The following is a 110,337-nucleotide window of genomic DNA, read 5'->3' as shown; positions in this document are numbered from 1 at the left end:
GGATGCCGGCAGATCGGTCACGAGGCTCGTGTAACCGATGTTGCCCCACTGCCCCAGCAGGCAGGTGTCGTCGAAGCGGATCGAGAAGACGATGTTGTCGGCTGCGATGCCGATGGCGGTCGTATCGGGGGTGACCTCCATCGCGCCGCGCGGGTACCCGTGGTCGACGAGGTTGTCGATGAACGCCGCACCGTCGAGGTGCGCATCCGAGTCGATGAGCGCCTGATTGATCCAGTCGAAGTAGGCCTGATTGTCGGCGGCCGTTCCCTCGAACTCCGGCTCGGGCGTGGCCGTCGGCGTGGGAGTCGGTTCGGCCGAGCTGGTGGACGACGGCGAACTCGAGGGGGTGGCCTCCGGAGTCGTGCAGGCCACGAGCAGCGATGCCGACGCGAAAGCGAGCACTACCGCGCCCACACGACGGGACATCCCTACCTCCTGGAACGGCCCACTCCGGAAGCGAGACCTCGTCGATTCTAGAACGGCACGGGCACCGCCTCCTGCGCGTCGTCCAAGAGCGCGGCGGTCTCCGAGAGCTCGCCCGCTTGTGCCTCGTCGGTCTCGCTCGCATGGTCGGGCTCGGCCGACGCGCGCACGGTGCGGGTCCACGTGGTGGTGCCCCAGGCGAGGTCGTGGCCGATCGCATCCGCGACGATCTCGACGTCGTGACCGGACTTCTCGCCACTGGTCCACTCGCGCACCCGCAGCCGACCCGTGACGATCACCCGCTGCCCCTTATCGATCGACGCGGATGCGTTCGCCGCGAGCTGCCGGAAGGCCGTGATCGAGAACCAGTTGGTCTGACCGTCGACCCAGGCGTTCGCTGTGCGATCGAATCGGCGATGCGTGGACGCCAGCCGGAACGAGGCGATCTCGAGCCCCTCTGCGGTGACGGTGTGCTTGACCGCCGTGGCGACGAACCCCACGACGGTGACGATGTCGGTCATCTGACCCTCCCTGATGCGCGCGCCCGCTGATGGTGCGGCGCTCGCGAGGGCCGTGCCGACGAACCCCGCGAGCGCCACCGCATCAGCCTCGCCGGTACCAGGGCGGCAATCGACTCAGCTCACTCGATATGGGGAAGCGAGAGCACCACCTGGCGGTGGGGAGGAGGGGTCAGTGCTCGGTGAACTCCGGCCACTCGGACCCCGGGGCGAGAGCGGCATGCAGCGCGCTCTTCGCGATCTCCAGGGAGGGATAGGAGCCCCGGTAGTCGTCATCGTCGACGAGCTTCACGCGGAAGCCGTCCGACGTGCGGTGGATCACGCCCACCGCGCCTGCGGGGCCGAAGGCCACCCAACGCTTCTCGATCGTCATGCTCTGGCTCATGATCCGCTCCTTTGCGTCTGATCCATGCGTGACTTCGACGCTACCCCTGCGGGGCCGATCCGTCACGGCCCCGCGGAGCATCTTCCGCTACGACGCGATCACGTACTGCGCGTAGCTCTTGCGGATCTTGTTGACCTTCGGCAGCGCCACCGCGAGGCAGTAGCCCTGGCCCGGGTTCTTCGCGAAGAAGTCCTGGTGGTACTCCTCCGCGCGGTAGTACTCGCCGAGCCGCGTGATCGACGTGACGATCCCGCCACCCCAGTACTCGGCCGCGCGCTCGCGTGCCGCCTCGAACTCGGCCTTCTGCTCGTCGTCGGCGTAGAACATCGCCGAGCGGTACTGAGTGCCCACGTCATTGCCCTGGCGGTTCAGCTGGCGCGGATCGTGGAGAGTGAAGAAGACGTCGAGGATGACGCTCGCCGGGATCACGTTCTCGTCGAAGGTGACGGCGACCGCCTCGGCGTGACCGGTGCTTCCGGTGCAGACGAGCTCGTACGACGGGTTGGGGACGCTTCCGCCGGTGTACCCGGAGACGACGTCGGACACGCCCTCGAGCGTGCGGTAGACGGCGTCGAGACACCAGAAGCAGCCACCTGCCAGAACGAATGTGCGCATGGTGCGACCCTACTTTCCTGTGGTTGAGGGGACACCGGATACAACACGGTGGATGTCGGTTCCGTTCCCTAGGCTGTCCCGGTGCCCTACAACGCCGCCTCCGACCGCTATGACCACCTCTCGTACGCCCGCATCGGGCGGAGCGGGCTGAAGCTGCCGCGCATCTCGCTCGGCCTCTGGAACAACTTCGGTCACGACCGCCCGCTCACTACGCAGCGCGAGATCGTGCTTCGCGCGTTCGACCTCGGTGTCACGCACTTCGACCTCGCGAACAACTACGGTCCGCCTCCCGGGTCGGCGGAGGAGAACTTCGGCCGCATCCTCGCAAGCGACCTCGCGCCCTACCGCGACGAGCTGATCGTCTCGTCGAAGGCCGGATACGACATGTGGCCGGGACCCTACGGCGACTTCGGATCGCGCAAGTACCTGCTCTCGTCGCTCGACCAGTCGCTGACGCGTCTCGGTCTCGACTACGTCGACATCTTCTACCACCACCGACCCGATCCCGAGACCCCGATCGAGGAGTCGATGGGTGCCCTCGCCCACGCGGTACGGTCGGGCAAGGCCCTCTACGCGGGCATCTCGAACTACGGACCGGACGAGACGCGCCGCGCGTACGAGGCGCTCGCAGCAGAGGGCGTGCCGCTGCTCATCCACCAGCCCTCGTACTCGATGTTCAACCGGGTGCCCGAGGAGGGACTGCTGGATGCGATCGGCGAGCTCGGCATCGGTTCGATCGTGTTCTCGCCGCTCGCGCAGGGACTGCTCACGAGCCGCTACCTCGACGGCATCCCCGCAGACTCCCGCGCGGCGGGCGGGCGGTGGATGAACGCCGAGAACATCAGCGACGTGTACCTCGAACGCGCCCGCGGGCTCAATGCGATCGCCGAGCAGCGCGGCCAGACCCTCGCGCAGCTCGCGCTGCTGTGGGTGCTGCGTCAGCCGTCGGTGACGAGCGCGCTCATCGGAGCGTCGAGCGTTCGACAGCTGGAGGACAACCTCGGCGCGCTCTCGGCTCCCGCCCTGACGGACGAGGAGATCGCGGCGATCGAGCCGTTCGCCGTGCACGGCACGGGCCGCCGCTGACTCGATCCTGGCGGCTCGCGCCGTGTCACCCGAAAGTGGGAATCGGCGGCACGCGGGAGAAGACGGACGGTTCCGCCGATCGCGGACGTAAGGTGCCGCCATGCAGTGGTGGAACGACTTCGTCGACTGGTTCTATTCGGATGAGGGTCAGCGTCTCCTGGTGACCGCGGTGATCCCGTTCGTCTCGATCGTGGTGGCGGGGCTCGTCGCGGCGCTCATCGGACGCGGCGCGACAAAACGCCTCGTCGACCAGCGCTCGCACGAGACGCGCGCCGCCGCCGTGTCCGCTCTGATCTCGGCAGGGCAGAACGCCGCCCGCTGGCACAGCCAGTCCCCGGCGGCGCGCGAGCATGCGGAGCACCTAGCGAACGACGCGGACGTGATGGTGCGTCTGCTGCCGATCGCCGGGGCGAACTACGCCGCCGACTGGGCGTCGCACCAGCTGGCCGACATGCGGGTGAACTCCGTGAGCTTCAGCTACCAGGCCGACCAGACGCTCAACGAGTACCGTGAGCGGCTCGTGCTGTGGCTGCACCGGCCGTCGAAGGCACGCAAGCTGTTCGCCGCGGACCTCGAACGCTGGCGCTACGAGGAGCAGTCCTCCGACCCGCTGATCGTCCAGCAGCAGAAGTGGGCCGAGGAGCAGTACACGGCGACGACGGCGCAGCCCGTGGAGCACGCGCACGAGGTGGATCTGCCCGTCGAGGTGACCCCGGAGGTCGAGACGCCGACGACGGTGCTCGAAGCGTCGAACCCGTACTCGACGCCTCTCGCTCAGTCGGAGCCGGTGGAGGAGCCCACCACCGACACCCCCGCCCGCGGGGTCTGAGGACCGCGCGAACCCAGCGGCCTCAGCCGACTCGCTGCAACAGTTCGAGCAGCGCGGAACGTTCGTCTGCGCTGAGTCGCCCGAACACGTCGTCCTGCACGGCGTCCATGACGGGGACGAGCGTCTCAGCGGCCAGGCGTCCGGTGTGCGTCAGCGAGACGAGGATGCGGCGGCCGTGGCTCGGATCCCGGTCACGAGCCACCAAGCCGCGGGCCTCGAGAGTCCGAACCGTCTGGGTCACGTCACGAGGGTCGAGTGCAGCAGCATCACCGAGCTGCGTCTGGCTCAGATGGTCGGTGCCGGCGAGCACGGTGAGGCACCGGAACTCGTAGCCGCTGTAGCCGGCCGCGGCCAGGCGCCTGTGGAGCGCGTGATGCGATCGGGTCGCCGCCGCACTCAGTATCCAGGTGGGGAGAGAGTCGAACGCTCGTGCCATGTCCGGTTGCCCTATCTTGGTGTCACCAATACACTCTTGGTATTGCCAATATATAGGAGGCACCTATGACATCCGAGCGCCCGTTGCCCACCGTGATCGGCCCGACGGAGAATGCCTTGCGCGCGCTTCTGACCAAGACCCTGGCGACGACCACCATCGAGACGTATCCGGCATGGGTGACCCTCAACGCCGCCGCCCGGGCCGACGAATCAGGCCTCCGCGATCGCTGGCGCGTCGCCGTGAGCGATGCCCTCAAGGTCAGCCCCGAGGTCGTCGACGAGGTGATCGCGGCTCTCGCCGCCGAGGGATTGATCGACCTCGATGACACCCTCACTCCTCGCGGCCGTGCCGAGCTCGCGGCAGCGAGATCCGCTGTCGCTGAGACGACCGCGCGCCTCGTCGAGGGCGTGAAGGCGGAGGAACAGGACGTGACGCGTCGCGTGCTCGATCTCGTGCGCGGCAGAGCGGAAGAGCTGCTCTCCGCCTGAGCCGCACAGCGCGCGTCGGGCTGCCGCAAGAAGGAGGTTTGAGGGAGTGCCCTCGGCAGGAATCGAACCTGCGACCAAGAGATTAGAAGGCTCCTGCTCTATCCGCTGAGCTACGAGGGCGCGGTGCTCAGGGTACCCCAGCGGGCCGTGTCCGCCTCCGGCGAAACATACCTAAGTTATATAACTTCGGCATATGATCGAGCGGTGATGCAGACAGACATTCTCGAGTCGCTCCTCGTCTCCACCCACCGGCTCACCCGGCTCGCCGCGCAGACCACCGGCTCCACCGCTCCCGCCGCCCAGTGGCGCACCCTCTCGATCCTCGAGAGCGACGGCCCCATGCGCATCGGCGAGCTCGCCGCCGCGAGCCGGATCACCCAACCCGGCATGACCCGGCTGCTCGCGACGATGGTCGAGCAGGAGCTCGTCACCCGGATCGCCGACCGCGACGACTCGCGCGCGTGGCTCATCGTCGTGAGCACGAAGGGCGCCGCCGCACTCGCCGCGTGGCGGGCTCAGCTGGCCGAGACCCTCACCCCCTGGTTCGACGACCTCACCCCCGAGAACTGGGCGGCTCTCTCGAGCGCCGCCGAGATCCTCACTGCGCACCTCGGCCACGACGCCGCCCGCGTCGGGGTCGCCTCGTGAGCGCATCCGCCGGTTCATCGATCCTGCGCCAGCCCCGCGCCGTCTGGGTCGTCGCGTTCGCGTGCGTCGTCGCGTTCATGGGCATCGGGCTCGTGGATCCGATCCTCCCGGCGATCGCCCACGACCTCGGCGCGACCCCTGCTCAGGCCGAGCTGCTGTTCACCAGCTACCTGCTCGTCACCGGCCTCGCGATGCTCATCACGAGCTGGGTGTCGAGCCGCATCGGGGCCCGCGCCACCCTGCTCATCGGCCTATCGCTCATCGTCGCCGCCGCGCTCGCCGCCGCCGCGTCCGGCACGGTCGAGGCGGTCATCGGATTCCGGGCGGGCTGGGGCCTCGGCAATGCCCTCTTCATCTCCACCGCGCTCGCAACGATCATCGGGGCCGCGAGCGGCGGATCCGGGTCCGCCATCGTGCTGTACGAGGCGGCGCTCGGCGTCGGCATCGCGATCGGACCCCTGCTCGGCGGCTTCCTCGGACATCTCGCCTGGCAGGCGCCATTCGTCGGCACGGCGGTGCTCATGGCGATCGCAGTCGTCGCTCTTGCAGTACTGCTCCCCGCCGATCGGGGACCCCGCGAGCGCCGACGCCTCTCCGACCCCATCCGCGCCCTTCGCAATCCCCCGCTCGCGCTCCTCGCGATAACCGCGCTCTTCTACAACGTCGGTTTCTTCACGCTTCTCGCCTTCAGCCCGTTCCCGCTCGGACTCGATGCGATCGGGCTCGGGCTCGTGTTCTGCGCGTGGGGTGCGGCGCTCGCCATCACGAGCGTCTGGGTGGCACCCCTGCTCACGGCCCGGATGCGCCGGTCCACGGTGCTCGCCGTGACTCTGCAGCTGCTCGCGCTCGACCTCGTCGCGGCCGGGTTCCTCGTCGAGAGCGCCACCGGCCTCATCGCCTGCATCGTCGTAGGCGGTCTGCTGCTCGGAGTGCTCAACACGGTGCTCACCGAGACGGTCATGGACTCCACCGACCTTCCGCGCCCCGTGGCGAGCTCCGCATACTCGTCTGTGCGGTTCCTCGGCGGTGCGGCGGCGCCTCCGCTCGCCGCGCTGCTGGCGGAGATCGCGGGCGACGACGTGCCCTACTTCGCCGCCGCGGGCTCGGTGCTCATCGCCGCAGTGCTCGTGATCGCGGGACGACGCCTTCTCGTGCGTGCGGACGGTGTCGAGGCGACCCCGGAGGCGGAGGCCGAAGCCGTGGTCGTCGGCGACGCGGCCTGACCCCACCCTCCGGCTCGGCATCCGGCGGGTGCCTCACCACCCGCGACTAGAGTTGACGAATGGCCTCCTCACCGGAACTGCTCGTCTGGGTCGACTGCGAGATGACCGGTCTCGATCTGTCGATCGACGAACTGGTCGAGGTCGCGGTGGTCATCACCGACTACGACCTGAACCCGGTCGACCCCGGATTCAGCATCGTGATCAACCCGGATGCGACCGCGCTCGAGCACATGTCGGAGTTCGTGCGCGAGATGCACCAGGCCTCGGGCCTGCTCGAAGAGATCCCCGGCGGCGTGAGCCTCGCCGAGGCCGAGTACGAGGTTCTCGAGTACATTCTGAAGTTCGTGCCCGAGAACGGCACGGCCCCGCTCGCCGGCAACACGATCGGAACCGACCGGGCATTCCTCGCGAAGTACATGCCCCGCGTCGACGCACACCTGCACTACCGGAGCGTCGATGTCTCCTCCATCAAGGAGCTGTCGCGTCGCTGGTTCCCGCGCGTCTACTTCCAGGCGCCGGCGAAGAACGGCGGCCATCGGGCGCTCGCCGACATCCTCGAGTCGATCCGTGAGCTCGACTACTACCGCCGTGTCGCTTTCGTCGCCGACCCGGGCCCGTCGAGCGACACGGCCTCCGCAGCGTCGAAGGAAGCGGTGGCGAAATGGGCCCCGCGGATACCGTAGAATCGTCTGGTTGCGCAAGCAGCATGGCGGTCGTAGCTCAGTTGGTAGAGCGCTGGCTTGTGGTGCCGGATGTCGCGGGTTCGAGTCCCGTCGATCGCCCCACTTCGTCTCCCGTTCAGGAGCACGATCTCGCGGAGCGTCTGCTCCAGCCGTGGGTGCTCATCGTGTGGAACGACCCGATCAATCTCATGAACTACGTGGTCCATGTGTTCCGCCGCCACTTCGGCTACCCCCGCGAGGAGGCCGAGCGCCTCATGCTGCTCGTCCACAACGAGGGCCGCGCGGTGGTCGCCTCCGGACCCCGCGAAGAGATGGAACGTCACGCCCAGGCGATGCACGAGTACGGGCTGCACGCGACGGTCGCGAAGGACGCCGCATGAAGCTCGCGAACGACGGCGAGGGGGTGCGGATCCGCTTCGAAGCGGCGGAGGCCGGTCTGCTCACCGTGCTCGCGCACCAGTTCGCCGACGTGATCCGCGATCCGGAGCTCGACGACGCTCCCCTGCTCGCCCGGCTGTTCCCCGACGCCTACCGCGGCGACGCGGGTGCGTCGGACGAGTTCCGGCGATACACGCGCGACGAACTCGAAGATCGCAAGACGGCCGCCGCGGAGCGGATCGCGCAGACCGCGACGGAGGGCTGGGTCGCACTCGACCACGAGGAGGCGGAGACCTGGGCGCGGAGCCTCACCGACCTGCGGGTGATGGTGGGGACGCGCCTCGGCATCCGGGAGGACGGCGACGAACCGGACGCGGGACCGCTCACCGACGTGTACCACTTCCTCGGAGAGCTGCAGTGGGTGCTCGTGGAGCTGTTGGAGGCGCCGTGAGCCTGCATCTGGATGCCGAGGAGTTCGAGCGCATCGTGATCGACGAGCTCGACGCCCTCCCGGACGAGATGGTCGACGGTCTCGACAACGTCGTCTTCGTGTGCGAGGACCGGCCGGAGGACGGCTCGCTCGACCTGCTCGGGGTGTACGAGGGCACGGCGCTCACCGAACGCGACCGGTACGGCTTCGGCGAACTGCCGGATCGCATCGTGCTGTTCCGCGAGCCGCTGCTGGACATCTGCGCGGACGAAGACGAACTCCGCGACGAGATCCACATCACCCTCGTGCACGAGATCGCGCACTTCTACGGCATCGACGACGAGGAGCTGCACCGGCTCGGCTGGGCCTGACGCCGGGGCCCGACGCCGCCTCAGACCCGGATCACCAGATCCGCGAGTTCGATCGAGCCCTCCTCGCGCGCGAAGCGCTCCTCCTGTGCGGCCCAGCGCTCCCAGTGCGGCGCGAATCCGTCGCCGTCGCGTTCGAGGGCACGACGCCGCCGGTCGTCGTCGTCGCGCTCGATCCACCATGTGTGATCGGCGAGGGGGCGAGACGCCCGCGAGATGGCACCGCATCCTTCGACGATGAGCGAGCCGTCGCGCGGCACGGATGCGGCAGGGCCCGGAACGTTGGCCGCCCAGTCCCAGCGCGTCCAGCGGCCGTCACGCACGATCCCCGGCACGGCGGCAGCTCCCGCCGCGAGGCCGTCCCATCCGGGATAGACCGCGTCGAGCGACACGAGCTGGGCGCCGGTCGCCGAGGCGAGACTCCGCGCGAGAACCGTCTTGCCTGCCCCCGAGCGTCCATCGAGGAGCAGCACCCAGTCATGGCCCGTCGCCGCGAGTCGCTCGACAAACGGCGCGGGATCGACCTCACGAACCGTCATCTGCCGGGCCCCAGGATCGGATGGAACGCCCCCGTGACCACCGACGCCGTGAGCGACGCCGCCGCGATCGCGACTCCGATCGCCACGAGGCCCCACTCGGCAGCCCCGAAGCGGGCCGCGCGGGCGGAGGTGCGGGGCGCTGTGCCCCCGAAGGCGCGCGCCTCCATCGCCGTAGCGAGGCTGCCTCCGCGGCGGAGCGCGAGCACGAGCAGGGCGAACGCGACGGAGCCGAGGAAGCGCATGCGTCCGAGGAATCCCCCGGCATCACCCACCCCGCGTGCACGGCGTGCGAGCACGAGAGCCCGCCAGTCCTCGACCAGCAGACCCACCAGCCGGAACGCGGCGAGAGCGCCCAGCACGAACCGCGCCGGCAGCCGCCAGGTCTGGATGAGCCCGTCGGCGAGATCGGTCGGGTCGACCGTGGCGACGAGCAGCACGGCGGGCAGGCCGATCGCGAGCACCCGAAGCCCGGCCGACGCGGCGAGCTGAAGCGACCCGTCGCTGATCGTGGCGAGCAGGAAGGTCGCGTACACCTCGCCCGACGGTGCGCCGTAGAGGGCGATCGTGAGCGCCGTGAGCGGTGCCGCGACGAGCAGCGGGGTGAGGCGCACGAAGAGCGCCCGTGCGGGCACGCCGGCAAAGGGCACGAGGAGAAGCTCCAGCGCGAGGGCGACGGCACCGGAGACCGGATCGATCGTGATGAGGAGCGCGATGCCGAGCGCGGCCGAGGCGGCCACCTTCGCGACGGGGTTGATGCGGTGCACGAGACGGTCGCCCGTGACCGGTGCGAGGAGGGTGCTCATCCGGTCGCTCCCGCGGAGACCGGGGCATGAAGCGCCACGCGGCGGGCGTCGAGCGCGCGCACGAGCGCGTCGTCGTGCGTGACGACCACCACCGCTCGGCCGGCATCCCGCTGCTCGGCGAGCAGCGCCACGAGCTCGCGCCATGTGCGGGCGTCCTGCCCGAAGGTCGGCTCGTCGAGCACGAGCACGTGTGGGGCGGTCGCGAGGACGGTCGCGACCGAGAGTCGCCGCTTCTCGCCGCCCGACAGCGAGAACGGGTGGGCGCGCGCGAGCCGATCCAGGCGTAGCCGGTCGAGCAGCCCGTCGATGGGCGCCGCGCTCTCGTCGGGCGTCTGCCCGAGCGCGCGCGGTCCGAGTTCGAGCTCCGCGCGCACCGTGGATGCGAGGAACTGGTGATCGGGGCTCTGGAAGACGAAGCCGATACGCGTGAGCAGCTCGCGCGAGCGCCACGCCGCCGGATCGGGGTCCGCACCCGCGGCGAGGCCCGCATCCGCGCGCACCGTTCCCGACACGGGCGCGAGCAGCCCCGCGAGGGTCAACGCCAGGGTCGACTTGCCGGCGCCGTTCGGCCCCGTGATCGCGACCACCTCACCCGCGTGGAGCTCGAGACGGATGTCGGAGGCGACAGGTTCCGCACCGCTCGGCTGCCGCCGGCGGCGACGTACCCGCGTGCCCACACGCCCGACGGCGAGCGCCCCGGCGCGCAGCATCCGCTCGCCCGGAACGGGAGCCGCATGAACGGGCATCGCTTCGGCGGTTCCCGGCAGCCACACGCCCGCGTCCTCGAGCACACCACGCGCCGCCTCGACGACCTCCGCCGGCGATCCGTCGGCGATGACGCCATCGGGTCCGAGCACGACCACGCGGGTGACGTGCGGCCACCACGCCTCCACGCGATGCTCGACCACGACGAGCGTGCAGCCCGCGGTCGTCGCCATCACGGCGTCCACGACCTCTGCCACCCCATCCGGATCGAGGTTCGCCGTCGGCTCGTCGAGCAGCAGCAGGCGCGGGCGCATCGCGAGCACGCCCGCGAGCGCCAGCCGCTGCTTCTGCCCGCCCGACAGTGCGGTCGTCGGATGCGCGTGCGGCAGGCGGAGTCCGACCGCATCGAGCGCAGCCGGCACCCGCCTGGCGATCTCGTCCGGCGCGACCCCGAGGTTCTCGAGCCCGAACGCGACGTCATCCCCCAGCCGCGCGAGCACGGCCTGGGTGTCCGGATCCTGGAGGACGAGCCCCGCGACCCCTCGCGTCTCGGCGGCGGGCGTGCCGTCGATGAGCAGCTCGCCGCTCTGCTCGCCCTCCTCCGCGCCGCCGAGGATCCCGGCGAGACCGTGCACGAGGGTCGACTTGCCCGCCCCGGATGCGCCGAGCAGCAGCACGCGCTCCCCCGGCTCGATCACGAGGTCGAGGCCCGCGACGGCGGGAGCGCGGCGTCCGGCGTGACGCCAGCCCCAGTCGCGGGCCTCGACCCGCGCTCCCGTCGTCGTCATGGAGTTCCGCCCGCTCAGACGAGTTCGCCGCGCTCGCGTCCCGCGGCGAAGCGTCCGAGCACGCCGGTGGCGGCGAGTGCGCGGACGAGCAGCCAGCTGAGGAGTCCGGCGAGCACGATGCCCGTCACGATCGACGAGACCGTGTAGATCACCGCGAATTCGGTCGTGAGTCCCGCCGCGTACCAGACCACGAGGTCGTTGACCGCCATCGCGAGACCGGCACCCGCACCCGCCAGGAGCGCGGCGCCCAGGCCCCATCGGCGGTAGAGGAACAGGGCGAAGACGAGCTCGGCACCCAGGCCCTGCACGAGGCCCGCCTCGATCGTCCACCAGCCCCACTCGTTGGGAACGATGATGACGCTCACGGTCGCGGCGACGAGTTCGGTGAAGAGCGCCGCCCCGGGCTTGCGCACGATGAGGCCGCCGAGCACACCGGGCAGCAGCCAGATGCCCGCGAGGAGTGCGCTGAGCCCAGGAAGCACAGCGCCGAGGGCGTCGCGCAGCGGCGAACCCGCCGTGTTCCAGAGAATGAAGACGAGGCCGAGCGCCACCCCGAGAACGCTCGCGACGACGATGTCGACGACCCGCCAGCGGCGGCTCGGGACGGTGCGGGTGGATGCCGCGGATGCGGCGGACTGCGTGGTCACTATCGTGCCCTTTCGTTGGAGGAAAGTGCACGGGTGGGCGACCGCGGATGCGGCCGAACCCCGAGATGCCTCCCTGCGCCGGCATGATCCGGATCAGGTTCGACGGTCGAAGCTTGATGAGCTTCCTCTCAGCCCGGCACACCGGACTCCCGTGTTCGTCCACGAGTGTACGCGCCCCGTATTCCTCCCGCGCGCCCCGGCCTCCCTGCCGGATGACTCCCGCCGTAGGATCGACGCGTGACCGAGTCGTACGCCGCGCTGCTGCACGCGGTCGGCGTCGTGCTCGCGACGCTCGGGTTCGAGGGCCCCGCGGTCCTCCTCGTCACGCTCGGCGCGACCGCCCTCGTCGGCGCGATGGGCGCCGCGCTCGTCGCTCTCGTGCGGCTCGTGCTCGCCGCCCGGCCGCGGATTCTCGCGGTCGGCTCGCGCGACCGACGACACGCGGTGCAACTCGGGCATCTCCCGGATGCCGCGCACCCGGACGCGCGCGGTCACATCCGCTCCCGGGCGCCGGGCCTGCTCCTGCCGGCCGCCTGACCCGGGATCCGCACCCGCGCTCCCGCTCCCGTCGGGCGGCCAGACGCTGACGTCTGTCCGCATCCGACCCAGGAGCACACCCATGAACCCCTTCGATCTGCCCCCTCTCGCCGCCCTTCTCGAGGCCGCCGCATCCGCCCTCACGGCGCTGTCCGCCGTCGTCACCCCGGCCGGCGCCATCGTCGTCGTCACGATCCTCGTCCGTGCTGTGCTGATTCCCGTCGGCGTCTCCGTCGCGAAGGCCGCTCGCGGTCGACGACGGCTCGCCCCGAAGCTGGCGGAGCTGCAGCGGCGGTACCGCCGTGATCCGCAGCGACTGCAGAAGGCCACGCTCGAGCTGTATGCCGCCGAGAAGGCCTCGCCGTTCGCCGGATGCCTGCCGATGCTCGCGCAAGCGCCGGTGCTCGCGCTCGTCTATGCGCTGTTCGCCTCGGCCACGATCGGCGGGGCCCCGAACCACCTGCTGGAGGCGACGTTCCTCGGCGTCGGCCTCGGGCGCCATCTGGGCGACCTCGCGGGTGGCGTGCTGCCCGGCGATATCGCGTTCCTCGTCATCCTCGTGGTGCTGGGTGTCGCGGCCTGGCTCGGGCGCCGGCTGACGCTGCGTGACGCCGTGGCGCCGCCGACGGGAGGACCGTCCGCCGGCGCCCTGCTCGACCCGCGAGGCGCGCTCAGCTGGACACCCTTCCTCGTGCTCATCGGCGCGGCAGTCGTCCCCCTTGCGGCGGGAATCTACCTCGCCGTGTCGGGGGTATGGACATGCGTCGAGCGGCATGTGCTGCGCGCCGTGTACGCGTGAGCTGTGGAGAACCCGCCGCACCGACGCTCGCCCTTCGGCAGGGTGGGCGGATGGTCCTCCGACTCGACCCCGCCATCCCCCTCGTCTGGCGGGATCCGCAGACCGTGCAGCTGGGGGTGGATCCCGTGGCGTGCGTCGTCCCCGACGTCGGACCCGGTGTCGAACGGCTGCTCGGGGTGCTCATCGCCGGCGTCTCGGAGTCGGGGTACTCGATGCTCGCCGAGAGCTTCGGAGTCGGGCCGGGGGCAGCCGAGCGGCTGCGCGAGCGGCTGCGTCCGGCGATGCTGCCCGCGCCGACCCCGCCCGGCGCGGCCGCGCCCGACGTCGGCCGAGCCGTCGTCCTCGGCGGATCTCCGCTCGCCTACGCGATCACGCGCCTCCTCGACGCGTCCGGACATCGCGCGTCAGGCGACGACTCCGCGGATGCGGCCGTGCTCGTCGCCGACCGCGTGCTTCTCCCCTCGGATCACCGGCCCTGGCTGCAGCGCGACATCCCGCACCTCGCGGTCGTCGCATCGGACTCGACGGTCACCGTCGGACCGTTCGTCGAGCCCGGCACGACCGCCTGCATCCACTGCCACGACCTCCACCGCCGCGACGCGGACCCGGCATGGGTAGCCATCGCGACGCAGCTCGTCACCGCCCCTCCCCCGGCGCGGCATCCCCTGCGTGACGCCGCGGCGGCCTGGCACGCGGCACGGCTCGTGATCGAACGACTCAGCGGCGCCGTGCGCACGGATGCCGTCGAACTGCGGATCGCGAGCGACGGCGCCCAGCTCAGCGAGAGCCGCGTCGCCCCCCACCCGGACTGCCGGTGCGCAGCTCCGCCAGAAAGCGACTGGGCTCCCGCGGACGACCCCGAAGCCCTTCGGCCGACCACGACAGCGAGAGCGACAGCCGGGCGCGCGTGAGCCCCACGTAGAGCAGTCGCCGTTCCTCATCCACCGCTTCGAGCCCCTTGGCGTGCGAGATCGGGAGCAGGCCCTCGCTGAGGCCCATGAGGTGCACGTGGTCCCACTCGAGGCCCTTGGCGCTGTGCAGGGTCGCGAGCACCACCGCCTGCACGGTCGGCTCGTGCTGGGCACGCTGGCGATCCTGCAGCTCGGCGACGAACGATGCGAGGGTCGTGCCGTCGGCCGCCTGGTCAGCCAGCTCGACGAGCGCGCCCAGCGCCTCCCACCGCTCGCGTACGGCTCCCTGCCCCGCGGGCGGGTCGACGGTCCAGCCGATACCGCGCGCGACGTCGGCCACCGTCTCGTACATCGGCAGCTCCGGCCCGGTGCGCGCGAGGCTCGTGAGCTCCAGCACGGCACGCTTCACGGCATCGAGGTCGAAGAAGCGGGTGCCACCGAGCTGACGGGATCCGATGCCGCGTTCGGCGAACGCGACCTCGAGGGCTGCCGCCTGCGCGTTCACGCGGAACAGCACGGCGATCTGCTCGGGTCGTGTGCCCGCCGCGATCCGCTCGGCCACGGCATCCGCGATCCCGGCGGCCTCCTCGGCGTCGGTGCCCCAGCGCGTCACCTCGGGGGGATCGATCTTCCCGGGCCGCGCGGGCCGCAGCTCGAGGGCACCCGGCCGGTCGCGCATGAGGCGGTTGGCGGCCTGCAGCACCCCCGGTGTCGAGCGGTAGTTCGTCTCGAGCCGCACGACGCGCGCATCCGGGTGCCGGGCCGGGAACCCCAGCAGGTAGTCGGACGACGCGCCCGCGAACGAGTAGATCGTCTGCGATGCATCGCCCACGACGCACACATCGGTGCGCGGACCGAGCCACAGCTCCAGCAGTTCGTGCTGGATGGGCGAGACGTCCTGATACTCATCGACCACGAAGAATCGGTACTGCTCGCGCACCTGATCGGCGACCCACGGCTCCGCGTCGATCATGCCGGCCGTGACGAGCAGGACATCCTCGAAGTCGAGCTGCCGCCGCTCGTCCTTCAGGTCTTCGTAGCGCTGCTGCAACTCGATCACCTGATCGAGGTCGAGACCGTTCGGCAGTGCCCGCGTGCGTGCGATGCGCGCGTACTCGTCGAGCCCGATCCGGCGGACCTTGCGCCACTCGATCTCGGAGGCGAGGTCGCGCAGCACCGCAGTGTCGACGCGGATCCGTAGCGACTCGGCGGCCTGCCCGAGCATCCGCCCCTTGCCGGGCAGGATCTCGGGGGTGCGGCCGCCGATCAGCTGCGGCCAGAAGAACCCCAGCTGGGCGAGGGCAGCGGCGTGGAAGGTGCGAGCCGCGACGCCCGCCGCACCGAGGCTCCGCAACCGGGTGCGCATCTCCCCCGCCGCACGCGTGGTGAAGGTGAGCGCCATGACGCGATCCGGTGCGTAGACACCCGTCGCCACGCCGTGCGCGATCCGGTGCGTGAGCGCGCGGGTCTTCCCCGTGCCCGCACCCGCCAGGATGCACACGGGGCCGAGCAGGGTCTCGGCGGCCTGTCGCTGCTGCTCGTCGAGCCCCTCGAGGAGGTCCGTGCTCACCAGTCCACCCTGTCGGCGAGCACGCCGCCATGCCAGTCGTCGATGATCGCTCGCGCAATCGACGTGGGGCCGGGAAGCGTCACCTCGCCCGACGCGGCAGCTGCGGTGAGCTCGTCGCGGGTGAACCACCTCAGCTCGCGCAGCTCGGTGCCGTCCGGGCGCGGCTCGGTCGAAGTGCCCTCCGCGATCCGCGCCTCGAACCCCAGCATGAGCGACGCGGGGAACGGCCACGGCTGGCTGCCCCGGTACTCGGGGTCGGTCACCACGACACCGGCCTCTTCGTAGATCTCGCGGACGACCGCCGCCTCGAGCGACTCCCCCGGCTCGACGAATCCCGCCAGCAGCGAAAAGCGGTTCTCGCCCCACGCCACGTTCGCCCCGAGCAGGATCCGGTCGGCGTCGTCGAGCACCGCCACGATCACCGCGGGGTCGGTGCGCGGGTAGTGCTCGCGCCCGGTGTCCGGGTCGACGCGCACCCAGCCCGCCTGGGCGGTGCCGAGCGACCGGCCCGTGACGGGTGAATAGGCGGATGTCGCGTGCCAATTGGCGAGCGCGAGCGCCTGCGTGAAGAGGCCCGCATCCCGTGGGTCGAGCACCGACCCGACGGCGCGCAGGTCGAGCCAGGAACCCTCCAGCTGTTCGGCGCGCTCTTGATCGACGACGAGCGAGAGCACGGCGCCACCCGCGGGCAAGTCGGCGCCGTCGCTGCGCGCGCGACCGAGGAAGACGAGCTCGTCGGGATCGAGGTCTCCGAGGTCGTCGGGGGCGAGCAGCGCGAGGCGCTCGGGGGAAGCCCCGAGAGCGCGTCCCGCGTGCAGCACGACCACCCGAGTGCGGGGATCCTCGAGCAGCTCGGCTGGTCCCGTCACCCGGGCGAGGTAGTCGCGGTCGAGGTCGGATCGAGACAGCGCCGGTGCGATCGGGGGTCGCCGGGCGGGACGCTCGTCGCCTGCGGCGGTTCCGCTCATCCGCACCTCATCCGGGTTCTTCGTGCCCGCCGCGAGAACGCCGGATCGGGCGTGGCGTGCCGCGTGGCCGGGACGGGACGGACCTACCCTGTCGCCATGGCCAGATCCCCCCTCACTCTAGCGGCGCTCGCGTCGTCGGCTGTGCCCGAGCTCGACCTCGTCGGGGTCTCCCGGCACGGCTCGGCGGGCCGGGGGGACTACGACGCGGCGATCCTCACGGGACGCGACGGGCGCACCTGGGTGATCCGCGTCCCGCGCTCCGAACGCGCGGAGCAGGAGCAGTCGGCCGACCTCGTCGCCCTGCGCGCTCTGAGCCAGGGGGTGCGCGCACGTCTACCCTTCGCCGTCACCCAGTTCGCGGGCCAGGCTCCGGTCGACGGCACCCGTGCGATCGTCTCCGAGTTCGTGCCGGGGGCGGCGGTCACGCTCGGCGCGATCGATGTCGAGCTCGCGGACTCGATCGGCCAGGCGATCGCGGCGATCCACGCGCTCCCGACGAGCCTCGTCACCGATGCAGGGCTCCCCACGCACAGCGCGTCGGAGGCGCACCGCGGCGCGATCAGCCTCGTGGGCCGCGCCCTCGAGACGGGTCTCGTCCCGGCAGCCCTCGCCCGCCGATGGCAGCAGGCCTGCGACGACGCAGGACTCTGGCAGTACACGCCGACCGTGATCAACGGGGGCCTCGCGGCGTCGTCGTTCCTCGCATCCGCAGGCGCGGTCACGGGCATCCTCGGATGGCAGGGCCTCGCGGTGGGCGACCCCGCGCGCGACCTGTCGTGGGTGCTCGGAGCGCGGAGCGAGGCCATCGCGGATTCCGCGTTCGCGGCGTACACCCGTGCCCGCGGCGGCGTCGACCGACGCCTGCGTCAGCGCGCTCTGCTGCTCTCGGAGCTCGACGTGGCCCGGTGGCTCATGCACGGCACCGAGACGCGATCGACCGAGATCGTCGACGACGCCGTGCAGATGCTCTCGCGCCTGGTCGACGACGTGCTCGGCGAGGCGGCCGACCCGATCGGACCGCACACCCTGCCGGTGCTCGCGGTCGACGAGGTCGAAGCGCTCCTCGACCGTACCGAGCGCGTCTCCTAGCCGAGCGCCTCGCGGCGCACGATCCGCAGCATCCGGCGCGGCGTGCTCAGGTCGACGCGGATGCGCAGCTCACGCCGGTGCGCGAGCACGATCGCGACGACGAGCGCGGCCAGCGCGGGTACCGATCCCGCGATGAAGAACGCCCAACGGCCCCCGAGGTTCTCGGCGATGGCGCCCATCACGACCCCGCCGAGGGCCTGCCCGCCCATGAGCACCATGATGTAGAGCGAGACGACCCGCCCGCGGATCGCGGGATTCGTCGAGAGCTGGGTCAGCGCCTCGGCGCTCATCGCGAAGAGCAAGCGGGTGACCCCGATCCCGACGAGGGCCGAGAGGAAGAGCGGATACCAGCCGTCCCACGCGGCGAACGCCGTCACCGAACCGTAGAGCCCGGCGAACATCACGACGTCACGCAGCCGCAGGGTGCGGCGGCGCGACGACAGGAACGCGCCGACGAACGCACCCAGTGCGCAGAGCGAGCTGTAGAGACCGTAGCCCGCGGCGCCGGTGCCGTAGACCTGGTCGGCGGCCGAGGTGAGGAGCACCGGGAGGTTCATGCCGAACACCGCGACGGTGCCGAGCAGGATGAGCGACCAGACGATCGCGGGCTTCCGGCCCACGTACCGCAGCGCCTCACGGATCTGCCCGCGCGACCGCGGCTGCCGGGGCGCGTGCACGAGTTCGTGCCCGCGCATGAGCACGAGCGCGAGAGCCGCGACGGCGGTCGTGACGGAGTTGATGGCGATCGACCAACCGGATCCGACGACGGCGATGAGGGCGCCGCTGATCGCGGGGCCGAGCAGACCCCCGAGGTGGAACGTGGTCGCGTTGAGGCTGATCGCGCCCCGGAGACGGTGGATGCCGACCATCTCGGAGACGAACGCGGATCGGCTCGGCCCCTCGATCGCGATCGCGACGCCCGTGATCGCCGCGCTCAGGAGCACCTGCCAGGCGACGACTACTCCGGTGAGCACGAGCACCGCGAGCACCCCCGTCGTGAGTGTGCTGAGAAGCTGCGTGGCGAACATCACCCAGCGCCGAGGGAGGCGATCCGAAAGTACGCCCGCCCATACGCCGAGCAGCAGGACCGGCGCGAACTGGAACGCGACCGCGAGACCGACGAGCGCGACATCGCCCGTGAGCTCGAGCACGAGCCAGTCGATCGCGACCCGCGCCATCCAGCCGCCGGTCGAACCGAGCGCGAGCGAGGCGAGATAGAGCCGGTAGTTGTGCACGGCGAGCGCGCCGAAGCTCTCGCGCCAGGTGGGACGGCGGTCGAAGGTGGGGATGGGTTCGGTCAGCGGGGCGTACTCGGGGGCCGGCGACGGTGACACGACTTCGAGGCTATGGTGATCCCGTTCATTGCGCCGCGTTATCGTGGCTATAACTACCATTCGATTTGCCTATGCAAGGAGGCGCGATGTTCGATCCCGTCCTGTTGCGCACCTTCGTGGCCGTCGCCGACACCCTGAGTTTCACGCGCGCGGCGGAGCTCCTCGGGCTCAGCCAGCCCACCGTGAGCCAGCAGGTGCGCAAGCTCGAGTCGGCGGCGGGCCGGGTGCTCGTCGCGCGCGACACCCGCGCGGTGCGCCTCACCGACAACGGCGACGCGATGCTCGGATTCGCCCGCAGCATCCTTGCGGCGCACGACGAGGCGGCGGCGTACTTCCTCGGCTCGGCCATGCGGGGGCGGCTGCGCTTCGGCGCCGCCGACGACCTGGCCCTCACCCACGTGCCGCAGGTGCTGCGCGACTTCCGGCAGCTGTATCCGCAGATCAACCTCGAGCTGACCGTCGGGCAGAGCGGTCCGCTCGCGCGCCGACTCGCGGCCGGCCAGCTCGACCTCGTGTACGTCAAACAGGAGACGGATCACTCGGAGGGGCGGCGCGTGCGTCGCGAACGGCTCGTGTGGGTGGCGCACCGATCCCTCCGGCTCGACCCTGACGCGCCCGTGCCGTTGATCGTCTACCAGGCGCCGAGCTTCTCGCGGGATGCCGCCATCCACGCGCTCGAAGCGGAGGGGCGCACCTGGCGGATCACGTGCAACGTGCGCGAGGTCAACGGTGTACTGACCGCCCTCCGCGCAGGCATCGGGGTTGCTGTGTTCCCGCGGGTGCTCATCCCGGACGACCTCGTGGAGGTCACGGGGACCTTCGAGTTGCCGCGGCTCGGCGAGGTGGACTTCAGCCTGCTCGCGAACCCGCGATCCGCGCGCGAGCCGGTCGACGCGCTCGCCAACGCGATCCACGCCACAGCGCGTTAGGCACCGAACGCGGCGCGCCAGCGCGCGATGAGCTCTTCCTCTGTGTCGATGTGCGGCGGGCGGATGACCCGGTCGTCGGCCACGAAGTAGAACGCCCCGTCGATGAGAGCCGGATCGATGCCCGCCCATCGCGCGTAGGCGAGACGGTAGAGCGCGAGCTGCAGCTGCTTGCGTTCGAGGTCGGCGTCGTCGCGCGGCGCCTTGCCGGTCTTCCAGTCGACCACCTCGAAGCGCTCGCCCTCCTGGTACACCGCGTCGATCTTGCAGATCACGATGCGGCCGTCGAAGGGGAGGTGGATCTCGCGCTCCACCTCGACCGGGCGCCGGCTCGCCCACGGCGATCGTTCGAAGATCTGCTGCAGCTCGGCGAACCGTTCCGCCTCGACGAGATCTCCCGCGTCGTCGAGCTCGAAGGCGTCGGCGTCCAGCTCATCGGATCCGCCCGCACGGCCGTAGCGCTCCTCCACCCACGCATGGAACAGGGTGCCGAGCCGGGTGGCACGGTACGGACGCTCGGGCATCGGGCGGCGCAGCGACTCGGCCACGTCATCCGGCGCGCTGACGTAGTCGCTGAAGGCGGATGCGGGGATGCGCGCGGGCAGCGGAACCGCGCCACTGCGCTCCCGGCGCCGGGCGCGCTCCTCGAGCAGCAGCTCCGCCTCGCGCGCCCAGGGGCCGCTCAACCCGGGCTCGGCGGCGCGCACGGCGGCCGCGGCCGCACGCACCGCGGCGGTCCGCGAGCCGAACGGGTCGTTCGGCCAGACCGTCATCTCGGCTTCGGCGCCCTCCGGCGGCTCGTCGGCCCTCGGCGCCTCGGGCGGTGGCGCGATGACGCCGGCACGTCCGAGTTCGACGAGGAACGCACTCGGCGTGCGAGGGCGCGTCTGTCCCGCCCAGAACGACCCGGAGACGAGCAGTCGATCGCGGGCACGGGTGACGGCCACGTACGCGAGCCGCCGCTCCTCCGACCGCGAATGCTCGCGCACCCGATCGCGGAAGCGCTCCACTTCGTCCTTGTACGCCTTGCGGGTGTCGACGGCACCGAGATCGAACGAAGGCAGGTGGAGGTGATCGCCGCGCTCGGTCCAGGGGAAGCGCCCGAAGCCCAGCCAGCCGCCGTAGCCCTCGATGGGTCGCGCGGGCAATTCGTCTTCCACCCAGCGCGGCACCGCGACCAGATCCCACTCGAGACCCTTCGCACCGTGGATCGTCAGCACCTGCACCATGCCCGGCTGCGGATCCTCGGGGCGCGGAGTGAGGTCTTCGCGCTGCTCCGCCTCGCGCAGCCACGAGAGGAATCCCCCGAGGCTCGCGGCCTCGGCGATCGCGAGATAGCCGGACAGCGCATCGAGCAGGGCGTCGAGGTTGGCCTCCCCCGCGGTGCGCGTCTCGTTGGCGGCGATCTCGATGTCGAGCTGCAGTTCGTGCGCGACCAGCACGACGAGGTCGGGAAGTTCGAGCCCCGCGCGTGCACGCAGCCGATCGAACATCGCCGCAGCGGATCGCAGCCGCACGAGCCCCTCGGCACTGAACCCCTCGAGGGCCCGGTGCCCCTCGGCCGCGCGACCGACGAACTCCAGGGCGTCGACGATCGATCCGCCCTCGTCTCCCGCGACGGATGCGCGGATGCGCTCCTGCACCTCGTCCGAGAGGATCCCGCTCTCCGCAACGTCGTGGCGGCCGAGCCAACTCGACACCCCGCGGAGCGCGTCGAGGTCGGCGACGCCGATCCGCCAGCGCGCACCCGAGAGCAGGCGGAGCAGCTCGAGCCCCGCATCCGGGTCGTCGAGCACCCGCAGTGCGCTCACGAGGTCGGCGATCTCGGGCTCGGCGAGCAGGCCGCCCACACCGAGCACGTGGTACGGAACCCCGGCGCGTCGGAGCGCCGCGAGGAAGTGCCCCTGTGTACGCCGAGCGCGCAGGAGCAGAGCAGCCGAGGCATCCCGCCCGGCGTCGGCGCGAGCGCGGCCCAGCCTGTCGCGGAACCACGCGGCAACCGCCTCGGCCTCGTCGGCGAGGGTCTCCGTGTAGATCGAATCGACCTCGTAGCTGCTTGCGCCGGGCCGGGCGACGAGCGTGGGGACGTCGGTGTCGTCGCCGGAGGTGACGAGCGCGTTGGCGGCGTCGAGGATCCGCGTGCCGTTGCGCCAGCTCGTCGCGAGGGTGAAGCGATCGGCGGGCGCGCCGTCGCGGCGGCGGAACCGCTCGCGGAACTCCCGCAGATTCGCGGCGCTCGCCCCACGCCATCCGTAGATCGACTGGTTCGGGTCGCCGACGGCCGTCACCGCGGAACCTGCGAAGAGCTCGGCGAGCAGTTGCGTCTGCACGACCGAGGTGTCCTGGTACTCGTCGAGCAGCACCACCCGGATGCGTGCGCGCAGCTCCTCCCCCGCAGCAGGACGCGCGCGTACCGCCTCGAGCGCGAGCACGACCTGGTCGGCGTAGTCGACCGCGCCGCGCCGCCGCTTCGCCTCGTCGTACTCGGCGGCGAGGTCGACCAGCAGATCGAGCAGCGCGACGTCCTCCATCTGCGAGAGCACGGATGCGTACTCGGCGCGGCCACCGAGCGGCAGCTCCGTGAACCGGGCGAACGCGTGACCCACCGCGCGCACGCGCTCCGGGTCGGCCGCGTTGTCGGCCACTCCGCGCGCGATCTGCAGAGTCGCCTCCACGACAGCGTCGAGGCGCTTGTCGAGCTCCTCGAGCCGCTCGTCTCCCGAGCGCACGACGACGTTCCGTGCCAACTGCCACGCGGCGGCCTCCCCGAGCACCACACCGTCGCCGTCTCGGCCGAGCACGAGCGCATTGTCGCGGAAGACCGCGCTCGCGAAGGAGTTGTAGGTGGAGATCTCCGGACTATCGAAGAGGTCGTGGTCGTCGGGCGCGAGACCGGCCGCATGCAGCTCACCGAGACGGGTGCGGATGCGCTCGGCAAGCTCTCCCGCCGCTTTGCGCGTGAAGGTGAGACCGAGCACCTCGGCGGGCTTCACGTGCCCGTTCGCGACGAGCCACAGCACCCGGTTCGCCATCGTCTCGGTCTTGCCGGACCCGGCACCGGCGACGACGAGCGCCGGTTCCGCCGGATCGGCCTCGATGACAGCCTGCTGCTCGGGCGTCGGATAACGCACCGCTTCGCCGCGCACCTCGGCGAGCGCCTCCGCGATCCGCCGGGCGTCGATCTCAGTCATGCGTCACCTCCGGAACACGCGGCAGGAGCGAGTCGGGGTCGGTGCGTCCACGGAACTCGCGCGCCTCGCGCGGGCCGTCGAAGCTCGCGGCGGCCATGAGAGCCGCCGCGGCAGCCAGACGCTCGCGGAAGGCGTCGAGCGCATCGTCGTCGAGCACCACCTGAACACCCTCGCGGTAGAGCTTCCCGCGCACACCCGACTTCACGAACACGAGCTTCGCGCCACCCGCGCGATGCTCTCCGTGCGGCTCGAGGAAGGGATCGAGCACGCCGTCGCGGTAGGCGAGCTGGTAGCTCGCGAGCTGCGGATGCGCGGCGATCACCGCCGCCGAGGTCTCGGGGTTGCCGGTCTTGAGGTCGACGATCACGACCTCCCCGCCGGGGGCGAGCTCGACGCGATCGATGCTGCCAGAGGCGACGACGCCCTCCGCGATCGGCAGGGTGAATCGCCCCTCGGCCGCGACGAGCGTCTTCCCGTCGCGGTCGAAGTCGCCGAGGTACTCCGCCAGCGCCCGGATGAGGCCCAGCGTCGCGCGCCGCTGGAACGCCGAGATCCATTCGGCGTCGAAGGGCAGCTCGGGCCAGCGCTCCTCGACTCGCGCCCACAGCGCGTCGACGTCGTGGCCGTCCGCCGTCTCCATCGCCCAGTGGACGATCGTGCCGAGATTCATCGCGATCGACGCGCGGCCACCTGCGAGTCGGCTCACCGCCCAGTCGAGCGGCGACTCCTCGAGGTTCGCGAGCTGTGAGGGCGAGACCCGCACCTCGTTGCCGGCGAAGAGCGGCTCGTCGGTGCTCGGCTCGGCGAGGCCGAGCCATCCGCTCGGGTCGGCGCCCGGCAGCCCCTCCACGGCGAGGGTCGCGAGGGTGGATGCGGCGTCGCGTCGCCGCGCGGGTGCTGCCGCCGGATCGGCGAGCTCACGGCGCAGGCGACCGGTGAGTCCCCGCAGCGTGAGCGGTGCCGGCTGCGCCGATGCGATCGGCACGGCATCCGGCGCGAGCGAGAACAGCACGCTCGCCGTCTCGTCGTCGTTGTCGACGGCGGCGAGCACGACACGATCGGACGCGCGCGACACGGCGAGCGCGAACATGCGCAACTCGTCGTCGAGCACGAGCTTGCGCTCGTCGATCGCGTCGGCATCGCGATGCTCGAGCACCCGGACGAGCCTCTGCGGCGCAAGCAACGACCCGCGGGGACGCAGGTTCGGCCAAGCACCGTCCTGCAGGGAGGCGACGACGACCGTACGGAACTCGAGGCCGACGAGTGCCGAGGGCGTCGCGACGACGACGGCATCGTCGGCACGAGGAGGCGCAAGCAGGTCGTCGGCGATGTCGGAGTCGAGCACGTGCTCGAGGAACTCGAGCGCCCCCTCGGTGGGGCGATGCTCGACGAATCGCTTCGCGGCCGAGAACAGGGCCACCACGCCATCGAGATCACGGTTGGCCTCGGACGCCTCGATCCCGGAACCGAGGGCCGCCCGCCTCCAACGCTCCCCGACACCGCTCTTCTCCCACACGGTCCAGAGCAGCTCTTCGACGGTCGAATCGGATGCCATTCCGCGCAGCAGATGCAAGGTCTCGGCCACCCGCGCCGCCCGGCGGGCCGCACGCCCCTCGATGGTCGCGAAGCGCCCGGGCTCGGCGAGCGCCTCGGCCACGAGCTCGGCGCCCGGGCGGATGCCGCCCCCGGCGAGTTCCTCGTGCCGGAGCGCGAGCCGCAACCGTCGGAGCCCCAGCGGATCGAGCCCGCCGAAGGGCCCGATGAGCAGCTCGGCCGCGGTCTCAGGATCGAGCTCGCGACGCCCGATGCCGACCTCGACGAACGCGAGAAGGGCGCGCGGCGCGAGGTCGTCGCGCAACGGCGTGCCGCGTCCGGTGGCGCGCGTCGGCACCTCGGCGCGAGCGAGCGCGCGCGCCAGCTCGGGGATCTGAGCACCCGACCGCACGACGACGGCGAGCCGGTTCCACGGCACTCCGCTCAGCAGATGCTCTTCGCGCAGCACCCGGGCGATCGCCGCGGCATGGCGAGCGGGCGTCGTCGCGCGGATCGAGGCGATCGGCGGACGGGCGACATCGGGCTCGCGAGACGGCTCGGCTACGGCTCGCCCACCCGTCGACGTCGTCGACGTCGGGGTCGCAACGCTCGCCCGCCGCTGCGGACCCGCCGCCGCAGTGCCGATGCGCTCGACCACACGCCCGACGAGCGCGCGCAGCTCGGCGCCGCCGCGATGCACCGTCTCGAGCACGAGCGGGGCCGTCGCATTGCGGCCGAGGGCGGTCGCGAATCGCCCCACGGCATCCGCCTCGCCACCCCGGAACGCGTTCGCAGCGACGTCCGGATCACCGAACGCGATCACCTGCACCCCGCGGTCCACAAGCGCGCGCAACACCGCCATCGTCGACTCCGTGGCCTCCTGCAGATCGTCGACCACCACGAGCCGCAGCCGCGCGACCCGATCGTCGTCGCCGCCCTCGCGGATCGCCCGCACGGCGAAGCGGACGAACTCGGCCGCGTCGAACTGATCCGGGCGGTTGGATGCCTGCAGCGCCTGGTATTCGCGCCAGAACTCCGCGGCTGCCACCCACTCGGGCCGCCCCGCCTCGCGCGCGAGCCGCGCGACGTCGTCCGGGGTCGCGCCGTACTCGGTGGCTCGCGCCATCAACTCGCGCAGCTCACTGCGGAACCCGCGCAGTTCTCGCACCGCGGGCGAGAGCGGATCCGGCCAGTTCGGCCCCGAGCCGTCGGCCACATGCCCCTCGAGGTATGCAGCGATATCCGCGTCGAGCTCCGTGCCGGTCAGCAGCCGAGGAGCGGGTCGCCCCGCGAGACGTGCCGCGGCGCCCGCGAGCTCGAACGCCAACGAGGGCACCGTGCGCGCGAGCGGGCCGTCGGTCGGGACCGCGATGCGACGCGCGAGACGATCGCGCAGGAGCGTGGCGGCCGCACGCGACGGTGCGAGCACGAGCAGCTGCTCGGGCGTCCAGCCCCGCGAGATGCGATCCGCGACGAGCTCGACGATCGTCGTCGTCTTGCCCGAACCCGGTGCGCCGAGCACCGCGGCGGACGCGCCGTCGGGCAGCGCGAGCACCGCGGCCTGCGACGGATCGAGCGCCACCGGGGCGACCGCGTCCACGGCGTCGACGACGAATCGGGCACTCATGCGGCTACCGTATCGGGCGCCTCGGACAGCGTTTCCGCCCACAGTGAACCGGCCCGGATGCGCCCCGCGGCATCATCTACGCTCATCACGTGGACATTCGCATCGGGATCGCCAACACCGCCCGCGAGCTCGCCTTCGAGACCTCGCAGACCGCCGCCGACGTCGAGAAGGCCGTCGAGAAGGCGCTCGGTGAGGGCACGGGATTCCTCAAACTGAACGACGACAAGGGCAAGGTGTACCTCGTGCCCGTGCAGAGCCTCGCCTACGTCGAGGTCGGCGGCGACACCGCGCGCCGCGTGGGCTTCGTCGCCTGAGCGCTCTCGCCTAGGATCCTCCCGTGGAGATCGTCTTCGTCACCGTCATCGGCGCGGGTCTCGGTGGCCTGATCCGCTACCTCATCCCCGGGCGCCAGAACTACGGCATCGCACTGCTTCCCGCGATCGGTGCTGCCGCCGCTGTTGCCGTGTGGGCACTGCTCGTGTGGCTCGGATGGCCGTTCGACGGCGGATGGATCTGGACGGTCTCGATCACCGCGGCGACCGCCGCCTCCGTGATCGTCGCCCTCGCACTGCCGCGCGCACGCGACGCGGCCGACGCGCACCGACTGCACGAGCTCACTGGCGGTCGGCTCTAGCCCGATCTTCGCGCTCGACGCGCGCCGCGTCAGGCCGTCAGGCCGTCAGGCCCAGCGCATCCATCCGACGCGTGTGGGTCGCGATCAACTCGGTGAACACCGGATCGACCCGCTCGTCCACGACCGGCGACGGATGCTGCGCGATCGCCGAACGCGCGACGAGCATCGTGTCGCCTACGAGACGCCTGCCCCACATGGCAAGGCGCGAGGCGATCCGCGGGTCCTCCTCGATCGCCCGGCGCAGCTCCTCCACGAGCACGGTCTCTGCCGCGTCGCGCTGCAGGATCGTCGCGGCCCGGTCGTCGAGCTCGTCCGGAAGGCCCGAGGCGAGCCCCGCGAAGAAGTCGAGCAGGAAGCCGTTGGTGAGGTAGCAGGTCACGAGGATCTCGTGCCAGTCGGCACCGCGGGTGCGCCGCTGGAACTCGTCGAGCTCGCGCCGGAACGGCTCCATCTCGGCCACGGGGTCGTCGTGCATGCGCTGCAGTTCGCCGACCAGTTCCTCGTGCATCCGCAGCATCTCGGACGCGGCACGCGCGAGGCGGGTCTTCGCGTCCGTCGTCGGAGCGGTCGTCACGGCGCGCCCGAGGTTCTCGAACAGCACGATCGTCAGGTAGGCCGTCTGGCCCAGGAAGCGCTCCGGTGTGGGCGTCAGGTCGCGCAACTCGACGCGCGCGACGGCGACGGCATCGGATCGCGGGGCGACGCGGAGGGTGCCGGGACGCTGGCGCGAGCGACGACCGAACCAAGCCACCGGCCCAGTGTATGCGAGCCCGGTAGACTGGGCTCTCCACTACCAGACAGGTATTCCTTGACTTTCCGCGATCTCAACATCGACGACGACATCGTCGCCGCCCTCGAGGCGAAGGGCATCGTCGACCCGTTCCCCATCCAGACGCAGACGATCCCGCTGGGTCTCGCCAAGCAAGACATCATCGGCCAGGCGAAGACCGGCACCGGCAAGACCTTCGGGTTCGGTCTTCCCGTCATCCAGGCGCTCGGCGCCGACCCCGGTCCCGGCGTGAAGGCGCTCATCGTGGTGCCCACGCGCGAACTGTGCGTGCAGGTGGCCGAAGACCTCGAGTTGGCGGCGTCCAACCGCCCCACCCAGGTCGCCGCGATCTACGGCGGCAAGGCCTACGAGGGCCAGGTCGAGCAGCTGAAGGCCGGTGCCCAGATCGTCGTGGGCACCCCTGGGCGCCTCCTCGACCTCGCCGGGCAGCGGCTGCTCTCCCTCAAAGAGGTGCAGGTGATGGTGCTCGACGAGGCCGACAAGATGCTCGACCTCGGCTTCCTGCCGGACGTCGAGAAGCTCTTCGCGCAGACCCCGCCCACACGGCACACGATGCTCTTCTCGGCCACCATGCCCGGCCCGGTCGTCGCCCTCGCGCGGCGTTTCATGAACCGGCCGATCCACATCCGCGCGAACGACCCCGACGAGGGGCTCACGCAGGCGAACATCAAGCACGTCATCTACCGGGCGCACTCGCTCGACAAGGACGAGGTGATCTCGCGCATCCTGCAGGCGGAGGGTCGGGGCAAGACCGTGATCTTCACCCGCACGAAGCGTGCGGCCGCGAAGCTCGTCGAAGAGCTGAACGACCGCGGATTCAACGCGGGCGCCGTGCACGGCGACATGAGCCAGGAGGCGCGCGAGCGCTCGATGGCCGCGTTCAAGGCCGGCAAGAAGGACATCCTGATCGCGACGGATGTGGCCGCGCGCGGCATCGACGTCAACGACGTGACGCACGTGATCAACCACACCGTGCCGGACGACCCGGACACCTACCTGCACCGCGCCGGACGTACCGGTCGCGCGGGCAAGACCGGCATCGCGGTCACCTTCGTCGACTGGGACGACCTGCACAAGTGGGGCCTCATCAACCGCGGACTCGACTTTGGGATCCCAGAGCCCACCGAGACCTACTCGTCGTCGCCGCACCTCTACGCGGATCTCAACATCCCGGAGGGCACGAAGGGGCGGCTGCGTCCGCCGTCGGCTCCCGCGAGCTCGCCTCGCGACGGGCAGCGCAGCGGATCGGGATCCGGATCGGGGTCGGGCAACCGCTCTCGGAACCGCACCCGCACCCGCAGCGGCGGCAGCAGCGCCACAGCTGAAGCGCCGCGCGCCTCGGACGGCGCCGGCACGCACGACGGCAAGGGCAGCGAGCACCACGACGGCAACGCCTCCCCGGCGAAGCGTCGGCGCCGTCGTCGCCGCAGCTCCGGATCGGCGGGAACGCCGACCCCGCCGCCCGCGGGCTGAGCTTCCCGATCGGAGCGCGCGCAGCGATACTGGACCTCACCCCTGCGCGAGGAGGTCCGATGCCCCGGCTCCTGCGTTGGGTGCGCGCCGCGACGGTGGTCACCGCCGCCGCCGTGCTCGTCGCCTGCGCACCGACGACTGCTCCCCCCGACGACGCGGAGACACCCCTCCCCCGTGATCTGCGGCTGGCGTTCGCGTGCCTCGCCGACCACTCGCCGTGGGAGCTCGACCTCGACGACGCGGTGCACGAGCGCGCCGACGTGGCCTCGGCATCCGGAACCGCCGTGCTCGGCACCGCCACCCGCGGCCGGGCCACGATGTCGTTCGGCGCAGACGACGACCCCGCCTGGAGCTTCCACGCGATCGGGGTGATGCTCGAGGTGCGCTACGGCGACGGCGCTCTCGAGCGGGCGATGCTCGACGGCGACCTCGACGCCCGATACGACCTGGAGGAGTCGGGTCCCGGAGTGCTGCTGCTCGTTCGACCCGACGGCGGGTTATCGAACACGACGGCTGCACGTGGCGCAGACGGCACCCCCGCCGACCCGCACCTCCCTGCGATCACCCTGCCCTGGGACGGGGATGCCGTCGTCGACATCGCATGCACCGAGCACAAGCTCGTCATCTCGGTGCCCGGGGGCTCACCGGCATCCTGGGAGTTCCTCCCCGCGAGTTGACGCCGCGCCGACGTATCTCAGCCGACCGGGCGCGAGCCCGTGCCGCGAGCGATGATCTCGGCGTACGCCTCGGGCGACGTCGTGTTCTCGCCGAGGCGGTTCGGCTTGCCGGTGCCGTGGTAGTCGCTCGATCCCGTGCGGATCAACCCGAAGCGCCGGGCCAGCTCCTCCCAGTGCGGACGACTGCTCGGTGGATTGTCGCGGTGGTCGATCTCGAGTCCCGCGAGGCCCGCGTCGACGAGCGATCGCATCCGGGCATCCGACAGAACCCGCTGCGGCCCGCGGGCACCCGGATGCGCGATCACCGCGACCCCGCCCGCCGCAGTGATGAGCCGCACACCCTCGACCGGCGGCGGGGCCTCGTGGGGCCGGTAGTACCCGCCCCGCCAGTGCAGGATCGACGCGAAAGCGGCGGAGCGGTCCGGCACATGACCGCGGGCGACGAGGGCATCCGCGATGTGCGGGCGCCCGACGGTCGCGCCGGGGGTCGTCTGGGCGACCACGTCGTCCCAGGTCAGGGAGTAGTCGGCCGAGATGCGCGCCACCATCGCCTCGGCGCGGTGCAGTCGCTCCTCGCGGATGCGGGCGGTCGCGGCGACCAGATCGGCGTTCGCCGGATCGATCAGGTAACCGAGCACGTGGATGCTCGCGTAGTCGAGCTGAGTGGAGAGTTCGATGCCCGGCATGATCGTGAGCCCCGTCCCCACCGCCGCCCGGAACGCCTCGTCCCAACCGGAGGTGGAATCGTGATCGGTGATCGCGAGCACGCCGAGACCCGCGCTGACACCGGCCGCGACGAGTTCCGTCGGCGTCTCGGTGCCATCCGAGACGCTCGTATGCGCATGCAGATCGATCGCCCCGGACACCCCCACATCGTAGGACGGCGGCGCGGCGCGCACCGAGGCGGACGCTCAGGATCAGCCCCCTAGGCTCGGGAGACCATGATCCGCAGACTGCTCGCCGCTGCCCTGACGATCGTCGTCGCCGGGGCGCTTCTCGTCGCCTGCTGGCCGCAGCTCTTCGGCGTCGAACGCGTGATCGGTGTCGCGCAGGTCGTGTCGATCAGGGGCATGCTCGCGCTGGTCGCGGTGCTCTCAGCGGCGCTGCTCGGCATCTTCGCGGTGCTGTCCGCGGCGGCGCGGCGGTTCTTCGCGACGCTCGCGACGATGCTCGTGGTCTTCGCGCTCGTGTCGACCGCGGTCCTCGGCGTCCGCGGGTTCGGAACTCCGAGCGCCGAGAGCGACGACGGCGACCTCGTCGTGCTCTCATGGAACACCCTCGGCGATGCCCCCGGGAGCGACGCGATCGCGGCGCTCGCCCTCGACGAGGGCGCCGACATCGTCTCGCTCCCCGAGACGAGCGAAGACGCCGCCGCCGCGGTGGCCGCGAGAATGGCCGCATCCGGTCGCGAGATGCAAGTGCTCGGTGTGCAGTTCGACGCGATTTCGAAGGCGCGCTCGACCCGGCTGCTGATCTCCGCCGACCTGGGCGGGTATCGGCTGGACGACTCGGTCGGCTCGACCACCACCCTGCCGAGCGTCGTCGCGGTGCCTGTCGACGGATCCGGGCCCACCATCATCGCCGCACATCCGGTCGCGCCCGTGCCCTCCGAGATGGGCAACTGGCGGGCCGGACTCGACTGGCTCGCCGAGCGCTGTGCCGATCCCGCATCGGATGTCATCGTCGCGGGCGACCTCAACTCGACCCTCGACCACTGGGGCTCCCTCGGGTCGGATGCGGGGATCGCCTCGTGCGACGATGCCGCGCGAACGGTGGGAGCCGCGGCCGTCGGGACCTGGCCTGCCTCGGTACCGCCATTGCTCGGGACGCCCATCGATCACGTGTTGTCGACGGGCGCATGGCAGGCGGTGGACTTCCAGGTGATCGAGTCGATGGATAGCGCCGGCAGCGATCACCGTCCGATTGTGGCCCGCCTACGCCCGGCCGACTGACACGGCGCCTGCGGTCACCGCTGACGCCGCCGCCGAGCGGTGCGAGGATAGAGCCCATGGCAGACAGCAGCTCCGTCGGCACGGCCCCTAGCCCGGCGACCTCCAACCGCTCGACGACCCCCACCTCCGACAACTTCCGCGACTTCATCTCCTCGGGCTGGGCCGGGCGCCCCGATGTCCCGCCGTCGCCTCGGGCACAGGCGGCGTTCGCCGCAGCCCGCCGGATGCGCGTCGCTGCTCGGTTCCCCGGGGCGACGCTCGTCATCCCGGCAGGCCCTGCCAAGGTGCGCTCCAACGACACCGACTATCCCTACCGTGCGCACTCCGCGTTCTCCTACCTCACCGGCTGGGCGAGCGACACCGTTCCGGGCAGCGTGCTCGTCATCGGCCCGGGCGACGACGCCCCCTCGACGCTGTACTTCACGCCCACCGCGGGACGCGACTCCGAGGAGTTCTACGCGAACGCCGCGATCGGGGAATTCTGGACCGGGGCGCGCCCGTCGCTCGCGCACGTCGCAGCCGACCTGGGGCTCGAGACGCGCCCTCTCGGCGAACTCGCGGTGTCGGGCGAGCAGGTTCTCGTGCTGCGCGGGCTCGACGCGGCCGCCGACGCCCTCGCGGCGGCACGGCCGGAGGATGCGGAGCTTCTCCGCGCGGTGAGCGAGGTCCGGCTCGTGAAGGACGAATACGAGATCGCCGAGATGCGGGCCGCCGTCGCGGCCACGAAATCCGGATTCGACGACGTCATCGCCGACCTCCCTCAGATCATCGCCCACGAGCGCGGGGAGCGGCTCGTCGAGGGGACGTTCAACCGGCGCGCCCGGGCCGAGGGCAACGCGGTCGGCTACGACACGATCGCCGCCTCCGGACCCCACGCGTGCATCCTGCACTGGACCCGCAACGACGGGCCCGTCGTGCCCGGCGACCTGCTGCTCATGGACGCGGGAGTCGAGCTCGACTCCCTCTACACGGCGGACATCACCCGCACGCTGCCGGTATCGGGCACCTTCACCGAGGTGCAGCGGCGCGTGTATGAGGCGGTGCGGGAGGCGGCGGATGCGGCGTTCCGGATCGTGCGGCCCGGGATCCGGTTCCGCGAGATCCACGCGGAAGCGATGAAGGTGATCGCCGCGAAGACGGCGGAGTGGGGGCTGCTGCCGGTGAGTGCGGAGGTGTCGCTCGAGCTGGACCACCAGTACCACCGCCGCTACATGGTGCATGGCACGAGCCACCACCTGGGCATCGACGTCCACGACTGCGCGCAGGCCCGGCGCGAGCTCTACCTCGACGGCGTGCTCGAGCCGGGCATGGTGTTCACGATCGAGCCGGGGCTGTACTTCCAGCCGGACGACGTGACCGTGCCCGAGGAGTACCGCGGCATCGGGGTCCGGATCGAGGACGACATCCTCGTCACCGAGGCGGGTGCCGAGAACCTCTCCGCCGCGATCCCCCGCACCGCTGCCGAGGTCGAGGCCTGGTTGGCCCGCCCCTAACCCCTCTCTCCCTGAGGGGTCGCAAACCGCGCGAATCCCGGCGTGTCTCCCGCAGTTCGCGACCCCTCACCCTGATCTGCGAACCGACTGCCGCGGGGCCTCGGGCCCGGATGCGAGGGGACGCAAAGCGCTCGAGACACGCCGGGATTCGCGCGGTTTGCGACCCCTCGAGCCGCCGAAGGCGGCGGGGGGGCGACGCGCGGCGGAGCCGGGCGGCGCGGCGGTTCAGGGGGTGCGGGAGAGGAGCTCCTGGGCGCGGGCGAGGTGGCCGGGCTCCAGGATGATCTGGTAGTTCGCGGCGAGCACCTGTGTCGTCGACTCGAAGTCGCGGTTGCGACGCGCAACCGCGTAACTCGCGAGCTGCAGGAAGAGCCCGAACGCGGCACCGATGAAGACGGCCGCGGCGAAGAGCTGCCACGTGAACGTCGGCGAGAGCAGGCTGAAGAACAGCCCGATGAAGATGCCGAGCCACGCACCGCTCAGCACACCCGACAGCGCCGCCCGATTCCACGAGCGCTTGCGGGTGACGATCTCGACGCTCGTGAGCCCGTTACCCACGATCGCGAGCTTCGCGATCGGGAAATCGGCCTTCGCGAGCCGGTCGACCACCTGCTGAGCTTCCGGATAGCTGTCGTAGGTGCCCAAGACATCACCCTGGGGCACGGTCATCGGGGCGCCGCGGCGCGCGAACGGAGACGGGGTCGACACCCGTTCATTGTGGCATCACACGGGTAGGGTTTTCCCGTGAGCGCCACGAGAGTCTTCGTCGCCCGCCTCGCCGGGTGCTCCGTCTTCGACCCCGCGGGCGATCGGGTCGGCAAGGTCCGCGACGTGCTCGTCGTGTACCGCAACACCGAGTCGCCTCGGGTCGTCGGTCTGATCGTCGAGATCCCCGGACGCAGACGCGTCTTCGTCTCCATCGGGCGGGTCACGAGCATCGGCGCGGGGCAGATCATCACGACGGGCCTCATCAACCTGCGCCGCTTCGAGCAGCGCGGCGGCGAGGTGCGCGTGATCGCCGAGCTGCTGGGGCGCCAGATGGTGCTGCGCGACGGATCCGGTGAGGCGACGATCGAGGACGTCGCGATCGAGGAGTCCGGCCCCGGCGAGTGGGAGGTGGGCGAGCTGTACCTGCGTCGCCCCCGCGCGGGCGCCGCACCGTTCGGCAAGGGACCGAGCCTGCTCGCCACCTGGGACCGTGTCCGCGAGAAGAATGCGCCCGGCGAGGCGCAGTCCGCGGAACAGCTGATCGCCACCTACTCCGACCTACTCCCCGCCGACCTGGCGTCGACCCTCCTCGACCTGCCGGAGGAGCGCCGCTTCGAGGTCGCGGGCGAACTGCCCGACGACCGCCTCGCGGATGCGCTCGAGGAGATGCCCGAGCAGGAGCAGGTGGAGCTCATCACCCACCTCGACGACGAGCGCGCCGCCGATGTGCTCGACCAGATGGAGCCCGACGACGCGGCCGACCTCATCGCGCAGCTCCCGGACGAGCGCGGCGAGGCGCTGCTCGGCCTCATGCAGCCCGAGGAGGCCGAGGACGTCCGCTTCCTCCTCAACTACAACCCCGAGACGGCGGGCGGTCTCATGACCACCGAGCCGATCATCCTCTCCGCCGACTCGACGGTCGCCGAGGGGCTCGCCCTCATCCGCCGTCACGAGCTGGCCCCCGCGCTGGGAGCTGCGGTGTGCGTGACGCTGCCGCCGTACGAGCCGCCGACGGGCAAGTTCCTCGGTGTGGTGCACTTCCAGCGGATGCTGCGCTATCCGCCGCACGAGCGGCTCGGCACGCTGCTCGACCCGAGCCTCGAGCCCGTCTCGCCCGAGACGAGTGCCGCTGAGGTCTCGCGGATCCTCGCGAGCTACAACCTGGTGTCGCTTCCCGTCGTCGACGAGAAGCACCGTCTCGTCGGGGTGGTGACCATCGACGACGTCCTCGACTACCTGCTGCCGGATGACTGGCGAAGTTCCCAGGGCGATGAGCATCCGGAGCCCGTGAGCACCAGTACGGCAGCCATCCCCACCCGCGGAAGGAGGACCTCGCGTGGCACGACGTAACGATCCCCGACTCGACGCCCCGAAGGGCTTCCGTTCGACGTTCGGTTTCCGCCCGTCCGGCAGGGATCGGATGGGGCGGTTCTCGGAGTCGTTCGCGCGCGCGATGGGGACGAGCTGGTTCCTCATCGGGATGACGATCATCGTGGTCGTCTGGCTCACCTACAACTCGATGGCGCCGGAGGAGTGGCAGTTCGATCCGCGGGTTCAGAACTTCACGCTGCTGACGCTGATCCTGTCGTTGCAGGCCTCGTATGCCGCCCCGCTCATCCTGTTGGCGCAGAACCGGCAGGACGACCGCGACCGGGTGCAGATCGAGCAGGACCGGCAGCGCGCCGAACGCAACCTCGCCGACACCGAGTACCTGGCACGCGAGGTGGTCGCGTTGCGGCTCGCGGTGCGCGAGATGGCGACGAAGGACTTCATCCGTGCGGAGCTGCGCGCCCTGCTCGAGGAGCTCGACAAGTCGGAGGAACCGGAGACCTCGGGCGAGGACGCGACGTGACGTCGGCCGGCCCGGACGCCGTGCGGGCCGCGCTGGCCCGCGTGCAGGATCCGGAGATCCGTCGCCCCATCACCGAGCTCGACATGGTGCGGGGCATCGATGTCGCGGATGGGACCGCGCGTGTCGAGCTGCGCCTGACGATCGTCGGATGTCCGGCAGCCGACCGCATCGAACGCGACGTGCGGGATGCGGTGCTCGCGGTGCCGGGGGTCGACGCCGTCGACCTGGAGATCGGCGTGATGACCCCGGCCGAACGCGACGCGCTCGTGACGCGATTGCGCGGGGAACGACGGATGCCGTTCGGCCCGGGCACGCTCACCCGGGTGATCGCGGTGACCTCGGGCAAGGGCGGGGTCGGCAAGTCGACGGTGACGGCGGAGCTCGCGGTGGCCCTCGCTTCGCGCGGCCTCGCGGTGGGTCTCGTGGACGCAGACGTGTTCGGGTTCTCGATCCCCGGGATCCTGGGCGTTGCGGACGCGAAGCCGACGCAGGTGGGCGACATGATCCTGCCGCCCGTGGCGCACGGCGTGAAGGTCATCTCGATCGGCATGTTCGTCGACGACGGCACCCCGGTCTCCTGGCGTGGCCCGCTGCTCCACCGCACGATGCAGCAGTTTCTGACGGATGTGTTCTTCGGCGACCTGGATGTGCTGCTGCTGGATCTGCCGCCCGGCACGGGCGACGTGGCGATCACTCTGGGTCAGCTGCTGCCGAACGCGGAGGTCGTGGTGGTGACGACACCGCAAGCGGCGGCCGCGTCGGTCGCGGAGCGCTCGGGGCTCGTCGCACGGCAGACCGGTCAGACGGTCGTGGGCGTGGTGGAGAACATGTCGGGTGGTGTCTTCGGATCGGGCGGCGGTGACGAGGTGGCGCGGCGGCTGGAGGTGCCGGTGCTGGCGCGGATCCCGCTCTCGCCCGCGGTCGCCGCTGCCGGTGACGCGGGCGTGCCGGTCATGCTCGGAGACGCGAGCGCCGACCCTGCAGACCCCGCAGACCCCGCAGATCCCGCAGCTCCCGCTGCGAGCGCCGTCGGCGAGCTGGCGGATGCGCTGCTCGCGCGGGGTCGCGGCCTCTCCGGCCGCTCTCTGCTGTAGCCCGGCTACCCGCGCGGCTCCACGAGCCGGCCGAGCAGCTCGGTGAGCAGCCGCTCCGCGACGGGGGCGGGCAGCGCTTCGATGAGCGCCACGAGCGGCGCCTGAGCGTCCGGCAGCTCGGCGCCCTGACCGATCCCGAAGCCCTGCAACAGCGCCCACGCGGTGTCGGCGTCGAGGTGGGCCGGATCGAGCGGCGGGAGCCCCGCGAGCAGAGCGGTGCCATCGATGTGCGGCACGCCGCGCACGGCATCCGCTCCGGCGACGAGCGCCGTGCCGAGGTCGCCGAGCACTGCTTCCGTCACCGGGGTGATCGTGAGATGGGTGGTCGGAGGCAGCACGGTGCCGTCTGGCTGCACGAGCGCCGGCTGCAGCTGCAGCACGAAGCCGTGCGCGCGCACGGCGTCCGCCCAGTGGTGCGGGTCGACGCGGCGATCCTCCGGCACGCTCTCATCGGCAGCGACGGCAAGCAGCGGCCCGACCGGGTCGCCGACGACTCGCAGCCCCTCGATCCCGCCGATCACGTTGACGAGGGCGGCCGTGCCGCGGGCACAGGCGGCAGCGAGGCGCGCGAACCCGTCGGTGCCGAGCGTCTGCGTGATCGCCCATGCCGCGGCGAGGGGGCCCGCGGATTTGGAGCCGAGGATCGTGGGATTCACGACCGGGTAGCCGGGCCAGCGGGTCGTGGCGAAGTACTGCATCCGCTGACGATCACGACCCCGCTGCAGGAGCACGGATGCGCCCTTCGGCGCGTAGCCGAACTTGTGCAGGTCGGCGCTGACGCTCGTGACGCCGGCGACGGTGAAGTCCCACGCGGGCAGGTCGGCTCCGGTCGCCTCCGCCCAGAACGGCAGCACGAGTCCGCCGATGCAGGCATCCACGTGTAGCGGGATGCCGAGCTCCGCCGCGGCGGGAGCGACCTCCCCCACGGGGTCGAGCGCCGCGAACGGGTAGCTGGGCGCCGAGAGCACCACCAGCGCGACGTCGCCGCCGAGACGGCGGATCACCTCGCTCGCCACCACCCGGCCATCGGCGTCCACCGGCACGAGATCGAGCTCGAGGTCGAAGTAGGCGGCCGCCTTCTGGAACGCGGCGTGCACCGTGGTCGGCGCGACGAGTCGCGGGCGCCCGGCATCCGGGTTCTGCGCCCGCCAGGTCTCGCGGGCCGTCTTGACGGCGAGCAGGCAACTCTCGGTGCCGCCCGTGGTCGCGGTGCCCACCACATCGGCGTCCCCGTGCAGGATGCCGCGAACGAAGCCGACGAGCTCGGATTCGAGCACCGCGACGGACGCGAAGGTCGTCGGGTCGAGCCCGTTGACGGGCTGCACCGCGCGGATGGCGGCGGCGGCGAGCTCGTCGAGCTCCGCGAGGCCCGAATCGTAGACGTAGCTGAGCACGTGCCCGCCATGCGTGGGCGGATCGAGTTCCCGCAACGCGGCGAGCTGCTCGAGCACCGCGGCGGGCTGCCGCTCGAACGCGCTCACGGGAGCGCCTCCGGAAGCGGAGCGAGCGCCTCCTCGAGATCGGATCGTCGGAGCGGATAGCGGCTGAGAGTCCAGAGGCTCAGCCCGATCATGATGGCGGGGACGATCGAGAAGCTCAGCACGATGCCGAGGATGGCATCCGGCGACTGTTCGAGCACCGACCCCGCGACGCCCTCCTGGTATCCGGCGATCGCGAGCACGATCGAGAGGGCGACCGCGCCGAGAGCCATGCCGGTCGTCTCCCCCGCGGTCCAGACGCCGCCGAACACCCCCGCCCGGCCGGATCCGTGGGCGCGAGCGTCGTGGGAGATGACGTCGGGGAGCATCGCCATCGGCAGCGTCTGCATCCCCGCGTACGCGGCACCCGCAAGACCCACGGATGCGTAGAGCCACGGCCCCGGGACCCAGACGAGGAGGACGAGCGAGAGCGCCGCAAGCCCGTAGAGCACCGACGCGAAGCCGAAGGCCCACTCCTTGCCCGTGCGCCGCGAGATGACCGCCCAGATCGGTGCGCAGACGAGGGCGGGAGCGATGAGTGCAACGAAGAGGAACGTGGTGCCGTCGTCCGGGTCGTTGAGGACCCACTTGGCGATGTAGGCGGCGCCCGCGAGCATCATGCCGGTCGCGAGCGCCTGGAGCATGAAAGTGCCGAGCAGCGCGCGGAACGGCTTGCTGCGCCGGAGAGCCGCGACCCCGTCCGCGTAGAACGACGCGAGGCTCGCGCGGGGCGGCGGGGCCGAAGGAAGCCCCCGAGGCGCGGAGGTCACGGCGATCAGCATCCCGACGCCCAGCAGCACGCCCGCGACGAGTGCCATGCCGAGGTATCCGGCCGGGGTCTCGCCTCCGAACGCCTTGCGGAGCGCCGGACCACCCGCTCCGAAGAGCAGGATCGCGACGGTCAGCACGACGACGCGCGTGGAGAGCAGGCGGGTTCGGGCGTCGTAGTCCTCGACGAGTTCGGCGGGCAGCGCGATGTAGGGCACCTGGAAGAGGCTGAACGCCGTGGCGGCCAGAAGGAACGCGATGAGCACCCAGATCCCGCCCGCCACCGGGCCGATCGCGGTCGGTGCGGCGAACGTCAGCACGAAGAACAGCGGCAGGAAGAGCGCGCCGAGCAGCATGAAGCGGCGGCGCGATCCGGTGTGGGCGAGGCTGATGTCGCTGCGCCCGCCGATCACGGGGTCGATGATGACGTCCCACACCTTCGCCGCGGTGACGAGCAGACCCGCCCAGAGGGCCGCGACCCCCAGGGTGTCGGTCAGGTAGATGACCAGCACCAGGCCGGGCAGCGTGGCGAATCCGCCCGTGCCGAGGGAGCCCGCGGCGTAGCGGGCGATCACGGAAGCGCGAAGCGGTCGGGAACCGGACGGCGGCGTCATGCGGGCCACCCTAGCGGGCGGGGGGCCCTCTACCGCGGCGCCGTCGCCGTTCGAACCCATCCGCGCCGAGTGCGCCAGACGAGTTCTCACCCCCGGTACAGGGGTGGGAACTCGGACACTCGTCCAACTAGACTCGCCCCATGTCCGGCTCGATGCTGCCGCGCACGCTCGCCGACGAGCTCGTCACCGACCTCGCCGGCCGTGCCGCCGATCCCGTGTCCGTCGTCGCGCCCTTCACGGGCGAGGAGCTGTACCGGCTCCCCCATGCGACCCCCGCCGAGGTGCAGGATGCGGCGGCGCGCGCACGAGCGGCGCAGCGCGCCTGGCGCGACGCGGGCGACGCCCATCGGCGCGCCGTGCTGCTGCGCGCCCACGACCTGCTGCTCGATCGACGCGAGCTGCTGCTCGACGCCGTGCAGACCGAGACGGGCAAGACGCGCGGGCAGGCCTTCGAGGAGGTCTTCAACTCCGCCGCCGCGATCCGCTACGCGGCTCTCTCGGCGCGGCGCGTGCTCGCGGGCGGCCGACGCCGCGGAGGCATCCCGCTCGTCGTGCGCGCGCGTGTGCGCGTGAACCCGAAGGGTCTCGTCGGGGTCATCACCCCGTGGAACTACCCGCTCGTCCTCGGCATCATGGACGTCGTCCCCGCACTCGCCACCGGCAACGCGATCGTGCAGAAGGCCGACGATCAGGGCGCCCTCTCGGTGCTGCTCGCCCGCCGCGCGTTCCTCGACGCGGGGCTCCCGCCGGAGCTGTGGGCCGTCGTCACCGGTCCGGGCGCCGAGATCGGCTCGGCCGTCGTCGACGCCGCCGACTACGTCTGCTTCACCGGATCCACCGCCACCGGCCGCACCGTCGCGCAGCGCGCCGCTGGGCGCCTCATCGGATCGTCGATGGAGCTCGGCGGCAAGAACCCGCTCATCGTGCTCGACGACGTGGACGTCGAGAAGGCCGCCGCCGATGCCGCCTACGGATGCTTCTCCGCCGCCGGGCAGCTGTGCGTCTCGGTCGAGCGCGTGTACGTCGAACGCGGCATCGCGGATCGCTTCGTGCCCGCGTTCGCCGATCGGGTCGCCGGCCTCGCGATCGGCACGTCGTTCGACTACACGCCGGATGTCGGATCCCTCGCCACCCGCGCCCAGCTCGAGCGCGTCACAGCCCACCTCGACGACGCCCTCGGCAAGGGGGCGACCTTGCTCGCCGGCGGCCACGCACGCCCCGACCTCGGCCCGCTCGTCATGGAGCCCACCGTGCTCACCGACGTCACTGACGACATGGCGTGCTCCACCGGCGAGACCTTCGGGCCCCTCGTCGCCGTGACGATCGTCGACTCCGCCGACGACGCCATCCGCGCCTCGAACGCCTCGGAGTACGGGCTCAACGCATCCGTCATGAGCGGATCCCGCGCCCGCGCCCGCGCCGTCGCCGCGCGACTCGAGGCCGGATCCGTGAACATCGGCGAGGGGTACCGCGCCACCTTCGGGTCCATCGACGCACCCATGGGCGGCGTGAAGCAGTCGGGGCTCGGCCGCCGCAACGGCCGCGAGGGCCTCGAGCGCTTCGTGCAGTCCACCACGATCGGCGAGACCACCGGACTCATGCAGCTGCCGCGCGCGGGTTACGAGTTCGGTCGGCTCGTGGGGCTCATGGTCGTGCTGCTGCGCACGCTCAAGGCGGTCCGCCGCCGCTGACGGTCAGGGCTTCGGGCTCGGGCTTCGGGCTCGGGCTCCGGACCCGGGGCAGCCGCGCTACGTCGCCTCGGCGTCGAACGGCGGCACCGCACCCTTGCCGAGCCTGCGCTGCCGCAACTCGTACGCCGTGGCGCTGGAGCGTCGCGGAGCCGACGGACCCGCCGCGACCGGCGCCGCCGGATCCTCCTCCATGAGCGCATCGCGGATGATGCGCCGCGGGTCGTACTTGCGGGGGTCGAGCTTGGCCCAGTCGACCTCGTCGAACTCCGGCCCCATCTCCTCGCGCATCCGATCGCGGGCACCCGATGCCATCTGGCGGAGCGACTTTGTGAGCCGCGCGAGCTGGGCGGCATAGCCCGGCAGGCGCTCCGGACCGACGAGGAACACCGCGATCACCAAGATGATCAGCAGCTTGTCGAAGGTCAACCCGAAGGACACCCGCTCAGGATAACCGGCGCAGTCGCGAGGGGCCCTAGTGTTGAGGGCTGGAGGACGCGTGGCCAAGCAAGACCTGAGTTGGAAGTTCGCGGAGGAGTTCCCGGTGGAGCCCCCCGCGACGCAGCTCGCGCGGCAGCACGCACTCGAGCTCGGCGCGGATCCCATTTCCCCCGCCGTCGGGGCGCAACTCGCGGTGCTCGCGGCGGCGCTCGATGCGAAGAACATCCTCGAGATCGGAACGGGCGCCGGTGTCAGCGGGCTCTGGCTGCTGCAGGGCGCCCCGAGCGCGACCCTCACGACGATCGACGTGGAGCTGGACCACCAGAACCGCGCGCGTCAGTCGTTCCAGGAGGCGGGCCTCGCGCCCGCACGCACCCGGCTCATCGCGGGCCGCGCCACCGAGGTGCTGCCCAGGATGAATGACGGGGCATACGACCTCGTGCTCGTCGACGCGGATTCCACCTCGGTGCTCGACTACGTGGAGCACGGGCTCCGGATCGCACGAATCGGCGGTGTCGTCGCTGTCGCGCACGCGCTGTGGCGGGGCCGCGTGGCCGATCCCGCGCAGCGAGACGAGACGGTCGCCGATTTCCGTGCGCTGCTCACCACGATCTCCGAGTCGACCGCGGTAACCGCCTCGCTCAGCACGGCGGGCGACGGACTGCTGCAGCTCGTCCGCACGGGCGACTGAACCGCCCGCTCGTTCGGTGAGGTCCGGGACCTCCCCGAAGAAGCCACGAGCCCCGGTGGATGACCACCAGGGCTCGCGCAGTTCAGGTTCGGGTCTCAGCCCGCGATGACTCCAGCCAACGCGTCGTGCAGTTCCTTGGCCTCGTCGTCGTTGACGGACACCACGAGGCGCCCGCCACCTTCGAGCGGAACGCGCACGATGATGAGGCGACCCTCCTTCACAGCCTCCATCGGGCCGTCGCCGGTCCTCGGCTTCATGGCTGCCATGAGATGTCCCCTTTCGACGGTTGCTCATCCATTATCCCGTATTCGGTGAGGACGTACTAACCCGTCTCGATCAGGGCGGACTCCAATCGCCCGGCGCGCGCACCCAGCAGGCGTAGATCCACCACGCCTGCAGCAGGACGCCGAGCACCACGAGCACGATCCGGAACGCCCGAGATCGCGGCACGGCCAACGCGCCGAGTCCCGGAACCAGCGGCAGGAGGAGCCGCCACGTAGACGACTGCGGGAAGAACACCGCCAACAGGTAGATCACGTACGAGGCCATCCACAGCCGCAGCTCGACACCGAGGCGACGCGCCCACGGGCTCAGCAGGAAGGCGGCCGCGAGCACCACCGCGACGATCACCGAGGCGACCCCGAGCGGACCCGAGATCGGCTCCGGCACGCCGACGAACCGCAGCCAGAACCCGATGCCCTCCGCCCAGCCCTCGAACGGGACGAGGTGGCCGTATCCGACATACCCGGTGCGCCATGCGAGCTCGGTGTCGAAGTACGCCGACGGCGATCCGGTGCTCCACCAGGCGATCACCGGCCATGCGAGGCCGGCGACGAAGCTCGCGAGACCTGCCGCCACGATCGAGGCGAACTCGCGGCCGGTCAGTGGATCCGTGACACGGCCGCGCCTCGCCCTCACGATCCGCCACACGAGGTACAGCAGCAGGAAGCACGCGAACGCGAGCCCCGAGGGCCGGGTGAGCGACATCACGGCGATCACCGGGATCGCAAGGAGGAGCCGCCTCCGGATCACGAGCAGCAGCGCGACGAGCAGCAGCGCGAGCCCGAGGGATTCCGCGTAGTTCACCTGGAAGAGAGGCGAGAGCGGCCCCGTCACGAGCAGGACCACCGAGAACAGCGCCGCGGACGCCGCGAATCCGTTCTCGCGCATCAGGAGGTAGAAGACCAGGGATGCGGCGGCGCCCGCCGCGAGCGACACGAGCACCCCCATCCACTCGAACGGAATGCCCACCCTCATGAACACCGCGAGAATGCCGGGATAGACCGGCATGAACGCCCACGCGTTCTGGGTGACGTGCCCCGCGTCGTCGACCGGGAGATCCGAGGGATAGCCGGCGGCGGCGATCCAGCGATACCACTCGCCGTCCCAGTTGGTCGCGAACGTCGGGTAGTCAGGTGCGGCGACGCCATTCGCCCGGCCCTGCACCGACGCGAACGCGAGCATCAGGACCGTCGTGACCACCCGCGATGCCCCGTAGACGAGGAGCACACGCCCCCACCACGGCAGCAGGCGCCAGCGGACGCGCGCCGTGAGAGTCAGTCCGCGGCCGTCAGCCATCGGCGCAGGCCCGCCTCGACCCGCTCGATCTGCTCCACCGGCACACGTTCGTCGTCGGCATGCGCGAGTGAGGGGTCGCCGGGCCCGTAGTTCACCGCGGGGATGCCGAGCGCGCTGAAGCGGGCGACATCCGTCCAGCCGTACTTGGGCCGCGCCGCGCCGCCGACCGCCCGCAGGAACTGCTGCGCGAGCGGCGCGTCGAGCCCGGGGCGCGCACCCTCGGCGAGGTCGGCGACCGTCACCTCCGCCCCGAGACCCGCGACGAGCTCCTCGAGGTGCGCGAGCGCCTCGGCCCCGCTCCGGCTCGGTGCGAAGCGGTAGTTGACGTGGATGGTGCACTCGTCGGGGATCACGTTGCCCGCGACGCCGCCCAAGATCTTCACCGCCGAGAGGCTCTCGCGGTAGACGAGGCCATCGACCTCAACCTCGCGCGGCTCGTAGGCGGCGAGGCGGGACAGGATCGGCGCCGCGGCGTGGATGGCGTTCTCGCCCATCCAGGCACGCGCGGAGTGGGCGCGCTTGCCGCGGGTGGTGACATCGACCCGGATGGTGCCGTTGCATCCGCCTTCGACCTCGGCGTTCGAGGGTTCGCCGAGGATCGCAAAGTCCGCGGCGAGCAGCTCGGGCCGTTCGCGGGCGATACGGCCGAGACCGTTGAGCGCGGAGTCGACCTCCTCGTTGTCGTACCAGACCCACGTGACGTCGACGACGGGCTCAGGCAGGTCGATCGCGAGCGCCAGCATGACGGCGCATCCGCCCTTCATGTCGACCGTTCCGCGGCCCCAGAGCACGGCGCCATCCGGGTCGTCGACGAGCGTCGCGGGCACGTTGCCGTTGATCGGGACCGTGTCGATGTGTCCCGCGATCACGACCCGCTGGGCGCGGCCGAGGTTCGTGCGGGCGACGATCGCGTCGCCCAGGCGCTCGACCTCGAGGTGCGGCGCAGACCGCACGGCCGCCTCGATCGCATCCGCGAGCGGAGCCTCGTCGCCCGAGACCGACGCGATGTCGACGAGCCGGCGTGTGAGCTCGGGGGTGGGGGCGGAGGGGTCGAGCGCGGGCACGGCTCCACCCTACCCAGCCGATAACCTGGCATCATGACGACCGCCTGGGGCCATGGACTCGCTACGATCGCCGCCGACGGGACCGTGCTCGACACCTGGTTCCCCTCCCCCGCGCTGGGCTCGGCGCCGGCCGAGCCGGAGCTTCCGAGCGAGATCGCCGACGGCATCGGTGAAGATGCGGTGCGCCAGGTGCGCACCGAGGCCGTCGTCGTCGAGATCGACACCGACGCGGCGCCCGCCTCGACCTCGGACGCGTACCTGCGCCTGCACCTGCTCTCGCATCTGCTCGTCGCACCGAACACGATCAACCTCGACGGCATCTTCGGTCAGCTGCCGATCGTCGCGTGGACGAGCGCCGGACCCATCCACCCGGACGAGCTCCGCAGCGGACGCCTTCGCCTCCAGCGCTCGGGGGTCTCGGTGATCGGCATCGACAAGTTCCCGCGCCTCGTCGACTACGTCGTGCCCGACCGGGTTCGGATCGCGGATGCGGCACGGGTGCGCCTCGGCGCGCACCTCGCACCCGGCACGACCGTGATGCACGAGGGCTTCGTGAACTACAACGCCGGGACGCTCGGGGCGTCCATGGTCGAGGGACGCATCTCGCAGGGCGTGGTCGTGGGCGACGGCTCCGACATCGGCGGCGGCGCCTCGATCATGGGAACCCTCTCCGGCGGCGGCACCCAGCGGGTCGTGATCGGCGAGCGCGCGCTGCTCGGGGCGAACTCCGGCATCGGCATCTCGATCGGTGACGACTCGGTCGTCGAGGCGGGCCTCTATGTGACGGCGGGTACGAAGGTGACGCTGCTGCTTCCGGCGGGACCGCGCACCGTGAAGGCGGCCGAGCTGTCCGGCCAGCCGGGGCTGCTCTTCCGCCGCAACTCCGTCACGGGCGCCGTCGAGGCGCTCCCCCGCGCCGGTTCGGGCGTCGAGCTGAACGCCGCGCTGCACGCCTGACGCGCCCGCTCTGCATGCCCTGGGGGCACAGAGGGGGTTCGTTCAGCGGCCGGTCGGCCAGGCGCGGGCGTCGGGGCCCACGTAGAGCTGCTGCGGGCGGCCGATCTTGGTGGTCGCGTCGGCGTTCGCCTCACGCCAGTGGGCGATCCAGCCGGGAAGCCGCCCGATCGCGAACAGCACCGTGAACATCCGCGTGGGGAAGCCCATCGCCTTGTAGATGACGCCGGTGTAGAAGTCGACGTTCGGGTAGAGCCGGCGCTCCTTGAAGTAGTCGTCGCCGAGGGCGATCTGCTCGAGCTCCTTCGCGATGTCGAGCAGCGGATCCTGCACACCCAGGTCGGCGAGGACCTCGTCCGCAGACTCCTTCACGAGACGCGCGCGCGGGTCGTAGTTCTTGTACACGCGGTGCCCGAAGCCCATGAGACGGATGCCGTCCTCCTTGGCCTTCACCCGCTCGACGAACTTCGACACCGACTCGCCCGAGTCGCGGATCTGCGCGAGCATGCGCAACACCGCTTCGTTCGCCCCGCCGTGCAGCGGGCCGTAGAGGGCGTTGATGCCGGCCGAGATCGACGCGAACATGTTCGCCTCGGTGGATCCGACAAGCCGCACCGTGGAGGTGGACGCGTTCTGCTCGTGATCCTCGTGGAGGATCAGCAGCCGGTCGAGCGCCTTCACGAGAACGGGGTTCACCTGGTACACCTCGGCAAGATTGCCGAAGTTCAGCTTCAGGAAGTTCTCGACGAAGTCGAGCGAGTTGTCGGGGTAGAGGAACGCCTGCCCGAGCGCCTTCTTGTGCGCGTAGGCGGCGATCACGGGGAGCTTCGCGAGCAGACGTATGGTCGAGAGCTCGACCATCTCCGGGTTCTTCGGGTCGAGCGAGTCTTCGTAGTAGGTCGAGAGCGCCGACACGGCCGCCGAGAGCACGGACATCGGGTGAGCGGTGTGGGGAAGCGCGGAGAAGAAGCGCTTGAGGTCTTCGTGGAGCAGGGTGTGGCGGCGCACCTTCTCGGAGAACTCCGCCAGCTCGGATGCCGTGGGCAGCTCGCCGTAGATCAGCAGCCACGCGACCTCAAGGTACGTGGAGTTGGCCGCGAGATCCTCGATCGCGTAGCCGCGATAGCGGAGGATGCCCTCGTCGCCGTCGATGTAGGTGATCGCGCTGCGGGTCGCAGCCGTGTTGACGAAGCCGGGATCGAAGGTGTTGAGCCCCGTCTGCCTCGTGAAGCTCGAGAGGTCGACCGCGCCGCGGCCGTCCACCGCCTTCAGGATCGGGAACTCGGCGGTGCGGTCGCCGAGGTCGAGGGTGACCTTCTGTGTGCCCGTCGTCGTCTCGCTCACCGTTACACCCTACCGGCGGCGAGGCGGGCGGCCGCAGCCGCGATCCGCTCGTCCGTCGCGGTGAGTGCCACGCGCACGTGCCGCGCGCCCGCGGCGCCGTAGAACGACCCCGGGGCCACGAGGATGCCGAGCCGGGCGAGCGTCGCGACGCTGTCCCAGGAATCCTCGTCGCGAGTCGCCCAGAGGTACAGCCCCGCCCGGGACCCCTCGATACGGAATCCCGCGGATGCGAACGCCGTCACGAGCGTCTCGCGGCGGGCGCGGTAGAGCTCCTTCTGGGCGACGACGTGGGTGTCGTCGCCGAGTGCCGCGACCATCGCCGCCTGCACGGGGGCGGGCGGCATGAGGCCGAGATGCTTACGGGCGGCGAGGAGCTCGGTGACGACGTCGCTGCATCCGGCGACGAAGCCCGCGCGGTACCCGGCGAGGTTCGACTGCTTCGAGAGCGAGTACACCGAGAGGGTGAGCTGCCGCGACCCCTGCGTGACGTCGGGGTGGAGGATGCTGGGGGTCGGTTCGGCGGAGGTCCAGTCGAGCTCGGCGTAGCACTCGTCGTTCGCGATCACGGCCCCGAGCTCGCGGGCTCGGACCACCGCCCGGCGGAGGAACGCAAGATCGTGCACCCGCCCGTCCGGGTTGCCCGGGCTGTTGAGCCAGACGAGGCGTGTCGCCTCCGGCCACTCGTCGGGCTCATCGGAGGAGAGCACGGTGGCACCGACGACGGCCGCACCCACCGCGTAGCTCGGGTAGGCGGCGGTCGGCTGTACGACCACGTCGCCCGGCCCGAGGCCGAGCAGGGTGGGCAGCAGGGCGACGAACTCCTTCGACCCGATGGTGGGGATCACGTTCGCGGGCTGCAGGTCCGGCACTCCGCGTCGCCGGGCGTACCAGGCGACGATCGCCTCTCGCAGTGCGACGCTGCCGGCAGTTTGCGGGTAGGAGTGCGCGTCGGTCGCGGCGGCGAGCGCCTCGCGGATGTGGGCCGGCGTGGGGTCGACCGGCGAGCCGACCGAGAGATCGACGATGCCCTCCGGATGCGCACGCGCCTCGTCAGCGAACGGCGTCAGCGCATCCCACGGGAAGTCGGGGAGGTCGAGCGCCATCCGTCAGCTGCCCTGCGGCGGGAGCGCTGCGACGACCGGGTGGTCACCTGCGATGACGCCCACCTTCGCAGCGCCGCCCGGGGAGCCGACCTCCTCGAAGAACTCGACGTTCGCCTTGTAGTAGTCGGACCACTCCTCGGGAAGGTCGTCCTCGTAATAGATCGCCTCGACAGGGCACACGGGTTCGCACGCACCGCAATCGACGCACTCGTCGGGGTGGATGTAGAGCATCCGATCCCCCTCGTAGATGCAGTCGACGGGGCACTCGTCGATGCAGGCGCGGTCTTTGACATCCACGCAAGGGAGGGCGATGACGTAGGTCACCCATCCATCCTATTCCGCCGGGCGGGTGCTCCCTGCGACGCGCCTGGGCGCCCGGATTCCCGCTCACCGGCTGGACAGGCCGCCGGAGCGAGGCCTACAGTTGAGCCGACTAAGGATCGCCTTACCTAATCTGAAAACTCATCAATGCTCGCGAACTTCCTCATCGGCCTGCGCGAAGGGCTCGAAGCGGCACTCGTCGTCGGAATCCTCGTCGCCTACCTGCGCAAGATCGGCCGCTCCGATCTGCTGAGCCGCCTCGCCATCGGAATTGCCGCTGCGATCGCGCTGTCGTTGGCCGTGGGAGCCATCCTCACCTGGGGACCCTACGGTCTCTCGTTCCAGGCGCAGGAGATCATCGGCGGGCTCGCGTCGATCACTGCCGTGGGACTCGTCACCTGGATGATCTTCTGGATGCTGCGCCACTCGCGCGGGCTCCGCGGCGAGCTCGAGGGCCAGGTCGACGACGCCCTCCGCCGCGCCGGGGACCGCTCGGGATGGACACTCGTCGTGCTGGGCGTCGTCGCGGTGGGCCGCGAGGGCATCGAGACCGCACTGTTCGTGTGGGCGAGCGTCTCCGGCACCTCCGACCCGCTGCTCGGACTGCTCGGCGCCGTCGTCGGCATCCTCGCCGCCGTCGCGATCGCCTACCTCGTCTTCCGCGGCCTCGTGCGCATCGACCTCGGACTGTTCTTCCGCTGGACCGGCATCCTCCTGATCTTCGTCGCGGGCGGTGTACTCGCCTACGGCATCGGCGATCTGCAGGAGGCCGGCGTGATTCCCGGATGGGGGCAACCCGCGTTCAGCCTCGCCGCCGTGTTCCCGCCCTCGGCCTGGTACACGGCCGTGCTCGCCGGGATCTTCAACCTCACCCCTGAACCCAGCTGGGCTCAGGTCGGCGCGTGGCTGACGTATGTGGTCGTCACCGGGGTCCTGTTCCTCCGGCGCAGCCGCCGCGCGCCGCGGCCGAGCAGCGGGCCGCCCGCCGAACGCCACTCCCCGGCACGCGTGCCCGACACGGCCGACGCCGCCCCCTGAGCGCCCGCCCGCTCCCATCCATCCAGCCCGACCGCACCCGGCGCGACATCCGCGTCACACCACCCAGAGGAGACACCTGTATGCCCGTGCGCCCGCACACCCCCGTCCGAGCGGCTTTCGCCGCCGTCGCCGCGAGCCTGGTCCTCGCCGGCTGCGTGCCGAACTCGCCGGCTGGTGCGACTCTCGCGGTCGACATCGCCGACGACTCCTGCGAGGTCTCGGCCGCAACGGCGCCCGCGGGTGCCGTCACCTTCGAGCTGACCAACAGCGGGACGGACCTCAACGAGTTCGAGATCCTCGCCGAGGACCAGCTGCGGATCGTGGGCGAGAAGGAGAACATCACCCCCGGCCAGACCGTGAACTACGTGGCACAGCTCGAACCCGGCACCTACTACACCGCGTGCAAGTTCCAGCTCGTGGGGGCGCCGGTCGGGCTTGCGGAGTTCACCGTGACGGGCGAGGCGGTCGAGGTCGATGCGGACCGCCAGGAGCTCATCGACCAGGCAGCGGCCAATTACGTCGCCTACATCCGATCGCAGACCGGGGAGCTCCTCCCCCAGGTGCAGGCGCTCGTCGACGCCTATGTCGCGGGTGACGACGACACCGCTCGCTCGCTCTTCGCCGCAGCGCGCGTGTCGTACGAGCGGATCGAGCCGACCGCCGAGGCGTTCGGAGACCTCGACCCGAAGATCGATTACCGCGAGGTGGACGCCGTCGCCGAGGGTCTCGACTGGACCGGCTTCCACCGGATCGAGAAGGACCTCTGGGTTCCCGCCGATGACGCCTTGAACTCCGACGGCACGAGCGCCTGGCTCGACTGGGCGCCGTCGACTGCGGCAGAGCGCGCCGCGTACGGCGAGGGTCTCGTCGCGGACGTGCAGGAGCTCTACGACCTCGTGAGCGACCCGGAGTTCTCGGTGAGCCTCGCGGACATCTCGAACGGGGCGATCGGTCTGCTCGACGAGGTCGCGACCGGCAAGATCAGCGGCGAGGAGGACTGGTGGTCGCACACCGACCTCACCGACTTCGCGGCGAATGTGCAGGGCGCGGAGGTCGCCTTCGGCAACGTGAAGGCGATCGCGTCCGAGACCGCCGACGGCACCGCCCTGGTCTCCGAGATCGAGGCGCGCTTCGCCAGCCTCGAGGAGGTGCTCGCGACGTACGGTTCCATCGAGGACGGCTTCACGCCCTACGATCAGGTGTCCGACGCGCAGCGCAAGGAGCTGTCGGACGCGGTGAACGCTCTCGCGGAGCCGCTCTCGCAACTGACGGGCACCGTTCTCGGAGTGTGATGCAAGAACCCGACGACAACGCACAGGAGCCGGTCGCCCCCATCGAGGATGCGGCCGGCTCCCGGCGTACGCTCTCGCGCCGCGGGCTCCTGGGTCTCGCCGGTGCTGCAGGGGCGGGGCTCGTCGTCGGGGGCGCCGCGGGGGCCGGAATTGCAGCGGCCGCGGTGGGCGCGGCGTCCGCCTCGTCGGACCGCTACGCGTTCTTCGGACGCCACCAGGCCGGGATCGTGACGCCCGCCCAGGACCGACTGCACTTCGCAGCGTTCGACCTCGCCTCCGGAACGACGCGGGACGACCTCGTCGCCCTCCTCGCCGAGTGGACGGATGCGGCGGCGCGCATGACGCAGGGTCTCGAAGTGGGCGAATCGGGCGCCGTGGGAGGCTCTCCGTATGCTCCGCCCGACGACACCGGTGAGGCGCTCGGGCTCGCCGCATCCGGCCTGACCCTGACGTTCGGATTCGGTCCGACGCTCTTCGAGACAGCGGACGGCGTCGATCGCTTCGGAATCGCCGACCGACGCCCCGCGGCGCTCCAGCCGCTGCCGCGGTTCACCGGCGACGCGCTCGAGCCGGAACGCAGCGGGGGCGACCTCTGCATCCAGGCGTGCGCCGACGACCCGCAGGTCGCCGTCCACGCGATCCGGAACCTCAGCCGCATCGCGTTCGGCCGCGCGAGCCTCAGGTGGTCGCAGCTGGGATTCGGGCGGACCTCGTCCACCTCGACTTCGCAGGTCACCCCGCGCAACCTCTTCGGCTTCAAGGACGGGACGGCGAACCTCAAGGCCGAGGAGACCTCGGCCGTCGACGAGCACGTGTGGGTGCAGGCCGACGACGGGCCCGAGTGGATGGTCGGCGGAAGCTACCTCGTGGCGCGGCGCATCCGCATGATCATCGAGAGCTGGGACCGCGTGCAGCTCGCCGAGCAGGAGTCGCTCGTCGGGCGGACGAAGGGCGAGGGCGGCCCGATGTCGGGCGGCTCCGAGTTCACCGATCCCGACCTCGACGCGACGGGGCCGGATGGGCAGCCTCGGATCGCCGACGACGCGCACGTGAGGCTCGCCCACCCCTCGGTCAACGGCGGGATCCGCCTCCTCCGGCGCGGCTACAACTTCGTCGACGGCAACGACGAGCTGGGGCGGCTGGACGCCGGGCTCTTCTTCATCAGCTTCCAGCGCGACCCGGAGCGGTTCGTCACCGTGCAGCGCTCGCTCGCGCGCGACGGGCTCGCCGAGTACCTGCGGCACGTCGGGTCGGGGGTCTTCGCGATCCCCCCGGGAGCGGCGTCCGGCGGATCGATCGGCGACGGCCTCTTCGCGTGAGCGGCTACGCGGGGGTCACGACGTAGGCGACGCCGTATCCCCCGTCGTCGATCGGACTCCACTGCACGATCACGAGCCAGGTGCCGTCGGTGTAGGCGCCGGTTCCTTCGAACTGCTGCGTGAAGCCGGCATCCTCGAGCAGCGTCGTCGACTCGGTCGCAGCGGCTTCGTCCGCCACCTGGATGGTGACCGTCCACGAGTCGTCGGTGGGCTTCAGACCCACCAGCACGTCGCCGTCGACGAGCGGCACCTCATCCGGGAAGTCGTCCGGGATGCTCCCGAGCGGGTTCGGCACGCCGCTCTCCTGCACCTGATCGACGATGTCGCGGACCGGGTCGGGCAGCAGCGAGCAGCCCGCGAGGGTCGTGCCGGCAAGTACGGCGGCGGCCACCGCCGCCAGGATTCGGGTGCGGTGGACCATGGGGGGCTCCCTCAGCTGTTGGCGTTCTGACGCTTCAAGCGCGAGGCGGCCCGTGCCCGCTCCGTCTGGTCGAGGACCACCTTGCGGATGCGCACCGTCTCGGGGGTGACCTCGACGCACTCGTCCTCACGAGCGAACTCGAGGCACTCCTCGAGGGTGAGGGTACGCGGAACATCCAGCTTCTCGAAAGAGTCTGCCGTGGAGGAGCGCATGTTGGTGAGCTGCTTCTCCTTCGTGATGTTGACGTCCATGTCTTCGGAGCGCGGGTTCTCGCCGACGACCATGCCCGTGTAGACCTCGTCGCCCGGCTGCACGAAGAACGACATGCGCTCCTGCAGCGCGATCATCGCGAAGGGCGTCGCAGTGCCGGCGCGGTCGGCAACGATCGAACCGGTCACACGCGTGACGATGTCGCCGGCCCACGGCTCGTAGCCGTGCGAGATCGCGTTCGCGATGCCGGTGCCCCGCGTGACGGTGAGGAACTCGGTGCGGAACCCGATGAGTCCGCGGCTCGGCACGATGAACTCCATCCGCACCCAGCCGGTGCCGTGGTTCGACATCGAGTCCATGCGGCCCTTGCGCGCGGCGAGCAGCTGCGTGATCGCACCCAGGTGCTCCTCGGGGGCGTCGATCGTCAGGTGCTCGAAGGGCTCGTGCACCTTGCCGTCGATCTGACGCGTGACCACCTGCGGCTTGCCGACGGTGAGCTCGAAGCCCTCACGGCGCATGTTCTCGACGAGGATCGCGAGCGCGAGCTCACCGCGACCCTGCACCTCCCAGGCATCCGGGCGACCGATGTCGACGACGCGGATCGAGACGTTTCCGATGAGCTCGCGGTCGAGGCGGTCCTTCACCATGCGCGCGGTGAGCTTGTGGCCCTTCACCTTGCCCACGATGGGCGAGGTGTTGGTGCCGATCGTCATCGAGATCGCCGGCTCGTCCACGTGGATCGCGGGAAGCGGGCGGATGTCGTCGGGGTCGGCGATGGTCTCGCCGATCGTGATGTCCTCGATGCCCGCCACCGCGACGATGTCGCCCGCGTGGGCCTCCTCGGCGGGGTAGCGCTCGAGGGCGCGGGTCTTGAGCAGCTCGGTGATTCGGACGTTCGAGGAAGAGCCGTCGTGGCGCACCCAGGCGACCGTCTGCCCCTTCTTGAGCTGGCCAGCAAAGACGCGCAGCAGCGCGATGCGCCCGAGGAACGGCGACGCGTCGAGGTTCGTGACCCACGCCTGCAGCGGAGCCTCGTCGTCGTAGGAGGGTGCCGGCACGTGACGCAGGATGGCGTCGAAGAGCGGCTCGAGGTCGCCGTTGTCCGGCAGCTCGCCGTCGGCGGGCCGGTTCCAGCTCGCGGCGCCGTTGCGGCCCGAGGCGTAGACCACGGGCACGTCGAGGATCGCGTCGAGGTCGAGGTCGGGCACGTCGTCGGCGAGGTCGGAGGCGAGACCGAGGAGCAGATCCTGGCTCTCGTGCACGACGGCGTCGATGCGCGCATCCGGGCGGTCGGTCTTGTTGACGGCAAGGATCACCGGCAGCTTCGCCTCGAGCGCCTTGCGGAGCACGAACCGGGTCTGCGGCAGTGGACCCTCGGAGGCGTCGACGAGCAGCACGACACCGTCGACCATCGACAGGCCGCGCTCGACCTCGCCGCCGAAGTCGGCGTGACCGGGGGTGTCGATGACGTTGATCGTCACGGAACCGTCGGTCGCGTGCACGCCGTCGTAGATGATCGCCGTGTTCTTGGCGAGGATCGTGATGCCCTTCTCGCGCTCGAGGTCGTTCGAGTCCATGGCCCGCTCCTCGACGTGCTCGTGCGAGCCGAAGGAGTTGGTCTGGCGGAGCATGGCGTCGACGAGGGTCGTCTTGCCGTGGTCGACGTGGGCGACGATCGCGACGTTGCGCAGGTCGGAGCGGTGGGCGATGGGCATACGAGTACCTCGGGAGACGACGATGGGGAAGAGCCCATCCTACCGTTCCAGGATGTCGGCCTACCGTTTCAGGGTGTCGGCGCCGGGCTCGCGGCGGGAGTCCACTGCCACGCGTTCCAGAACACGCCCCGGGCGAGCGGCGATCGCTCGACCCCGGAGACCCGATCGGAGACGACCGTCAGGGTCGGATGCGCGTAGAGCGGTACGCCGTATGCGTCGGACCACAGCAGGGCGTCGAGCCGCTGAAGCGCCTCCGTCTGGGCGGCGACGTCGCTCGTCGAGGTGATCTCGTCGACGAGCGCGTCGGCATCCGGGTTGTCGTAGTGATTCAGGTTCGCGACGGCCGAGTCGCTGCGGAACACGGCTGCGACTGCCCCCGGCCCGAGCCGAGTGGTGTCCCAGGCGAAGAGGCTCGCGTCGTAGGCTCCGGCGACGCCCAGGATGCTGCGCCAGTCGGATCGGGCGCAGTCCGTGACGTCGAAGCCGGCACGGTCGGCCGACTCGCGGATGAGCGAGAACTCTTCGGCGCGCCGCGGATCCGCGGGGTCGTAGAGGATGCACACCTCGGGCGAGCGCACCTTCGCCTCCTTCAGGAGGGCGCGCGCCGCATCCACGTCGGTGATGCGGTAGGCGTCGGATCCGTTCTTCGCGACCGACTCCTCGTAGCCCTCTGCCGAGGGACGCAGCACGAACGAGTCGAGGAGTCCCGCATCCGCCTGCACGGGCGTGACGAGCTCGTCGAGGATCCCCTGCCGCGGCACTACATGCAGGAACGCCTGGCGCACGAGCGGGTCGTCGAACACCCCCGACTTCGAGTCGGAGAACTGCAGATCGAGGTGTTCGAACGTGCTCTCGGAGCCCGCTGCGACGCTCACCCCGGGGATGCCGGCCAGCTCGGCTGCGAGATCCGCGTCGGGTGCGGGGGTCGCGATGTCGATCTCGCCCGCCTGCAGGCGCCGCACGAGTTCGTCTTGGTCTTCGACCGTCTCGAGCACGATCGTCTCGATCGCGGGCGCGCGCGATCCCCGATAGCGGGGGTTCGCGGTGAGTTCGACCCGTCCGTCCGCGAGATCCGAGATCCGGTACGGGCCACTCGCGACGAGCAGCTCGGGATCGGGGGCGCGCCCGGTCAGGTCGTATCCCGAGTCCCACACCTCGGCGATCGCCGAGAGGGAGGCGGTGTCGTCTTGCTCGATCGCGTCCACGAGCGCGTCGGCGGCCTTCTCGGCACGATCCGGGTCGATGTCGCCGTCCTCCGCGCCGTCGTCGGCGAGAGGGAGGTCGAGCGCCCGCGCGGCCACGACGTGCGCCGGGAGTCCGGGGGCGAGGGCCGTCTGCCAGCCCGGCGTGAACTCGTCGTAGTGCACGAAGAGCGACCGCCCGTCGTCGCCGATCTGCGGAGTCTGGGTGGCGAGCTCGAGGCCGCGCCCGAGCGCCCCGTCGAAGTGCACGACGTCATCAGGCAGCTCGCCCATGCGCCCCGTCTCCGGGTCGACATACTCGTCGGGGTCGACGTCCGGCGTGTCGACTGCGCCCGAGTTCGCCGCCCACGCGAGCAGCAGATCTGCCGGGGTGATCGGCACGCCGTCCGACCAGCGGACACCGTCGGCGATCGTGTACCGCACGGTCAATGGATCTTCGGCGGTCACGGTGGCGGTGCCGAAGCTGTCGTCGACGACGGTTCCGTAGCTCGCATCCGCGTAGGCGAACCCGGTGCCCGTCAGGTAGGCGACGTCCGCATTGAGAGCGGATGCCCGCCCGAACGAGGTGTTCGCGTTGAGGGAGGTGAGAGCGCCGCCGACCGCGACCGTCACCGTCGATCCCGCGACGACGCGGTCCTGGTCCGTGCAGCCGACGAGCGCGGCGGCGACGACCGTTACGACGGCGATCGCCGCGATCCGTGCACCCCTCACAGTTCAACCCTAAGCGCCGTCGCTGCGCGGTGTCGGTGCATCTCAGAAGCGGCGCACCGACACCGCGGTGCTACGCGCTGAGATCGACGTCCGCGCCGGGGATCGCGTCCAGCAGACGCCTCGTGTACTCCTGCTTGGGCGAGTCGAAGACTTCAGACACGGTCGCCTGCTCCACGATCGCGCCCTTCTGCATCACCGACACGTAGTCGCCGATCATCCGCACGACCGCGAGGTCATGGGTGATGAAGAGGTAGGTCAGACCCAGCTCATCCTGCAGATTCGCGAGCAGTTCGAGCACCTGAGCCTGCACGAGCACGTCGAGCGCCGACACGGCTTCGTCGAGCACGACGATCTCTGGCTTCAGCGCAAGGGCACGCGCGATCGCGACGCGCTGCCGCTGGCCGCCCGAGAGCTCGTTCGGATAGCGGCTGACGACGCTCGTCGGCAGGGCAACCTGGTCGAGGACCTCCAGCACACGCTTCTTGCGCGACGCCGCGTCGCCGATCTTGTGGACGTTGAGCGGCTCTGCCACGGTGTTTCCGATGTTGTGCAGAGGGTCGAGCGAACCGTACGGGTCCTGGAACACGACCTGCATCTTGCGGCGCATCTCAAGCAGCTTGCCGCGATCGAGCGAGTCTTGATCGACGCCGTCCACGAAGATCTTCCCGGAGGTCTTCTCCTCGAGCTTGAGCAGCAGCTTCGCCGCCGTCGACTTGCCCGAGCCGGACTCGCCGACGAGCGCCATCGTCGAGCCCTTCGGAACCTGGAACGAGATCTTGTCGACCGCCGTGAACGGGATCGACCGCGGGCCGCCGGTGCGGATCTTGAACACCTTGGTGACGTCCTGGAACTCGATAACCGGCGGAACCGGGGTCCCCGCGGGCGTCGCGGAGGAGGCCAGGCCGACGGTCGCGGACCGGGAGCCGAGCCGCGTGGACGCGAGGCTGGGCGCCGCCGACACGAGTCGCTTCGTGTACGGGTGCTGCGGGTTGCGCAGGATCTCGAGCGCGGGCCCGGACTCCACGATGCGCCCGCGGTTCATCACGACGATGTTCTCGGCGCGCTCTGCGGCGAGCCCCAGATCGTGGGTGATGAAGATGACAGCGGTGTTCCGCTCCGCAGTCAGGCTCTCCAGGTGGTCGAGGATCGTCTTCTGCACCGTCACATCGAGGGCGCTCGTCGGCTCGTCGGCGATGAGGAGCTTCGGATGCGAGGACAGGCCGACGCCGATGAGCACACGTTGACGCATTCCGCCCGAGAACTCATGCGGGAACTGCCGCAGGCGGGTGTCCGCATCCGACAGGCCCGCTTCCTTCAGCACCTCGACCGCACGCTTGCGCACAGCCCGCTTCGACGTGGCGAGGCCGTTCGCGCGGATGGTCTCCTCCACCTGGAAGCCGATGCGGTGCACCGGGTTCAGGCTGTTCATCGGGTCCTGAGGGACGAGGCCGATCAGCTTTCCACGCACGTCCTCCATCTCGTTGCGCTTGAGCTTCGTCAGGTCGCGACCCTCGAATCGCACCGATCCGCCGGCGATCTTGCCGCTGCCCGGAAGCAGGTTGATGATCGCGTGCGCCGTCGTGGACTTGCCCGAGCCCGACTCCCCCACGATCGCGATGGTCTCGCCCGGGTAGACGTCGAAGCTGACCCCACGAACGGCGGGAACAAAGCCATCCTGCGTCTTGAATCCGACCTGCAGATCCTCGACCTGCAGCAGCGGTTCGACTGTGCTCATCGGGTGGCCCTCGCCTTCGGGTCGAGCGCATCTCGTACGGTCTCACCCAGCAGGATGAACGCGAGCACAGTGAACGACAGAGCGATCGACGGGTAGATCAGGACCTGCGGCGCCGTCCGCAGGCTCTGCTGAGCTTGCGCGATGTCGTTGCCCCAAGACATGAAGATGTTCGCCGGGAGTCCGACGCCGAGGAACGACAGGGTCGCCTCGGCCGTGATGGCGCCGGCGAGGCCGACGGTCGAGATGATGATCACCGGCGCGAGCGAGTTCGGCATCACGTGCGAGAACATCGTCCGCAGCTTCGAGACTCCGATCGCCTCCGAGGCCATCACATAGTCCAGTTGTTTGACCCGGAGCACCTCAGATCTCAAGATGCGGGCTGTGGATGGCCACGCGAAGAAGCCGATCGCGAGCGAGATGATGAGAATGTTGCGGTCCGCGAGGAACATCGACATGATCACGACCGCCGCGAGGATGTACGGGATCGCGAAGAAGATGTCGCCGATGCGCATGAGGAACGAGTCGATCCATCCGCCGAAGTAACCCGCGAACGCTCCGAGCGCGATTCCCATCACCGCGACGATGACGGTCACGATGAGGCCGACCGAGAGCGAGGTCCCCGTTCCGTGAACGATTCGCGAGAACACATCGCATCCCTGCCGCGTGAATCCGAGCGGATGCCCCGGCAGCGGTCCGTGGTCGGAGATGACCGTTCCCACCGGCACCCCGAGTTCCGCCGCCTGGGTCTCGTTCTGGACGGTGAGGATGCAGCCGTCGTTCGGCGGCACCTGAGTGAACACGGTGGGGAACAGCGCCACGAACACGATGAACAGGATGAACACCGCCGAGACCCAGAACATCCAGCGCCCACGGAGGTCGCGCCAGGCATCGAGCCACAGGTTCGACTTGCGATCGCTGACGCGCACCGCATCGACGGCGCCCAGGCCGCCCTCGTCGACCTCCGCCACAAAGTGCGGAGCAGTGCGTACGGGATTCTTACTTGACATAGCGGATCCTCGGGTCGAGCACTCCGTAGAGGAGGTCGATGAGCAGGTTCACGAACACGTAGACGATGACGAGGATCGTCACGATCGAGACGATCTCGGGTGTGTCGTGTCTATTGATGGCTTTGAAGAGCTCGTTGCCGACACCGGGCACGTTGAAGATGCCCTCCGTGACGGTGGCACCGACGATGAGGATGCCGAAATCGGCGGCGAGGTTGGTGGTGACGGGGATCATCGAGTTGCGCAGGATATGCACCGGGATCACACGACGGCGTGAGAGTCCCTTGCCGTAGGCCATGCGGACGAAGTCGTTCTGGCTGGTCTCGATGACGGACGCGCGCGTGAGTCTCACCACGTAGGCCATGTTGAGAGCTGCGAGCACGATCGCCGGGAGTATCAGATCGCTCCATGGAGCACCCGACCCCACCGTTGGTCGGAACCACCCGAGCTGAATACCGAAGAACCACTGCGCGACGAAGGCGAGCACGAAGACCGGGATCGAGATCAGCAACAGCGTGACGATGAGGGCGGCGTGGTCGAAGATCCCGCCCTTACGCAGACCCGAGATGAGGCCAGCCAGCACGCCGACGATGAGCTGGATCAGCACAGCGAGGAGTGCGAGCCGCAGCGTGGTCGGGAAGGTGCGAGCGAGGATCTCGTTGACCGACTGGCCCGCGTACGTGGTGCCGAGATTGCCCTGGAAGACGTCGCCGAGGTAGATGAAGTAGCGGACGAGGAACGGCTGATCGAGATGGAACTTCGCCTCGAGCGCCGCGATCTGCTCCGGCGACGGCGTGCGATCACCGAACATGCGGAGCACGGGGTTCCCCGGCACGAGGAAGACCATCGAGAAGATGAGGAACGTCGACCCGAGGAAGACGGGAATGCCTTGAAGGAGGCGCCTGATGATGTACCAGAACATGACTTACTCGAAAGTTCGGCGCACAGCCGGTGGGGCGGCGTTGGAACGCCGCCCCACCGGGGTGTGCGAGTGGTCTCTTACTCGGCCTTGGTGACCTGGTAGAGGATGGGCCAGCTGTCCCAGCCGTACTCCACGTCCTCCACCAGAGTCGAGTAACCGGCGGTGACCGAACCGTACCAGAGCGGGATCGCCGGCAGGTCCTCGAAGAGCTGCCCCTGCGCCTGGTTGAAGAACTCGTTCTGCTCGTCGAGCGTGGGAGCCGCGAGGCCCTCACGGAAGAGAGTGTCGAAGTTCTCGTTCGAGTAATCGGCGTCGTTCGAACCCGAGCCGGTCACATAGAGCGCACCGAGGATGTTCGCCTGCGACGGGAAGTCGAACTGCCAGCCGGTACGGAACGCCGCCTTGATCGTGCGGTCGTTGACCTCGGTCCGGAGACCCGCGAAGTCCGGGTACGGGAGGCCGACAGCGTCAATGCCGAGCGAGTTCTTGATCGAGTTGACGGTCGCGTCGACCCACGACTGGTGGTCGCCGTCGGCGTTGTAGGCCAGCTGGAACGTACCCTCCCACGGGGAGATCGCGTCAGCCTGCGCCCACAGCTCCTTGGCGAGCTCCGGGTCGTACGTCAGGACGTCCGAACCCTCGATCGCGCCGGGGTCGAAGCCCGCGATGACGGGCGAGGTGAACTCCTCGGCCGGCGTACGCGTGCCCTGGAAGATCACGCTGGTGATCTCCTCGCGGTTGATCGCGTGCGAGAGGGCTGCACGACGCAGCTTGCCTTCCTCGTCGTCAGCAAAGTGCTCGAGGTTGTAGTTGATCGTGAACGACTGGAACACGGCCGAGCCCTGCTCCACGGCACGGTCTCCGAGGTCCGACTTGAAGTTGGACAGCGAGTTGGTGGGAACCGACTCGATGACGTCAACGTTGTCGGACACGAGGTCCGCGTAGGCCGCATCCAGCGTGCCGTAGACCTTGAAGTTCAGACCACCGTTCTCGGCCTTGCGCGGGCCCGAGTAGTCGTCGTTGGGGACCAGGTTCAGGCTCTCGCCGTGCTGCCAGCCCTCCTCCGAGAGCTTGTAGGGGCCGTTGCCCACGGGAGCGTCACCGAACGCCTCCGGGTCGTCGTAGAACGACTCGGGCAGCGGGAAGAACACCGTGTAGCCGAGGGCGACCGGGAAGTCGGCACGCGGCTGCGCGAGCTCGACGGTGAAGGTGAGGTCGTCGACCACGTCGAGTGCGAGGGTGTCCTCGCCGCCGTCGTAGGTGCCACCCTCGAACGCGATCGCGTCGATGAACCACCACTGGTTCAGCAGAGCCGGGTCGGACGCGGCCCACTGCCAGGCGTCCACGAAGGACGACGACGTCACCGGGGTGCCGTCGGTGAAGGTCTGGCCTTCCTTGAGCTTGATGGTCCACGTCTTGTAGTCGTCGGACTCGATCGACTCGGCGGCGTCGAGGTCCCACGAACCGTCGGCCTTGTAGTAGACGAGGCCGGCGAACATGTTGTTCAGGACCAGACCGCCGTTGACCTCGTTCGTGTTGGCCGGGATGAGCGGGTTCTCCGGCTCACCCCATGCGACGGAGACGACTCCCGTCGACGATCCGCCACCACCGGTGCCGCCGTTATCCGACGCACATCCGGTGAGGACGAGCGCTGAGGCAAGAGCGATGCCTCCAGCTGCTGCTGCGATGCGAGTGATTCGCACGATTCCTCCTGTACACAATGGGACGCCATGCGGGCAAAGAGCCGCATGGCGGTGATTCGGCAACCTTAAGTCGCGATTTCGACCTCGGCCAAACCGCATCGTGGAATCGTTACAAGCAGGAAACCGGTACGCCGGATCTGTGCACGGAAGCTAAAACCGCGCAGATTTGTTGCACCGGGTTGCGGAATGCTGCGCGGGGTGCTGCCGCAGCGACGCACCCGCCGCAGCGCGGGCCGTTTAGCATCGTCCCGTGCTCCTGCGCGAACGCGTTCCGCCTCCCCCGCCCGCCCCGACACCGACCCGTGGTCGCATCGCCTGGGAGATCGCCATCGTGTTGGCTCTCGGCCTCGGCCAGTCCGCGGTGTACGCGATCGTCGCCCTCGTCTACCGGCTGACCAGCGAGGTGGCGCTCGCGGATCAGACGGCGACGCTCAACCCGTCGCGCAGCGATCGCGAGGTGTTCGACCTCATCTACCAGCTTCTCGGGATCGCGTTCGCCCTCGCTCCCGTCCTCCTCGTCGGCTACCTGCTGTGGTCGCCGCGCCGTCCGCATCTCGCGTCGCTCGGACTCGAGGGAGGACGGTTCGGACGCGACGCCGGGTGGGGTGCGCTGCTCGTGGTCGCGATCGGCCTGCCCGGGATCGCCCTCTACCTCGGGGGGCGCGCACTGGGGCTGTTCGTGGCGGTCGACCCTGGTGGGCTCGGCGACCACTGGTGGACCATCCCGGTTCTCCTGCTCGCGGCGGCGCGCGCATCGATCCAGGAAGAGGTCGTGGTGCTCGGATACCTGTTCGCGCGGCTGCGGCAGGCCGGATGGGGCGTGTGGCCGATCATCGTGGCGACGTCGGTGCTGCGCGCGAGTTACCACCTCTACCAGGGCCCGGGGGCGTTCATCGGCAACCTCCTGATGGGTCTGCTGTTCGGCGTCCTCTTCGCCCGCTCCGGTCGACTCGCGCCCTTCCTGGTGGCGCACTTCCTCATCGACGCGGCAGTGTTCGTGGGGTACCCCTGGGTGGCGGGGATGTGGCCGGAGCTGTTCGGCCTGCCGACCGGTGCATCTGGCTGACATGTCACCTACGCTGGTCCGGTGACCGGCACCGATATCGGAGACATCGCCCCGGACTTCCGCCTGCCCGGCATCCGTATCCGCGATGGTCAGACTGAGCACAGCGAGTTCGCGCTCTCCGCTGCGCGGGGCCGACCGCTCGTGCTGGCCTTCTACCCGCTCGATGCGAGCAAGGTGTGCACCGAGCAGCTGTGCAGCTACCAGGACCAGCTGGCCGGGTTCCGCGACCTGGGCGCCGAGGTGTGGGGCATCAGCCCCCAGGGAATCGAGAGCCACGAGGAGTTCGCTCGCGCGCAGGGGATCACCTTCCCGCTGCTCGCAGACACGGCGGGTGTCGCGCGTGAGTACGGCGTGATGCTCGCGGGCCTCGCGGTACGTCGCAGCGTGTTCATCCTCGATGGTGCGGGCGCGATCCGCTGGAAGCACGTCGCGATGGTGGGCCTCACCTACCGCAGCGCCGAGCAGATCCGCGAGGAGCTGCGCCGGCTCTTCCCGACCCCCGATGCGGCCCAGACCCGCTACGCGCTCCCACCCCCCGAGTGATGCTCTCTCTGGGCGTTAGACATGTCTGCGCCGCGCTTGACACCCGCGCGGCGGTGTCTAGCGGGCCACAGACATGTCTAACGCCCGATCAGGCGAAGGCCTCTACCGGGGGGCAGGCGCAGACCAGGTTGCGGTCTCCGTAGGCCTGGTCGATGCGACGCACCGGCGGCCAGTACTTGCCGCCATGCACGAGCGAGTGGACCGGATAGACGGCCTCCTCGCGCGAGTACGGGTGCTGCCACTCCCCCGCCACCACCGACTCCGCGGTGTGCGGCGCGTTCACGAGCGGGTTGTCGTCACGAGGCCAGCGTCCTGCGCCGACCGCATCCGCCTCGGCCTTGATCGCGATCATCGCCTCGACGAACCGGTCGAGCTCGGCCAGATCCTCCGACTCGGTCGGCTCGACCATGAGCGTGCCCGCGACCGGGAACGACATCGTCGGCGCGTGGAATCCGTAGTCGATAAGCCGCTTCGCGACGTCGTCGACCGTCACCCCCGTCGCCTCCCGAAGCGGACGCAGGTCGAGGATGCACTCGTGCGCCACGAGCCCATGGTCACCCGCGTACAGCACCGGGAAGTGGTCGCGCAGCTTCACCGCGACGTAGTTCGCGGCGAGCACAGCCGCACCCGTCGCACGACGCAGGCCCTCGGCCCCCATCATGCGCACGTACGCCCACGAGATCGGCAGGATGCTCGGGCTGCCGTACGGCGCCGAGCTCACAGGGTTCGCGTCGCCCTCCGGCAGGTACGGGGCCAGGTGCGCCTTCGCAGCCACCGGCCCGACCCCCGGGCCACCACCACCGTGCGGGATGCAGAACGTCTTGTGCAGGTTCAGGTGCGACACGTCTCCGCCGAAGTCGCCGAATCGCGCATACCCGAGCAGGGCGTTGAGGTTCGCCCCGTCGACGTACACCTGCCCACCGGCGTCGTGCACCGCATCCGTCACCGCCAGGATCTCGTGCTCGTACACGCCGTGCGTCGACGGGTACGTCACCATGAGCGCAGCCAGATCATCAGCGTGCTCGGTGACCTTCGCCCGCAGATCGTCGAGATCGACGTTGCCGAGCTCGTCGCACGCGACGACGACGACCCGCATCCCCGCAAGTACCGCGCTGGCTGCGTTCGTGCCGTGCGCGCTCGACGGGATGAGGCACACCGTGCGGTGCTCGCCTCCGTGGTCGCGGTGATACGCCCGGATCGCGAGGAGGCCCGCGAGCTCGCCTTGGCTGCCGGCGTTGGGCTGCAGCGACACGGCGTCGTATCCGGTCACCTCGGCGAGCCAGCCCGACAGCTGGCCGATCAGCGCGCGGTATCCCGCGGTGTCGGCCTCCGGCGCGAACGGATGCAGGTTCGCGAATTCCGGCCAGGTGACCGCCGCCATCTCGGTGGCCGCGTTGAGCTTCATCGTGCACGAGCCGAGAGGAATCATGCCGCGGTCGAGCGCGTAGTCCTTGTCGGCGAGGTACTTGAGGTAGCGCATCATCCCGGTCTCGGAGTGATGCGTCGTGAACACCGGATGCGTCAGATATTCCGTCTGACGCATGTGCTCGGGATCGATCGAGCGCGACACGGGCTTGAAGCCGAGCTCCGTGGGCGCGTCGTCGCCCAGCACCGCGCGCAGCACGACGAGCGCATCCGCGGAGGTCGTGGTCTCGTCGGTCGAGAACTGCACCGTGTCGGCGTCCACCTCGCGCAGCAGCACGCCTGCTGCCGACGCGGCTGCGACGATCCCTGCGGCACGACCCGGCACCCGCAGTTGCACGGTGTCGAAGAAGAGCCCGTGCACCGGCTGGATGCCGTGCTCGCCGAGCGCGTCGACGAGCAGGTTCGCCATCCGGTTCGCGTGGTGGGCGATCGCCTTGATGCCGCGAGGGCCGTGGTAGACGGCGTACATCGACGCCATCACGGCAAGCAGCACCTGCGCGGTGCAGATGTTGCTCGTGGCCTTCTCGCGACGGATGTGCTGCTCGCGCGTCTGCAGGCTGAGGCGGTACGCCGGGTAGCCCGCGGCATCCTGCGAGACGCCCACCAGGCGGCCCGGCATCTGGCGCTCGAGGCCCGCACGAACCGCCATGTATCCGGCGTGCGGCCCCCCGAACCCGAGGGGCACGCCGAAGCGCTGCGAGGTGCCGACCGCGACATCCGCGCCGAGCTCGCCGGGACTCGTGACGAGGGCGAGCGAGAGCAGGTCGGCCGCGACGACCGCGATGCCGCCCTGCCCGTGCACGGCCTCGACGACCGCGGACGGGTTCCACAGGCGCCCCGACGCTCCCGGGTACTGGATGAAGGCGCCGAACGCGTCGACCGAGTCGGCATCCGAGAAGTCCGTCTCGTGCAGTTCGATGCCGACCGCCTCCGCGCGGTGGCGCAGCAGCGCGATGGTGCGCGGCAGTGCGTCACTGTCGACCAGGAAGATGTTCGAGGTCGAGCGGGATGCGCGGCGCGCGAGCAGCATCGCCTCGACCACCGCCGTGCCCTCGTCGAGCATCGACGCGTTGGCGGTCGCCAACCCCGTCAGGTCGGTGACCATCGTCTGGAAGTTGATGAGCGCCTCGAGGCGACCCTGCGAGATCTCGGGCTGGTACGGCGTGTAGGCCGTGTACCAGCTGGGGTTCTCGAGCACGTTGCGCTGGATGACCGCGGGGGTCGTCGTGCCGTAGTAGCCGAGGCCGATCATGGGGCGCGTCACGCGGTTGCGGGCGGCGAGCACCCGCAACTCGGCGAGCGCCTCCGTCTCGCTCGCGGCGGTGGGCAGCGATGTGACGGCGTCCGCGGGCTGGCGGATCCCCGACGGGATCGCCGCATCCACGAGCGCGTCGACGCTCGCGTACCCGAGCGACGCGAGCATCTCGCGCTGCGCTGCGGAGTCGGTGCCGATGTGACGGTCTGCGAACAGCTCCCTCATCGTCACTCTGCCGTGAGGGCGGCGTACTCGTCCGCCGTGAGAAGGGTGGGAAGCTCCGTGAAGCGCACCGCGATCATCCAGCCGGCCCCGTACGGGTCGGAGTTCACGAGCGACGGATCGGCTACGAGCTCCTCGTTGACCTCCACGACCTCGCCGTCGACCGGCGCATAGAGCTCGCCGACCGACTTCGTCGACTCGATCTCACCCACCACGCGTCCGGCGGCAGCGGTGGAGCCGATCGCCGGCAGTTCGACGAAGACCACGTCGCCGAGCTTGTCGGCCGCGTAGTCGGTGATGCCGATGCGCGCCACGTCGCCGTCGACGGCGACCCACTCGTGCTCGGCGGTGTAGGCGAGGTTCTCGGGGAGGGCCATCAGCTCTTCTTTCTCGAATAGAACGGGAGGGGAACGACGGTCGCGGCGAGACGCGTGCCGCGGACATCGATGTACAGGGAAGTTCCGGGGGCGGCGAGGTCGGGTCGCACGAGGGCCATCGCGATCGGATGCCCGAGCGTCGGCGAGAGCGCGCCGCTCGTCACGGCGCCGACGGCTTCGGTGCCGTCCGCATCCGCCACGACGGGGTAGCCGGTGCGTCCGGCACGTCGCCCCTCGGATGCGAGCCCCACGAGCACCGGCGCGTCGTCCGCGGGGCCGGCGGCGACGGCCTCTCGGCCCACGAATCCGCCGTCCTTGTCGAGCACGACCACGCGGCCGAGCCCGAGCTGCGCGGGCTGAGTGCTGCGGGTGAGCTCGTTGCCGTAGAGGGGCATGCCCGCCTCCAGGCGCAGCGTGTCGCGCGCGGCGAGCCCCGCGGGCACGAGTCCGGATCCCGCGCCCGTCTCGGCGATCGCCTCCCACAGCGAGGTCGCCGCCTCCGGGGCGAGATAGAACTCGAAGCCGTCTTCGCCGGTGTATCCCGTGCGCGCCACCAGGACCTCGTGGCCTCGGAAGTCGCCGGTCGTGGCGCGGTAGTAGCGCAGCCCGTCGAGTTCCGGGATGTCGAACCCGTCGACGCCGCGAAGGATCTCCTCGGCACGCGGCCCCTGCAGCGCGATGAGCGCGACGTCGTCGGATTCGTCTTCCACGACGCAGTCGAAACCTGCGGCGCGGTCACGCAGCGCTTCCGCAGCCGGCCCCCGGTTGCCCGCGTTCGCGACCACGAGGAAGCGGTCGGATCCCGTGCGGTACACGACGACGTCGTCGATGGTGCCGCCGTCCTCGGCGAGCAGCAGGCTGTACTTCGCCTGCCCGTCGACGAGCGCGGAGAGGCGGCCGGCGAGCGCGTAATCGAGTGCTGCGGCGGCCTCCGGACCGATCACCACGATCTCGGCCATGTGACTCAGGTCGAAGAGACCTGCCGCCGTGCGCACGGCGTGGTGCTCGGCGAGCTCGGAGCTGTAGCGGACGGGCATGCGCCATCCGGCGAAGTCGGTGAAGCTGGCGCCCGCTGCGACGTGGACGCCGTCAAGGGGCGAGCGGCGTTCGGTGCCGTCAGGTGATTCGGTCATGGGCGAGCTCTCCGATCGTGTGTCGGTGGAACTCCCCCTCTGTCATCGGTGCCTGAGAGATTCGCGACTGGTGGTCGCTTTCACCGTGGGCGGCTTCGCAGAGGCGGAGTTCACGAGCCGCCGCCCGGAGGCGCTGCTCGATGTGGCGTCCGCGCTTCACGTGGAAGCACTTTTCAGAGTGGCCTGTCGATGCGGTACACGTACCTGAGAGTTTGGCGGGGAGGCTTGCTCCTTCGGTGCCGACGGTGTTCGCCGGCTCTCCCGCATCGCGTTCGGCCCGATGTTCGATTGTGCGGCCAGCCTAGCGGATGCGGGCGTCGCTCAGTCGGTGAGCCCCGCCGCGTAGAGAAGAGCGGACGCGACGACTCCGACGGCCACGAGACCCCACAGTCCGATGGCGATGAGCGCTGCAAGGTTGTGCCCCGGTCGCGGTGGGCGACGGTAGCCATATGCCCCGAACACCGCCCCCAGCACCCACGGCACCTGGACGAGCAGGACGCCCCAGGTGTCGTCCGCATACATGCCGCGTCCTCCGGTAGCCGTGGCGAACAGACCGGATGCAGTGGTCGCCCACGCCACGACGGCCACGAGCGCGAGCACCAGGGCGGCCCACGGCATCACCCGCGCCTGCGCGACGGGGCGAGGCGAGATCGACAGCAGGCACCCGATCCCACACGCGATCGCGACGGCGATGAAATCGAGACCGAGCACCGCGTTGTAGACCCACTCGACAGGAGCGTTCGCGGGAAAACGAAGGCCGCCCAAGAGATTGAGCGCCCATCCCACCAGCGCCGCTACGGCGACGGCGCCCAGAACCCCGGGGCTCCGCGTCGCGACGAGCACGGCAGGCGCACCCGGCAGCGTGCTCGAATCCGGTTCGTGCGACGCTGCAGAACTCATGTCCGAGACCCTAGCGAACGTCGCCGCGGGACTCACCGGTGCCGTACGATCGCCGGAGCGGGTCCGCACTTGGACGCGCGAGGGGAAGGCTGCAGTGGGATCGCTCATCTACGGCGACGCGGGGCTCGAGTTCGCGTTCGATGACCGCGTGCTGGCGCACCTCGAACTGGTCATCAACGGCAAGCTCCGCCGCCGTGAGTCGTTCATGCTCAGTTGGCGCGACACGCCTGGTGTCGGGGATGGCCGCAGCTCGATCTGGATGGACACCGCCATCCCTCTGTACTTCCGCTACTCCGGCAGCCGGATGCCGCTGATCGACAAAGAGTGGCTGGAGGAACTCGCCGCCCAGGCCGGTTCGACCCGCGGCCTCGTGCTGGGCGAAGACCCGGCGACCGAGAAGCTGGTGCGATCGCACGACAACTCGGTCAAGCGCAAGGACCATCCCGCCCGCTGACGCGCGTGCGCCGCTGCGCACTCTCACGTGTGGAGGTCGAATCCGACGCTGTCGAGTCGGCGTGTCTTTCGTCGCAGCACCTCGATCGCATAGTCCTCGCCGTCGAGCGGCGTATCGGGGCCGTCGATCGTGGTCACCGCCAAGGGCGTTCCCGCGGTGAGAACCAGCTGGGCGACCGTGCGGGATCCATCGCGCAGCGCCGGAACCATGATCCGGTCCGGCCTCTGGTTCAACGGCAGCGTCATGACATAGTCCAGCAGAGCCTCCGCGACCGCGTCGGTCGTGATCAGCTCGTGTCCGGAGTACAACAGCGCCTTCATCGATATCACCCGCTCCCATCATGGAGAGACGATCCGGGCCGGTCGAGGGCGTTCCGTTTTCACACGGAACGTGCTATCGCTCCAGCACCGCCGACGGCTCCTCGAGCTCCACCGGGCCTGTCTCGATGTGCTCCTTGGTGAGCTGGATGCCACCCGTCGTGTTCGCCGAGCGGAGGATCTCTTCGATCCACTCGCGATGGAGCACGGGCGGGGTCAATTCGCCGAACTCGAACCGCAGCGCGATCGACTCGTGCATCCAGATGGTCGTGCGCCCCGGGGCCTGATCGTCCGCGTGCGTCCACGAGAGGGTGAAGCTCTCGCCGCGACGCAGCTTCGTCACCACCGCGACCTTGAGATGCGCCAGAGTGCGATCGTCCATCTCGATCGCCTGGTCCGCGTAGTAGAGCGTTCCCATGGTGCTCATCGTAGGGGCATGCGAGCCGCGCGGATCGGCATCACGCCGCCCAGGTCAGCGCTTCTCACAAGCCACCCCGTCCTTGTCGCGGTCCGACTTCTTGTTGGCGTTGTAGAGGGCTGTGGAGACCGTGAAGTTGGTCACGGGCTTCGTCGACCCGCGCACCTTGTCCTTGGCCCCCTTCTTGCCCACACCATGCGGATACTTCTTATTCAGTTCGGTGCAGTTCTTGTAGGTCTTCGCGACCGACGAGCTGAGCGACGCCGAGATCGGAGCGGACACCTCCGAGCAGCCTGCGAGCGTCGGCCCGAGCACGAGAACCACCGCCCCGAGCAATGCGATTGCATTCCGTTTCATCTGCAATCCCTCCCAACTCCGGAAGGTAGTCCCGTCCGAAGTCGAGTGGCAGCCCACGAACGGGTGACGACGTCGTGCGCCCGGTGGGATGCTTGGCGCCGGGAGGACTCCATGACGATCATCCGCACCCCCGAACCCAGCGACGTCACGGGCGACGCCGCCCAGCTGTACGCCGACGACCTCGAGGCGATGGGCTACGTCCCGTCGCACACCCGTGTGATGGCCACCAACGCGCCCGCCGTCCGCGCGTTCGAAGACCTGATCCGCGCGTCGATCCGCACCATGGATCTGCGTCGCTACGAACTCGTGACGCTTGCGGCCGCGGAGGCGATCGGATCCCGCGCCTGCCGGCTCGCGCACGGGCGACGAACTCTCAAGGTGTTCGACGAGGAGCAGCTCATCCGTATCGCCCGCGACTTCCACGACGCCGGATTGAGCGAGGCGGAGGTCGCGATGATGGAGTTCGCTCAGAAGCTGTCGCGCGACTCCTCATCGATGACCGACGCCGACTCCCTCCGCCTGCGCGAACTGGGCTTCAGCGACGACGAGATCGTCGACATCGCGCTCGCGGCAGCGGCCCGCAACTTCTTCTCCCGGGCTCTGCACGCCCTCGCCGTGCCGGTCGATCTGCCTCCCGACCTCTCCGAGGCACTCCGCGACGCTCTCGTCGACGGGGTCTAGCGCATTCCCCGCACGTGATGAGGCATCGCGTACCGTGACCGGATGCGCCGACTCCTCGCCCGTGTTTTCTGGACGTTCAGCCGGTGGAGCCTCGCGGGCGAGCCGGCGCCGACCCGGCCGACCGTTCTCATCGGCGCCCCGCACACCTCCAACTGGGACTTCGTCTTCATGCTGGCGATCGCGTGGCGACTCGGGATCGACATCCGCTGGCTCGGGAAGAAGAGCCTGTTCGCGGGATGGCGCGGCCCGATCATGCGCGGACTCGGGGGCATCCCCGTCGACCGAGCGGACCCCGGCCGGGTGGTCGAGGAGGTCGTGGCGCGGGTACGGGCCGGTGAGGTTTTCGGCCTCGTCGTGACGCCCGACGGCACCCGAGGTGGCAACACCCACTGGAAGTCGGGCTTCTACCGCATCGCCCGCGAGACGGGGATGCCGGTGACCCTCGGCTACGTCGACCGGACCACGATGACCACGGGGCTCGGGCCCACGCTCGAGCTGACCGGTGATGTCGGCGCGGACATGGACGCCATCCGCGCGTTCTACGCCGACAAGGCGGGGTACCGCCCGGAGCGGCGAGTGGAGCCGCGGCTCGCGTCGGAGTCGGCGGGCTGAGCGGTGGCGCTCGGGGTGTGCGTCAGACGTTGAAGCGGAACTCGACCACGTCGCCATCCTGCATGACGTAGTCCTTGCCCTCGACGCGGGCCTTGCCGCGGGAGCGCGCCTCGGGGAGTGAACCGGCCGCGACGAGATCCTCGAACGACACGACCTCCGCCTTGATGAAGCCGCGCTCGAAGTCCGTGTGGATGACGCCCGCCGCCTGCGGAGCCTTCCAGCCCTTGCGGATCGTCCATGCGCGCGACTCCTTCGGGCCGGCCGTGAGGTAGGTCTGGAGTCCGAGGGTGTCGAATCCGATGCGGGCGAGCTGGTCGAGACCAGACTCATCCTGGCCCGTGGAGGCGAGCAACTCGGCCGCATCCTCGGGGTCGAGGTCGATGAGCTCCGACTCCACCTTGGCGTCGAGGAACACCGCCTGAGCGGGAGCGACGAGGGCCGCCAGCTCCGCCTTGCGCGCGTCATCCGTGAGCACCGCCTCGTCGACGTTGAACACGTAGATGATCGGCTTCGCGGTCATGAGGCCGAGTTCCTTCAGCAGCCCGAGCTCGATGCCGCTCGCGCGCGAAAGCGGAGTTCCCGCGTCGAGCGCCTGCTTGGCTTCGACCGCCGCGGCGAGCACGGCGGGATCCGCCTTCTTGCCCTTGACCTCCTTCTCGAGACGGGTGATCGCCTTCTCGAGGGTCTGCAGATCGGCGAGAGCGAGTTCGGTCGTGATGACCTCGAGGTCGTCCTGCGGGTTCACGGCACCCGCGACGTGCACGACATCCGCGTCGTCGAATCCCCGGACCACCTGGGCGATCGCGTCGGCCTCGCGGATGTTGGCGAGGAACTGGTTGCCGAGCCCCTCCCCCTCGGACGCGCCCTTCACGATGCCCGCGATGTCGACGAAGCTCACCGTCGCAGGCAGGATGCGCTCGCTGCCGAAGATCTGCGCCAGCACCTGCAGCCGCTCGTCCGGCAGGTTCACCACCCCGACGTTCGGCTCGATCGTCGCGAACGGGTAGTTCGCGGCGAGCACCGTGTTCTTGGTGAGCGCGTTGAAGAGGGTCGACTTGCCCACATTGGGGAGCCCGACGATGCCGATGGTGAGAGCCACGGGGGTCAAGCGTACCGGGGGTGGATGGCGCCGGCCCGCGTTCTCCACGGCCGGGTAGCGTGAGGGCGGGAGGACGAGATGACGCGCTGGATGATCGTGGTTGCGAAGCTGGTGAGCTACACGCTGATCGTCGCGGTCGCCGTCCTTCTCTCGATCGGACTCTCCGGTTCGTGGATGCCGGGCCTCCCCCTCGGTGTCCTCGCGGGACTCGCGGGCTCGTCGGGACTGGGGCTGGCGCTGCGGCGGGTCGGTCGCCGCTCGGACGCCGAGGTGGTCAGCGCCGAGCGGTAGGCATCGAGCGCTCGGACTATTTCGGGCCGATTCGCTGCATCTGGACCGCGACACGCCCGGGGTGCTTGCGTTCCTGGGAATCCGCCGGATATCGTGAACGGCTGCACCGAGAGCCGGTGCACATCAGATGCCGAAAGGAGCCGGGGATGATCGCAACAGTCACAGAGTTCACTCGCGGCGAGCGCCAGCTCGCATTCATCGCCGACGTCGTCGGCGTCATCATCGTCCGGGAAGGCTGAGCGTTTCTGCGCCGCCGTCCATGACGGTGGCGACGCTCTCGAAGCCCGATTCCGGATGCATTCCGCATCCGAGGATCACGTCCCGTCCACGATCCCGCCATGTCGGCGGTGGTCGATACCGTGCCCGAATCCGCGGCACCCTCCGGAACCGCCCACAAGGCGGTCTCGACAACCACCACTCTCGAGGACACCGAAATGAACACCACGTTGACGCCCACGACGCGTCACGACACCACGCAATCGACCACCCGGGTCGAGACCCAGCGCCCCGCGCGCCGGGTCGGGCTCATCGACCGCGCCGCGCTGCACCTGGGCATGGCGCTCATCCGTTGGGGCCGCCGCCCCGACCGCGCGCTTGCACGCAGCGAGCGTCGCGCGAGCCGGCTCGAGCAGACCCTGATCGATCACGATCAGCGACTCGCGCTCGCGCAGCAGCGCGCTCGCGAGCGGGAGCAGATCATCGCGCTCGCGTATCTCACGCGCATCCGCTGAGCATCGGTGCCAGGCACCGGCTCAGCAGTCGCGTCACCACCATCGGGGCCGTCGTCGGAGAGATCCGGCGACGGCCCCGTCGCGTGCGGCGGGGTGCCGAACGGCCCGGCTGTACGGCGCCGGCGGCGCGTCTCCAGCCCACTGTCGGTGCCCCGTGCGAGAGTCGGAACGTGCCCCTGGACTTCACCGCGATCGACTTCGAGACCGCGAACGGGTCCAATGCGAGCGCGTGCTCGGTGGGTCTCGTGAAGGTGCGCGACGGCCAGATCGTCGACCGCATCGGGTGGCTGATCCAGCCGCCGCCTGGGCATGACCACTTCGTGGACTGGAACACCCGCATCCACGGGATCCGCGCCGAAGACGTCGTGGGCGCGCCGGGGTGGACCGAGCAGCTGCCCGACCTGATGGCGTTCGCCGAGAACGACATCCTGGTCGCGCACAACGCCGGATTCGACATGGGGGTCATCAAGGCCGCCTGCGCGGCGACCGGCCTCGTCGCTCCGAGCTACAGCTATATGTGCAGCCTGCAGCTCGCACGCAAGACATACCACCTCGACTCGTATCGCCTACCTCTCGTGGCGATGGCGGTCGGATTCGAGGACTTCCCTCACCACGACGCGGTCGCCGACGCGGAGGCGTGCGCGGCGATCATGATCCACGCGGCCGACCGTCACGGCGCCATCGATCTGCCGGAACTCTCGGAGCTCGCCGGGGTGCGGATCTCGTCGATCGCGCCGCCCGCCGTCGCCGCCGCATCCTGACGTCCCGCCGCCCGCGCGCGTAGGCTGACCGACGGAACGGAGGAGTCATGTCCGAGACCATCTTGGGGCGCCTCAGCGGCGGCCCGCTCGACACGCAGATCATCCCGCTGGATGCGGAGAATCTGGACGCCGTCGACGACGAGCTCGTGCTGCCGTGGGAGCAGGGCCAGCTCATCTACCGCCGCGCCGGCGACGCCGAGAACACGGGCCCTCACGACGGCCCGACGACGGTCCCCTACCGCTTCGACTCCCAGATCTGAGTCTCATCCGCCATAGACATGGCTAGGGCGCGGTAGACACCCGCGCACCCCTGTCTTGCGCGCCACAGACATGTCTATGGCGCACGGATTCAACCGTTTTGGGGGAAGCCCAGGTTGATTCCGCCGTGCGACGGATCCAGCCAGCGCGCCGTCACCGCCTTCTGACGGGTGAAGAAGCGGATCGCATCCGGGCCGTAGGCCTTCGTGTCGCCGAAGAGCGAGTCCTTCCAGCCGCCGAAGGAGAAGTACCCGACCGGCACGGGGATGGGCACGTTGATGCCCACCATGCCGACCTGCACCTCGCGCTGGAAGCGCCGCGCCGCACCGCCGTCGTTGGTGAAGATCGCCGTCCCGTTGCCGTAGCGGCCGCCGTTGATAAGCGCGAGGCCCTCCTCGTAGCTCGCGACCCGCACGACCGAGAGCACAGGGCCGAAGATCTCGTCCGTGTACACCTTCGAGCTCGTGGGCACCTTGTCGACGAGCGTCGGGCCGAGCCAGAATCCGTCCGCCTCGCCATCGACCTCGATCCCTCGACCATCGACCACGAGGTCCGCGCCGTCCTCGACGGCCACGTCGAGATACCCGGCGACCTTGTCACGGTGCTCCCGCGTGATCAGCGGACCCATGTCGCAGCCGCGGGTGCCGTCGCCGACACGCAGGCCGCCCATCCGCTCGCTGATCTTCGCGACCAGCTCGTCGGCGACCGGCTCCACCGCGACGACCACCGAGATCGCCATGCAGCGCTCTCCCGCGGAGCCGAAGCCCGCATTGACGGCGGAGTCCGCCACCAGATCGAGGTCGGCGTCCGGCAGCACCAGCATGTGGTTCTTGGCACCGCCGAGCGCCTGCACGCGCTTGCCCGCCGCGGTGCCGCGCTCGTAGACGTACTTCGCGATCGGCGTCGAGCCGACGAACGAGACGGACGCGACATCCGGGTGATCGAGGATCGCGTCGACCGACTCCTTGTCTCCGTGTACGACATTGAAGACGCCGTCCGGAAGCCCCGCCTCCTGGAAGGCCTTCGCGAGCCAGATCGCCGCGGACGGGTCCTTCTCGCTCGGCTTCAGCACGACCGTGTTGCCCAGCGCGATCGCGATCGGGAAGAACCACATCGGGACCATCGCCGGGAAGTTGAACGGCGAGATGATGCCGACCACGCCGAGCGGCTCCTGCACCGAGTAGACATCGACGCCGGTCGACACGTTCTCCGAGTGCTCACCCTTCGCGAGGTGCGCGATGCCGCACGCGAACTCGACCACCTCGAGACCGCGGGCGATCTCGCCGAGCGCATCGGACGAGACCTTGCCGTGCTCGGACGTCAGGATCGCGCCCAGTTCGTCCTTGCGGGCGTTGAGGATCTCGCGGAAGGCGAAGAGCACCTGCTGGCGCTTCGCCCAGCTCGCGCCGCCCCACCCCGCGAGGGCCGTGCGAGCGGCCTGCACCGCTGCATCCACGTCCGCCGTCGACGCGAGACGCACCTCGCGCTGCACGACGCCGCGCGCCGGGTCGTAGACGGGAGCGGTGCGGGTGGATTCGCCGGCGAATGCGGCTCCGCTCACCCAGTGGTCGAGGATCTCGTCAGCCATACCGGTGAGGCTACTCACAGACATTTCGTAAACATTTTCCGCTGCGACCGTGGTCGTGGTTCCCGCGAGAAATGCAGGATCGATGCCGGGCGCGGGCAGTAAATACCGCGGTTCCGCGGCGACCCGCAGAGGATCTCCTGCATTTCTGGAAGGGGGCCAGGATGTCGGGCGGGCGATGTCGGGGGACCCTGCCAGACTGCCCGCATGGATGCGCTGCTCCCCCTCGTCATCGGGCTCGCGATCGGTCTCGCGATCGGCGTGGGCGCCACGCTGCTCGTCGCACGGTCGCGCCCCGCGACGACCGTGGCCGATGTGGCACTGCGTGAGGCCCAGCACGGCGCCGAACTCGCGCGGGCGCGTGCGGAGGAGGCCGCGCTTCGCGCTGAGGTCGAACGACAGCTGGCGGGTTCACAGGCGGCCCTCGACGGAGTTCGTGAGCAGCTCGCCGCCTCGCGCGATCAGTACCGCGAGCTCGTCGAGCGCACCGACGCCGAGGCGCGTAAGCGGCAGGCAGATGCAGCCGCAGAGAGCAAGGTGCTGCAGGAGCTCGCGCCTGTGAAGGAGACGCTCACCGCGATGCAGCGGAAGGTCATCGAACTCGAGAGCCAGCGGGCGCAGCAGCACGGCGAGCTCACGCAGCAGCTCCGCACCGCCACCGAGTCCGAGGAGCGACTGCGGCTGACCGCCGAGCAGCTGGCGAGCGCTCTGCGCAACAACGCGACCCGCGGAGTCTGGGGCGAGACCCAGCTGCGCACCCTCGTGGAGTCGGCGGGTCTCCTGAACCGGGTCGACTTCTCGGTGCAGTCGACGATCGAGTCGGAGAGCGGAACGCGACGCCCCGACATGATCGTCACCCTGCCGGGCGGCAAGTCGATCCCGGTCGACGCGAAGGTGCCGTACAACTCGTTCATCGAGGCGAGCGCCATCCCCGCGACCGCGACCGGCGATCAGGAGGCTCAGCGCACCCGACTCCTGGCCCAGCACGCGAAGCAGGTCCGGAGCCACGTCGACGCCCTCGCCTCGAAGTCCTATTGGACGGGACTCGACGCCAGCCCCGATTTCACGATCGCGTTCATTCCGAACGAGCCCCTGCTCGCGGCGGCCGTCGAGGCGGATCCGAACCTCATGGACTACGCGTTCTCGAAGCGGATCATCCTCGCCAACCCGGGAACGCTGTGGGCGCTGCTCAAGACGATCGCGTTCACCTGGCAGCAGGACGTGCTCACCGAGGACGCCAAGCGGCTCTTCGATCTGGGCAAGGAGCTGTACGGCCGGCTCGCGACGCTCTCCGAGCACGCCGACCGCCTCCGCGGGGCCATCGAGTCGACCGTCACGCACTACAACCGGTTCGCGAGTTCGCTCGAGCAGCGCGTTCTGGTCACGGCACGCAAGCTCGACGCACTCGACGAGTCCAAGGTGATCAGCACCCCGGCCACCATCGACGAGACTCCGAAGCGCCTCACGCAGAACGAGTTCGCTGCACTCGACGGCCTGGGCACCGAGCGCCCCGAGATCGACGAGACCCTCGTGCGGCCCGCGAACACGGCCAAGGACGCGGAAGGCGGCGCCGACGCGAAGTCGGCCTGACCGCCGCCCCGCGCCGGCACCACCACCACACAGGAACGGCGCCGCCTATTCCGCGTTCTCGGGTGAACCCTCCTCCGCGAGCGCATCGAGCACGATCTCTCCGGTCGTGGGAGGCGGCGTGGCGGGCGCCCCGACCATCGCCGGCACAGCATCGGCCACCTCCTCGATCGGGGCCGCGAACTGGGCCTCGTACAGACGTGCGTAGGCTCCCTGCGCGGCGAGCAGCTCGTCGTGCGTGCCCTGTTCGACGATCGCCCCCTGCTCCATCACGAGGATCAGATCCGCATCGCGGATGGTCGAGAGCCGGTGCGCGATCACGAAGCTCGTGCGATCCCGCCGCAGCGCGCTCATCGCCCGCTGGACGAGGAGCTCGGTACGGGTGTCGACCGAGCTCGTCGCCTCATCGAGGATCAGCACCGACGGCTTCGCGAGGAACGCCCGCGCGATCGTGATGAGCTGCTTCTCGCCCGCCGAGACGTTGCCGCCCTCATCGTCGAGCACCGTGTCGTAGCCGTCCGGCAGTGAGTGCACGAAGCGGTCGACGTATGCCGCTGTCGCCGCATCCATGATCTCCTCCTCCGAGGCATCCGGACGGCCGTAGGCGATGTTGTCGCGGATCGTGCCGCCGAACAGCCATGTGTCCTGGAGCACCATCCCGGTACGCGAGCGCAGGTCGTCGCGCGACATCCGGGTGGTGTCGATGCCATCGAGCGTGATGCGACCGGCGTCCGGGTCGTAGAAGCGCATGATCAGGTTCACGAGCGTCGTCTTGCCCGCACCGGTCGGCCCCACGATGGCGATCGTCTGCCCGGGTTCCGCCACCAGCGAGAGGTCGCCGATGAGCGGCTTCTCCGAGTCGTACGAGAACGCGACATCCTCGAACGCGAGGCATCCCGTCGCCCCGGAGGGCGACTCCGCGGGTACCGGGTCGGCGCTCTGCTCCTCGGCGTCGAGCAGCTCGAATACCCGCTCCGCCGACGCGACACCCGACTGCAGCAGGTTCGCCATCGAGCCGAGCTGCGAGAGCGGCTGCGTGAACTGCCGGGAGTACTGGATGAACGCCTGGACATCGCCCAATCGCATCGACCCGTTGGCGACGAACAACCCGCCGACGACCGCGATCGCCACGTACACGAGGTTCCCGACGAACATCGTCGCGGGCATGATGATGCCGCTGATGAACTGCGCCCCGAAGCTCGCGCGGAACAGCTCCTCGTTCTTCTCGTCGAACCGCGCCTGTACCTCGCGGTGCCGCCCGAAGACCTTCACGAGTGCGTGGCCCGTGTAGCCCTCCTCGATCTGCGCGTTGAGGGCACCAGTGTGGGTCCACTGCGCCACGAACAGCTTCTGCGAGCGCCTCGCGACGAGCACCGTGATCGCGAGGGTCACGGGGATCGCGACGAGAGCGACCAGCGCGAGCACCGGCGAGATGACGAACATCATCACCACGACGCCGACGACCGTCAGCAACGAGGTGAGCAGCTGCGACAGGGTCTGCTGGAGGCTCTGCGACACGTTGTCGATGTCGTTGGTGACGCGGCTGAGCAGCTCGCCGCGCGGCATCCGGTCGAAGTAGCGCAGAGGCAGGCGGTGGATCTTCGCCTCGACGTCCTCACGCAGCCGCAGCACGGTGCGCTGCGTGATGCCGTTGAGCACGTAGCCCTGCAGCCACATGAACACCGAGCTGAATACGTAGAGCAGCAACACGATCCCCAGCACGAGAGCGAGCGCCGAGAAGTCGATCCCCTCACCCGGGCGCAGATCCATGTTGCGCAGCAGATCGGCCTGAGCGGTGTCGCCCTGCGCCTCGAGACCCGCGATCACCTCGTCCTTCGTGACGCCCGCCGGCAGCTGAGCCGACACGACGCCCTCGAAGATCAGGTTGGTGGCCTGCCCGAGCACCTTCGGCCCGATGACGCTCAGGATCACGCCGATCGTTCCGAGGAGGATCACGAACATCACCCCGAGCCGGTCCGGGCGCAGCCGCCCGATCAGGCGCCGGGCCGACGGCCCGAACGACATCGCCTTCTCGGCGGGCATGCCCGCCCCGCCGAACGGTCCTCCGCCGCCCGGTCCCCGCTGGACGGGCGGGCGGGGGCGTGCCGGTGCGTCGGTCTTGTTCTCGCTCACGCCGCTTCCTCCGCGCTCAACTGGCTCTCGACGATCTCGCGGTATTCGGCGGAGCTCGCGAGCAACTCCTCATGGGTTCCGAGGCCGACGACCGCGCCGTCCTCCATCACCACGATCTGGTCGGCCTGAAGGATGGTCGACACGCGCTGGGCGACGACGATCATGGTGGCGTCGGACACCTCCCGGGCGAGCGCCTGCCGCAGCCGGGCGTCGGTCGCGGTGTCGAGCGCCGAGAAGGAGTCGTCGAAGACGTAGATCTCGGGTCGCTTCACCAACGCCCGCGCGATCGCGAGACGCTGCCGCTGCCCGCCGGACACGTTCGTGCCGCCCTGGGCGATCGGGGCGTCGAGCCCTTCGGGCATCGCCTCGACGAAGTCGCGCCCCTGCGCGATCTCGAGCGCCTCCCAGAGCTCCTCATCCGTCGCATCCGGGTTGCCGTAGCGCAGGTTCGACGCGACCGTGCCGGAGAACAGGTACGGCCGCTGAGGCACGAGCCCGATCCGGCTCCACAGCAGCTCCGGATCAAGCTCCCGCACGTCGACCCCGTCGACGAGCACGGCGCCGCCCGTCACATCGAAGAGCCGTGGCAGCAGGTTCACGAGGGTGGTCTTTCCGGATCCGGTGGAGCCGATGATCGCCGTCATCCGCCCCGGGCGTGCGGTGAACGAGACCTCACGCAGCACGGGCGCCTCCGCTCCCGGGTACGCGAACGTCGCACCGCGGAGCTCGACCTCGCCGGTCGAGACGAGCTCGGTGACCGGCGCGAGCGGGGGCACCACCGAGGGCTCGGTACCGAGCACCTCGCCGATGCGATCGGCCGACACCGCCGCGCGCGGCAGCAGGACGGCGAGGAACGTCGCCATCATCACGGCCATCAGGATCTGGACGAGGTAGCTGAGGAACGCGATGAGCGAGCCGACCTGCATCTCGCCCGACTCGATCCGGAACGCTCCGAACCACAGCACCGCGACACTCGAGACGTTGAGCACGAGCATCACGACCGGGAACATGAGCGCGAACAGCCGGCCGGCGCGCAGAGCGGTGTCGGTGAGCTCGCGGTTGGCGACCGCGAACCGCTCCCGCTCACGCTCCTCGCGCACGAAGGCGCGGATCACGCGGATGCCGGTGAGCTGCTCGCGCAGCACGCGGTTGACGTTGTCGATGCGCGTCTGCATCTTGCGGAACTGGGGAACCATCCGCACGATGATGAGCCCCACCGCGACGAGCAGCACCGGAACGGCGACCACCATGATCCACGAGAGCATGACGTCTTCCCGGAGCGCGAAGATCACGCCGCCGATCGCCAGGATCGGCGTCGACACCAGGATCGTGCAGCTCATCAATACGAGCATCTGCACCTGCTGCACGTCGTTCGTGGAGCGGGTGATGAGCGATGGCGCCCCGAAACGGGCGACCTCGCGCTCGGAGAACTCGCCGACCCGACGGAACACCGCGGCGCGCAGATCCCGACCGAGCGCCATCGACGCCCTCGCCCCGAAGTAGACCGCGAGAATCGCGGCGGTGATCTGGCCGAGGGTGATCAGCAGCATGAGCCCGCCGGTGGCGAGGATGTAGCCGGTGTCGCCTGTCGCGACGCCATTGTCGATGATGTCGGCGTTGAGCGCGGGCAGGTAGAGCGTCGCGATCGACTGCGCCAACTGGAAGACGACGACGCCGACGAGGAGAGCCCAATAGGGCCTCAGGTGTTTCACAAGGAGGGATCCGAGCACGGGTGCTTCTTTCGTGAGAGCGATGCGGTGGTGGGGAGAAGAAACGGAGGCGGACCTCAGGGAACGGCGACGCCGTGCACGATGACACCGGCCAATTCGACGGAGTCGAAGGGCCTCGCACTGACACGGTCGATCGAGGCGCCGAACGCGACGAGACGGATGTACCAGGCCAGGGTGTCGACGGGCACTCCCAGGCGCTCGACGTCGGGGGCGAGGATGTCGCGGACGATTTCGATCCACTCCTCTCGAGCACCCTCGCGCGGAGCGGGTGGCCCGTCGAGCTGGAACAGCCGCATGATCTCGAAGATCTCGCGGAACCGCCCGCGGAGGGCCTCGACCAGCGCCGCGATCTTGTCTTCGAGCGAGAGGTCATGCGGGAGCCGACGCAACTCGGCGCGGAACGGCTCGGGGTCCAGCAGCTTCGTGACCCCCGCGACGAGCAGCGATTCCTTGTCACCGAACGCCCGGAAGACCGTGCCCTCGGCGACGCCTGCCGCCTCGGCGAGCTCGCGGCTCGTGACATCGCGCCCCTTCTCCCGGAGCAGAGGCACCACGGCCTCGAGGATGGCCTCCCGCCGGTCGTCGGGCGCGAGCGGACGCGCGCGCTCCTTGACGACCACGAACTCCGAGGGAAGTGCCACGCGATGATCATAAGTGAGTGAGCACTCACTCCGCAATCGGCAGGACCGCCTCCCTTCGATCGCCGCGGCCACGACTAGCGTTGACGGCGATCGAAGGAGACCAGCATGGCCGGATCCGAACACGTCGCCGAACCCGCCGAACCCGCCGAAGCCGCCGAGCCCGCCCACGTCGTGGCCATCGACCAAGGCACGACCAGCACACGCGCGATCGTCTTCGACCGACAGGGCCGCGTGGTGAGCGTCGGCCAGCAGGAGCACCGGCAGCACTTTCCCCGGCCCGGATGGGTCGAGCACGACCCGATGGAGATCTGGGCCAACACGCGACACGTCATCGGCGCGGCGCTCGGCGACGCCGGGATCACCCGCCACGACGTCGCCGCGATCGGCATCACCAATCAGCGCGAGACCGTGATCGTTTGGGACCGCACCACCGGTCGCCCCGTTCACCACGCGATCGTCTGGCAGGACACTCGCACCCAGGACACCGTGGATGCGCTGGCGCGCGACGGCGGCGTCCGCCGGTTCGCAGACCGCACGGGCCTCCCCCTCGCCACCTACTTCTCGGCCACGAAGATCGCCTGGATCCTCGATCACGTCGACGGCGCCCGCGAGCGCGCCGAGCAGGGCGAGCTGCTGTTCGGCACGCCCGACACCTGGGTGCTGTGGAACCTCACCGGCGGAGTGGACGGAGGCGTGCACGCCACCGACGTCACCAACGCCAGCCGGACGCTCCTCATGAGCCTCGAGACGCTCGACTGGGACGACGAGCTGTGCGCGACGTTCCGGGTGCCGCGCGCGATGCTCCCCCGGATCCGCTCGTCGTCCGAGATCTACGGGCACGCCGCGTCCGGAAGCCTGCTGCGTCATGTGCCGATCGCTGGGATCCTCGGCGATCAGCAGGCGGCCACGTTCGGCCAGGCCGCCTTCGACGCAGGCGAGTCCAAGAACACCTACGGCACCGGCAACTTCCTCATCGTGAACACCGGCACCGAGAGGGTGCACAGCGAGGCCGGCCTCATCACGACCGTCGCCTACCGGCTGGGCGACGAAGCGCCGCGGTACGCGCTCGAAGGGTCGATCGCCGTGACGGGGTCGCTCATCCAGTGGCTGCGCGACAACCTCGGCATCATCGACTCCTCCGCCGAGATCGAGAAGCTCGCCGCATCCGTCGACGACAACGGCGACGTCTACGTCGTGCCCGCCTTCGCCGGGCTCTTCGCTCCGTACTGGCGTGCGGACGCGCGCGGTGCGATCGTCGGCCTCACGCGGTTCGCCACCAAGGCTCATATCGCCCGCGCCGCACTCGAAGCGGTGGCGTACCAGAGCCTCGATGTGTTCGAGGTGGCGAACGCCGAGCTGGAGACACCGATCGACGAGCTGCGCGTCGACGGCGGCATGGTGGCGAACGAGCTGCTCATGCAGTTCCAGGCCGACGTGCTGGGCGTTCCGGTGGTGCGCCCGGCGGTCGCCGAGACGACGGCACTCGGTGCGGCGTACGCGGCGGGGCTCGCGGTGGGAGTGTGGTCGGATCTCGACGAGCTCCGCGCACTCTGGCGGGAGGACCGCCGCTGGGAGCCATCCGCGGATCCGGAGGAGCGCGCCCACGGGATCGCCCGCTGGCGCCAAGCGGTCGAGCGCACCTTCGACTGGGCCGAATGACCCTCGGGGGCCTTCGCGGCTCCCCCTAGACTCGATCCGACACCCCACGCCTCGAGGAGGAACCCCATGCCCGTCGCCACCCCGGATCAGTACGCCGAGATGCTCGACACCGCGAAGAAGAACGCATTCGCGTTCCCCGCGATCAACGTCTCCTCGTCCTCCACCATCAACGCCGTGCTCCAGGGACTCACCGAGGCCGGATCCGACGGCATCATCCAGGTGACCACCGGCGGCGCCGACTACTTCGCCGGTCAGACCGTCAAGGCCCGCGCATCCGGCGCTCTCGCGTTCGCCGCGTTCGCCACCGAGGTGGCCAAGAACTACCCGATCACGGTCGCCCTGCACACGGACCACTGCCCGAAGGACGCGCTGCCCGGCTTCGTCATGCCCCTCGTCGAGGCGTCCGAGGCCGAGGTCAAGGCGGGTCGCAACCCGATCTTCCAGTCGCACATGTGGGACGGATCCGCCGTGCCCCTCGCCGAGAACCTCGAGATCGCGAAGGAGCTCCTCCCGCGGCTCAAGAACATCCGCGCGATCCTCGAGGTCGAGATCGGCGTCGTCGGCGGCGAAGAGGACGGCGTGCAGCACGAGGGCTCGAACGAGGCGCTCTACACCACTCTCGGCGACGTGGAGCAGGCGGTCGAGGCTCTGGGCCTCGGAGAGCACGGCCGATACATCGCCGCGCTCACCTTCGGCAACGTGCACGGCGTCTACAAGCCGGGCAACGTGAAGCTCCGCCCCGAGCTACTGGGTGAGATCCAGGCCGGAATCGCGGCGAAGTACGGCACGGGCGAGAAGCCGCTCGACCTCGTCTTCCACGGCGGATCGGGGTCCACGGATGCCGAGATCGCCGAGGCGGTCGCGAACGGCGTGATCAAGATGAACATCGACACCGACACGCAGTACGCGTTCACGCGGTCGATCGCGGACACGATGTTCCGCAACTACGACGGCGTGCTGAAGGTCGACGGCGAGGTCGGGAACAAGAAGGTCTACGACCCGCGCGCCTGGGGCAAGACGGCGGAGTCGGCGATGGCGAAGCGCGTCATCGAGGCCACGAACCAGCTGGGTTCCGCGGGCCACGCCATCAGCCGCTGACCGATCACGGCCGGTCGGCCGGGGGCACCCGGAACGACAGCCGCGAGCGTTCCAGACGAACGTCGGCGACCTCGCCTCGCAAATTGAAGTAGTACGGCGCAAGGTGCCGGACCTTGCGGCCTTCGGGCTGGTCGGCGTCGAACGAGATCGCGATCGCGGTCGAGCCGTCGCTCTGCGCGCGTAGCTCGATGAGGATCGACGCGGCATCCACCGCGGAGTCGTTCAGAATGGCGTTCACCAGATCGCGGATCGCGGTCCTCTGCGCCGGTCGGAGCACATCCGCACGCCGATCCGGATCGATCACGACGACCCGGCGATCGTCAGCCGGGAGGCCGATCCAGGCCAGGTCGGTGCGGGAGACAAGGTCGTCGCGGAGGTAGCGTGCGATCTCACCTGCAACGGCCCGATCCAACGGTTCCACCGTTCCCCGCCTCGCGATCGTCCTGAGGAACGGCACGGCTCGGGCCGTGAGGCGGGCGAGGTTCGTGCGTTCGGTCTCCTCGTCGTCCGGGTGCGGCTCGAGGACCGTCGAGATCACCTCGCGGGAGCGGTTGTCGACGATCGGCAGCATGGCGCTCACGGTCGTCGCGGAGAAGACCGTGATCATCAACGTGCTCGTGAGGACGGGGAGCGCGACGATGATCAACGTCGTCACCGGCCCCCACATCGGCACCGACGAATCGATGATCACGAAGGCGATCGGCACCGACGTCGCAAGAACCGCACCACCCGTGATCGCCAGCGGGACCGCCGGAAGGTAGGGCGCGAGCGTCGCGAGAGTGATTCCGAGGCTGAAGGGCGCCCACCACAGTTCGACGGAGAAGTCCGATCCGGCGTAGCCGATCGCCGACACCACGAGTCCCGCCCCGCCGAGCACCACGACCACGGCAGCGATCAGCACGCCGGCGCGAACCGGGCTGCGCGTGAGAATGTGCACGAGGAGGCACGCGAGGACGCACAGTCCGACAGCCGCGAACTGCAGGAGCGGGTGCGCGGTCTGTCCCCAGGTGAGCGCCGCGAGAAGCCCGCCATACACGAGCACGAACAGTCCGAAGACGACGGGAACGTACGGTCCGATGAACCAGCTCGTCGGGTCCAGGTCCCGCGGCGCGACCGCGAAGAGCTTACGACGGGTCGGCATGATCGCCCCTCTGATGGTCGGGGGGATCCGGGGGTGCGAGCACCTCGAACACGGGCGCCGTGATCAGCACGGTCGTACCGGAGCCGGGCGACGACCAGATCCGGGCCGAGCCGCCCACCGCCGTCATCCGGGCCACGATCGATCCCCGCACCCCGAGCCGTGCGGGATCGACGGCGCTCGTGTCGAAACCGCGGCCCTGATCGGTGATGATGAAGGTCACATCCGAGGCGCGGTAGACCACCTCGATGTCGGCCGAGTTGGTGCCCGAATGGCGCAGGATGTTCTCCAAAGCGGCTCGGATGGCCCCCAGCAGCGCGTCCGCCACCTCGGGCGAATACGAGTAGATCGCCCCTCGGGCGCCGGTCACTCCGACGTTCAAGCCTCTCCAGCGGAACTCGCTCGTCATCTCTGTGAGGGCGTTGCGGATTCGGGCCTGCGCTTCATCGTGGACCGCGACGGTCTGAGTGGTACGCGCCCAATCGGGACCCTCGAGCGTCTCCAGGTCGTCGGTGAGTCGATTGCGAGCGCGCTCGTCGAGCACATCCGGTCCGTTCATCACGACGGTCAGGTCGTTGAGCACGGTGTCGTGCACGAGCGCGGTCGAACGTTGGGCGAGGTTCGCGCTCGCCGACCGCCGGAGGGTCGCGGCCTCGAGCTCCTCGAACCCGGGCAGCCGCCGACGCTGCCGCGCCTGGATCGCGAACAGGGTCGAGTAGAGCACCGCCGAGAGGGCGAGGATCATCGCGGGGCCCCAGCCGGGATTGAAAGGCGTTCCGGTGATGATCGCGGACAGTACGGAGACGGCGGTCGCGACGGCGAAGCCGGTGGCGGCCCAGAGGATCGACCCGGCAGCCGACGTGGTGACGACCCCGATCGTGACGAGAGCCAGCGTCGGTCGATTGAGGACGAACGCCGGACCGTCTCCCATGCTGGGGATGTTCTGCAGAAGGCTCACCTCATAGACGAGGGCAGCTGCGCCCGCGATCACCAGATACGCGACGGTGACCGCGGTGGTCGTCCACCGCAGTGCGACCGCGATGAGTGCCAGCATGACGAACAGCATCGCCAAGGGGACCGGGATCGCGTCCAGTGCGTCCTTCATCAGGAGGTTCTCGACGAGGACCGGAATCGCGAGAACGACCATGAGGGCCCCTGCCGACCACGCGACCCTCGCGGTGCTCCCCGTGATGACCCGCGCGGCGACCTCGCGGGGCAGCAGCGTCGCCCGCACGCGGAAGAGCTTGGACGTGCGTGGTCCGATCCAGCCCGAGACGCGCGCCACCCCTGATCAGCTCCGCGCGCGCCCGCCGAGCGCTCGGGCATCCGCGGCACCCGAGGCATCGCGGCGCAGTTCCTTGGGGAGCGAGAACATAAGGTCCTCCTCCGCCGTACGCACCTCTTCGATGTCGCGGTAGCCGGCATCGGCGAGGTCCGCGATGACCTCCTGCACGAGCACCTCGGGGACCGATGCACCGCTCGTCACGCCCACCGTCGCGACACCGTCGAGCCACGACTGCTGGATCTCGCTCGCGTAGTCGATCCGGTATGCGGCCTTCGCGCCGTGCTCGAGAGCGACCTCGACGAGACGCACCGAGTTGGAGGAGTTCGCCGAGCCGACGACGATCACGAGGTCAGCCCCCGGCGCGACCTTCTTGATCGCGACCTGGCGATTCTGCGTCGCGTAGCAGATGTCGTCGGACGGCGGATCCTGCAGCTTCGGGAAGCGCTCGCGCAGGCGCCGCACGGTCTCCATGGTCTCGTCGACCGAGAGCGTGGTCTGCGAGATCCAGACGAGGTTGTCGGGATCATCGACCTCGATCGTGTCGACGTCGTCGGGCGAATTCACGAGGATCGTGCGATCCGGCGCGTGCCCCATCGTGCCCTCCACCTCTTCGTGCCCGGCGTGGCCGATGAGGAGGATCTGCAGGTCCTGCTTCGAGAAGCGCGTCGCCTCGCGGTGCACCTTGGTGACGAGCGGGCAGGTCGCGTCGATCGCGAGGAGCTCGCGGTCGGCCGCCGCCTGCACGACCATCGGCGAGACGCCATGTGCCGAGAAGACGAGGTGGGATCCTGCGGGCACCTCGTCGACCTCGTCGACGAAGATCGCGCCGCGGCGCTCCAGCTCGCTCACGACGTGGATGTTGTGGACGATCTGCTTGCGCACGTAGACCGGAGCGCCGAAGTTCTCGAGCGCCTTCTCGACCGCGATCACCGCGCGATCGACACCCGCGCAGTATCCGCGGGGGGCCGCGAGCAGCACGCGCTTCGGACGGTCGACCGGCTCGTCGCGCAGACGACCGCGCTGCGCGGGGACGCGCGGGGCCTCGAGGGTCGTCCCCAGGGCTCCATTCGTGATTGCGCTCACACCCCGAGTCTACGGGCCGGGGTCCGCGCGCCGCGGGTCGGCGGCATCCCGTAGCCTGTCCGGATGAGCGAGCCCGGGGCACCGACGGCCGAGTCTCCGTGGCCGGTCGCGACGCTCTCCACCAAGATCAAGGGCTACATCGATCGGCTCGGATCGGTGTGGGTCGAGGGTGAGCTGACGCAGTGGAACCTCGCCCGCGGGGTGGTCTACGCCAAGCTCAAGGACCTCGAGCAAGACGCCACGGTATCGCTGACCGTATGGTCGTCGACCCTCCAGAGGCTCACCGAGACCTTCGCACAGGGCGATCGGGTGGTCGCCCTCGTGAAGCCCGACTTCTGGATGCGCGGCGGCACGCTCTCGATGGTGGCCTCCGAGGTGCGGCACGCCGGCCTCGGTGATCTGCTCGCCCAGCTCGAACGGCTGAAGCGCACGCTGCAGGCGGAGGGGCTCTTCGCCGCCGAGCGCAAGAAGCCGCTCCCCTTCCTGCCGTCGTGCATCGGACTCGTCACGGGCAAGGACTCGGACGCCGAGAAGGACGTCCTGCGGAACGCGCAACTGCGCTGGCCCCAGGTCGCGTTCCGCGTGCGACACGCCGCCGTGCAAGGCGACCGGGCCGCGCGCGAGGTCGCCGCCGCGATCCGCGAACTCGACGCCGACCCCGAGGTCGACGTGATCATCGTCGCCCGGGGCGGGGGCGACTTCCAGAACCTCCTGGTCTTCAGCGACGAGCAGCTGGTGCGCACGGCAGCCGAGTGCACGACCCCGCTCGTCTCGGCCATCGGTCACGAGGCCGACAGCCCGCTGCTCGACCTCGTGGCTGATCTGCGCGCCTCGACCCCGACCGACGCCGCGAAGCGCGTCGTGCCCGACGTCGCCGAGGAGTTCGCACGGGTGCAGCAGGCGCGCGGACGCATGGCGATGCGGATGGCGTCGCTCGTCGGTGGCGAGATCGACCGCGTCGAAGCCCTGCGCTCGCGGCCCGTGCTGGCCGATCCGCAGACGATCGTGTCGAGTCGGCGGGACGACCTCATCCGTCTCGTGGATCGCGGATCGCAGTTGGCACAACTCGGGCTCGAACGCGCCGAGAACCGCACGCGCGAGCTCGCCTCCCAACTGCGCGCGCTCTCTCCGCAACGCACGCTCGACCGCGGCTACGCGGTGGTGCGCACGGGGGATGCGATCGTCCGCGACGCGGCGGCGGTCGCGTCCGGAGAGGCTCTCCACATCCGTCTCTCGTCCGGCGAACTGACCGCCACCGCCGAGTAGGCTGGAGGTCATGACCGACGCCACCCCCGCGGACGTCGCCTCCCTCAGCTACGAGGAGGCGCGCGACGAGCTCGTGCAGGTCGTGTCACGTCTCGAGCAGGGGGCGGCGACCCTCGAAGAGTCGCTCGCGCTCTGGGAACGGGGCGAGGCTCTCGCCCAGCGGTGCGAGGAGTGGCTCGCGGGAGCCAAGGCGCGCCTCGACGCGGCGCGCGCGGCGGCCGAGGAATCGTGAGCCCTCGGGAGTCGGGACGGGACGAGCACGGTCGTCCCATCGTGGCCGAGCTGGGCCGCGCCGAAACCCCGCAGGAGACCGCCGACCGCAAGGATGCGGCTCGCGAGAAGCGCCGCACGAACCAGACAGCCCTCAACCTCGGCATCGCGACCATCGTCTCGCTGCTCGCCGCGCTCATCCTGGTCTTCGCGGTGGGGTTGATCGACACCGGCTCCCGGATCGAGCCGGTCGACTACGTCGCCGAGGGAGCAGCCGCGCAGCAGGCGGTCGAGGTGCCGCTCGTCGTGCCCGAGCTTCCGGACGGCTGGGCAGCCAACCGCGCCACGCTCTCCACCGGATCCGACGGCGTGACCGTCTGGCAGATCGGATTCGTCACCCCCGAAGGCCGCTACCTCGCGATCGTGCAGGGCATCGACGCGAACGCGAGCTGGGTCGACGATCAGGTCCGCGGCGAGCCTGCTGACGGAGAGCGCACGATGGGTGGCATGCAATGGCAGGCTCACGACCGCCGCGACGCCGACGACATCGGGAATGTGGCGTACGCGCTCGTCGCAGAGGCGGGCACGTCGACCATCGTGATCGCCGGCACCGCCGACGATGAAGAATTCGAGGTGCTTGCGGGCGCCGTCGCGAAGGAGCTCGGATGAGCGATACGACCACCCGCCGCACCCCCGCTCAGGTGTGGCACGAGATGACCCGCGGCAATGAGCGCTTCGTGGCGGGCGCGCCGCAGCATCCGCGGCAAGATGTGGAGCGGCGTGCCGAGCTGGCCGCCGCTCAAGCCCCGGCCGCGGCGCTCTTCGGCTGCAGCGATTCGCGACTCGCGGCCGAGATCATCTTCGACAAGGGTCTCGGCGACCTGTTCGTCGTGCGCAACGCGGGCCAGGTGATCTCCGATTCCGTGATCGCCTCGCTCGAATACGCCGTGGCGGTTCTCGACACCCCGCTGATCGTGGTGCTCGCCCACGACGCGTGCGGTGCCGTGCAGGCCGCGATCGACCTCGACTCCCCGGACGCCCGCCCGCTCCCGCCGCACATCGCCGGGCATATCGCGGCGATCCGACCGGCCGTGCGCGCCGCGCCGTCACGCGATCCGGAGCACGTCGGCATCACCCACCTCGAGCGCACCGTGAGCGCGCTCGTCGCCCGCTCCGAGCTGATCACCGACGCCATCGCCGACGGTACGCTGGCTGTCGTCGGGGCGAACTACAAGCTCCTCGAGGGAACCGCCGTCCCCGCCGTCGTGGTGGGCGATGTCACCGGTCCCGAGGACTGACCCGGTCATCCCTCACCCGCACTGAAAGGCTTCACCATGGGCACCGACGCCGAGTTCCGCATCGAGCACGACACCATGGGGGAGGTGCGAGTTCCCGCCTCGGCGCTCTACCGCGCCCAGACCCAACGTGCGGTGGAGAACTTCCCGATCTCCGGCACGGGCCTCGAGGCGGCTCAGATCGTGGCCCTCGCCCGCATCAAGCGCTCGGCAGCGATCGTGAACGCCGAGCTGGGCGTTCTCGACCCGGCCATCGCCGACTCGATCGTGGCGGCAGCCGACGAAATCATCGCCGGGTCGCACCACGAGCACTTCCCGGTCGACACCTACCAGACCGGCTCGGGCACGAGCTCGAACATGAACATGAACGAGGTGCTGGCGACCCTCGCCACCGAGAAGCTCGGCTCATCTGTCCACCCCAACGACCACGTCAACGCGTCGCAGTCCTCCAACGACGTCTTCCCCACCTCGGTGCACGTCGCGGTGACGGGTGCGCTCATCGACGACCTCGTGCCCGCGCTCGACCACCTGGCGACCTCGCTCGAGACCAAGGCCGAGCTCTGGAAGGACGCCGTGAAGGCGGGGCGCACCCACCTGATGGACGCCACCCCGGTCACGCTCGGCCAGGAGTTCGGCGGGTACGCCCGGCAGATTCGGCTCGGAATCGAGCGCGTCGAGGCGGCCCTCCCCCGCGTCGCAGAGGTCCCGCTCGGCGGCACGGCCGTCGGCACGGGCATCAACACCCCCGCAGGCTTCCCGCAGAAGGTCATCGCCGAGCTCGCGTCCGCCTCCGGGCTGCCGGTCACCGAGGCGAAGGACCACTTCGAGGCGCAGGGCGCACGCGACGGGCTCGTGGAGGCATCCGGTGCGCTCCGCGTGATCGCCGTGTCGCTCACCAAGATCTGCAACGACCTGCGCTGGATGGGGTCCGGCCCGAACACGGGCCTCGGCGAACTGCGGATCCCCGACCTTCAGCCCGGCTCGTCGATCATGCCCGGCAAGGTGAACCCCGTGGTGCCGGAGGCGGTCATCATGGTCGGCGCGCGCGTGATCGGCAACGACGCGACCGTCGCCTGGGCGGGCGCCACCGGCAGCTTCGAGCTGAACGTCGCGATCCCCGTCATGGGCACCGCACTGCTCGAGTCCATCCGCCTGCTCGCGAACTCCACGCGTGTCCTCGCCGACAAGACCATCGACGGGCTCGAGGCCAACATCGAGCGCGCGGCGGCCCTCGCCGGCATGTCGCCGTCGATCGTGACGCCGCTCAACAAGCTCATCGGATACGAGAACGCCGCGAAGATCGCCAAGCACGCGGTCGCCCAGGGCATCACCGTGCGCGAGGCGACAATCGACCTCGGCTTCGTGGAGCGTGGCGAGCTGACGCTCGAGCAGCTCGACGCCTCGCTCGACGTGCTCTCGATGACTCACCCGGGCTGATCCCCGCAACCTGGGCGCCGGGTCCGCGTCGACGATCTCCTCGCGGACGCGGCCCGACGCCGCAGATGGCGGACGGGCTCAGGCGAGCTCGTTGGACTCCAGCAGCTCGGTGACGAGGGCGGCGATCGCCGACCGCTCGGACCGGGTGAGCGTGATGTGGCCGAAGAGCGAATTGCCCTTGAGGGTCTCGATCACCGACGCGACACCGTCGTGCCGACCCACCCGCAGGTTGTCGCGCTGGGCGACATCGTGGGTGAGGACGACGCGCGAGTTCTGCCCGATCCGCGAGAGCACGGTGAGCAGTACGTTGCGCTCGAGTGACTGGGCCTCGTCGACGATCACGAACGCGTCGTGCAGCGAACGGCCGCGGATGTGGGTGAGCGGCAGCACCTCGAGGATGCCCCGCTCGATCACCTCCTCGAGCACGTTCTCGGAGACGAGTGCACCGAGGGTGTCGAAGACGGCCTGACCCCAGGGGTTCATCTTCTCGGCCTGGTCGCCCGGCAGGTAGCCGAGCTCCTGACCACCGACCGCGTAGAGCGGGCGGAACACCATGATCTTGCGGTGCTGCTGCTTCTCGAGGACGGCTTCGAGGCCGGCGCACAGGGCGAGCGCCGACTTTCCGGTGCCCGCGCGCCCGCCGAGCGACACGATCCCCACCTCCGGGTCGAGAAGGAGGTCGATCGCGAGACGCTGCTCCGCGCTGCGGCCGTGTACGCCGAAGACGTCGCGGTCGCCGCGCACCAGTCGCACCTCGCCGCGGGAGGCGACGCGTCCGAGTGCCGATCCGCGCTCCGAGTGCAGGATGAGGCTCGTGTTGACCGGCAGATCCTGGACGGCGCGGGATGCCAGCGTCTCGGTGTCGTACAGCTGAGCCATCTGCTCGCTGGAGATCTCGAGGTCGGCGAGGCCCGTCCATCCGGAGTCGACGGCGAGCTCAGCCCGGTACTCCTCCGCCGCGAGACCGATGGACGCGGCCTTGACGCGGAGCGGGAGATCCTTCGAGACGACGACGACATCGAGTCCGTCGGCGGCGAGGTTCATCGCCACCGCGAGGATGCGCGAGTCGTTGTCGCCGAGCTGGAGGCCCGAGGGCAGCACGGACATGTTGGAGTGATTGAGCTCGACCCGCAGCGAACCCCCGGCGTCGCCCACGGCGATCGGGAAGTCGAGGCGTTCGTGTTCGACGCGCAGGTCGTCGAGCAGTCGGAGCGCTTGGCGTGCGAAGTACCCGATCTCGGGGTCGTTGCGCTTGGATTCGAGTTCGGTGACCACGACGACCGGGAGCACGACAGCGTGCTCCGCGAATCGGAACATCGCGCTGGGATCGCTCAGCAGCACGGAGGTGTCGAGCACGTATGTGCGCTCCCCCTGCGTGCGTTCCTGAACTGCGACGGTCGTGGACTTCTGCTGGGGCTTGTCGAGCGCGGGCACTCCCACTCCATCCCCGGGTGGGAGGCCACCCGGATCCTGTCGCGGATCGGCCAGGGGCTCATCGGTGCGAACTTGTGTGGCCGCTCCGATCAGACACGGTGTCTGATGTCCCGACGCTAAGCCCGGCCGCCGGGAACGCCCGGCCGCGACACGCGCCGGTCTGTGTTACGTCTCCGTGAACTCTCCAGACCGGTGCCTGAGGGGTCGCAAACTGCGCGAAACACGCCGTGTCTCGGACAGTTTGCGACCCCTCAGGCAGTGGCGAAGGAGAGAAGCGCCGAGCGGAGCATCGCGACGCTCTCGGCATCCGTGGACGCGTGAGGCGACAGCCGCACCGTGCCACCACGCACTGTGGCGCTCACGCCGTGGTTGTGCAGAGCGGCCGCGAGCGCCGTCAGCTGATCGGCATCCGGCTCGATCACTACGATGCCCGCACGCTCAGCCTCTGCGCGCGGCGAGACCACCGGCAGAGCGAACTCGTCCGCCGCGTCGATCACCTCACCCACGAGCGACGCGATCCGAGCACGGATCGCCGCGACGCCGACCTCGGCGATCTCCTCGAGCGCTCCCGCGAAGCGCGCCATAGCGATCGGATCCGGGTTCGACACCGCGAACGCCCGGGCGTCGCTCGCAGGCGGCAGCACCTCGTCGAGCGGCATGCCGTCGGCCTCCGTGCCCGTGAACCCCGACCACACCGGCGTGAGGCGCTCGAGCGCGCGATCCGAGAGGGCGAGGAATCCGGTGCCCCACCCGGCGCGCACCCACTTCTGGCCCCCGGCGGCCACGACATCGGCGACCTCGTAGGGCGCCTCGACCACCCCGAACCCCTGGATCGCGTCGACGATCAGCAAGCGGTCGCCGATCACCTGCCGGATGCCCTCGAGGTCCACCAGATGCCCCGTGCGGAAATCGACGAGGCTCACCGCGACCGCAGCGGTCGACGCGTCGAGCTGGTCGCGGATGTTCCCCGGCGTGACGCGACCGTGGTCGGTCTCGAGCCACTGAGGTGCCACGACGCCCAGGGCCTCCTGCGCCCGCACCGCGGCGAACGGCAGCGACGGGAACTCGGCAGGCGACAGCGCGACGTTGCCGGTGAGCCCGAAGAGGGCGTGCATGAGGCCCTGGCTCGTGTTGGGCTGGAACGAGATCTGCTCCGGGTGGAATCCGGTGAGAGCCGCGACCGCGGAGCGCACGCGCCCCGGCTGCTCGAAGAACGGCGCGAACGAACCGAACCGCCCACCGGCGAGGATCGTGTGGAACGCCTCCGCCTCGGCGCGCGCGGTGTCTCCGATGGGACCGGCTGCCGCGAAGTCGAGATAGCCGGGCTCCTCGTGGAACCGGGCCGCGTAATCGTCGATGCTCGTCATGGTGCTCACTGTCCGAATCGGCGGTGACGGTTCGCGTAGGCGCGCACCGCTCGCAGGAAGTCGACCGCGCGGAGGTCGGGGCCGAGCGCCTCCACGAAGTAGAACTCGCTGTGCGCCGACTGCCACAGCATGAAGTCCGACAACCTCTGCTCGCCGGAGGTGCGGATGATGAGGTCGGGATCCGGCTGCCCCTGCGTGTAGAGGTGCTCGCCGATCAGCTCGGGGGTGAGGATCTCGGCGAGCTCCTCGACGGTGCCACCCGAGGCGCCGTGGGTGCGCACGATGCTGCGCATGGCATCCGCGATCTCACGGCGGCCGCCGTATCCGACCGCGAGGTTGACGTGCAGGCCCGAATTGCCCGAGGTGCGCTCCTGCGCGGCGCGGAGGGAGGCGGCGAGCCCCTCGGGGAGTCCCTCCGTGGTTCCGACGTGCTGGATGCGCCAGTCGGCCGCGTGGGAGAGGTCGTCGGCGAGGTCGGCGATGATCTCGAACAGCTGGTCGAGCTCGTCGCTCGATCGCCCCTGGAGGTTGTCGGTGGAGAGCAGGTAGATCGTGACCACGCGGATGCCGAGCTCGTCGCACCACGCGAGGAACTCGCGCATCTTCTCGGCGCCCGCCCGGTGTCCGTGCGCGGCCGTCTCGAGGGCGCGCTCCCGAGCCCAGCGGCGGTTGCCGTCGATGATCATCGCGACATGGTGCGGGAGGGGCGCGCCGTGCAGCTGGCGCCGGAGGCGGGCCTGGTAGAGGCCGTAGAGGAATCCCGTGCCCCCGGGTCCCTCGGTCTGCGTCACGGAGCTACGGTAGCCGACCCGGCTAGGTGCGCGGTGCGCACCGGTGCGCGAACTGTGCGTTGCCGACAGTTCTCAGCCGGTACAGAAGCGCGCGGTCTACCATCGCGACATGAGCGGCCGAGCGGACCCGACCCAGACGCCCCACGAGCCAGCCGAGGCGCTGGCCGACGACGCCTCGCAGGCGGAGGCGGAAGCGTCGCGCGAACCCGCTGCGGGCCTGCCGAACCTGCCACTCCTCGAGGACGAACTCGATCATCCGGCGATCGAGAAGAAGCCGACCTGGCGCGGATGGCTGCACGCCGGTACCTTCCCGGTCGCCATCGCGGGCGGCGTGCTGCTCATCACGCTTGCCGACGGCGCCCCCGCCAAGTGGGCGTCAGCGGTGTTCATGGCGAGCTCGCTCCTCCTCTTCGGCATCTCGGCCACGTATCACCGCTTCAACTGGTCGCCGAACGTCAAGGCGGTGTTCCGTCGCCTCGACCACTCGAACATCTTCCTGCTCATCGCCGGTACCTACACGCCACTCGCAGTCTGTGCGCTTCCCACCGATAAGGCGGTCGTGCTGCTGTCGATCGTGTGGGGCGGGGCGCTGCTCGGGATCGGATTCCGTATCTTCTGGCTGAAGGCGCCACGCTGGCTCTACGTGCCGCTCTACGTGGCTCTCGGCTGGGCAGCGATGATGTACGTCGTCGATCTCGTGCAGGCGAACGTCGCGATGATGGTGCTCGTGCTGGTCGGTGGGGTCGCCTACACGGTCGGCGCCGTGTTCTACGCGCTGAAGCGCCCCAATCCCGTGCCCGGCGTCTTCGGATTCCACGAGCTGTTCCACGCCTGCACGGTCATCGCGTTCCTCTGCCACTGGACGGCGATCCTGCTCATCGTGATGAACCCGGTCGCGGTCTAGACGGAGCTTGTATCGTCCTGCGGATCGCCGCCGGCCTGCTCGCTCGCCGCGGCCTCTTCGGCATCCAGCCGCTCCGCGATCTCGGCGCGGTACCGCACGCGGCGCGTCCGCCGATTCATGTCGACGAGGATCAGGATCGTGGCGACGATGAGCCCGAGCGTCACGAAGAACCCGACAACACCCGGGGTGACAAGATTCGGATCGAACGGGGTGGGAGTCGGGGTCGGGGTCGCCGCCCGGAGGATCTGCAGCACTGTCGCCCTTCCGCGAACCGAATAGCCTGGTTCCAGGGTAAACCGCCCCGAGGAGGGTCATGACCGCGAGCGAGCTCGACACCCGGTACGGGCGCAGTCCCGCCCGGCGCGCACGGACGCGTGCGGTCGCGATCCTCGCCGCGATCGGGGTCACCGTGGTGGTCATCGCATGGGTGGTGTGGGTCGGCCTTCTCGGCCCCGGCGCATCCCTCGAGACGAAGGATGTCGGCTTCGAGACCCTCTCGGACACCTCGGTCGAGGTGCGCTGGCAGCTGACGGCCCCGGCCGAGTCGGATGTGACGTGCGCGATCAAGGCGGTGAGCGAGAAGCACGCGGTGATCGGCTGGAAGATCGTCGAGGTGCCTGCCTCACCCGAGACCACGCGGATGCTGAGCGAGACGCTGCGCACGAGCGAGCCGTCGGTCGGTGGTTCGGTGTTCCGCTGCTGGCTCGTCTGAGTCCACAGGCCAGGTGCGGGGATCGGCCGAATGGCCTACCATTGCCGGAACACATCCCCTGCTGAGACCGGCCTGGTGCCGGTCTCGATTGTTTGTGAGGAGCACTATGCCCGACACCACGACCTGGCTGACTCAGGAGTCGTACGACCGTCTCGCGGCTGAGCTGGCCGAACTCGAGGGCCCGGCGCGCGTGGATATCGCCAAGAAGATCGAGGCGGCACGCGAGGAGGGCGACCTCAAGGAGAACGGCGGCTACCACGCCGCCAAGGACGAGCAGGGCAAGATCGAGGCCCGCATCCGGCAGCTCACGCAGCTGCTGCGTTCCGCCACTGTCGGCGAGGCGCCGGAATCCGACGGCACCGTCATGCCGGGCATGCTCGTGACCGCCAAGATCGCCGGCGACGAGTCGGTGTTCCTCCTCGGCAACCGCGAGATCGCTGCCGACGCGGAGGACCTCGACGTGTATCCGGAGTCGAGCCCGATCGGTCAGGCGATCATCGGCTTGGCAGTCGGAGAGTCGACGACCTACACGGCACCCAACGGGCGCGACATCACGGTCGAGATCGTCGGCGTGGAGACCTTCCGGGGCTGATCCAGCCGAGCCACCGCGTCATGCGGTGTCGCGACGCTCCGGGCGCGGCGCCTCGTCTGTGACGGTCGGCACAGCGTTCCGGCGTTCGCGCGCGCCACGCGCGATCTCGGTGCTGAGGGCGTCGAGGGGATTCGCGAGGCTCGTGAGCGGATCGGCGACCAGCGCGTCGAGCCACTCCCGGGCGGCGACTATCGCAGCGGCATCGAGAGCGTAGAACCTGCGGGTGCCCTCGGCTCGCACCGACAGCACGCCCGCCTCCCGGAGCACCTTGAGATGCTGCGACACGGACGGCTGCGAGATCGGATGGAGCCTCTGCACGCCCTCGACGACGGCGCCGGCTGGCTGCTCGCCGGCCGCCACGAGGCGCACGATGACGCGACGCACCGGATCGCCGAGCGCCTCGAACACGACCTCGGATGCGGGAGCGCTCACTCCGGGGCGTCCGTGCCCTCGGGCAGGGTCGTGTAGAACGCATACGCCCGATCGCCCGCCTCACGCATCGCCTCGGGGTCTTCTCCCCCGGAGATCGCAGCCTCCGTCCACCCGTCCGAGGCGGCGCGGTGGAAGACCCGCCCCTCGTCCGTGAAGGGGAACGCGGCCACGTCGGACGGATCGGCTGACGTGCCGCTCTCGAGGTAGAGGCCGAGCCCCATGAGCGCTCCGTCCCACCCGATGCCCACGGCACCGGGCCCGAACGTGGACCAGAACCCCGGGTCGACGGACGCCTCGTGCTCAAGCTGCATCACTGTGCCGCGCTCGGCGGGCTCTAGGGTCACAGCAACCCACGACACCTGACCCATGGCCTCCCAGGTGAGCGAGAACCGGTGGGGGGCGTCGCAGCTCTCGATCGTCCCGGAGGCATTCCCGGTGAGCGCATAGCGGCCGCCGGGGGTGAGCTCTCCCGAGATCGGCAGGAACCACCGTGGGATGCGCTCGGGATCCGTGAGTGCGTTCCACAGGTCCGCGATGTCGGTCGCGTACTCGCGGCGCGCGACCACGATGCGGGTGGGGACGCCGTCGCGCTCGCCCGCCCTCAGCTCACGTGAGACGAGGCCGGCGATGCCGAGCGGATCCGAGATGAGTGCCATGCGAAACCCTTCTATAGGTTTCCGCTTATATTAGGGACGCCCCCGGCGCTCCGCAAGCCCGACGGCTCACACCGTGCCGTCGACGCGGGGGCTGTAGCCCGCTTCACGCAACCGGCGCAGCACGAGCTCCGCATGCTCGGAGCCGCGAGTCTCCATGTGGATCTCGATCTCGACCTCGCTGATCTGCAGACCGATGCCGTGCCGCGTGTGCAGCACCTCGACCACGTTCGCATTCGCCTCCGCGATGAGCTCGGCGATCCGCGCGAGCTGACCCGGGCGATCCGGCAGCGGGATGTTGACCTTGAGGTAGCGCTGCGACGCGGCCAAGCCGCGGCTGATGACGCGCTCCATGACCATCGGGTCGATGTTGCCCCCGCTGAGCATGACGACCGTGGGCCCCTCCACCTCGATGCGTCCGGTGAGCATCGCGGCGACGCCGACGGCGCCCGCGGGCTCGACGACGAGCTTCGCCCGCTCCAGCAGCACCACGAGAGCACGGGCCGTGTCGTCATCGTGGACCGTGACCACCTGATCGACGGCCTCGCGAATGATTGCGAAGTTCAGCTCCCCGGGGCGCCCGACCGCGATCCCATCGGCGATCGTGGGTGCCGTCGCGACGGCCACCGGCTCGCCGGCCGCAAGCGAGTGAGTAAACGACGCGGCGTTCTCGGCCTGGACACCGATCACGCGCACCCGCCGCCCGAGCTCCGGTTCGAGCTGCGCGAAGGCGGATGCGATGCCCGAGATGAGCCCGCCTCCCCCGATCGGCACGATGACGTTCGCCACATCGGGCAACTGCTCGAGGATCTCGAGCGCGAGGCCACCCTGCCCGGCGACGATGTCCGGGTGATCGAAAGGAGGGATCAGCACCGCTCCGGTCCGCTCCGCGAACTCGGCCGCGGCTTGCAGCGTCTCATCCACCACGTGGCCGTGCAGCACGACATCCGCACCGTAGTTGCGCGTCGCCTGCAGCTTCGGCAGGGCGACGCCGATCGGCATGAAGATCGTCGCGTGGATGCCGAGCTCGCGCGCGGCGAGCGCCACCCCCTGCGCGTGGTTGCCGGCCGAGGCCGCCACGACGCCGCGCTCACGCTCTTCGGCACTCAGCTGGGAGAGACGGTTATACGCGCCACGGATCTTGTACGACCCGGTGCGCTGCAGATTCTCGGCCTTGAGGTGCACCGGAGCGCCGAGAACATCGGAGAGAAAGCGCGACTCCTCCAGGGGAGTCACGACCGCGACCGCGGAGGCGCGCTCCCGGGCGGCGCGGATCTCGGCGAGCGAGGGTCCGGGGAGCTCAGCTGTCACGTGCCGCTGCGCCTCTCCGGGAGGGGAGCACATCAGCCGCACGCGGATGCGGGTTCGTGCGCCAGTCGCCACGGGCGATGTAGACGACGATCGCGTTCACGGTCGCCGTGAGCGGCACCGCGAACAGGGCGCCCGGAATGCCCGCCAAGAAGCCGCCCGCCCCGACGACGATCACGACCGCCAACGGGTGCACCTTCACGGCGTTGCCCACGAGGAACGGCTGCAAGACGTGCCCCTCGAGCTGCTGGACGCCGATCACGATGAGCAGCATCACGAACGCCTGCCACGGGCCCATGAAGACGAGCGCGATGAACACCGCGAGCGCACCCGACACCACGGCGCCGACCACGGGGATGAATGAACCGAGGAAGACGAGGATCGCGATCGGCACGACGAGCGGGAAGCCGTCGTAGAACAGTCCCAGGATGAACGCGCCGAGGCCGATCCCGACGGCGTCGATGAAGGCCACGAGCACCTGCACGCGTACGAAGTTCGAGAGCGTGATCCATCCGGCCTCGCCGCCGCCCACGATCGCGGAACGAGCCCGACGCGGGAAGAGGCGGACGATCCACATCCAGATGCCACGCCCGTCGATGAGGATGAACAGCGTCGCGAAGAGCACGAGGAGGAAGCCGGCGAGGAAGTGGCCGACGCTCGAGCCCACCGAGAGGGCTCCCGACCAGAGCGAGCTGGTGTCCTCGCGCAGAGAGGTGAGGAACCCCTCCGCCCACGCGTTGATGTCGATCTCGGAGAGGTGCAGCGGCGAGGTCAGCAGCCAGTCCTTCAGCTCCTCCCAGCGCACGAGCGTCTGATCGACGAGAGCCGGGTAGCCGCTCACGACGGTGCTCACGGTGAGCCAGATGAGCCCGCCGAGGACGGCCAGGATCCCGACCTCGGACACCGCCACCGCGAGCCACTTCGGCCATCGGTGCCGTTGCAGCCAGTTCGAGAACGGGACGAGAAGCGCCGCGAGAAGCAACGCCACGAGGAGGGGGACGACGATGAGGCGCAGCTGGATGATCAGGAAGACGAACACGGCGAGGACGCCCGCGACGACGAGCAGCCGCCACGACCACGCTGCCGCGATCCGCATGCCGGGCGGCACCGCATCGGCTACCCGGGCATCCGCCTGACGGCGCGCCTCCTCGTCGCGAGCACGTTCGCTGCGGAATCCGAGGACCATCCCTCAAGTCTAGGCACCCGTGTATTCCCCGGCGGGTGCGTGGTAGCGCTCCCACCTCGTTACCGAGGCAGCACGTTCCGTTCACCGGGAGCCGACCTGATGGACACCGCGCGTGCATACCGTCGGCCCATCGCGCCCCGGCGCGTCATCACCGAGAGGACAGCATCCCCATGACCACCCTTCTCCCCATCCGTCACCGCATCGCGGGTGTCGCCGTGCTCGCTGCGGCGGCCGTCGTGCTCGCCGGCTGCGCGGGCGACTCCACCACCGGATCCGATTCGGACGACGTCGCGGCCACCGCGACGAGCCTCACCGACTTCGGCACGCTCGCCGACCTCGAGACCGCCGCGAAGGCGGAGGGCGCACTCAACGTCATCGCGCTCCCGCACGACTGGGCGAACTACGGCGCGATCATCGAGGCGTTCAAGGCCAAGTACCCCGAGATCACCGTCAACGAGGCCTCCCCCGACATCTCGAGCGCCGAGGAGATCCAGGCCGCGCAGACCAACGCGGGGCTCGACACCGCGCCCGACGTCTTCGACATCGGACTGACCGTGGCCCTCCAGAACACCGACCAGTTCGCGCCCTACCAGGTGGCGACGTGGGGTGACATCCCGGATGCACTCAAGGAGTCCACGGGTCTGTTCGTGGGTGACTACGGCGGGTACATGTCGATCGGCTACGACTCCTCGAAGTACGCCGAGCCGGCCGACCTCGACGCGCTCCTCGGTTCCGACTACAAGGCAGCTGTCGCGATCAACGGCGACCCCACGCAGGCGGGTGCGGCCTTCGCCGCCGTCGGCCTCGCGACGGTGCAGTCGGGCGGAACGCTCGACGACTTCACTCCCGGCATCGACTTCTTCAGCGAGCTGAACAAGGCCGGCAACATGCTGAAGGTCGACGTGACGAGCGCGACCGTCGCGAGCGGTGAGACCCCCGTCGTCTTCGACTGGGACTACCTCAACGCAGCGCACGTCGCCGACAACGCGGACTGGAAGATCCGCATCCTCCCGGGAACGGGCTACGCGGCGTACTACAACCAGGCCATCAACGTCGACGCTCCGCACCCGGCCGCCGCGCGCCTGTGGCAGGAGTTCCTGTACAGCGACGAGGCGCAGAACCTCTGGCTGCAGGGCGGCGCACGCCCCGCGCGCATGGAGGCGATGATCGACGCCGGCACCATCGACGCGGATGCCGCGGCCCTGCTGCCCGAGGCGCCCGAGACGGTGGTCGTGCCGACCGAGGCGCAGTCGACCGACGCCGGCACCCTGCTCGGCGAGAAGTGGGCGGCCGCGGTCCAGTGACCTCGCCCACCTCGCACACCCTCGGCGGGGCGGAGCTCGACGCTCCGCTCCGCCGGGGTGCGCCCCGTATCCCCGCGGCGATCGGCCTCGTGCCGTTCGCCGCCTACCTGCTGCTCTTCCTCGCCCTGCCGACGGTGCTGGCGCTCGCCTCCGGACTCTTCGACAAGAGCGGCACGTTCACACTCGACAACATCGCCGCGCTCGGCGACCCCGTGATCCTCACGACCTTCGCGAACTCCGCCTGGCTGTCGGCGCTCACCGCGATCATCGGAGCGGTGGTCGGCGCCCTCGTCTGCTACGCCCTCCTCGGGATGCGCGAGACCGGCGCCGTCCGTACCGCGGTCGACGCCGCCGCGGGCGTCTTCGCCCAGTTCGGCGGGGTCATGCTCGCCTTTGCGTTCATCGCGACGATCGGACTGCAGGGCGTCGTCACCCAGCTGCTGCTCGGCGCGGGGATCGACATCTTCGCCTCCGGCCCCTGGATCTACGAGCTGCCCGGTCTGATCCTCCCGTACGTGTTCTTCCAGATCCCGCTGATGGTGATCACCTTCATGCCGGCCCTCAGCGCGCTGAAACCGCAGTGGGCCGAGGCGAACCTCACCCTCGGCGGCACATCGGCCTCCTTCTGGATGCGCATCGGAGTTCCGGTGCTCTCCCCCGCGTTCCTCGCGTGCACGCTGCTGCTGTTCGCGAACGCGTTCTCCTCGTACGCGACCGCCGCCGCGCTCGCGAGCCAGGGGTCGCAGATCGTGCCGCTGCAGATCCGCACCGCGCTCACGAGCGAGACGGTGCTCGGGCGCGAGAACCTCGCCGGAGCGCTCGCGCTCGGCATGATCGTCGTCGTCGGAGTGGTCATGGGGCTGTACTCGCTCATCCAGCGCCGAGCCGCGAGGTGGCAGGGATGAACCGCCTCGCTCCATCGCGCGCCACGCGCCTCGTCATCGGCATCCTCGTGGGTGCGTTCTTCGTGATCCCGATGCTGTCGACGTTCCTCTACACGCTGCGCGACGGCGACGGCTTCTCGCTCGTGCACTGGGCCGCTCTCGCCGACCCGGAGAAGGCATCCGCCTATGCGCCGATCTGGGTCGGGCTCGGCAACTCCTTGGTGCTCGCGGTCGTGACCGTCGCGATCGTGCTGTTCCTGCTCGCCCCGACCATGATCCTCGTGCACCTGCGGTTCCCGCGGCTGCGGCCCGGGTTCGAGTTCCTCGTGCTGCTGCCGATCTCGATCCCCGCGATCGTGCTCGTCGTCGGACTCGCCCCCATCTACCGCGAGATCGGGCGGATGCTCGGCACCGGCGCCTGGACGCTCGCCTTCGCGTACGGCATCACCGTGCTGCCGTTCGCCTACCGGGCGATCCAGGCCTCGATCGACGCGGTCGACATCCGCACCCTGAGTGAGGCCGCCCGCTCGCTCGGCGCCGGATGGGGTGCCGTCGTCGTGCGCGTGATCGCACCCAACCTGCGCCCCGGGCTGCTCGCAGCATCGCTCATCTCGGTGGCCGTCGTGCTCGGCGAGTTCACGATCGCGTCGCTGCTGAACCGTCAGGTGTTCCAGACCGCGCTCGTCGTCGTGAAGAACACCGACGGATACGCGGCCGCCGTGTTCACCCTGCTCGCGCTCGCGTTCGCCTTCGTGCTGCTCATCGTCATCGGACTCGCGGGCCGCATCCGCGTCGGAAAGGCCGAATCATGACCTCCCCCATCCCCGTGCGGCCCCTGCCTCGCACTTCCGAGAACTCGCTGCTCGCCGACGCCGGATCGGGCACGCGTGTCGAGTTCCGTGGCATCGTGAAGGACTACGGGGCGACCCGCGTGCTGCACGGCCTCGACCTCGACATCGCCCCGGGCGAGTTCGTGTCGCTGCTCGGTCCCTCCGGGTGCGGCAAGACGACTGCGCTGCGAGTGCTCGCCGGGCTCGAGCAGGCGACCGACGGCGTCGTCATGCTCGGCGGCACCGACGTGTCGGCCGTGCCGACCAACAAGCGCGATATCGGCATGGTGTTCCAGTCGTACTCGCTCTTCCCGCACCTGCGGGTGATCGACAACACCGCGTTCGGGCTGCTGCGTCGCAAGGTGGCGAAGCCCGAGGCCGTGCGGCGCAGCCACGATGCCCTCGCGCTCGTCGGGCTCGACCACCTCGCCGACCGCTTCCCGCATCAGCTCTCGGGCGGCCAGCAGCAGCGCGTCGCTCTCGCACGAGCGCTCGTGACCGAGCCGCGGGTGCTGCTGCTCGACGAGCCGCTCTCGGCCCTCGACGCGAAGGTGCGCGTGCAGCTGCGCGACGAGATCCGCCGCATCCAGCTGCGCCTCGGCATCACGACCGTATTCGTGACGCACGACCAGGAGGAGGCGCTCGCCGTCTCGGACCGGATCGCCGTGATGAACGCGGGCCGCATCGAGCAGATCGGCACCCCCGAAGAGCTCTACCTGCATCCCGCGACCCCGGGTGTCGCAGCCTTCGTTGGGCTCTCGAGCCTCGTCTCGGGGGTCGCCGAGGGGTCGAGCGTGCGCGTGTGGGGTGAGGTGCTCCCCCTCGCAGGAGACGCGATGACGGGCGACGTCGAGGTGTTCGTGCGCCCGGAGAACGTGCGGCTCGTCGCGGCGGACGGCGTCGAGGCGACCGTGCTCGAGAGCACCTTCCTCGGATCGTTCCGCCGCACGCTGGTGCGCACCGCCGACGGCACGCACGTGCGGGTGCAGCACCCGGCATCCGAGCGCGTGGAGTTCGACGACCGCGTGCGGATCGCGATCGATCCCGAGCCGGTGTCGGTGCGTCCCACCGCATGAGCGGGGTCGGACGCTCGGGCTAGGGTGCTCGGGTGGCCGACTCCGTCTCCCCCGCCGCCGCCCGCCGCATCGCGCTCGCCGCGCAGGGCTTCGGGCGGCCTCGGCCCGCAGCCGTCGGCACGCGCCAGCTGAACCTGCTGCTCGACCGCATCCGGCTGCTGCAGCTCGACTCGGTCAACGTGCTCGAGCGCAGCCACTACCTGCCGGTGTTCGCGCGGCTCGGCGGCTACGACAAGACGCTGCTCGACCGGCTGACCTTCGCGCGGCGCGGCCCGTACCGGGAGTATTGGGCGCACGAGGCGGCGCTCATCCCGCTCGAGGACTGGCCGCTGTTCCGCTTCCGCATGCAGGACTACCGCGACTACTTCCACCGCGTCGACGACGCGTGGCTCTCAGCGCACGGCGACACCCTCGCGTGGCTGCGCGCCGAGCTCGCCGCGAAGGGCCCCCTCCCGGCCTCGAAGATCGAGCGCGACGCGAGCTCGCCCCGCCGGGGCAGCTGGTGGGAATGGGACGAGGTGAAGCGCGGACTCGAGCGGATGTTCCGGCTCGGGGAGGTCGTCTCGGCGGGACGCAGCGGTTTCGAGCGCACCTACGCGCTGCCCGAGCAGGTGATGCCCGCATCCGTGATCGAGCGCGAGGTGCCGCGTGCGGACGCGGTGCACGCGCTCATGGCCAGCTCCGCCGAGGCGCACGGCATCGGGACGCTCTCGGATCTCGCTGACTACTACCGCCTCAAGGTCGCCGATGCGAAGCCTGCGCTTGAGCGGCTCGTCGATGAGGGCGTCGTCCGTCGCGTCTCGGTCGACGGGTGGAACCGACCCGCCTTCCTGCACCGCGACGCGCGCATCCCCCGCCGCATCGAGACGACCGCACTGCTGTCTCCGTTCGACCCTGTGGTGTGGGAGCGGGATCGGGCGCTCCGGATGTTCGGATTCCACTACCGGATCGAGATCTACACACCCGCGCCGAAGCGCGTGTACGGCTACTACACCCTGCCGGTGCTCGTCGACGATCGGCTGGTCGGGCGGATCGACCTCAAGAACGACCGCAAGCGCGGCGTGCTGCGGGTGCAGTCGGCGTGGCGCGAGCCCGGCGCACCGGCTGCGATCGCGGAGCGGATCGTGCCCGCCCTCCGCGAGCTGGCCGCGTGGCAGGGGCTCGCCGAGCTCGAAGTGGTCGACCGCGGCGATCTCGCGCGTGCGGTCGCCGCGGAGGCCGGGGTCGCGCTCGTCTGAGGTGGGCGCGCGGTCAGACGGCGCCCGCGACGACTCAGAAGCGGTCGGCGCTCTGGCGCAGCCGGGCGATGCGGTCGTCGAGCGGCGGGTGCGTCGCGAACAGGCGCTGCATGAATCCGGGCTTATTCGGATCCGAGATCCACAGGTGCGACATCGAGGTGTTGGTGCGGCGCACCGGGCGCCCGTAGGCCTTCAGCTTCTCGAGCGCGCGGGCGAGGCCCTCGGGGTAACGCGTGGTGAGCGCGCCCGTCGCATCCGCGAGGTACTCGCGCTGCCGCGACACGGCCGCCTGAACGACCGCGGCGAGCAGCGGGGCGATGATCGCCGCGACGAGGCCGATCACGAGGAAGACGATCGCGGCCGGACCGCCGTTGTTGCTGCCACGGCCGCGCCCGCCGAAGATCGTGACGCGCAGCGCGATGTCGGCGATGAGTCCGACCGCCACCACGAGTCCGAAGACGATGAGCGAAACCCGGATGTCGTAGTTCTTCACGTGCCCGAGCTCGTGAGCCATGACGCCCTCGAGCTCCTGGTCGTCCATGATCTCGAGCAGCCCGGTGGTCGCCGCGACGACCGCGTGCTCGGGGTCTCGGCCCGTCGCGAAGGCGTTCGGTGCCGGATCGGAGATCACGTAGACCTTCGGCATCGGCATCCCCTCAGCGATCGCGAGGTTCTCGACCGTGCGGTACAGCCGTGGGTTGTCGGCGCGGCCGATCTGCACGGCGCCCGTGAGCGCCAGGGTCTCGCTCGTCGCGGCGAAGTACTGGATCAGCGCGTACACCGCGGCGATTACGAGTGTCATGACCGCGATCCACCACTCCCCCGTGAGCCACGCGGTGAGCGCGCCGAGGGCACCGATGATCACCAGGAACAGCACGATGATGATGACGGTGTTGAGCTTGTTCTTCGCGATGGCGGAGTACATGGCGACGATCCGGGTCGAGGTCGGGAGAGGGAGGAGTCGGCGCGCGTCAGAACTGGACGCGCGGCGGCTCGGAGATCGCGGCCGGCTCCGAGACCTCGAAGAACTCGCGCTCGGTGAAGCCGAGCCCGCGCACGAAGAGCGTGTTGGGGAACAGCTTGATGCGCGTGTTCAGCTCGCGCACGCCGCCGTTGTAGAACCGGCGAGCCGCCTGGATCTTGTCCTCGGTGTCGACGAGCTCCGACTGCAGCTGCAGGAAGTTCTGGCTCGCCTGCAGCTGCGGATACGCCTCGGCGACGGCGAATACCGACTTGAGGGCCGACTGCAGGTGGTTCTCGGCGGCGGACGCCTCGGCCGGGGTCTGCGCGCTGAGGGTCTCGGCACGCGCCTTCGTGACCTCCTCGAACACGCCCTTCTCGTGCGAGGCGTAGCCCTTGACCGTCTCGATGAGGTTCGGGATCAGATCGGCTCGGCGCTTGAGCTGGACGGTGATGTCGCTCCACGCCTCGTCGACACGCACCTTGAGCTTGACGAGCCCGTTGTAGGTCGACCACAGGTAGATGCCGACGATGAGGACGACCGCCACGACGATGCCGAGAATGATCCATTCCATAGCGGCATCTTATGGGGGCGCCCTGCACCCTCCCCTGGTGTTCGCTTTAGGCTTCCTGCGTGAGCGAGGGCGAGGCACCGAAGCGCGGACGACGACGCAAAGGCACGGCGGATGCGCGGTCGGCGATCGTGGATGCGGCGTCGGCGGAGTTCCTCGCGAACGGGTACGACGCGACCTCGATGCGGGCGATCGCGCGGCGAGCCGGGGTGGATCCCGCGCTCGTGCACCACTACTTCGACGACAAGGCGTCGCTCTTCGCGGCCGCCGTCGAGGCGCCGCTGAAACCTCAGGAGCTCGTGAAGCTCGCCCTCGCCGCGCCCCGCGACCGGATCGGCGAGACGATCGTGCGGCTCGTGGTGGAGGCGCTCGACGCTCCGGCCGCGCGGGATCGCGTGCGCCAGCTTGTGCGCACGGCGCTCGGGCACGACTTCGCGGCGCGCATGCTCCGTCAGTTCATCGTGCGCGAGGTGCTCGGGCGCATCGCGGCCTCGCTCGATGTCCCGGACGCGGAGCTGCGCGCGACCCTCGCCGCGTCGCAGATCGTCGGGCTCATGGTGATCCGGGCGGGGATCCGAGCC

112 protein-coding genes, 2 tRNA genes, 1 pseudogene and 2 riboswitches (2 of these 117 cut by a window edge) are annotated in these 110,337 nt (G+C 70.0%); of the genes and pseudogenes, 56 read left to right on the top strand and 59 right to left on the bottom strand.

Annotated features, from left to right (window positions below; genetic code table 11):
* From FVQ89_RS07195 to msrA, 4 genes are all read right to left on the bottom strand, one after another.
* Positions 1-426, bottom strand: the 5' portion of a protein-coding gene (locus FVQ89_RS07195) for a hypothetical protein (protein ID WP_147901149.1). It extends 36 nt beyond the left edge of the window; 426 of the gene's 462 nt are visible here — the first part of the coding sequence; the start codon lies at positions 424-426; the stop codon falls past the left edge of the window.
* A gap of 47 nt (positions 427-473) precedes the next feature.
* Positions 474-944: a single-stranded DNA-binding protein gene (locus FVQ89_RS07190; RefSeq protein ID WP_147901148.1), complete on the bottom strand. Its 471-nt coding sequence runs from the start codon at positions 942-944 to the stop codon at positions 474-476.
* A gap of 169 nt (positions 945-1,113) precedes the next feature.
* On the bottom strand, positions 1,114-1,326 hold the full coding sequence (locus FVQ89_RS07185; RefSeq protein ID WP_147901147.1) for a methyltransferase: 213 nt from the start codon (positions 1,324-1,326) through the stop codon (positions 1,114-1,116).
* An 87-nt stretch (positions 1,327-1,413) separates the two neighbouring features.
* A complete protein-coding gene (msrA, locus tag FVQ89_RS07180) occupies positions 1,414-1,941 on the bottom strand; it encodes a peptide-methionine (S)-S-oxide reductase MsrA (protein WP_147901146.1) in 528 nt (175 codons plus the stop codon).
* 81 nt (positions 1,942-2,022) lie between these two features.
* Here msrA and FVQ89_RS07175 point away from each other — a divergent pair, with 81 nt between their 5' ends.
* Positions 2,023-3,027 (top strand): aldo/keto reductase, encoded by a 1,005-nt coding sequence (locus tag FVQ89_RS07175; RefSeq protein ID WP_147901145.1) that lies wholly within the window; start codon positions 2,023-2,025, stop codon positions 3,025-3,027.
* 100 nt (positions 3,028-3,127) lie between these two features.
* Positions 3,128-3,856 (top strand): hypothetical protein, encoded by a 729-nt coding sequence (locus FVQ89_RS07170; protein ID WP_147901144.1) that lies wholly within the window; start codon positions 3,128-3,130, stop codon positions 3,854-3,856.
* Between the two features lie 22 nt (positions 3,857-3,878).
* Here FVQ89_RS07170 and FVQ89_RS07165 read toward each other — a convergent pair whose 3' ends face one another.
* A complete protein-coding gene (locus FVQ89_RS07165; protein WP_147901143.1) occupies positions 3,879-4,292 on the bottom strand; it encodes a MarR family winged helix-turn-helix transcriptional regulator in 414 nt (137 codons plus the stop codon).
* Between the two features lie 65 nt (positions 4,293-4,357).
* Here FVQ89_RS07165 and FVQ89_RS07160 point away from each other — a divergent pair, with 65 nt between their 5' ends.
* Positions 4,358-4,780, top strand: coding sequence for a hypothetical protein (locus tag FVQ89_RS07160; protein ID WP_147901142.1), 423 nt, complete (start codon positions 4,358-4,360; stop codon positions 4,778-4,780).
* Between the two features lie 47 nt (positions 4,781-4,827).
* On the opposite strand, the gene FVQ89_RS07155 is transcribed toward FVQ89_RS07160, so the two are convergent.
* Positions 4,828-4,900, bottom strand: a tRNA-Arg gene (locus FVQ89_RS07155).
* An 87-nt stretch (positions 4,901-4,987) separates the two neighbouring features.
* On the opposite strand from FVQ89_RS07155, the gene FVQ89_RS07150 reads away from it, so the two are divergent.
* The 7 genes from FVQ89_RS07150 to FVQ89_RS07120 all read left to right on the top strand — a co-directional run bounded on the left by FVQ89_RS07150 (position 4,988) and on the right by FVQ89_RS07120 (position 8,513).
* Positions 4,988-5,428, top strand: a complete 441-nt coding sequence (locus tag FVQ89_RS07150) for a MarR family winged helix-turn-helix transcriptional regulator (protein WP_255513513.1) — start codon at positions 4,988-4,990, stop codon at positions 5,426-5,428.
* Entirely contained in the window at positions 5,425-6,651 is a 1,227-nt protein-coding gene (locus FVQ89_RS07145; protein WP_147901140.1) for an MFS transporter, read from the top strand. The genes FVQ89_RS07150 and FVQ89_RS07145 overlap by 4 nt, the downstream gene beginning before the upstream one ends.
* Positions 6,652-6,710: 59 nt before the next feature.
* Positions 6,711-7,334, top strand: a complete 624-nt coding sequence (gene orn / locus FVQ89_RS07140) for an oligoribonuclease (RefSeq protein WP_147901139.1) — start codon at positions 6,711-6,713, stop codon at positions 7,332-7,334.
* Positions 7,335-7,360: 26 nt separating this feature from the next.
* Positions 7,361-7,436, top strand: a tRNA-His gene (locus FVQ89_RS07135).
* Positions 7,394-7,714: an ATP-dependent Clp protease adapter ClpS gene (gene clpS, locus FVQ89_RS07130; protein WP_370454457.1), complete on the top strand. Its 321-nt coding sequence runs from the start codon at positions 7,394-7,396 to the stop codon at positions 7,712-7,714. The genes FVQ89_RS07135 and clpS overlap by 43 nt, the downstream gene beginning before the upstream one ends.
* Positions 7,711-8,163, top strand: a complete 453-nt coding sequence (locus tag FVQ89_RS07125; protein ID WP_147901137.1) for a DUF2017 family protein — start codon at positions 7,711-7,713, stop codon at positions 8,161-8,163. The genes clpS and FVQ89_RS07125 overlap by 4 nt, the downstream gene beginning before the upstream one ends.
* Positions 8,160-8,513, top strand: coding sequence for a metallopeptidase family protein (locus FVQ89_RS07120; protein WP_370454450.1), 354 nt, complete (start codon positions 8,160-8,162; stop codon positions 8,511-8,513). Before FVQ89_RS07125 ends, FVQ89_RS07120 begins: the two co-directional genes overlap by 4 nt.
* A gap of 20 nt (positions 8,514-8,533) precedes the next feature.
* Here FVQ89_RS07120 and FVQ89_RS07115 read toward each other — a convergent pair whose 3' ends face one another.
* Genes FVQ89_RS07115 through FVQ89_RS14585 form a run of 4 tightly spaced genes read right to left on the bottom strand, consistent with a single transcriptional unit; the run spans position 8,534 to position 11,992 of the window.
* A complete protein-coding gene (locus tag FVQ89_RS07115; protein WP_255513470.1) occupies positions 8,534-9,049 on the bottom strand; it encodes an ATP-binding protein in 516 nt (171 codons plus the stop codon).
* Positions 9,046-9,852, bottom strand: coding sequence for an energy-coupling factor transporter transmembrane protein EcfT (locus FVQ89_RS07110; RefSeq protein ID WP_147901136.1), 807 nt, complete (start codon positions 9,850-9,852; stop codon positions 9,046-9,048). Before FVQ89_RS07110 ends, FVQ89_RS07115 begins: the two co-directional genes overlap by 4 nt.
* Positions 9,849-11,345, bottom strand: coding sequence for an ABC transporter ATP-binding protein (locus tag FVQ89_RS07105; protein WP_187264943.1), 1,497 nt, complete (start codon positions 11,343-11,345; stop codon positions 9,849-9,851). Before FVQ89_RS07105 ends, FVQ89_RS07110 begins: the two co-directional genes overlap by 4 nt.
* A gap of 14 nt (positions 11,346-11,359) precedes the next feature.
* The gene (locus FVQ89_RS14585) at positions 11,360-11,992 is read right to left on the bottom strand and encodes an ECF transporter S component (protein ID WP_147901134.1); all 633 of its coding nucleotides are present in this window, start codon (positions 11,990-11,992) and stop codon (positions 11,360-11,362) included.
* Positions 11,993-12,045: 53 nt separating this feature from the next.
* A riboswitch (TPP riboswitch) is annotated at positions 12,046-12,146 on the bottom strand.
* Between the two features lie 83 nt (positions 12,147-12,229).
* Here FVQ89_RS14585 and FVQ89_RS07095 point away from each other — a divergent pair.
* The 3 genes and pseudogenes from FVQ89_RS07095 to FVQ89_RS14695 all read left to right on the top strand — a co-directional run.
* The gene (locus tag FVQ89_RS07095) at positions 12,230-12,529 is read left to right on the top strand and encodes a hypothetical protein (protein WP_147901133.1); all 300 of its coding nucleotides are present in this window, start codon (positions 12,230-12,232) and stop codon (positions 12,527-12,529) included.
* 82 nt (positions 12,530-12,611) lie between these two features.
* Positions 12,612-13,328: a YidC/Oxa1 family membrane protein insertase gene (locus tag FVQ89_RS07090; protein WP_147901132.1), complete on the top strand. Its 717-nt coding sequence runs from the start codon at positions 12,612-12,614 to the stop codon at positions 13,326-13,328.
* Positions 13,283-14,155: pseudogene (locus FVQ89_RS14695) on the top strand (hypothetical protein); the annotation flags it as partial. The gene FVQ89_RS07090 and the pseudogene FVQ89_RS14695, both read left to right, overlap by 46 nt.
* On the opposite strand, the gene FVQ89_RS07080 reads toward FVQ89_RS14695, so the two are convergent.
* Positions 14,106-15,809 (bottom strand): ATP-dependent helicase, encoded by a 1,704-nt coding sequence (locus FVQ89_RS07080; protein WP_147901130.1) that lies wholly within the window; start codon positions 15,807-15,809, stop codon positions 14,106-14,108. The pseudogene FVQ89_RS14695 and the gene FVQ89_RS07080 sit on opposite strands and share 50 nt — an antisense overlap.
* Positions 15,806-16,777 carry an NAD(+) diphosphatase gene (nudC, locus tag FVQ89_RS07075; RefSeq protein WP_147901129.1) on the bottom strand — a complete coding sequence of 324 codons (972 nt, stop codon included), beginning with the start codon at positions 16,775-16,777 and terminating at the stop codon, positions 15,806-15,808. The genes FVQ89_RS07080 and nudC overlap by 4 nt, the downstream gene beginning before the upstream one ends.
* A gap of 96 nt (positions 16,778-16,873) precedes the next feature.
* Here nudC and FVQ89_RS07070 point away from each other — a divergent pair, with 96 nt between their 5' ends.
* Positions 16,874-17,866 (top strand): phosphotransferase, encoded by a 993-nt coding sequence (locus tag FVQ89_RS07070; RefSeq protein WP_147901128.1) that lies wholly within the window; start codon positions 16,874-16,876, stop codon positions 17,864-17,866.
* Here the strand turns inward: FVQ89_RS07070 and FVQ89_RS07065 are convergent.
* Positions 17,863-19,200, bottom strand: coding sequence for an MFS transporter (locus tag FVQ89_RS07065; RefSeq protein ID WP_255513469.1), 1,338 nt, complete (start codon positions 19,198-19,200; stop codon positions 17,863-17,865). The genes FVQ89_RS07070 and FVQ89_RS07065 overlap by 4 nt on opposite strands.
* A gap of 86 nt (positions 19,201-19,286) precedes the next feature.
* On the opposite strand from FVQ89_RS07065, the gene FVQ89_RS07060 reads away from it, so the two are divergent.
* Entirely contained in the window at positions 19,287-20,129 is an 843-nt protein-coding gene (locus tag FVQ89_RS07060; RefSeq protein WP_147901126.1) for a LysR substrate-binding domain-containing protein, read from the top strand.
* On the opposite strand, the gene FVQ89_RS07055 is transcribed toward FVQ89_RS07060, so the two are convergent.
* Both FVQ89_RS07055 and FVQ89_RS07050 read right to left on the bottom strand, forming a co-directional pair.
* Entirely contained in the window at positions 20,126-23,317 is a 3,192-nt protein-coding gene (locus FVQ89_RS07055; RefSeq protein ID WP_147901125.1) for an ATP-dependent DNA helicase, read from the bottom strand. The two genes, FVQ89_RS07060 and FVQ89_RS07055, sit on opposite strands and share 4 nt — an antisense overlap.
* Positions 23,310-26,477 (bottom strand): ATP-dependent DNA helicase, encoded by a 3,168-nt coding sequence (locus FVQ89_RS07050; RefSeq protein WP_147901124.1) that lies wholly within the window; start codon positions 26,475-26,477, stop codon positions 23,310-23,312. The genes FVQ89_RS07055 and FVQ89_RS07050 overlap by 8 nt, the downstream gene beginning before the upstream one ends.
* Before the next feature lie 89 nt (positions 26,478-26,566).
* Here FVQ89_RS07050 and FVQ89_RS07045 point away from each other — a divergent pair, with 89 nt between their 5' ends.
* Together FVQ89_RS07045 and FVQ89_RS07040 are read left to right on the top strand one after the other, a co-directional pair.
* On the top strand, positions 26,567-26,791 hold the full coding sequence (locus tag FVQ89_RS07045) for a DUF3107 domain-containing protein (protein WP_147901123.1): 225 nt from the start codon (positions 26,567-26,569) through the stop codon (positions 26,789-26,791).
* A gap of 23 nt (positions 26,792-26,814) precedes the next feature.
* The gene (locus FVQ89_RS07040; protein WP_147901122.1) at positions 26,815-27,111 is read left to right on the top strand and encodes a hypothetical protein; all 297 of its coding nucleotides are present in this window, start codon (positions 26,815-26,817) and stop codon (positions 27,109-27,111) included.
* A gap of 37 nt (positions 27,112-27,148) precedes the next feature.
* Here the strand turns inward: FVQ89_RS07040 and FVQ89_RS07035 are convergent, their stop codons facing one another.
* On the bottom strand, positions 27,149-27,862 hold the full coding sequence (locus FVQ89_RS07035; RefSeq protein WP_147901121.1) for a ferritin-like fold-containing protein: 714 nt from the start codon (positions 27,860-27,862) through the stop codon (positions 27,149-27,151).
* A gap of 57 nt (positions 27,863-27,919) precedes the next feature.
* Between FVQ89_RS07035 and FVQ89_RS07030 the strand changes: the two genes are divergently transcribed.
* Together FVQ89_RS07030 and FVQ89_RS07025 are read left to right on the top strand one after the other, a co-directional pair.
* Positions 27,920-29,374 carry a DEAD/DEAH box helicase gene (locus FVQ89_RS07030; RefSeq protein WP_147901120.1) on the top strand — a complete coding sequence of 485 codons (1,455 nt, stop codon included), beginning with the start codon at positions 27,920-27,922 and terminating at the stop codon, positions 29,372-29,374.
* 59 nt (positions 29,375-29,433) lie between these two features.
* A complete protein-coding gene (locus tag FVQ89_RS07025) occupies positions 29,434-30,051 on the top strand; it encodes a hypothetical protein (protein WP_147901119.1) in 618 nt (205 codons plus the stop codon).
* 17 nt (positions 30,052-30,068) lie between these two features.
* Here FVQ89_RS07025 and FVQ89_RS07020 read toward each other — a convergent pair whose 3' ends face one another.
* Positions 30,069-30,917: a PHP domain-containing protein gene (locus tag FVQ89_RS07020; RefSeq protein ID WP_255513468.1), complete on the bottom strand. Its 849-nt coding sequence runs from the start codon at positions 30,915-30,917 to the stop codon at positions 30,069-30,071.
* A 75-nt stretch (positions 30,918-30,992) separates the two neighbouring features.
* Between FVQ89_RS07020 and FVQ89_RS07015 the strand changes: the two genes are divergently transcribed.
* Together FVQ89_RS07015 and FVQ89_RS07010 are read left to right on the top strand one after the other, a co-directional pair.
* Entirely contained in the window at positions 30,993-32,003 is a 1,011-nt protein-coding gene (locus tag FVQ89_RS07015) for an endonuclease/exonuclease/phosphatase family protein (RefSeq protein ID WP_147901118.1), read from the top strand.
* Between the two features lie 56 nt (positions 32,004-32,059).
* Positions 32,060-33,496, top strand: a complete 1,437-nt coding sequence (locus FVQ89_RS07010; RefSeq protein ID WP_147901117.1) for an aminopeptidase P family protein — start codon at positions 32,060-32,062, stop codon at positions 33,494-33,496.
* Positions 33,497-33,721: 225 nt separating this feature from the next.
* Here the strand turns inward: FVQ89_RS07010 and FVQ89_RS07005 are convergent, their stop codons facing one another.
* Entirely contained in the window at positions 33,722-34,204 is a 483-nt protein-coding gene (locus FVQ89_RS07005) for a general stress protein (RefSeq protein WP_147901116.1), read from the bottom strand.
* 36 nt (positions 34,205-34,240) lie between these two features.
* Between FVQ89_RS07005 and FVQ89_RS07000 the strand changes: the two genes are divergently transcribed.
* Genes FVQ89_RS07000 through FVQ89_RS06990 form a run of 3 tightly spaced genes read left to right on the top strand, consistent with a single transcriptional unit; the run spans position 34,241 to position 37,150 of the window.
* Positions 34,241-35,554, top strand: coding sequence for a magnesium transporter MgtE N-terminal domain-containing protein (locus FVQ89_RS07000; RefSeq protein WP_147901115.1), 1,314 nt, complete (start codon positions 34,241-34,243; stop codon positions 35,552-35,554).
* Positions 35,541-36,056 carry a DUF1003 domain-containing protein gene (locus tag FVQ89_RS06995; protein WP_255513467.1) on the top strand — a complete coding sequence of 172 codons (516 nt, stop codon included), beginning with the start codon at positions 35,541-35,543 and terminating at the stop codon, positions 36,054-36,056. The genes FVQ89_RS07000 and FVQ89_RS06995 overlap by 14 nt, the downstream gene beginning before the upstream one ends.
* Positions 36,053-37,150 (top strand): P-loop NTPase, encoded by a 1,098-nt coding sequence (locus FVQ89_RS06990; RefSeq protein WP_147901114.1) that lies wholly within the window; start codon positions 36,053-36,055, stop codon positions 37,148-37,150. The genes FVQ89_RS06995 and FVQ89_RS06990 overlap by 4 nt, the downstream gene beginning before the upstream one ends.
* A gap of 5 nt (positions 37,151-37,155) precedes the next feature.
* Here the strand turns inward: FVQ89_RS06990 and FVQ89_RS06985 are convergent, their stop codons facing one another.
* Positions 37,156-38,631, bottom strand: coding sequence for a pyridoxal-dependent decarboxylase (locus FVQ89_RS06985; RefSeq protein ID WP_147901113.1), 1,476 nt, complete (start codon positions 38,629-38,631; stop codon positions 37,156-37,158).
* Positions 38,628-40,010, bottom strand: a complete 1,383-nt coding sequence (locus FVQ89_RS06980; protein ID WP_147901112.1) for an MFS transporter — start codon at positions 40,008-40,010, stop codon at positions 38,628-38,630. Before FVQ89_RS06980 ends, FVQ89_RS06985 begins: the two co-directional genes overlap by 4 nt.
* 140 nt (positions 40,011-40,150) lie before the next feature.
* Between FVQ89_RS06980 and FVQ89_RS06975 the strand changes: the two genes are divergently transcribed.
* On the top strand, positions 40,151-41,701 hold the full coding sequence (locus FVQ89_RS06975) for a succinic semialdehyde dehydrogenase (RefSeq protein WP_147901111.1): 1,551 nt from the start codon (positions 40,151-40,153) through the stop codon (positions 41,699-41,701).
* A 57-nt stretch (positions 41,702-41,758) separates the two neighbouring features.
* Here FVQ89_RS06975 and FVQ89_RS06970 read toward each other — a convergent pair whose 3' ends face one another.
* Positions 41,759-42,139 carry a Sec-independent protein translocase TatB gene (locus FVQ89_RS06970; protein ID WP_147901110.1) on the bottom strand — a complete coding sequence of 127 codons (381 nt, stop codon included), beginning with the start codon at positions 42,137-42,139 and terminating at the stop codon, positions 41,759-41,761.
* A 58-nt stretch (positions 42,140-42,197) separates the two neighbouring features.
* Between FVQ89_RS06970 and FVQ89_RS06965 the strand changes: the two genes are divergently transcribed.
* Entirely contained in the window at positions 42,198-42,830 is a 633-nt protein-coding gene (locus tag FVQ89_RS06965; protein ID WP_147901109.1) for an O-methyltransferase, read from the top strand.
* Positions 42,831-42,925: 95 nt separating this feature from the next.
* On the opposite strand, the gene FVQ89_RS06960 is transcribed toward FVQ89_RS06965, so the two are convergent.
* The 3 genes from FVQ89_RS06960 to dapE form a co-directional block, all read right to left on the bottom strand.
* Positions 42,926-43,096 (bottom strand): DUF3117 domain-containing protein, encoded by a 171-nt coding sequence (locus tag FVQ89_RS06960; RefSeq protein ID WP_130489111.1) that lies wholly within the window; start codon positions 43,094-43,096, stop codon positions 42,926-42,928.
* 70 nt (positions 43,097-43,166) lie between these two features.
* Positions 43,167-44,408, bottom strand: a complete 1,242-nt coding sequence (locus FVQ89_RS06955) for a hypothetical protein (protein ID WP_255513466.1) — start codon at positions 44,406-44,408, stop codon at positions 43,167-43,169.
* Positions 44,387-45,472 (bottom strand): succinyl-diaminopimelate desuccinylase, encoded by a 1,086-nt coding sequence (gene dapE, locus FVQ89_RS06950; RefSeq protein WP_147901108.1) that lies wholly within the window; start codon positions 45,470-45,472, stop codon positions 44,387-44,389. Before dapE ends, FVQ89_RS06955 begins: the two co-directional genes overlap by 22 nt.
* Positions 45,473-45,505: 33 nt before the next feature.
* On the opposite strand from dapE, the gene dapD reads away from it, so the two are divergent.
* Complete coding sequence (gene dapD / locus FVQ89_RS06945; RefSeq protein ID WP_147901107.1) at positions 45,506-46,429, top strand: 2,3,4,5-tetrahydropyridine-2,6-dicarboxylate N-succinyltransferase; 924 nt, start codon at positions 45,506-45,508, stop codon at positions 46,427-46,429.
* A gap of 42 nt (positions 46,430-46,471) precedes the next feature.
* Here dapD and FVQ89_RS06940 read toward each other — a convergent pair whose 3' ends face one another.
* From FVQ89_RS06940 to fdxA, 3 genes are read right to left on the bottom strand one after another with little or no spacing between them, the layout of a single operon-like run.
* Complete coding sequence (locus tag FVQ89_RS06940) at positions 46,472-47,770, bottom strand: citrate synthase (RefSeq protein ID WP_147901106.1); 1,299 nt, start codon at positions 47,768-47,770, stop codon at positions 46,472-46,474.
* A gap of 2 nt (positions 47,771-47,772) precedes the next feature.
* Entirely contained in the window at positions 47,773-48,873 is a 1,101-nt protein-coding gene (gene dapC / locus FVQ89_RS06935) for a succinyldiaminopimelate transaminase (RefSeq protein WP_147901105.1), read from the bottom strand.
* A gap of 3 nt (positions 48,874-48,876) precedes the next feature.
* Entirely contained in the window at positions 48,877-49,197 is a 321-nt protein-coding gene (gene fdxA / locus FVQ89_RS06930; protein ID WP_147901104.1) for a ferredoxin, read from the bottom strand.
* A 144-nt stretch (positions 49,198-49,341) separates the two neighbouring features.
* On the opposite strand from fdxA, the gene efeU reads away from it, so the two are divergent.
* The 3 genes from efeU (at position 49,342) to efeB (ending at position 52,843) form a co-directional block, all read left to right on the top strand.
* Entirely contained in the window at positions 49,342-50,232 is an 891-nt protein-coding gene (gene efeU / locus FVQ89_RS06925) for an iron uptake transporter permease EfeU (protein WP_147901103.1), read from the top strand.
* Between the two features lie 80 nt (positions 50,233-50,312).
* Entirely contained in the window at positions 50,313-51,524 is a 1,212-nt protein-coding gene (efeO, locus tag FVQ89_RS06920; protein WP_147901102.1) for an iron uptake system protein EfeO, read from the top strand.
* Positions 51,524-52,843, top strand: coding sequence for an iron uptake transporter deferrochelatase/peroxidase subunit (gene efeB / locus FVQ89_RS06915; RefSeq protein ID WP_147901101.1), 1,320 nt, complete (start codon positions 51,524-51,526; stop codon positions 52,841-52,843). The genes efeO and efeB overlap by 1 nt, the downstream gene beginning before the upstream one ends.
* Before the next feature lie 4 nt (positions 52,844-52,847).
* Here efeB and FVQ89_RS06910 read toward each other — a convergent pair whose 3' ends face one another.
* From FVQ89_RS06910 to FVQ89_RS06880, 7 genes are all read right to left on the bottom strand, one after another.
* On the bottom strand, positions 52,848-53,264 hold the full coding sequence (locus FVQ89_RS06910; RefSeq protein ID WP_147901100.1) for a hypothetical protein: 417 nt from the start codon (positions 53,262-53,264) through the stop codon (positions 52,848-52,850).
* An 11-nt stretch (positions 53,265-53,275) separates the two neighbouring features.
* The gene (typA, locus tag FVQ89_RS06905; protein WP_147901099.1) at positions 53,276-55,189 is read right to left on the bottom strand and encodes a translational GTPase TypA; all 1,914 of its coding nucleotides are present in this window, start codon (positions 55,187-55,189) and stop codon (positions 53,276-53,278) included.
* A 68-nt stretch (positions 55,190-55,257) separates the two neighbouring features.
* Entirely contained in the window at positions 55,258-57,102 is a 1,845-nt protein-coding gene (locus FVQ89_RS06900; RefSeq protein WP_147901098.1) for an ABC transporter family substrate-binding protein, read from the bottom strand.
* Between the two features lie 70 nt (positions 57,103-57,172).
* Positions 57,173-58,837, bottom strand: a complete 1,665-nt coding sequence (locus tag FVQ89_RS06895) for an ABC transporter ATP-binding protein (RefSeq protein ID WP_147901097.1) — start codon at positions 58,835-58,837, stop codon at positions 57,173-57,175.
* The gene (locus FVQ89_RS06890; RefSeq protein ID WP_147901096.1) at positions 58,834-59,844 is read right to left on the bottom strand and encodes an ABC transporter permease; all 1,011 of its coding nucleotides are present in this window, start codon (positions 59,842-59,844) and stop codon (positions 58,834-58,836) included. The genes FVQ89_RS06895 and FVQ89_RS06890 overlap by 4 nt, the downstream gene beginning before the upstream one ends.
* The gene (locus tag FVQ89_RS06885) at positions 59,834-60,763 is read right to left on the bottom strand and encodes an ABC transporter permease (RefSeq protein WP_147901095.1); all 930 of its coding nucleotides are present in this window, start codon (positions 60,761-60,763) and stop codon (positions 59,834-59,836) included. The genes FVQ89_RS06890 and FVQ89_RS06885 overlap by 11 nt, the downstream gene beginning before the upstream one ends.
* A gap of 77 nt (positions 60,764-60,840) precedes the next feature.
* Positions 60,841-62,466: an ABC transporter substrate-binding protein gene (locus FVQ89_RS06880; protein ID WP_255513465.1), complete on the bottom strand. Its 1,626-nt coding sequence runs from the start codon at positions 62,464-62,466 to the stop codon at positions 60,841-60,843.
* 250 nt (positions 62,467-62,716) lie between these two features.
* Here FVQ89_RS06880 and FVQ89_RS06875 point away from each other — a divergent pair, with 250 nt between their 5' ends.
* On the top strand, positions 62,717-63,532 hold the full coding sequence (locus FVQ89_RS06875) for a CPBP family intramembrane glutamic endopeptidase (protein WP_187264942.1): 816 nt from the start codon (positions 62,717-62,719) through the stop codon (positions 63,530-63,532).
* Between the two features lie 21 nt (positions 63,533-63,553).
* A complete protein-coding gene (locus FVQ89_RS06870; protein ID WP_147901093.1) occupies positions 63,554-64,075 on the top strand; it encodes a peroxiredoxin in 522 nt (173 codons plus the stop codon).
* An 88-nt stretch (positions 64,076-64,163) separates the two neighbouring features.
* Here FVQ89_RS06870 and gcvP read toward each other — a convergent pair whose 3' ends face one another.
* From gcvP to FVQ89_RS06850, 4 genes are all read right to left on the bottom strand, one after another.
* Positions 64,164-66,980 (bottom strand): aminomethyl-transferring glycine dehydrogenase, encoded by a 2,817-nt coding sequence (gene gcvP, locus FVQ89_RS06865; RefSeq protein WP_147901092.1) that lies wholly within the window; start codon positions 66,978-66,980, stop codon positions 64,164-64,166.
* A gap of 2 nt (positions 66,981-66,982) precedes the next feature.
* Complete coding sequence (gene gcvH, locus FVQ89_RS06860; protein ID WP_147901091.1) at positions 66,983-67,354, bottom strand: glycine cleavage system protein GcvH; 372 nt, start codon at positions 67,352-67,354, stop codon at positions 66,983-66,985.
* Positions 67,354-68,487: a glycine cleavage system aminomethyltransferase GcvT gene (gcvT, locus tag FVQ89_RS06855; RefSeq protein ID WP_147901090.1), complete on the bottom strand. Its 1,134-nt coding sequence runs from the start codon at positions 68,485-68,487 to the stop codon at positions 67,354-67,356. The genes gcvH and gcvT overlap by 1 nt, the downstream gene beginning before the upstream one ends.
* A 182-nt stretch (positions 68,488-68,669) precedes the next feature.
* Positions 68,670-68,761, bottom strand: a riboswitch (glycine riboswitch).
* A gap of 47 nt (positions 68,762-68,808) precedes the next feature.
* Positions 68,809-69,387, bottom strand: coding sequence for a hypothetical protein (locus tag FVQ89_RS06850; RefSeq protein ID WP_147901089.1), 579 nt, complete (start codon positions 69,385-69,387; stop codon positions 68,809-68,811).
* On the opposite strand from FVQ89_RS06850, the gene FVQ89_RS14575 reads away from it, so the two are divergent.
* Positions 69,386-69,841, top strand: a complete 456-nt coding sequence (locus tag FVQ89_RS14575; protein WP_255513464.1) for an ATP-dependent DNA ligase — start codon at positions 69,386-69,388, stop codon at positions 69,839-69,841. The genes FVQ89_RS06850 and FVQ89_RS14575 overlap by 2 nt on opposite strands.
* A 23-nt stretch (positions 69,842-69,864) precedes the next feature.
* On the opposite strand, the gene FVQ89_RS06840 is transcribed toward FVQ89_RS14575, so the two are convergent.
* From FVQ89_RS06840 to FVQ89_RS06830, 3 genes are all read right to left on the bottom strand, one after another.
* Entirely contained in the window at positions 69,865-70,161 is a 297-nt protein-coding gene (locus tag FVQ89_RS06840) for a hypothetical protein (protein ID WP_147901088.1), read from the bottom strand.
* Between the two features lie 73 nt (positions 70,162-70,234).
* On the bottom strand, positions 70,235-70,576 hold the full coding sequence (locus tag FVQ89_RS06835; RefSeq protein ID WP_147901087.1) for a hypothetical protein: 342 nt from the start codon (positions 70,574-70,576) through the stop codon (positions 70,235-70,237).
* Positions 70,577-70,630: 54 nt separating this feature from the next.
* Positions 70,631-70,933: an excalibur calcium-binding domain-containing protein gene (locus FVQ89_RS06830; RefSeq protein ID WP_147901086.1), complete on the bottom strand. Its 303-nt coding sequence runs from the start codon at positions 70,931-70,933 to the stop codon at positions 70,631-70,633.
* A 111-nt stretch (positions 70,934-71,044) separates the two neighbouring features.
* On the opposite strand from FVQ89_RS06830, the gene FVQ89_RS06825 reads away from it, so the two are divergent.
* The gene (locus FVQ89_RS06825) at positions 71,045-71,614 is read left to right on the top strand and encodes a carboxymuconolactone decarboxylase family protein (protein WP_147901085.1); all 570 of its coding nucleotides are present in this window, start codon (positions 71,045-71,047) and stop codon (positions 71,612-71,614) included.
* Positions 71,615-71,656: 42 nt separating this feature from the next.
* The gene (locus FVQ89_RS06820) at positions 71,657-72,226 is read left to right on the top strand and encodes a 1-acyl-sn-glycerol-3-phosphate acyltransferase (RefSeq protein ID WP_147901084.1); all 570 of its coding nucleotides are present in this window, start codon (positions 71,657-71,659) and stop codon (positions 72,224-72,226) included.
* 22 nt (positions 72,227-72,248) lie between these two features.
* Here FVQ89_RS06820 and ychF read toward each other — a convergent pair whose 3' ends face one another.
* Positions 72,249-73,325, bottom strand: coding sequence for a redox-regulated ATPase YchF (gene ychF, locus FVQ89_RS06815; protein ID WP_147901083.1), 1,077 nt, complete (start codon positions 73,323-73,325; stop codon positions 72,249-72,251).
* A 78-nt stretch (positions 73,326-73,403) separates the two neighbouring features.
* Here ychF and FVQ89_RS06810 point away from each other — a divergent pair, with 78 nt between their 5' ends.
* From FVQ89_RS06810 to FVQ89_RS06795, 4 genes are all read left to right on the top strand, one after another.
* The gene (locus FVQ89_RS06810) at positions 73,404-73,616 is read left to right on the top strand and encodes a hypothetical protein (protein WP_147901082.1); all 213 of its coding nucleotides are present in this window, start codon (positions 73,404-73,406) and stop codon (positions 73,614-73,616) included.
* Between the two features lie 434 nt (positions 73,617-74,050).
* Positions 74,051-74,347 carry a hypothetical protein gene (locus FVQ89_RS06805; protein WP_147901081.1) on the top strand — a complete coding sequence of 99 codons (297 nt, stop codon included), beginning with the start codon at positions 74,051-74,053 and terminating at the stop codon, positions 74,345-74,347.
* A gap of 170 nt (positions 74,348-74,517) precedes the next feature.
* Entirely contained in the window at positions 74,518-75,108 is a 591-nt protein-coding gene (locus FVQ89_RS06800; protein ID WP_147901080.1) for a 3'-5' exonuclease, read from the top strand.
* A 47-nt stretch (positions 75,109-75,155) separates the two neighbouring features.
* On the top strand, positions 75,156-75,368 hold the full coding sequence (locus FVQ89_RS06795; protein WP_147901079.1) for a response regulator: 213 nt from the start codon (positions 75,156-75,158) through the stop codon (positions 75,366-75,368).
* Positions 75,369-75,457: 89 nt separating this feature from the next.
* On the opposite strand, the gene FVQ89_RS06790 is transcribed toward FVQ89_RS06795, so the two are convergent.
* A complete protein-coding gene (locus FVQ89_RS06790; protein ID WP_147901078.1) occupies positions 75,458-76,954 on the bottom strand; it encodes a CoA-acylating methylmalonate-semialdehyde dehydrogenase in 1,497 nt (498 codons plus the stop codon).
* 204 nt (positions 76,955-77,158) lie between these two features.
* Between FVQ89_RS06790 and FVQ89_RS06785 the strand changes: the two genes are divergently transcribed.
* Positions 77,159-78,541, top strand: coding sequence for a DNA recombination protein RmuC (locus FVQ89_RS06785; RefSeq protein WP_147901077.1), 1,383 nt, complete (start codon positions 77,159-77,161; stop codon positions 78,539-78,541).
* Between the two features lie 45 nt (positions 78,542-78,586).
* Here the strand turns inward: FVQ89_RS06785 and FVQ89_RS06780 are convergent, their stop codons facing one another.
* Genes FVQ89_RS06780 through FVQ89_RS06770 form a run of 3 tightly spaced genes read right to left on the bottom strand, consistent with a single transcriptional unit; the run spans position 78,587 to position 83,042 of the window.
* The gene (locus FVQ89_RS06780) at positions 78,587-80,671 is read right to left on the bottom strand and encodes an ABC transporter ATP-binding protein (protein ID WP_255513463.1); all 2,085 of its coding nucleotides are present in this window, start codon (positions 80,669-80,671) and stop codon (positions 78,587-78,589) included.
* Positions 80,668-82,401, bottom strand: coding sequence for an ABC transporter ATP-binding protein (locus tag FVQ89_RS06775; RefSeq protein WP_147901076.1), 1,734 nt, complete (start codon positions 82,399-82,401; stop codon positions 80,668-80,670). The genes FVQ89_RS06780 and FVQ89_RS06775 overlap by 4 nt, the downstream gene beginning before the upstream one ends.
* Positions 82,402-82,457: 56 nt before the next feature.
* A complete protein-coding gene (locus FVQ89_RS06770; RefSeq protein ID WP_187264941.1) occupies positions 82,458-83,042 on the bottom strand; it encodes a TetR/AcrR family transcriptional regulator in 585 nt (194 codons plus the stop codon).
* Positions 83,043-83,147: 105 nt separating this feature from the next.
* Between FVQ89_RS06770 and glpK the strand changes: the two genes are divergently transcribed.
* Positions 83,148-84,701, top strand: a complete 1,554-nt coding sequence (gene glpK / locus FVQ89_RS06765) for a glycerol kinase GlpK (protein ID WP_147901074.1) — start codon at positions 83,148-83,150, stop codon at positions 84,699-84,701.
* 66 nt (positions 84,702-84,767) lie between these two features.
* Positions 84,768-85,799, top strand: a complete 1,032-nt coding sequence (fbaA, locus tag FVQ89_RS06760; protein WP_147901073.1) for a class II fructose-bisphosphate aldolase — start codon at positions 84,768-84,770, stop codon at positions 85,797-85,799.
* Between the two features lie 4 nt (positions 85,800-85,803).
* Here the strand turns inward: fbaA and FVQ89_RS06755 are convergent, their stop codons facing one another.
* From FVQ89_RS06755 to FVQ89_RS06745, 3 genes are read right to left on the bottom strand one after another with little or no spacing between them, the layout of a single operon-like run.
* A complete protein-coding gene (locus FVQ89_RS06755) occupies positions 85,804-86,940 on the bottom strand; it encodes a hypothetical protein (protein ID WP_147901072.1) in 1,137 nt (378 codons plus the stop codon).
* Positions 86,924-88,222 carry a sensor histidine kinase gene (locus FVQ89_RS06750; RefSeq protein WP_147901071.1) on the bottom strand — a complete coding sequence of 433 codons (1,299 nt, stop codon included), beginning with the start codon at positions 88,220-88,222 and terminating at the stop codon, positions 86,924-86,926. Before FVQ89_RS06750 ends, FVQ89_RS06755 begins: the two co-directional genes overlap by 17 nt.
* A 6-nt stretch (positions 88,223-88,228) precedes the next feature.
* Positions 88,229-89,296, bottom strand: a complete 1,068-nt coding sequence (locus FVQ89_RS06745) for a 4-hydroxy-3-methylbut-2-enyl diphosphate reductase (RefSeq protein WP_255513512.1) — start codon at positions 89,294-89,296, stop codon at positions 88,229-88,231.
* Positions 89,297-89,368: 72 nt separating this feature from the next.
* Here FVQ89_RS06745 and xseA point away from each other — a divergent pair, with 72 nt between their 5' ends.
* Genes xseA through FVQ89_RS06720 form a run of 5 tightly spaced genes read left to right on the top strand, consistent with a single transcriptional unit; the run spans position 89,369 to position 93,513 of the window.
* A complete protein-coding gene (gene xseA / locus FVQ89_RS06740; protein ID WP_147901070.1) occupies positions 89,369-90,571 on the top strand; it encodes an exodeoxyribonuclease VII large subunit in 1,203 nt (400 codons plus the stop codon).
* 10 nt (positions 90,572-90,581) lie between these two features.
* On the top strand, positions 90,582-90,803 hold the full coding sequence (locus FVQ89_RS06735) for an exodeoxyribonuclease VII small subunit (RefSeq protein ID WP_147901069.1): 222 nt from the start codon (positions 90,582-90,584) through the stop codon (positions 90,801-90,803).
* Entirely contained in the window at positions 90,800-91,450 is a 651-nt protein-coding gene (locus tag FVQ89_RS06730; protein ID WP_187264939.1) for a DUF4245 domain-containing protein, read from the top strand. Before FVQ89_RS06735 ends, FVQ89_RS06730 begins: the two co-directional genes overlap by 4 nt.
* Positions 91,447-92,079 (top strand): carbonic anhydrase, encoded by a 633-nt coding sequence (locus FVQ89_RS06725; RefSeq protein WP_222706050.1) that lies wholly within the window; start codon positions 91,447-91,449, stop codon positions 92,077-92,079. The genes FVQ89_RS06730 and FVQ89_RS06725 overlap by 4 nt, the downstream gene beginning before the upstream one ends.
* Positions 92,080-92,115: 36 nt before the next feature.
* The gene (locus FVQ89_RS06720; protein ID WP_147901067.1) at positions 92,116-93,513 is read left to right on the top strand and encodes an aspartate ammonia-lyase; all 1,398 of its coding nucleotides are present in this window, start codon (positions 92,116-92,118) and stop codon (positions 93,511-93,513) included.
* A gap of 78 nt (positions 93,514-93,591) precedes the next feature.
* Here FVQ89_RS06720 and FVQ89_RS06715 read toward each other — a convergent pair whose 3' ends face one another.
* The 3 genes from FVQ89_RS06715 to FVQ89_RS06705 all read right to left on the bottom strand — a co-directional run bounded on the left by FVQ89_RS06715 (position 93,592) and on the right by FVQ89_RS06705 (position 97,105).
* Positions 93,592-94,947, bottom strand: a complete 1,356-nt coding sequence (locus tag FVQ89_RS06715) for a PhoH family protein (RefSeq protein ID WP_255513462.1) — start codon at positions 94,945-94,947, stop codon at positions 93,592-93,594.
* Positions 94,948-95,198: 251 nt separating this feature from the next.
* Entirely contained in the window at positions 95,199-96,314 is a 1,116-nt protein-coding gene (locus FVQ89_RS06710; protein WP_147901066.1) for an aminotransferase class V-fold PLP-dependent enzyme, read from the bottom strand.
* Positions 96,315-96,319: 5 nt separating this feature from the next.
* Positions 96,320-97,105 carry an isoprenyl transferase gene (locus tag FVQ89_RS06705; RefSeq protein ID WP_147901065.1) on the bottom strand — a complete coding sequence of 262 codons (786 nt, stop codon included), beginning with the start codon at positions 97,103-97,105 and terminating at the stop codon, positions 96,320-96,322.
* 109 nt (positions 97,106-97,214) lie between these two features.
* On the opposite strand from FVQ89_RS06705, the gene FVQ89_RS06700 reads away from it, so the two are divergent.
* Positions 97,215-98,009 carry a hemolysin III family protein gene (locus FVQ89_RS06700; protein ID WP_147901064.1) on the top strand — a complete coding sequence of 265 codons (795 nt, stop codon included), beginning with the start codon at positions 97,215-97,217 and terminating at the stop codon, positions 98,007-98,009.
* Here FVQ89_RS06700 and FVQ89_RS06695 read toward each other — a convergent pair.
* On the bottom strand, positions 98,006-98,263 hold the full coding sequence (locus tag FVQ89_RS06695; protein WP_147901063.1) for a hypothetical protein: 258 nt from the start codon (positions 98,261-98,263) through the stop codon (positions 98,006-98,008). The genes FVQ89_RS06700 and FVQ89_RS06695 overlap by 4 nt on opposite strands.
* Before the next feature lie 59 nt (positions 98,264-98,322).
* On the opposite strand from FVQ89_RS06695, the gene FVQ89_RS06690 reads away from it, so the two are divergent.
* On the top strand, positions 98,323-98,721 hold the full coding sequence (locus FVQ89_RS06690; RefSeq protein ID WP_147901062.1) for a DUF4307 domain-containing protein: 399 nt from the start codon (positions 98,323-98,325) through the stop codon (positions 98,719-98,721).
* 106 nt (positions 98,722-98,827) lie between these two features.
* Positions 98,828-99,313 (top strand): transcription elongation factor GreA, encoded by a 486-nt coding sequence (gene greA, locus FVQ89_RS06685; RefSeq protein WP_147901061.1) that lies wholly within the window; start codon positions 98,828-98,830, stop codon positions 99,311-99,313.
* An 18-nt stretch (positions 99,314-99,331) separates the two neighbouring features.
* On the opposite strand, the gene FVQ89_RS06680 is transcribed toward greA, so the two are convergent.
* The 4 genes from FVQ89_RS06680 to FVQ89_RS06665 all read right to left on the bottom strand — a co-directional run bounded on the left by FVQ89_RS06680 (position 99,332) and on the right by FVQ89_RS06665 (position 102,892).
* A complete protein-coding gene (locus FVQ89_RS06680; protein ID WP_147901060.1) occupies positions 99,332-99,745 on the bottom strand; it encodes a helix-turn-helix transcriptional regulator in 414 nt (137 codons plus the stop codon).
* Entirely contained in the window at positions 99,742-100,401 is a 660-nt protein-coding gene (locus tag FVQ89_RS06675; protein ID WP_147901059.1) for an SRPBCC family protein, read from the bottom strand. The genes FVQ89_RS06680 and FVQ89_RS06675 overlap by 4 nt, the downstream gene beginning before the upstream one ends.
* Before the next feature lie 66 nt (positions 100,402-100,467).
* Positions 100,468-101,742, bottom strand: coding sequence for a threonine ammonia-lyase (gene ilvA / locus FVQ89_RS06670; protein ID WP_147901541.1), 1,275 nt, complete (start codon positions 101,740-101,742; stop codon positions 100,468-100,470).
* Positions 101,699-102,892: an AI-2E family transporter gene (locus FVQ89_RS06665; protein ID WP_147901058.1), complete on the bottom strand. Its 1,194-nt coding sequence runs from the start codon at positions 102,890-102,892 to the stop codon at positions 101,699-101,701. Before FVQ89_RS06665 ends, ilvA begins: the two co-directional genes overlap by 44 nt.
* 170 nt (positions 102,893-103,062) lie before the next feature.
* Between FVQ89_RS06665 and FVQ89_RS06660 the strand changes: the two genes are divergently transcribed.
* Genes FVQ89_RS06660 through FVQ89_RS06640 form a run of 5 tightly spaced genes read left to right on the top strand, consistent with a single transcriptional unit; the run spans position 103,063 to position 108,224 of the window.
* Positions 103,063-104,196: an ABC transporter substrate-binding protein gene (locus FVQ89_RS06660; protein WP_147901057.1), complete on the top strand. Its 1,134-nt coding sequence runs from the start codon at positions 103,063-103,065 to the stop codon at positions 104,194-104,196.
* Positions 104,193-105,101: an ABC transporter permease subunit gene (locus FVQ89_RS06655; RefSeq protein WP_147901056.1), complete on the top strand. Its 909-nt coding sequence runs from the start codon at positions 104,193-104,195 to the stop codon at positions 105,099-105,101. The genes FVQ89_RS06660 and FVQ89_RS06655 overlap by 4 nt, the downstream gene beginning before the upstream one ends.
* Entirely contained in the window at positions 105,098-105,892 is a 795-nt protein-coding gene (locus FVQ89_RS06650) for an ABC transporter permease (protein WP_147901055.1), read from the top strand. Before FVQ89_RS06655 ends, FVQ89_RS06650 begins: the two co-directional genes overlap by 4 nt.
* Positions 105,889-106,986 carry an ABC transporter ATP-binding protein gene (locus FVQ89_RS06645; protein WP_147901054.1) on the top strand — a complete coding sequence of 366 codons (1,098 nt, stop codon included), beginning with the start codon at positions 105,889-105,891 and terminating at the stop codon, positions 106,984-106,986. Before FVQ89_RS06650 ends, FVQ89_RS06645 begins: the two co-directional genes overlap by 4 nt.
* A gap of 32 nt (positions 106,987-107,018) precedes the next feature.
* Positions 107,019-108,224, top strand: a complete 1,206-nt coding sequence (locus FVQ89_RS06640; protein WP_147901053.1) for a winged helix-turn-helix domain-containing protein — start codon at positions 107,019-107,021, stop codon at positions 108,222-108,224.
* A 34-nt stretch (positions 108,225-108,258) separates the two neighbouring features.
* Here the strand turns inward: FVQ89_RS06640 and FVQ89_RS06635 are convergent, their stop codons facing one another.
* Complete coding sequence (locus FVQ89_RS06635; protein WP_147901052.1) at positions 108,259-109,149, bottom strand: M48 family metallopeptidase; 891 nt, start codon at positions 109,147-109,149, stop codon at positions 108,259-108,261.
* Positions 109,150-109,195: 46 nt separating this feature from the next.
* Positions 109,196-109,759, bottom strand: a complete 564-nt coding sequence (locus FVQ89_RS06630; protein ID WP_147901051.1) for a LemA family protein — start codon at positions 109,757-109,759, stop codon at positions 109,196-109,198.
* Between the two features lie 59 nt (positions 109,760-109,818).
* On the opposite strand from FVQ89_RS06630, the gene FVQ89_RS06625 reads away from it, so the two are divergent.
* Positions 109,819-110,337: the 5' portion of a TetR family transcriptional regulator gene (locus FVQ89_RS06625; protein WP_255513461.1), read on the top strand. The gene runs 114 nt beyond the window's last position; the window shows 519 of its 633 coding nt (coding positions 1-519); its start codon is at positions 109,819-109,821; the stop codon falls past the right edge of the window.

This window comes from Homoserinibacter sp. GY 40078 (genome assembly GCF_008017545.1).
GTDB lineage: Bacteria > Actinomycetota > Actinomycetes > Actinomycetales > Microbacteriaceae > Homoserinibacter.
This window is presented reverse-complemented; position numbering and strand designations above follow the sequence as displayed.

What these genes read in the sequence shown, in the direction of transcription:
- FVQ89_RS07190 (WP_147901148.1), bottom strand. Translation starts at nt 944, where the DNA reads ATGACCGACATCGTCACCGTCGTGGGGTTCGTCGCCACGGCGGTCAAG.
- FVQ89_RS07185 (WP_147901147.1), bottom strand. Translation starts at nt 1,326, where the DNA reads ATGAGCCAGAGCATGACGATCGAGAAGCGTTGGGTGGCCTTCGGCCCC.
- msrA (WP_147901146.1), bottom strand. Translation starts at nt 1,941, where the DNA reads ATGCGCACATTCGTTCTGGCAGGTGGCTGCTTCTGGTGTCTCGACGCC.
- FVQ89_RS07170 (WP_147901144.1), top strand. Translation starts at nt 3,128, where the DNA reads ATGCAGTGGTGGAACGACTTCGTCGACTGGTTCTATTCGGATGAGGGT.
- FVQ89_RS07165 (WP_147901143.1), bottom strand. Translation starts at nt 4,292, where the DNA reads ATGGCACGAGCGTTCGACTCTCTCCCCACCTGGATACTGAGTGCGGCG.
- FVQ89_RS07160 (WP_147901142.1), top strand. Translation starts at nt 4,358, where the DNA reads ATGACATCCGAGCGCCCGTTGCCCACCGTGATCGGCCCGACGGAGAAT.
- FVQ89_RS07150 (WP_255513513.1), top strand. Translation starts at nt 4,988, where the DNA reads ATGCAGACAGACATTCTCGAGTCGCTCCTCGTCTCCACCCACCGGCTC.
- orn (WP_147901139.1), top strand. Translation starts at nt 6,711, where the DNA reads ATGGCCTCCTCACCGGAACTGCTCGTCTGGGTCGACTGCGAGATGACC.
- FVQ89_RS07125 (WP_147901137.1), top strand. Translation starts at nt 7,711, where the DNA reads ATGAAGCTCGCGAACGACGGCGAGGGGGTGCGGATCCGCTTCGAAGCG.
- FVQ89_RS07115 (WP_255513470.1), bottom strand. Translation starts at nt 9,049, where the DNA reads ATGACGGTTCGTGAGGTCGATCCCGCGCCGTTTGTCGAGCGACTCGCG.
- FVQ89_RS07110 (WP_147901136.1), bottom strand. Translation starts at nt 9,852, where the DNA reads ATGAGCACCCTCCTCGCACCGGTCACGGGCGACCGTCTCGTGCACCGC.
- FVQ89_RS07105 (WP_187264943.1), bottom strand. Translation starts at nt 11,345, where the DNA reads ATGACGACGACGGGAGCGCGGGTCGAGGCCCGCGACTGGGGCTGGCGT.
- FVQ89_RS07090 (WP_147901132.1), top strand. Translation starts at nt 12,612, where the DNA reads ATGAACCCCTTCGATCTGCCCCCTCTCGCCGCCCTTCTCGAGGCCGCC.
- nudC (WP_147901129.1), bottom strand. Translation starts at nt 16,777, where the DNA reads ATGAGCGGAACCGCCGCAGGCGACGAGCGTCCCGCCCGGCGACCCCCG.
- FVQ89_RS07070 (WP_147901128.1), top strand. Translation starts at nt 16,874, where the DNA reads ATGGCCAGATCCCCCCTCACTCTAGCGGCGCTCGCGTCGTCGGCTGTG.
- FVQ89_RS07060 (WP_147901126.1), top strand. Translation starts at nt 19,287, where the DNA reads ATGTTCGATCCCGTCCTGTTGCGCACCTTCGTGGCCGTCGCCGACACC.
- FVQ89_RS07055 (WP_147901125.1), bottom strand. Translation starts at nt 23,317, where the DNA reads ATGACTGAGATCGACGCCCGGCGGATCGCGGAGGCGCTCGCCGAGGTG.
- FVQ89_RS07050 (WP_147901124.1), bottom strand. Translation starts at nt 26,477, where the DNA reads ATGAGTGCCCGATTCGTCGTCGACGCCGTGGACGCGGTCGCCCCGGTG.
- FVQ89_RS07025 (WP_147901119.1), top strand. Translation starts at nt 29,434, where the DNA reads ATGCCCCGGCTCCTGCGTTGGGTGCGCGCCGCGACGGTGGTCACCGCC.
- FVQ89_RS07015 (WP_147901118.1), top strand. Translation starts at nt 30,993, where the DNA reads ATGATCCGCAGACTGCTCGCCGCTGCCCTGACGATCGTCGTCGCCGGG.
- FVQ89_RS07010 (WP_147901117.1), top strand. Translation starts at nt 32,060, where the DNA reads ATGGCAGACAGCAGCTCCGTCGGCACGGCCCCTAGCCCGGCGACCTCC.
- FVQ89_RS06980 (WP_147901112.1), bottom strand. Translation starts at nt 40,010, where the DNA reads ATGACGCCGCCGTCCGGTTCCCGACCGCTTCGCGCTTCCGTGATCGCC.
- FVQ89_RS06975 (WP_147901111.1), top strand. Translation starts at nt 40,151, where the DNA reads ATGTCCGGCTCGATGCTGCCGCGCACGCTCGCCGACGAGCTCGTCACC.
- FVQ89_RS06960 (WP_130489111.1), bottom strand. Translation starts at nt 43,096, where the DNA reads ATGGCAGCCATGAAGCCGAGGACCGGCGACGGCCCGATGGAGGCTGTG.
- FVQ89_RS06955 (WP_255513466.1), bottom strand. Translation starts at nt 44,408, where the DNA reads ATGGCTGACGGCCGCGGACTGACTCTCACGGCGCGCGTCCGCTGGCGC.
- dapD (WP_147901107.1), top strand. Translation starts at nt 45,506, where the DNA reads ATGACGACCGCCTGGGGCCATGGACTCGCTACGATCGCCGCCGACGGG.
- dapC (WP_147901105.1), bottom strand. Translation starts at nt 48,873, where the DNA reads ATGGCGCTCGACCTCCCCGACTTCCCGTGGGATGCGCTGACGCCGTTC.
- efeU (WP_147901103.1), top strand. Translation starts at nt 49,342, where the DNA reads ATGCTCGCGAACTTCCTCATCGGCCTGCGCGAAGGGCTCGAAGCGGCA.
- efeO (WP_147901102.1), top strand. Translation starts at nt 50,313, where the DNA reads ATGCCCGTGCGCCCGCACACCCCCGTCCGAGCGGCTTTCGCCGCCGTC.
- efeB (WP_147901101.1), top strand. Translation starts at nt 51,524, where the DNA reads ATGCAAGAACCCGACGACAACGCACAGGAGCCGGTCGCCCCCATCGAG.
- FVQ89_RS06910 (WP_147901100.1), bottom strand. Translation starts at nt 53,264, where the DNA reads ATGGTCCACCGCACCCGAATCCTGGCGGCGGTGGCCGCCGCCGTACTT.
- typA (WP_147901099.1), bottom strand. Translation starts at nt 55,189, where the DNA reads ATGCCCATCGCCCACCGCTCCGACCTGCGCAACGTCGCGATCGTCGCC.
- FVQ89_RS06895 (WP_147901097.1), bottom strand. Translation starts at nt 58,837, where the DNA reads ATGAGCACAGTCGAACCGCTGCTGCAGGTCGAGGATCTGCAGGTCGGA.
- FVQ89_RS06890 (WP_147901096.1), bottom strand. Translation starts at nt 59,844, where the DNA reads ATGTCAAGTAAGAATCCCGTACGCACTGCTCCGCACTTTGTGGCGGAG.
- FVQ89_RS06885 (WP_147901095.1), bottom strand. Translation starts at nt 60,763, where the DNA reads ATGTTCTGGTACATCATCAGGCGCCTCCTTCAAGGCATTCCCGTCTTC.
- gcvP (WP_147901092.1), bottom strand. Translation starts at nt 66,980, where the DNA reads ATGAGGGAGCTGTTCGCAGACCGTCACATCGGCACCGACTCCGCAGCG.
- gcvH (WP_147901091.1), bottom strand. Translation starts at nt 67,354, where the DNA reads ATGGCCCTCCCCGAGAACCTCGCCTACACCGCCGAGCACGAGTGGGTC.
- gcvT (WP_147901090.1), bottom strand. Translation starts at nt 68,487, where the DNA reads ATGACCGAATCACCTGACGGCACCGAACGCCGCTCGCCCCTTGACGGC.
- FVQ89_RS14575 (WP_255513464.1), top strand. Translation starts at nt 69,386, where the DNA reads ATGTCCGAGACCCTAGCGAACGTCGCCGCGGGACTCACCGGTGCCGTA.
- FVQ89_RS06850 (WP_147901089.1), bottom strand. Translation starts at nt 69,387, where the DNA reads ATGAGTTCTGCAGCGTCGCACGAACCGGATTCGAGCACGCTGCCGGGT.
- FVQ89_RS06840 (WP_147901088.1), bottom strand. Translation starts at nt 70,161, where the DNA reads ATGAAGGCGCTGTTGTACTCCGGACACGAGCTGATCACGACCGACGCG.
- FVQ89_RS06835 (WP_147901087.1), bottom strand. Translation starts at nt 70,576, where the DNA reads ATGGGAACGCTCTACTACGCGGACCAGGCGATCGAGATGGACGATCGC.
- FVQ89_RS06830 (WP_147901086.1), bottom strand. Translation starts at nt 70,933, where the DNA reads ATGAAACGGAATGCAATCGCATTGCTCGGGGCGGTGGTTCTCGTGCTC.
- FVQ89_RS06825 (WP_147901085.1), top strand. Translation starts at nt 71,045, where the DNA reads ATGACGATCATCCGCACCCCCGAACCCAGCGACGTCACGGGCGACGCC.
- FVQ89_RS06820 (WP_147901084.1), top strand. Translation starts at nt 71,657, where the DNA reads ATGCGCCGACTCCTCGCCCGTGTTTTCTGGACGTTCAGCCGGTGGAGC.
- FVQ89_RS06810 (WP_147901082.1), top strand. Translation starts at nt 73,404, where the DNA reads ATGACGCGCTGGATGATCGTGGTTGCGAAGCTGGTGAGCTACACGCTG.
- FVQ89_RS06805 (WP_147901081.1), top strand. Translation starts at nt 74,051, where the DNA reads ATGAACACCACGTTGACGCCCACGACGCGTCACGACACCACGCAATCG.
- FVQ89_RS06795 (WP_147901079.1), top strand. Translation starts at nt 75,156, where the DNA reads ATGTCCGAGACCATCTTGGGGCGCCTCAGCGGCGGCCCGCTCGACACG.
- FVQ89_RS06790 (WP_147901078.1), bottom strand. Translation starts at nt 76,954, where the DNA reads ATGGCTGACGAGATCCTCGACCACTGGGTGAGCGGAGCCGCATTCGCC.
- FVQ89_RS06785 (WP_147901077.1), top strand. Translation starts at nt 77,159, where the DNA reads ATGGATGCGCTGCTCCCCCTCGTCATCGGGCTCGCGATCGGTCTCGCG.
- glpK (WP_147901074.1), top strand. Translation starts at nt 83,148, where the DNA reads ATGGCCGGATCCGAACACGTCGCCGAACCCGCCGAACCCGCCGAAGCC.
- fbaA (WP_147901073.1), top strand. Translation starts at nt 84,768, where the DNA reads ATGCCCGTCGCCACCCCGGATCAGTACGCCGAGATGCTCGACACCGCG.
- FVQ89_RS06755 (WP_147901072.1), bottom strand. Translation starts at nt 86,940, where the DNA reads ATGCCGACCCGTCGTAAGCTCTTCGCGGTCGCGCCGCGGGACCTGGAC.
- xseA (WP_147901070.1), top strand. Translation starts at nt 89,369, where the DNA reads ATGAGCGAGCCCGGGGCACCGACGGCCGAGTCTCCGTGGCCGGTCGCG.
- FVQ89_RS06735 (WP_147901069.1), top strand. Translation starts at nt 90,582, where the DNA reads ATGACCGACGCCACCCCCGCGGACGTCGCCTCCCTCAGCTACGAGGAG.
- FVQ89_RS06725 (WP_222706050.1), top strand. Translation starts at nt 91,447, where the DNA reads ATGAGCGATACGACCACCCGCCGCACCCCCGCTCAGGTGTGGCACGAG.
- FVQ89_RS06720 (WP_147901067.1), top strand. Translation starts at nt 92,116, where the DNA reads ATGGGCACCGACGCCGAGTTCCGCATCGAGCACGACACCATGGGGGAG.
- FVQ89_RS06710 (WP_147901066.1), bottom strand. Translation starts at nt 96,314, where the DNA reads ATGACGAGCATCGACGATTACGCGGCCCGGTTCCACGAGGAGCCCGGC.
- FVQ89_RS06700 (WP_147901064.1), top strand. Translation starts at nt 97,215, where the DNA reads ATGAGCGGCCGAGCGGACCCGACCCAGACGCCCCACGAGCCAGCCGAG.
- FVQ89_RS06690 (WP_147901062.1), top strand. Translation starts at nt 98,323, where the DNA reads ATGACCGCGAGCGAGCTCGACACCCGGTACGGGCGCAGTCCCGCCCGG.
- greA (WP_147901061.1), top strand. Translation starts at nt 98,828, where the DNA reads ATGCCCGACACCACGACCTGGCTGACTCAGGAGTCGTACGACCGTCTC.
- FVQ89_RS06675 (WP_147901059.1), bottom strand. Translation starts at nt 100,401, where the DNA reads ATGGCACTCATCTCGGATCCGCTCGGCATCGCCGGCCTCGTCTCACGT.
- ilvA (WP_147901541.1), bottom strand. Translation starts at nt 101,742, where the DNA reads ATGTGCTCCCCTCCCGGAGAGGCGCAGCGGCACGTGACAGCTGAGCTC.
- FVQ89_RS06665 (WP_147901058.1), bottom strand. Translation starts at nt 102,892, where the DNA reads ATGGTCCTCGGATTCCGCAGCGAACGTGCTCGCGACGAGGAGGCGCGC.
- FVQ89_RS06660 (WP_147901057.1), top strand. Translation starts at nt 103,063, where the DNA reads ATGACCACCCTTCTCCCCATCCGTCACCGCATCGCGGGTGTCGCCGTG.
- FVQ89_RS06650 (WP_147901055.1), top strand. Translation starts at nt 105,098, where the DNA reads ATGAACCGCCTCGCTCCATCGCGCGCCACGCGCCTCGTCATCGGCATC.
- FVQ89_RS06645 (WP_147901054.1), top strand. Translation starts at nt 105,889, where the DNA reads ATGACCTCCCCCATCCCCGTGCGGCCCCTGCCTCGCACTTCCGAGAAC.
- FVQ89_RS06635 (WP_147901052.1), bottom strand. Translation starts at nt 109,149, where the DNA reads ATGTACTCCGCCATCGCGAAGAACAAGCTCAACACCGTCATCATCATC.
- FVQ89_RS06630 (WP_147901051.1), bottom strand. Translation starts at nt 109,759, where the DNA reads ATGGAATGGATCATTCTCGGCATCGTCGTGGCGGTCGTCCTCATCGTC.